At 54.2% G+C, this 115,343-nt stretch carries 103 protein-coding genes, 1 tRNA gene and 2 pseudogenes (2 of these 106 running past the window's edge); 60 read left to right on the top strand and 46 right to left on the bottom strand.

Annotated features, from left to right (window positions below):
• The 5 genes from gyrA to ACQ0PY_RS15830 all read left to right on the top strand — a co-directional run.
• Positions 1-564 carry the 3' portion of a DNA topoisomerase (ATP-hydrolyzing) subunit A gene (gyrA, locus tag ACQ0PY_RS15850; protein WP_044266198.1) on the top strand. The gene continues 2,073 nt to the left of window position 1, outside the view, so only the last 564 of its 2,637 coding nucleotides appear in the window; its start codon lies beyond the left edge, outside the window; it ends in the stop codon at positions 562-564.
• 356 nt (positions 565-920) lie between these two features.
• Positions 921-1,442 carry a PTS glucitol/sorbitol transporter subunit IIC gene (gene srlA, locus ACQ0PY_RS15845; protein ID WP_042317872.1) on the top strand — a complete coding sequence of 174 codons (522 nt, stop codon included), beginning with the start codon at positions 921-923 and terminating at the stop codon, positions 1,440-1,442.
• Between the two features lie 9 nt (positions 1,443-1,451).
• Positions 1,452-1,850 (top strand): PTS glucitol/sorbitol transporter subunit IIA, encoded by a 399-nt coding sequence (locus ACQ0PY_RS15840; RefSeq protein ID WP_054175985.1) that lies wholly within the window; start codon positions 1,452-1,454, stop codon positions 1,848-1,850.
• The gene (gene srlE / locus ACQ0PY_RS15835; RefSeq protein ID WP_054175986.1) at positions 1,831-2,847 is read left to right on the top strand and encodes a PTS glucitol/sorbitol transporter subunit IIB; all 1,017 of its coding nucleotides are present in this window, start codon (positions 1,831-1,833) and stop codon (positions 2,845-2,847) included. The genes ACQ0PY_RS15840 and srlE overlap by 20 nt, the downstream gene beginning before the upstream one ends.
• 11 nt (positions 2,848-2,858) lie before the next feature.
• On the top strand, positions 2,859-3,875 hold the full coding sequence (locus tag ACQ0PY_RS15830) for a Gfo/Idh/MocA family protein (protein WP_044258571.1): 1,017 nt from the start codon (positions 2,859-2,861) through the stop codon (positions 3,873-3,875).
• 94 nt (positions 3,876-3,969) lie between these two features.
• Here the strand turns inward: ACQ0PY_RS15830 and ACQ0PY_RS15825 are convergent, their stop codons facing one another.
• From ACQ0PY_RS15825 to atoS, 7 genes are all read right to left on the bottom strand, one after another.
• A complete protein-coding gene (locus tag ACQ0PY_RS15825; protein ID WP_043000060.1) occupies positions 3,970-4,725 on the bottom strand; it encodes a MurR/RpiR family transcriptional regulator in 756 nt (251 codons plus the stop codon).
• A 192-nt stretch (positions 4,726-4,917) separates the two neighbouring features.
• Positions 4,918-6,102 carry an acetyl-CoA C-acetyltransferase gene (locus tag ACQ0PY_RS15820; RefSeq protein WP_109740416.1) on the bottom strand — a complete coding sequence of 395 codons (1,185 nt, stop codon included), beginning with the start codon at positions 6,100-6,102 and terminating at the stop codon, positions 4,918-4,920.
• A gap of 30 nt (positions 6,103-6,132) precedes the next feature.
• Positions 6,133-7,455: a TIGR00366 family protein gene (locus tag ACQ0PY_RS15815; RefSeq protein WP_043000062.1), complete on the bottom strand. Its 1,323-nt coding sequence runs from the start codon at positions 7,453-7,455 to the stop codon at positions 6,133-6,135.
• Positions 7,452-8,102, bottom strand: a complete 651-nt coding sequence (locus tag ACQ0PY_RS15810) for a 3-oxoacid CoA-transferase subunit B (protein ID WP_043000063.1) — start codon at positions 8,100-8,102, stop codon at positions 7,452-7,454. Before ACQ0PY_RS15810 ends, ACQ0PY_RS15815 begins: the two co-directional genes overlap by 4 nt.
• On the bottom strand, positions 8,102-8,764 hold the full coding sequence (gene atoD, locus ACQ0PY_RS15805) for an acetate CoA-transferase subunit alpha (protein ID WP_043000064.1): 663 nt from the start codon (positions 8,762-8,764) through the stop codon (positions 8,102-8,104). Before atoD ends, ACQ0PY_RS15810 begins: the two co-directional genes overlap by 1 nt.
• Before the next feature lie 197 nt (positions 8,765-8,961).
• Positions 8,962-10,347 (bottom strand): acetoacetate metabolism transcriptional regulator AtoC, encoded by a 1,386-nt coding sequence (gene atoC, locus ACQ0PY_RS15800; RefSeq protein ID WP_109740415.1) that lies wholly within the window; start codon positions 10,345-10,347, stop codon positions 8,962-8,964.
• Positions 10,344-12,170, bottom strand: a complete 1,827-nt coding sequence (gene atoS, locus ACQ0PY_RS15795; protein WP_446894154.1) for a two-component system sensor histidine kinase AtoS — start codon at positions 12,168-12,170, stop codon at positions 10,344-10,346. The genes atoC and atoS overlap by 4 nt, the downstream gene beginning before the upstream one ends.
• Positions 12,171-12,344: 174 nt before the next feature.
• Here atoS and rcsC point away from each other — a divergent pair, with 174 nt between their 5' ends.
• On the top strand, positions 12,345-15,191 hold the full coding sequence (gene rcsC, locus ACQ0PY_RS15790; protein ID WP_044266185.1) for a two-component system sensor histidine kinase RcsC: 2,847 nt from the start codon (positions 12,345-12,347) through the stop codon (positions 15,189-15,191).
• Between the two features lie 51 nt (positions 15,192-15,242).
• On the opposite strand, the gene rcsB is transcribed toward rcsC, so the two are convergent.
• Together rcsB and rcsD are read right to left on the bottom strand one after the other, a co-directional pair.
• Positions 15,243-15,893: a response regulator transcription factor RcsB gene (rcsB, locus tag ACQ0PY_RS15785; protein WP_001061917.1), complete on the bottom strand. Its 651-nt coding sequence runs from the start codon at positions 15,891-15,893 to the stop codon at positions 15,243-15,245.
• 15 nt (positions 15,894-15,908) lie between these two features.
• Complete coding sequence (gene rcsD / locus ACQ0PY_RS15780; protein ID WP_044258583.1) at positions 15,909-18,578, bottom strand: phosphotransferase RcsD; 2,670 nt, start codon at positions 18,576-18,578, stop codon at positions 15,909-15,911.
• 740 nt (positions 18,579-19,318) lie between these two features.
• Here rcsD and ACQ0PY_RS15775 point away from each other — a divergent pair.
• The 6 genes from ACQ0PY_RS15775 to mgtE all read left to right on the top strand — a co-directional run bounded on the left by ACQ0PY_RS15775 (position 19,319) and on the right by mgtE (position 26,714).
• Positions 19,319-20,449, top strand: coding sequence for a porin OmpC (locus ACQ0PY_RS15775; RefSeq protein ID WP_043000069.1), 1,131 nt, complete (start codon positions 19,319-19,321; stop codon positions 20,447-20,449).
• 115 nt (positions 20,450-20,564) lie between these two features.
• Positions 20,565-21,620 carry an FAD:protein FMN transferase ApbE gene (gene apbE, locus ACQ0PY_RS15770; protein ID WP_043000070.1) on the top strand — a complete coding sequence of 352 codons (1,056 nt, stop codon included), beginning with the start codon at positions 20,565-20,567 and terminating at the stop codon, positions 21,618-21,620.
• Between the two features lie 83 nt (positions 21,621-21,703).
• Entirely contained in the window at positions 21,704-22,768 is a 1,065-nt protein-coding gene (gene ada / locus ACQ0PY_RS15765) for a bifunctional DNA-binding transcriptional regulator/O6-methylguanine-DNA methyltransferase Ada (protein WP_109740414.1), read from the top strand.
• Positions 22,768-23,418: a DNA oxidative demethylase AlkB gene (gene alkB, locus ACQ0PY_RS15760; RefSeq protein WP_043000072.1), complete on the top strand. Its 651-nt coding sequence runs from the start codon at positions 22,768-22,770 to the stop codon at positions 23,416-23,418. Before ada ends, alkB begins: the two co-directional genes overlap by 1 nt.
• Before the next feature lie 75 nt (positions 23,419-23,493).
• Entirely contained in the window at positions 23,494-25,137 is a 1,644-nt protein-coding gene (locus ACQ0PY_RS15755) for a multidrug ABC transporter permease/ATP-binding protein (RefSeq protein ID WP_109740413.1), read from the top strand.
• A 140-nt stretch (positions 25,138-25,277) separates the two neighbouring features.
• Positions 25,278-26,714 carry a magnesium transporter gene (mgtE, locus tag ACQ0PY_RS15750; protein ID WP_043000074.1) on the top strand — a complete coding sequence of 479 codons (1,437 nt, stop codon included), beginning with the start codon at positions 25,278-25,280 and terminating at the stop codon, positions 26,712-26,714.
• On the opposite strand, the gene ACQ0PY_RS15745 is transcribed toward mgtE, so the two are convergent.
• Positions 26,677-27,924, bottom strand: a complete 1,248-nt coding sequence (locus ACQ0PY_RS15745; RefSeq protein WP_109740412.1) for a SulP family inorganic anion transporter — start codon at positions 27,922-27,924, stop codon at positions 26,677-26,679. The two genes, mgtE and ACQ0PY_RS15745, sit on opposite strands and share 38 nt — an antisense overlap.
• Positions 27,925-28,202: 278 nt before the next feature.
• Here ACQ0PY_RS15745 and mqo point away from each other — a divergent pair, with 278 nt between their 5' ends.
• Positions 28,203-29,858 carry a malate dehydrogenase (quinone) gene (gene mqo / locus ACQ0PY_RS15740; RefSeq protein ID WP_044328456.1) on the top strand — a complete coding sequence of 552 codons (1,656 nt, stop codon included), beginning with the start codon at positions 28,203-28,205 and terminating at the stop codon, positions 29,856-29,858.
• Between the two features lie 47 nt (positions 29,859-29,905).
• Here mqo and eco read toward each other — a convergent pair whose 3' ends face one another.
• The gene (eco, locus tag ACQ0PY_RS15735) at positions 29,906-30,403 is read right to left on the bottom strand and encodes a serine protease inhibitor ecotin (protein ID WP_043001880.1); all 498 of its coding nucleotides are present in this window, start codon (positions 30,401-30,403) and stop codon (positions 29,906-29,908) included.
• Between the two features lie 410 nt (positions 30,404-30,813).
• Here eco and napF point away from each other — a divergent pair, with 410 nt between their 5' ends.
• The 15 genes from napF to ACQ0PY_RS15660 all read left to right on the top strand — a co-directional run bounded on the left by napF (position 30,814) and on the right by ACQ0PY_RS15660 (position 43,039).
• Complete coding sequence (gene napF / locus ACQ0PY_RS15730; protein ID WP_043000077.1) at positions 30,814-31,305, top strand: ferredoxin-type protein NapF; 492 nt, start codon at positions 30,814-30,816, stop codon at positions 31,303-31,305.
• Positions 31,295-31,558 carry a chaperone NapD gene (gene napD / locus ACQ0PY_RS15725; RefSeq protein ID WP_043000078.1) on the top strand — a complete coding sequence of 88 codons (264 nt, stop codon included), beginning with the start codon at positions 31,295-31,297 and terminating at the stop codon, positions 31,556-31,558. The genes napF and napD overlap by 11 nt, the downstream gene beginning before the upstream one ends.
• Positions 31,555-34,041, top strand: coding sequence for a nitrate reductase catalytic subunit NapA (napA, locus tag ACQ0PY_RS15720; protein WP_044258593.1), 2,487 nt, complete (start codon positions 31,555-31,557; stop codon positions 34,039-34,041). The genes napD and napA overlap by 4 nt, the downstream gene beginning before the upstream one ends.
• A gap of 6 nt (positions 34,042-34,047) precedes the next feature.
• A complete protein-coding gene (napG, locus tag ACQ0PY_RS15715; protein ID WP_043000080.1) occupies positions 34,048-34,743 on the top strand; it encodes a ferredoxin-type protein NapG in 696 nt (231 codons plus the stop codon).
• Positions 34,730-35,593 carry a quinol dehydrogenase ferredoxin subunit NapH gene (napH, locus tag ACQ0PY_RS15710; protein ID WP_044268651.1) on the top strand — a complete coding sequence of 288 codons (864 nt, stop codon included), beginning with the start codon at positions 34,730-34,732 and terminating at the stop codon, positions 35,591-35,593. Before napG ends, napH begins: the two co-directional genes overlap by 14 nt.
• A complete protein-coding gene (napB, locus tag ACQ0PY_RS15705) occupies positions 35,590-36,039 on the top strand; it encodes a nitrate reductase cytochrome c-type subunit (protein WP_042317908.1) in 450 nt (149 codons plus the stop codon). The genes napH and napB overlap by 4 nt, the downstream gene beginning before the upstream one ends.
• 9 nt (positions 36,040-36,048) lie before the next feature.
• Positions 36,049-36,651, top strand: coding sequence for a cytochrome c-type protein NapC (napC, locus tag ACQ0PY_RS15700; protein WP_043000082.1), 603 nt, complete (start codon positions 36,049-36,051; stop codon positions 36,649-36,651).
• A 23-nt stretch (positions 36,652-36,674) separates the two neighbouring features.
• On the top strand, positions 36,675-37,295 hold the full coding sequence (gene ccmA / locus ACQ0PY_RS15695; protein WP_042317910.1) for a cytochrome c biogenesis heme-transporting ATPase CcmA: 621 nt from the start codon (positions 36,675-36,677) through the stop codon (positions 37,293-37,295).
• Entirely contained in the window at positions 37,292-37,951 is a 660-nt protein-coding gene (gene ccmB, locus ACQ0PY_RS15690; protein ID WP_043000084.1) for a heme exporter protein CcmB, read from the top strand. Before ccmA ends, ccmB begins: the two co-directional genes overlap by 4 nt.
• A gap of 122 nt (positions 37,952-38,073) precedes the next feature.
• Positions 38,074-38,811 (top strand): heme ABC transporter permease, encoded by a 738-nt coding sequence (locus ACQ0PY_RS15685; RefSeq protein WP_043000085.1) that lies wholly within the window; start codon positions 38,074-38,076, stop codon positions 38,809-38,811.
• Entirely contained in the window at positions 38,808-39,020 is a 213-nt protein-coding gene (ccmD, locus tag ACQ0PY_RS15680) for a heme exporter protein CcmD (RefSeq protein ID WP_043000086.1), read from the top strand. The genes ACQ0PY_RS15685 and ccmD overlap by 4 nt, the downstream gene beginning before the upstream one ends.
• Entirely contained in the window at positions 39,017-39,496 is a 480-nt protein-coding gene (gene ccmE, locus ACQ0PY_RS15675; protein ID WP_043000087.1) for a cytochrome c maturation protein CcmE, read from the top strand. The genes ccmD and ccmE overlap by 4 nt, the downstream gene beginning before the upstream one ends.
• A complete protein-coding gene (locus ACQ0PY_RS15670; protein WP_043000088.1) occupies positions 39,493-41,436 on the top strand; it encodes a heme lyase CcmF/NrfE family subunit in 1,944 nt (647 codons plus the stop codon). Before ccmE ends, ACQ0PY_RS15670 begins: the two co-directional genes overlap by 4 nt.
• Positions 41,433-41,990, top strand: coding sequence for a thiol:disulfide interchange protein DsbE (gene dsbE / locus ACQ0PY_RS15665; RefSeq protein WP_043000089.1), 558 nt, complete (start codon positions 41,433-41,435; stop codon positions 41,988-41,990). Before ACQ0PY_RS15670 ends, dsbE begins: the two co-directional genes overlap by 4 nt.
• Positions 41,987-43,039: a cytochrome c-type biogenesis protein CcmH gene (locus tag ACQ0PY_RS15660; protein WP_109740411.1), complete on the top strand. Its 1,053-nt coding sequence runs from the start codon at positions 41,987-41,989 to the stop codon at positions 43,037-43,039. The genes dsbE and ACQ0PY_RS15660 overlap by 4 nt, the downstream gene beginning before the upstream one ends.
• 62 nt (positions 43,040-43,101) lie before the next feature.
• Here ACQ0PY_RS15660 and narP read toward each other — a convergent pair whose 3' ends face one another.
• The 8 genes and pseudogenes from narP to ACQ0PY_RS15620 form a co-directional block, all read right to left on the bottom strand.
• Positions 43,102-43,749: a nitrate/nitrite response regulator protein NarP gene (narP, locus tag ACQ0PY_RS15655; protein WP_043000091.1), complete on the bottom strand. Its 648-nt coding sequence runs from the start codon at positions 43,747-43,749 to the stop codon at positions 43,102-43,104.
• A gap of 171 nt (positions 43,750-43,920) precedes the next feature.
• Positions 43,921-45,465 (bottom strand): DUF6056 family protein, encoded by a 1,545-nt coding sequence (locus ACQ0PY_RS15650; protein ID WP_109740410.1) that lies wholly within the window; start codon positions 45,463-45,465, stop codon positions 43,921-43,923.
• Positions 45,465-46,412 carry a glycosyltransferase family 2 protein gene (locus tag ACQ0PY_RS15645; RefSeq protein ID WP_058586842.1) on the bottom strand — a complete coding sequence of 316 codons (948 nt, stop codon included), beginning with the start codon at positions 46,410-46,412 and terminating at the stop codon, positions 45,465-45,467. Before ACQ0PY_RS15645 ends, ACQ0PY_RS15650 begins: the two co-directional genes overlap by 1 nt.
• Positions 46,409-46,771 (bottom strand): GtrA family protein, encoded by a 363-nt coding sequence (locus ACQ0PY_RS15640; RefSeq protein WP_044326632.1) that lies wholly within the window; start codon positions 46,769-46,771, stop codon positions 46,409-46,411. The genes ACQ0PY_RS15645 and ACQ0PY_RS15640 overlap by 4 nt, the downstream gene beginning before the upstream one ends.
• 83 nt (positions 46,772-46,854) lie before the next feature.
• Positions 46,855-46,948 (bottom strand): annotated as a pseudogene (locus tag ACQ0PY_RS15635) (hypothetical protein); the annotation flags it as partial.
• Positions 46,904-46,980, bottom strand: a tRNA-Pro gene (locus ACQ0PY_RS15630). The gene ACQ0PY_RS15630 and the pseudogene ACQ0PY_RS15635, both read right to left, overlap by 45 nt.
• A gap of 73 nt (positions 46,981-47,053) precedes the next feature.
• The gene (gene yejM, locus ACQ0PY_RS15625) at positions 47,054-48,814 is read right to left on the bottom strand and encodes an LPS biosynthesis-modulating metalloenzyme YejM (protein WP_109740409.1); all 1,761 of its coding nucleotides are present in this window, start codon (positions 48,812-48,814) and stop codon (positions 47,054-47,056) included.
• A gap of 31 nt (positions 48,815-48,845) precedes the next feature.
• Positions 48,846-49,073 carry a YejL family protein gene (locus ACQ0PY_RS15620; RefSeq protein WP_042317936.1) on the bottom strand — a complete coding sequence of 76 codons (228 nt, stop codon included), beginning with the start codon at positions 49,071-49,073 and terminating at the stop codon, positions 48,846-48,848.
• A 180-nt stretch (positions 49,074-49,253) separates the two neighbouring features.
• Between ACQ0PY_RS15620 and yejK the strand changes: the two genes are divergently transcribed.
• Positions 49,254-50,261 carry a nucleoid-associated protein YejK gene (yejK, locus tag ACQ0PY_RS15615; protein WP_044268661.1) on the top strand — a complete coding sequence of 336 codons (1,008 nt, stop codon included), beginning with the start codon at positions 49,254-49,256 and terminating at the stop codon, positions 50,259-50,261.
• Between the two features lie 51 nt (positions 50,262-50,312).
• Here yejK and rplY read toward each other — a convergent pair whose 3' ends face one another.
• Entirely contained in the window at positions 50,313-50,597 is a 285-nt protein-coding gene (rplY, locus tag ACQ0PY_RS15610) for a 50S ribosomal protein L25 (RefSeq protein WP_043000095.1), read from the bottom strand.
• A gap of 124 nt (positions 50,598-50,721) precedes the next feature.
• A complete protein-coding gene (gene radD / locus ACQ0PY_RS15605) occupies positions 50,722-52,482 on the bottom strand; it encodes a DNA repair helicase RadD (RefSeq protein WP_109740408.1) in 1,761 nt (586 codons plus the stop codon).
• Between the two features lie 151 nt (positions 52,483-52,633).
• Between radD and rsuA the strand changes: the two genes are divergently transcribed.
• The 3 genes from rsuA (at position 52,634) to ACQ0PY_RS15590 (ending at position 55,234) form a co-directional block, all read left to right on the top strand.
• A complete protein-coding gene (gene rsuA / locus ACQ0PY_RS15600; RefSeq protein ID WP_109740407.1) occupies positions 52,634-53,341 on the top strand; it encodes a 16S rRNA pseudouridine(516) synthase RsuA in 708 nt (235 codons plus the stop codon).
• Positions 53,342-53,356: 15 nt separating this feature from the next.
• Positions 53,357-54,547: a Bcr/CflA family multidrug efflux MFS transporter gene (locus ACQ0PY_RS15595; RefSeq protein WP_043000098.1), complete on the top strand. Its 1,191-nt coding sequence runs from the start codon at positions 53,357-53,359 to the stop codon at positions 54,545-54,547.
• 342 nt (positions 54,548-54,889) lie between these two features.
• Positions 54,890-55,234 (top strand): YejG family protein, encoded by a 345-nt coding sequence (locus ACQ0PY_RS15590; RefSeq protein WP_043000099.1) that lies wholly within the window; start codon positions 54,890-54,892, stop codon positions 55,232-55,234.
• Positions 55,235-55,237: 3 nt separating this feature from the next.
• On the opposite strand, the gene yejF is transcribed toward ACQ0PY_RS15590, so the two are convergent.
• The 9 genes from yejF to ACQ0PY_RS15545 all read right to left on the bottom strand — a co-directional run bounded on the left by yejF (position 55,238) and on the right by ACQ0PY_RS15545 (position 66,914).
• Complete coding sequence (yejF, locus tag ACQ0PY_RS15585) at positions 55,238-56,827, bottom strand: microcin C ABC transporter ATP-binding protein YejF (RefSeq protein WP_109740406.1); 1,590 nt, start codon at positions 56,825-56,827, stop codon at positions 55,238-55,240.
• A 1-nt stretch (position 56,828) separates the two neighbouring features.
• Entirely contained in the window at positions 56,829-57,854 is a 1,026-nt protein-coding gene (locus ACQ0PY_RS15580) for an ABC transporter permease (protein WP_109740405.1), read from the bottom strand.
• A complete protein-coding gene (locus ACQ0PY_RS15575) occupies positions 57,854-58,948 on the bottom strand; it encodes a microcin C ABC transporter permease YejB (RefSeq protein WP_043000102.1) in 1,095 nt (364 codons plus the stop codon). Before ACQ0PY_RS15575 ends, ACQ0PY_RS15580 begins: the two co-directional genes overlap by 1 nt.
• Positions 58,949-60,763, bottom strand: a complete 1,815-nt coding sequence (locus ACQ0PY_RS15570) for an extracellular solute-binding protein (protein ID WP_109740643.1) — start codon at positions 60,761-60,763, stop codon at positions 58,949-58,951.
• A gap of 102 nt (positions 60,764-60,865) precedes the next feature.
• The gene (locus ACQ0PY_RS15565) at positions 60,866-62,422 is read right to left on the bottom strand and encodes a cyclic di-GMP phosphodiesterase (protein ID WP_043000103.1); all 1,557 of its coding nucleotides are present in this window, start codon (positions 62,420-62,422) and stop codon (positions 60,866-60,868) included.
• Positions 62,423-62,609: 187 nt separating this feature from the next.
• Positions 62,610-63,179 (bottom strand): bifunctional murein DD-endopeptidase/murein LD-carboxypeptidase, encoded by a 570-nt coding sequence (gene mepS, locus ACQ0PY_RS15560; RefSeq protein ID WP_043000104.1) that lies wholly within the window; start codon positions 63,177-63,179, stop codon positions 62,610-62,612.
• 413 nt (positions 63,180-63,592) lie between these two features.
• Complete coding sequence (locus tag ACQ0PY_RS15555) at positions 63,593-64,306, bottom strand: phosphatase PAP2 family protein (RefSeq protein WP_043001882.1); 714 nt, start codon at positions 64,304-64,306, stop codon at positions 63,593-63,595.
• Positions 64,307-64,344: 38 nt separating this feature from the next.
• Positions 64,345-65,331 carry a CobW family GTP-binding protein gene (locus tag ACQ0PY_RS15550; protein ID WP_109740404.1) on the bottom strand — a complete coding sequence of 329 codons (987 nt, stop codon included), beginning with the start codon at positions 65,329-65,331 and terminating at the stop codon, positions 64,345-64,347.
• A 116-nt stretch (positions 65,332-65,447) separates the two neighbouring features.
• Complete coding sequence (locus ACQ0PY_RS15545) at positions 65,448-66,914, bottom strand: mannitol dehydrogenase family protein (RefSeq protein ID WP_109740403.1); 1,467 nt, start codon at positions 66,912-66,914, stop codon at positions 65,448-65,450.
• 205 nt (positions 66,915-67,119) lie between these two features.
• Between ACQ0PY_RS15545 and uxuA the strand changes: the two genes are divergently transcribed.
• A complete protein-coding gene (gene uxuA, locus ACQ0PY_RS15540; protein ID WP_044258619.1) occupies positions 67,120-68,310 on the top strand; it encodes a mannonate dehydratase in 1,191 nt (396 codons plus the stop codon).
• Positions 68,311-68,369: 59 nt separating this feature from the next.
• Here uxuA and yeiP read toward each other — a convergent pair whose 3' ends face one another.
• Positions 68,370-68,942, bottom strand: a complete 573-nt coding sequence (yeiP, locus tag ACQ0PY_RS15535) for an elongation factor P-like protein YeiP (protein WP_012131588.1) — start codon at positions 68,940-68,942, stop codon at positions 68,370-68,372.
• A gap of 150 nt (positions 68,943-69,092) precedes the next feature.
• Between yeiP and ACQ0PY_RS15530 the strand changes: the two genes are divergently transcribed.
• Positions 69,093-69,347 carry a YkgJ family cysteine cluster protein gene (locus ACQ0PY_RS15530; protein ID WP_043000107.1) on the top strand — a complete coding sequence of 85 codons (255 nt, stop codon included), beginning with the start codon at positions 69,093-69,095 and terminating at the stop codon, positions 69,345-69,347.
• On the opposite strand, the gene setB is transcribed toward ACQ0PY_RS15530, so the two are convergent.
• Positions 69,344-70,525, bottom strand: coding sequence for a sugar efflux transporter SetB (gene setB / locus ACQ0PY_RS15525; RefSeq protein ID WP_044258621.1), 1,182 nt, complete (start codon positions 70,523-70,525; stop codon positions 69,344-69,346). The genes ACQ0PY_RS15530 and setB overlap by 4 nt on opposite strands.
• A 369-nt stretch (positions 70,526-70,894) precedes the next feature.
• On the opposite strand from setB, the gene fruB reads away from it, so the two are divergent.
• The 6 genes from fruB to ACQ0PY_RS15495 all read left to right on the top strand — a co-directional run bounded on the left by fruB (position 70,895) and on the right by ACQ0PY_RS15495 (position 78,155).
• The gene (gene fruB, locus ACQ0PY_RS15520; RefSeq protein WP_044258623.1) at positions 70,895-72,025 is read left to right on the top strand and encodes a fused PTS fructose transporter subunit IIA/HPr protein; all 1,131 of its coding nucleotides are present in this window, start codon (positions 70,895-70,897) and stop codon (positions 72,023-72,025) included.
• Complete coding sequence (gene fruK, locus ACQ0PY_RS15515) at positions 72,025-72,963, top strand: 1-phosphofructokinase (protein ID WP_043000110.1); 939 nt, start codon at positions 72,025-72,027, stop codon at positions 72,961-72,963. The genes fruB and fruK overlap by 1 nt, the downstream gene beginning before the upstream one ends.
• Before the next feature lie 16 nt (positions 72,964-72,979).
• Positions 72,980-74,671 carry a PTS fructose transporter subunit IIBC gene (fruA, locus tag ACQ0PY_RS15510; RefSeq protein WP_043000111.1) on the top strand — a complete coding sequence of 564 codons (1,692 nt, stop codon included), beginning with the start codon at positions 72,980-72,982 and terminating at the stop codon, positions 74,669-74,671.
• 283 nt (positions 74,672-74,954) lie between these two features.
• On the top strand, positions 74,955-75,896 hold the full coding sequence (locus ACQ0PY_RS15505) for a pseudouridine kinase (protein ID WP_044258740.1): 942 nt from the start codon (positions 74,955-74,957) through the stop codon (positions 75,894-75,896).
• Positions 75,884-76,819: a pseudouridine-5'-phosphate glycosidase gene (locus tag ACQ0PY_RS15500; RefSeq protein ID WP_044258629.1), complete on the top strand. Its 936-nt coding sequence runs from the start codon at positions 75,884-75,886 to the stop codon at positions 76,817-76,819. The genes ACQ0PY_RS15505 and ACQ0PY_RS15500 overlap by 13 nt, the downstream gene beginning before the upstream one ends.
• A gap of 85 nt (positions 76,820-76,904) precedes the next feature.
• Positions 76,905-78,155 (top strand): NupC/NupG family nucleoside CNT transporter, encoded by a 1,251-nt coding sequence (locus tag ACQ0PY_RS15495; protein WP_043000113.1) that lies wholly within the window; start codon positions 76,905-76,907, stop codon positions 78,153-78,155.
• A gap of 55 nt (positions 78,156-78,210) precedes the next feature.
• Here ACQ0PY_RS15495 and ACQ0PY_RS15490 read toward each other — a convergent pair whose 3' ends face one another.
• The 3 genes from ACQ0PY_RS15490 to ACQ0PY_RS15480 all read right to left on the bottom strand — a co-directional run bounded on the left by ACQ0PY_RS15490 (position 78,211) and on the right by ACQ0PY_RS15480 (position 81,315).
• Positions 78,211-79,302 (bottom strand): sugar kinase, encoded by a 1,092-nt coding sequence (locus ACQ0PY_RS15490; protein ID WP_043000114.1) that lies wholly within the window; start codon positions 79,300-79,302, stop codon positions 78,211-78,213.
• Between the two features lie 2 nt (positions 79,303-79,304).
• Positions 79,305-80,162, bottom strand: a complete 858-nt coding sequence (gene nfo, locus ACQ0PY_RS15485) for a deoxyribonuclease IV (protein WP_043000115.1) — start codon at positions 80,160-80,162, stop codon at positions 79,305-79,307.
• Between the two features lie 103 nt (positions 80,163-80,265).
• A complete protein-coding gene (locus tag ACQ0PY_RS15480) occupies positions 80,266-81,315 on the bottom strand; it encodes a YeiH family protein (RefSeq protein ID WP_043000116.1) in 1,050 nt (349 codons plus the stop codon).
• A gap of 99 nt (positions 81,316-81,414) precedes the next feature.
• On the opposite strand from ACQ0PY_RS15480, the gene yieE reads away from it, so the two are divergent.
• Together yieE and lysP are read left to right on the top strand one after the other, a co-directional pair.
• Complete coding sequence (gene yieE / locus ACQ0PY_RS15475; protein ID WP_043000117.1) at positions 81,415-82,278, top strand: DNA-binding transcriptional regulator YeiE; 864 nt, start codon at positions 81,415-81,417, stop codon at positions 82,276-82,278.
• A gap of 185 nt (positions 82,279-82,463) precedes the next feature.
• Positions 82,464-83,933, top strand: a complete 1,470-nt coding sequence (gene lysP, locus ACQ0PY_RS15470; RefSeq protein ID WP_044258633.1) for a lysine-specific permease — start codon at positions 82,464-82,466, stop codon at positions 83,931-83,933.
• 65 nt (positions 83,934-83,998) lie between these two features.
• Here the strand turns inward: lysP and ACQ0PY_RS15465 are convergent, their stop codons facing one another.
• Entirely contained in the window at positions 83,999-85,984 is a 1,986-nt protein-coding gene (locus tag ACQ0PY_RS15465) for a ligand-gated channel protein (protein ID WP_044258635.1), read from the bottom strand.
• A 284-nt stretch (positions 85,985-86,268) separates the two neighbouring features.
• Positions 86,269-87,105 carry an S-formylglutathione hydrolase gene (gene fghA / locus ACQ0PY_RS15460; protein ID WP_044258637.1) on the bottom strand — a complete coding sequence of 279 codons (837 nt, stop codon included), beginning with the start codon at positions 87,103-87,105 and terminating at the stop codon, positions 86,269-86,271.
• Between the two features lie 308 nt (positions 87,106-87,413).
• Between fghA and folE the strand changes: the two genes are divergently transcribed.
• The 6 genes and pseudogenes from folE (at position 87,414) to mglC (ending at position 94,328) form a co-directional block, all read left to right on the top strand.
• On the top strand, positions 87,414-88,082 hold the full coding sequence (gene folE, locus ACQ0PY_RS15455; RefSeq protein WP_043000121.1) for a GTP cyclohydrolase I FolE: 669 nt from the start codon (positions 87,414-87,416) through the stop codon (positions 88,080-88,082).
• 14 nt (positions 88,083-88,096) lie between these two features.
• Entirely contained in the window at positions 88,097-89,254 is a 1,158-nt protein-coding gene (gene yeiB / locus ACQ0PY_RS15450; RefSeq protein ID WP_043000122.1) for a DUF418 domain-containing protein YeiB, read from the top strand.
• Positions 89,255-89,396: 142 nt separating this feature from the next.
• Complete coding sequence (gene galS, locus ACQ0PY_RS15445) at positions 89,397-90,422, top strand: HTH-type transcriptional regulator GalS (protein ID WP_043000123.1); 1,026 nt, start codon at positions 89,397-89,399, stop codon at positions 90,420-90,422.
• A 294-nt stretch (positions 90,423-90,716) separates the two neighbouring features.
• Positions 90,717-91,715 (top strand): annotated as a pseudogene (gene mglB, locus ACQ0PY_RS15440) (galactose/glucose ABC transporter substrate-binding protein MglB).
• 66 nt (positions 91,716-91,781) lie between these two features.
• On the top strand, positions 91,782-93,302 hold the full coding sequence (gene mglA / locus ACQ0PY_RS15435; protein ID WP_043000125.1) for a galactose/methyl galactoside ABC transporter ATP-binding protein MglA: 1,521 nt from the start codon (positions 91,782-91,784) through the stop codon (positions 93,300-93,302).
• Positions 93,303-93,317: 15 nt separating this feature from the next.
• Entirely contained in the window at positions 93,318-94,328 is a 1,011-nt protein-coding gene (gene mglC, locus ACQ0PY_RS15430; RefSeq protein WP_043000126.1) for a galactose/methyl galactoside ABC transporter permease MglC, read from the top strand.
• A gap of 51 nt (positions 94,329-94,379) precedes the next feature.
• Here mglC and ACQ0PY_RS15425 read toward each other — a convergent pair whose 3' ends face one another.
• The 6 genes from ACQ0PY_RS15425 to ACQ0PY_RS15400 form a co-directional block, all read right to left on the bottom strand.
• On the bottom strand, positions 94,380-94,619 hold the full coding sequence (locus ACQ0PY_RS15425; RefSeq protein WP_043000128.1) for a DUF2542 family protein: 240 nt from the start codon (positions 94,617-94,619) through the stop codon (positions 94,380-94,382).
• Between the two features lie 2 nt (positions 94,620-94,621).
• The gene (gene sanA, locus ACQ0PY_RS15420) at positions 94,622-95,341 is read right to left on the bottom strand and encodes an outer membrane permeability protein SanA (protein ID WP_043000129.1); all 720 of its coding nucleotides are present in this window, start codon (positions 95,339-95,341) and stop codon (positions 94,622-94,624) included.
• Positions 95,342-95,543: 202 nt separating this feature from the next.
• Entirely contained in the window at positions 95,544-96,428 is an 885-nt protein-coding gene (gene cdd / locus ACQ0PY_RS15415) for a cytidine deaminase (protein WP_043000130.1), read from the bottom strand.
• Positions 96,429-96,557: 129 nt separating this feature from the next.
• A complete protein-coding gene (locus tag ACQ0PY_RS15410) occupies positions 96,558-97,253 on the bottom strand; it encodes a CidB/LrgB family autolysis modulator (RefSeq protein WP_044258648.1) in 696 nt (231 codons plus the stop codon).
• Positions 97,250-97,648, bottom strand: coding sequence for a CidA/LrgA family protein (locus ACQ0PY_RS15405; RefSeq protein ID WP_043000132.1), 399 nt, complete (start codon positions 97,646-97,648; stop codon positions 97,250-97,252). The genes ACQ0PY_RS15410 and ACQ0PY_RS15405 overlap by 4 nt, the downstream gene beginning before the upstream one ends.
• 131 nt (positions 97,649-97,779) lie before the next feature.
• Positions 97,780-98,688, bottom strand: coding sequence for a LysR family transcriptional regulator (locus ACQ0PY_RS15400; protein ID WP_042317990.1), 909 nt, complete (start codon positions 98,686-98,688; stop codon positions 97,780-97,782).
• A gap of 126 nt (positions 98,689-98,814) precedes the next feature.
• On the opposite strand from ACQ0PY_RS15400, the gene mhbT reads away from it, so the two are divergent.
• The 8 genes from mhbT to ACQ0PY_RS15360 all read left to right on the top strand — a co-directional run bounded on the left by mhbT (position 98,815) and on the right by ACQ0PY_RS15360 (position 107,244).
• Positions 98,815-100,173, top strand: coding sequence for a 3-hydroxybenzoate transporter MhbT (mhbT, locus tag ACQ0PY_RS15395; protein ID WP_043000133.1), 1,359 nt, complete (start codon positions 98,815-98,817; stop codon positions 100,171-100,173).
• A gap of 11 nt (positions 100,174-100,184) precedes the next feature.
• A complete protein-coding gene (gene gtdA / locus ACQ0PY_RS15390; RefSeq protein WP_043000134.1) occupies positions 100,185-101,222 on the top strand; it encodes a gentisate 1,2-dioxygenase in 1,038 nt (345 codons plus the stop codon).
• Positions 101,223-101,236: 14 nt separating this feature from the next.
• Positions 101,237-101,938: a fumarylacetoacetate hydrolase family protein gene (locus tag ACQ0PY_RS15385; RefSeq protein WP_109740402.1), complete on the top strand. Its 702-nt coding sequence runs from the start codon at positions 101,237-101,239 to the stop codon at positions 101,936-101,938.
• Positions 101,939-101,946: 8 nt separating this feature from the next.
• On the top strand, positions 101,947-102,591 hold the full coding sequence (maiA, locus tag ACQ0PY_RS15380; RefSeq protein WP_043000136.1) for a maleylacetoacetate isomerase: 645 nt from the start codon (positions 101,947-101,949) through the stop codon (positions 102,589-102,591).
• A 14-nt stretch (positions 102,592-102,605) separates the two neighbouring features.
• Positions 102,606-103,799, top strand: coding sequence for a 3-hydroxybenzoate 6-monooxygenase (locus ACQ0PY_RS15375; RefSeq protein ID WP_043000137.1), 1,194 nt, complete (start codon positions 102,606-102,608; stop codon positions 103,797-103,799).
• Between the two features lie 93 nt (positions 103,800-103,892).
• A complete protein-coding gene (gene dusC, locus ACQ0PY_RS15370; protein ID WP_099433341.1) occupies positions 103,893-104,831 on the top strand; it encodes a tRNA dihydrouridine(16) synthase DusC in 939 nt (312 codons plus the stop codon).
• Positions 104,832-104,975: 144 nt separating this feature from the next.
• Positions 104,976-106,415 (top strand): multidrug resistance outer membrane protein MdtQ, encoded by a 1,440-nt coding sequence (gene mdtQ / locus ACQ0PY_RS15365; RefSeq protein ID WP_109740401.1) that lies wholly within the window; start codon positions 104,976-104,978, stop codon positions 106,413-106,415.
• A 67-nt stretch (positions 106,416-106,482) separates the two neighbouring features.
• Positions 106,483-107,244 (top strand): SDR family oxidoreductase, encoded by a 762-nt coding sequence (locus ACQ0PY_RS15360; protein WP_044258656.1) that lies wholly within the window; start codon positions 106,483-106,485, stop codon positions 107,242-107,244.
• Positions 107,245-107,249: 5 nt separating this feature from the next.
• Here the strand turns inward: ACQ0PY_RS15360 and ACQ0PY_RS15355 are convergent, their stop codons facing one another.
• On the bottom strand, positions 107,250-107,819 hold the full coding sequence (locus ACQ0PY_RS15355; protein WP_043000141.1) for a DedA family protein: 570 nt from the start codon (positions 107,817-107,819) through the stop codon (positions 107,250-107,252).
• 163 nt (positions 107,820-107,982) lie between these two features.
• Here ACQ0PY_RS15355 and ACQ0PY_RS15350 point away from each other — a divergent pair, with 163 nt between their 5' ends.
• A complete protein-coding gene (locus ACQ0PY_RS15350) occupies positions 107,983-108,570 on the top strand; it encodes a Yip1 family protein (RefSeq protein WP_043000142.1) in 588 nt (195 codons plus the stop codon).
• A gap of 165 nt (positions 108,571-108,735) precedes the next feature.
• Positions 108,736-109,683 (top strand): D-alanyl-D-alanine endopeptidase, encoded by a 948-nt coding sequence (gene pbpG, locus ACQ0PY_RS15345; protein ID WP_054176006.1) that lies wholly within the window; start codon positions 108,736-108,738, stop codon positions 109,681-109,683.
• Here the strand turns inward: pbpG and ACQ0PY_RS15340 are convergent, their stop codons facing one another.
• Together ACQ0PY_RS15340 and dld are read right to left on the bottom strand one after the other, a co-directional pair.
• Positions 109,684-110,238, bottom strand: coding sequence for a GNAT family N-acetyltransferase (locus ACQ0PY_RS15340; protein ID WP_043000144.1), 555 nt, complete (start codon positions 110,236-110,238; stop codon positions 109,684-109,686).
• 112 nt (positions 110,239-110,350) lie between these two features.
• Entirely contained in the window at positions 110,351-112,072 is a 1,722-nt protein-coding gene (gene dld, locus ACQ0PY_RS15335; protein ID WP_044258660.1) for a D-lactate dehydrogenase, read from the bottom strand.
• Between the two features lie 216 nt (positions 112,073-112,288).
• Here dld and bglX point away from each other — a divergent pair, with 216 nt between their 5' ends.
• Together bglX and osmF are read left to right on the top strand one after the other, a co-directional pair.
• Positions 112,289-114,586, top strand: coding sequence for a beta-glucosidase BglX (gene bglX / locus ACQ0PY_RS15330; RefSeq protein ID WP_090049707.1), 2,298 nt, complete (start codon positions 112,289-112,291; stop codon positions 114,584-114,586).
• A gap of 141 nt (positions 114,587-114,727) precedes the next feature.
• A protein-coding gene (gene osmF, locus ACQ0PY_RS15325; protein WP_109740400.1) for a glycine betaine ABC transporter substrate-binding protein OsmF crosses the window boundary here: on the top strand, positions 114,728-115,343 show its 5' portion. The gene runs 302 nt beyond the window's last position; only the first 616 of its 918 coding nucleotides appear in the window; it begins with the start codon at positions 114,728-114,730; its stop codon lies beyond the right edge, outside the window.

The raw sequence follows: 115,343 nt of genomic DNA, 5'->3' as shown, positions 1-115,343 counted from the left end.
GACGAAGTCATGCTGTTCTCGGCGGCGGGCAAAGTGGTGCGCTTTAAAGAGGACGCCGTCCGTGCGATGGGCCGTACTGCGACTGGCGTACGAGGCATCAAGCTGGCGGGCGAAGACAAAGTCGTCTCCCTGATTATTCCACGTGGTGAAGGCGCGATCCTGACCGTGACGCAAAATGGTTACGGTAAGCGTACGGCGGCGGAAGAGTATCCGACCAAGTCCCGTGCGACGCAGGGCGTTATCTCTATCAAAGTGACCGAGCGCAACGGTTCTGTTGTTGGCGCGGTGCAGGTTGATGATTGCGACCAGATCATGATGATCACCGATGCCGGTACGCTGGTGCGTACTCGCGTGTCGGAAATCAGCGTGGTAGGACGTAATACTCAGGGCGTGATCCTCATCCGTACGGCGGAAGATGAAAACGTGGTGGGTCTGCAGCGTGTGGCTGAGCCGGTGGATGACGAAGAACTCGACTCCATCGACGGTAGCGCGGCGGAAGGGGATGATGATATCGCCCCGGAAGCGGAAACCGACGACGATGTCGCCGATGACGCTGACGAGTAATCGGCGAGTCTAACGACTGCACAAAAGGGAGGCGCTGCCTCCCTTTTTTTCATCCTGAATTCACCATTTCCCCTTGTCAAAAGGTCCTGTCCGGTGATTTTGCCTTTCATGTATAAAAATACAAAATAAAATGAATAATTATAACTCTGTGAAGATGCTCACTGTTTGTGCAGCCATTTCCCGTTAACTTTCCTGTTACCAAACCGCGATATTTACGAGCCCTTACTGCCAGGAGAACTGAAAAATTATTAAATAACATCATCTGAATTCTTAAAGACAAAAGCGTTGGCTGCCTTCATCTGTCAATACACTTCTGACGGATGAATATACTTATATCTACACGTTGGGAGTTAACTATGATAGTTGAAATAGCAGAAGGCTTTATCCATCTTTTCCAGAGCGCAGGTAAGATATTCTCCGGGATGATCGTCAGTACCATTCCGATGCTGATAACCTTAATTTTGACCGTTAATTTTATTATGAAATTAATTGGCCAACAGCGAATGGAAAAAGTCGCCACCCTGATGGGGAAGTCAAAAATATTAACCTATGGAATTTTGCCGAGTTTTGCCTGGTTCTTTCTTAGCAGTCCGGGTGCGCTGACGATGGGTAAATTTCTGCCCGAACGTTGTAAACCCGCTTATCAGGATGCGCTGGGCAGCACCGTACACCCGCTGACCTCTCTGTTCCCACACATTGTGCCATCTGAACTCTTTATCTGGCTGGGCGTCGCCGCTGGCCTGACGCGACTCGATCTACCGGTTGCCGACCTGGCATTACGCTATATCGCTGCGGGTATTCTACTCGGTTTTATCCGTGGTTTTCTGACGGAATATATCTTCACCCGGCTGGAGAAACGCGAACTTAATCAGGAATAAGGGAAAACAATGAAAGTACTATTTTCGGCTGACGTCGTAAAGGCTGGAAGAAAAGTGGAAGAGGGACTGCTTAATGGCATGTTGATTACCTTTAATGACCATGCTCCGGAAGATTATCTCGATTATGTCCTGGTCATTAAGAATATTGTTTGTGATGTTACCCCATTACAAAAAATAATGGATTATGTTCTGCAGATTAATAATCAGACCTGGAATATAACCTGCTGGGGAGAGGCCGCATGGCAAAATTTATGCGAGTTAGGTCATGTGACAGTGGTATTTGACGGGGCTGAAAAGCCAATAGCCTATGGTTCATTACACGTTAACAGTCATTGTTCTCCATCCGTAAATGAATTGATTGGCCCATTGACAATAATGAGGAAAACCAATGAAAACCGTACTGATTAAAAAAGGTCATTCAGGGATTGGCGATGACATGTATTTATCTCGCGATACCCGCATGGTCATCCTGTCGCTTACCGGCAAAACCATTGATCCGGTCGCGAAAAAACTGGGTGAAATGCTGGAAATGACCGTGGTTAACGGCTTTGACGCCATGCCGGATGATAAGAAAATCCTTTGTGTGGTCATCAACTGTGGCGGTTCACTGCGCTGCGGCATTTATCCGCAGAAAAGAATCAAGACAATCAACGTACTCCCTACCGGTGCGATGGGGCCGCTGGCGAAATATATCACCGAAGATATTTACATCTCTGATGTCAGTCTTGAATCGCTTTCGCTGATTGAAACCATTAATCAACCGGTAACCGGGGAGGAAAACGTTGAGCTCAGTGATCCTCTCCCGACAGACCATGCCTGTGCTGTGGCTCACGAACGCGTGGAGGCAAAACCACGCGGTTCCGCGACCAACACCGCGCTGGAGTTGATGACGCGTTTTGCGACGGGAATCGGTAACTTTGTCAGCCTGCTCTACTCCTCGGCGCGTGAATCGGTCGAGCTGTGTATTAAAAACGTGATCCCCTTTATGGCCTTTATCTCGGTTCTGATCGCTCTGGTTCAGGAGACCGCGATTGGTCAGTGGACCGGGAATGCGCTGTCGCCGCTTGCCGGATCGTTAACCGGTCTGTTTGTGATTGCGATTATTTGTGGTCTGCCCTTCATCTCTCCCATTCTGGCTCCTGGCGCGGCGATTGCGCAGGTCGTTGGTGTGCTGGTAGGAACGCTAATCGGTAGCGGGGTGGTTTCACCGCTGATGGCGTTGCCGGCGCTGTTCGCGATTAACGTCCAGGTCGGTGCCGATTTCATTCCCGTTGGGCTTTCCATGCAGGAGGCGAAAGAGAAAACCATTCGTCTTGGCGTGCCCTCTTTCTTGCTGTCACGGATGATTACCGCGCCCCTGGCGGTGGCCATCGGTTATCTGTTTTCGTTTGGCTTGTTTAACTGAGGAAATGTGTAATGAACAAAATCAATGCCGCGGTGGTGGGGGCCGGTATTTATGGCAAACATCATATCAATGCGTATCACTATAATCCGTGGGTGAACCTGGTGGGGTTTTGCGAGATCAATCCGGACATCCGCGCCAACGTTGCGGCGGAGTTTCAGGTGCCTGGTTATGCCTCGCTGGCAGAGTTGTTTGCCGCGACGGACGTTGATCTGATATCAATCGCGACGCCGGATCCGTTCCACTTTGATGCCACGATTGAAGCCATCAGGGCGGGCAAACACGTGCTGATTGAGAAACCGATGGCGACAACGTCAGCGGAATGTCGGGAAATCATCCGCTGTGCGCAGCAACAAGGAGTGAAGATTGGCGTTGATTACCACAAGCGTTGGGACGGGATGGCACAGCATATTCACCATGAGTTGCTGAAACCCGAAACCGGTCAGGTCCTGCGTGGCTATATGAGCATGGACGATATTATCGACGTGCCGAAAAACTGGCTGTCATGGGCGAATGAGAGTTCTCCCGTTCATTTTCTCGGAACGCATTGTTTTGATTTGATTAGATATTATATGAACGGCGCCAATGCGGTGAGCGTCTATGCGATAGGGCAGAAGAAGAAGCTGGTGGCGGAAGGCGTTGATTCCTGGGATACCATTCAGTCGTTTGTCACCTTTGATAATGGCGCGCAATGGACCGTTGAAGTGGGGTGGTGCTTACCACCTTCATTCCCCAAAGCAAACGATGGTCGTAGTTTTGTTATTACCGAGAATAACTATTATCGCGCCGACGCGCAGTTGCGGGGATATGAAATGTTCACCCCTCAGCGCAGTGCAACGCCAAATTATAATTTTATTAATTACGTTAATAATAAAGCCAGTGGCTATGGGATTCAGCCAATACATGATTTTGTTGAGCACATATTATTTGATACCCCTTATCTGGCAACCGCTGATGATGGGTTGCAGGCGACGTTAATATGTGAAGCCGTGCATCATTCGTTATCGACAGGACGTATTGTACAGTTATAACTCATCGGTAGTTTACGCCTCATAAACCGTTTTTCTGGCTTTAATTTCTCTGATTAAGGCAGGGTTCGTTATTCCCCCTCAACCCGGTCGATGATCATCGTTTATGAGGCGCCTTTTCATTATTCATATTTAGATAGCAATATTGCAGCGCGTGGAAAAAAAGCGTGTGTAAAGACATTTTCAGTGCGGCGAAACTGAGGGGGCTGACGCTGGACTGAGGCGTATATAAGGTTACATCGGCAAGCGTCGCGCCGCTCTGATGGCAGGCGACTGCCAGTGAGGCGGCCTCATGCTCACGAATCAAGGTAATGAGTTGATTATCCGGCTCATCTTTGAGTCCAGGAAGCAGGATCACGGAATCACAATCCGTCAGGGTGTTTGTCAGCAATGAATGGGCATTCTGGTACTCTACGGGAATGCAGACTTTACCAATATCACTATAATCCTGAATGATATTGCTGAGTAATGAACTCAGTTCTCGCGGATGACAGAAATAGAGGTTACGGCTGGAATTAATAATTTCAAAGAAAGTATTAAGGGCCGCAGGGTTATTATTATTAATAAACTCGCCAAGAATAACATTGTTTTTCGTTGCCTGGGCCGGAAGCAGTGCCTCAGGTTCGCTGCGCAGACACTTAATTAAATCATATTTAAATGAAGTAAAGCCGGTATAACCGAGAGATTGCGCAAAGCGAACAATGGAGGGTTGGCTGGTTTGCGTCTTTTTTGAAATTGCCGTCGACGTCAGTTTTTCCGCGCCCGATAATGTAGCCAGAATGTAACGGCTAATTGTTTGCTCCGCGTGCGTACCTGTTTTTACCAGTAACTGAAGTTGTTCGATAATGTTCATTGAGGTCCCTCGGTTTTGTTTATTATGACAGATACACTTTATCCTTCAAGCAGCCTCTGTGTTGGCGACGAAGCGACCCAGCTCGTCCATGAGCCTCGTCCCTTTAAGCCAGCGCAAGCGTTGTTCAAAATGCCTGCTGCCTGTTGTCCTGCGACTCGAAGGATTTAGTGTCTAACCAGGGGACCCCAGGGGTTAATTCATCCTTTCCACAATCATTGCAATACCCTGACCGCCGCCGATGCACAGCGTTGCCAGACCCAGCGTTTTATCCCTGGCGGAAAGCGCATGCAGCAATGTCACCAGGATCCGCGCGCCGCTGGCGCCGATCGGATGCCCAAGCGCAATCGCGCCACCGTTCACGTTCACCTTTTGTGGGTCGAAGCCCAGCGTCTTGCCGACGGCAAGGAACTGCGCGGCAAACGCCTCATTGGCTTCAATCAGATCGATATCGGAAAGCTGCAATCCGCATTGTTGCAGGGCTTTCTGCGTGGCGGGTACCGGCCCCATCCCCATCAGCGCTGGCGCGACGCCGCCGCTGGCATATGACTTAATGCGTGCCAGCGGTTTCAGTCCTGCCGCCAGTGCGGCAGATTCTTCCATGACCACCAGCGCGGCCGCGCCGTCGTTGATCCCAGAGGCGTTGCCAGCGGTGACGGTGCCGGCCTTATCAAACGCCGGACGCAGTGCCGCAAGACCTTCTGCTGTTGAGTCAGCCTTGGGGAATTCGTCGCGGTCAAAGACAATGGTTTTTTTACGCGACGTGACGCTGACCGGCACAATTTCGGCCTCAAAGGCGCCAGAATGGATGGCGGCGACCGCTTTTTGCTGAGAGAGCAGTGCGAGCTCATCCTGCATGTCGCGGCTGATACCGTATTCACGGGCGACGTTTTCGGCGGTGATCCCCATGTGATAACCATGGGTGGCACAGAGCAGACCGTCACGCAGAATCACATCCGACAACTGGCCGTCGCCGAGGCGATAACCCCAGCGGGCTTTCGCATCCAGCAGATAGGGGGCCAGACTCATGTTTTCCATGCCGCCAGCAACCAGCGCCTGTGCCTGACCGGCCTGAATTGCCTGGGCGGCCAGTGCGACGCTTTTGAGCCCTGAACCGCAGACTTTGTTGACGGTAAACCCGCAGACGGTTTCGCTAAGGCCGCTTTTTAACAGTGCCTGGCGCGCCGGGTTTTGTCCCAGACCGGCCTGCAACACGTTGCCCATGATCACTTCATCCACACGTTGCGGGTCGAGTTGCGCGCGTTCCAGCGCGGCGCTAATCACAGTCGCGCCAAGTTCGATGGCGCTGGTGGTGGCCAGCGCGCCGTTGAAGCCGCCGATGGCGGTACGTACTGCGCTGACGATGACACAATTTTTCATCTTCTGTTCCTTAAAAGTGAGTCGCTGCCGTCAGAAAAAGGTCAGACCGACAACAAAAATGACACCGGAGAAAAGCAGGGCGGTGATGCAGTACCCCATGATGTCGCGAACCCCCAACCCGGCGATGGCCAGTGCGGGAAGCGCCCAGAAGGGTTGCGCCATGTTCATCCACTGCTCGCCGTAGGCAATCGCCATCACGGATTTACCCAGATCGGCCCCTAGCGCTTGCGCGGCTGGCATGACGAACGGTCCCTGAATAACCCAGTGGCCACCGCCTGACGGCACGGCAAAGTTGATCAGCGCAGAGCTGAAGAAGGTCATGACCGGGAAGGTGTCTTTATTGGCGACGTTGATGAAGAACTCGGTGATGAGTCCTCCGAGACCGGAGTGCTCCATCATCAACTGGATACCGGCATAGAACGGGAACTGCACCAGGATACCGGCGGTGCTGCGCGCAGCGGCACTAATGGCGCGCATATAGGCCATCGGCGTTTTGTGCAGCAGCAGACCGGCAATCATAAACATCAGGTTGACGGTGTTGATGGTGATGTTGAACCCTTTCTCGGCGAAGTAGATCCCGAGATAAGCGATGCCTAATGCCCCAATGATCAGCGCCAGGATTCGGCTCTCTTCCAGTTTTTCGGACGGAGGCGCATCTGCTGGCAAGGTCTTCTGGAAATCAGGCTCTTCCATCAACAGTTTCGGATCGACGCTGACAACATCCGACGGTTTTGGCGTCATCATGCGGGTGATAAACGGCATGACCACAATCAGACCGAGAGTGATGAAGATGTTGAAACCGGTAAACAGGGTGTCGCTGACCGGAATCAGGCCCGCAATGTGTTCCACCGGGTTACCCGGCGTTGCCGCCAGCAGGGGCATCGAGCCGGAGAAGCCGCCGCCCCAGGTCAGAAAACCGATATAAGCGCAGGCAATCAGCAGCGGATAATCGGATCCCGGCACGCGACGGGCAACTTCACGGGCAAACATCGCTCCCACTACCAGACCGAAGCCCCAGTTGATGACGCAGGCGACGGAGCCAAAGAAGGTCACCAGCATTACGCCCTGCGCGGGCGTTTTTGCGGCAGACGCGGCAGTACGCAGCAGGTTTTTCACCGGACCGGAACTGGCCAGCGCGTGACCTGTCACGATGATCAACGCCATCTGCATCCCGAAGGCCAGCAGATTCCAGAAGCCATCCCCCCAGAAACGCACCATACTGATCGGCGTTTGCGGCGTCAGCCACAGCGCGATGCCGAACGTCAACAGCGTCAGCAGCATGGCGAAAATCAGGGGATCGGGCAGCCAGCGACTGACGAAGCGCGTCATGAAACGCGAGATACGGCCGATCATGCTTCACCTCGCTGAACGACCAGATCGGCGGCAATGTCAAACTGCGCTTCTGTTTTTGCTCGCAGAGTATCGAGGTCGCACCCGTCGACGATTTCCGTCAGCCACATTTTGCCGTCGATAAAGCGGAACACGGCGAGTTCGGTAACCAGCATATGCACCGCATGTTGGGCCGTCAGTGGCATGGTGCAGTGGCGAAGGATTTTCGCCGAGCCGTCTTTCGCGCAGTGTTCCATCGCGATAATCACTTTGCGCGCTCCGGTTACCAGATCCATCGCGCCGCCCATCCCAGGGACCATTTTGCCGGGCACGACCCAGTTCGCGAGGTTAGCCTGTTCATCAACCTGCAACCCGCCCAGTACGCAGGCATCGACGTGGCCGCCACGAATCAGCGCGAATGACATCGCGCTGTCGAACATCGCCGCACCCGGTAATATTCCGCAGGGTTGACCACCGGCGTTCACCAGATCGGGATGCGCGGTCGTGACCGGTCCCAGTCCGAGAAATCCGTTCTCTGATTGCAGGGTGATATGAATGTCATCCGGCAGATAGTTGGCGACCATCGTCGGCAGGCCAATGCCTAAATTCACAACATCACCATCGCGAAGTTCTTGCGCCACACGGCGCGCAATACGTTGTTTAGCATCCATTATTTGCTCTCCTGTGGCATGACGATATGGTCGATAACGGCGCCGGGGGTGACTATCTGATCAGGCAACAGATCGCCTGTCTCAACGAGTTCGTCAGGTTCCACCAGAGTGATATCGGCGGCGAGGGCAATAAGCGGGTTGAAGTTGCGGGCGCTGAGTTGGTAGGTCAGGTTGCCGAGTGGGTCGGCACGGTGCGCGCGGATGAGTGCCAGGTCGGCACGCAACGGTCGCTCCAGTAGCCAGGTTTTGCCGTCAAGTGTCAGGGTTTGTTTGCCATCTTCCACAATAGTGCCGACGCCGGTTGGGGTCAGGAAGCCGCCGAGTCCAGCACCGCCGCAGCGGATCTGTTCAATCAGCGTACCCTGCGGCACCAGCTGAACGTCCATCTCTTTGGCGATCATCCGACGCCCGGTTTCCGGGTTAGTGCCGATATGGGACGCAATGACTTTGTTCACCCGGCCATTGACGATCAGCGGGCCGATGCCGGTATCGACAAAGGCGGTATCGTTGGCGATCAGTGTCAGGTCTCTGACGCCGGATTCAAGTAAGGCTTCGACAAGGCGGGGCGGGGTCCCGACCCCCATAAAACCACCAACCATGATGGTCATGCCGTCACGAAAGAATCCGGCAGCGTTCTGTAAGGTAATCAGTTTTGTTTTCATTATGTTTCCCTTTTGCATACTCCATTTTGGGTACACAAAGGGAATAGCAAGCGGGATGCCAGAATGGCTAACGGACAGGGATATTAGTTAACCTGTTGAATATAATTAAATATTCATGGGGGTGTTGTGTGATCTTAGTGCGGATGCTATGCAGAATTTTGCGCACTGTGCAAAATTCTGCATAGCAGATTCTGGTTCTACAAGCCTGCCGTATCGATACCGTATTCCTGCAATTTATACATCAGGGCACGTCGACTGATGCCTAACATCAGGGCGGCGCGGGTGCGGTTTCCTTCATGCTGTTCAAGTACCTCGATAATGATCCGCTTCTCTTCGCGTTTAATCTCTTCTTTCAGATTGCGTTCACCAGGCTGTGTGGCCTTTATCTCGCTGCCACCACCCACCGGCTGGCGGAGCGGGGCAGGCAGATCTTCTGCAAAAATGACGGCGCCGGTATTCATCACCACCGCCCGCTCAATGACGTTTGAAAGTTCGCGGATGTTTCCGGGCCAGGGCCAGGTGGTAAGCATTGACATGGCTGCCGGATCGATCTCAATAATGTCGCGCTGATTTTCCGAACTGAATTTCTGCAGGAAGTGGTTAGCCAGCAGCGCAATGTCTTCCCGTCGTTCGCGCAGCGGGGGAAGTTGCAGATGAATCACATTCAGACGATAGAACAGGTCTTCACGGAAAGCGCCTTCTTTCACCATCGCATGGAGATCGCGGTTGGTGGCGGCGACGATGCGGATATCCACCTGAATCGTCTGATGCCCGCCCACGCGTTCGAATTCCCGTTCCTGCAGAATGCGCAGTAATTTAGCCTGGAGCACCAGCGGCATTTCACCAATTTCATCGAGTAGCAGCGTTCCCTGATGAGCGCGTTCGAACAGTCCCTGACGCTGAGTTTGTGCGCCGGTGAAGGCCCCTTTTTCATGACCGAACAACTCGCTTTCCAGCAGCGACTCCGGTAACGCGGCGCAGTTGATTTTGATAAACGGACCGTTTGCCCGGCGCGAATTGTAGTGAATAGCGCGCGCAATCAACTCCTTGCCGGTACCGCTTTCACCACTGATCAGAACGTTGGCCTGCGACAGGGCAATTTTCGCCGTGTCTTTGCAGATATCCATCATCCGCGGACTGTTGGTCAGGATATGTCCCCACTGCCAGCTGGTGCTCAGCGCCTGATGCAGGTTGCGGATCTCCTGTTTCATCGCCTGCAGTTGCAGGGCGCGTTGGATCAGTAAATTCAGTTCATCGAGATCGAAAGGTTTGATCACGTAATCAAACGCCCCGCTGCGTAATGCTTCGACGGCAGTTTCGACTTCGGCATAAGCGGTCATCAGGATCACGGGGATGCGCGGCTGCTGAGTGCGCATGACTTTCAGGGCGTCGATCCCGTTCATTTCCGGCATGCGGATATCCATCAGCACCACATCCGGTGGAGCGTCGGCAAAGCGCTGCAACGCTTCCTCCCCGTTGCTGGCACAGTGCGTTTCATGCCCCTGTAGCGAAAAGGCGGTGGTGAGCATGCGACGAACGTTATCTTCGTCATCCACAATGAGGATACGGTAGCGGGTTTTCATACTGACAAGTTTCCCTGCGGGTTAATCGGTAAAATAAGGGTAAACGTCGCGCCACATCCGGGCATGCTGGAGACGTGAATATCACCCTGATGAGCATTGATAATGCGTTGGCTGAGCGCGAGTCCAAGCCCTGTTCCTGAGGCTTTGGTGGTGAAAAAGGGGTCAAAAATCTTTTTCTGTAGCGCGATATCAATCCCACCGCCGTTATCTTCAATCGCCACGGCTTGTTGCGTGGCTGAATATTGCCAGGTGCGAATGCGGATTTCACCGCGTGCGTTGATGGCCTGCACGGCATTAATCAAAAGATTGAGGATCACCTGTTTTAACAGTTCACGATCGGCAACGATGGCAGGCAGCCCCGTATCCTGTTCAAAGTTGAACGTGATCCGTGCCTGAACGCCGGAGGTTTGCACCAGAATCAGCGTCTCTTCGATCAGCGAATTGAGCAGCACTTGCTGCCACTGGCTTTGTCGCGGCCGGGAGAAATCCAGCAACTGCTGAATGACTTTGTTGATGGAATCAATTTCTTTTAGTACCACGGACAGATATTCCTGATGCACAGGCAGGCTGGTTTGTTGACGGATGATCTGCACATAACCCCGGATGGCGGTGAGCGGATTACGTACCTCATGCGCCACCCCGGCCATCAGTTCACCCAAAGTGGCAAGTCTCTCGGTTTGCGCCAGGCGACGCTGCGTTTCTTTGCGGGCGGTCAGGTCGGAAAAAATCACCAGCGCACCGATCAATTCACCATTGGGGTTATGAATACGGCTGGTGGTGACACTGAGTTCGATGGTGCGGTCGCGCGCCGGAAAGCTAACTTCCTGTGCCAGATGCTCCGTCCCGTGCGCCAGGGTATCGAGAACCGGGCTGGCAAAATGCGGGTCGGAGAAGAGGGTGGCATAGGGGCGACCGACCAGTTCATTGAGCGTATAGCCGGTAATCATTTCCGCCGCAGGGTTCATGGTGGTGACATCGCCCTGTCTGTCGATTGCGATCACCCCGTCGGCGGCGTTTTCAATGATCAGATCGTTAAGGGTTTTCGTTTCACGCAACGTTTGCGCCAACGCGTTAACGCTGCGGCTAATTTGCCCCAGTTCGCCAGGCAGATTGGGAAGTTGCGCTGGCGTTTTTTGCGCCAGCGTCGACAGACCGTCCGTGATGATGTCGATATTGGCGCCAAGGCGTCGGGAAAACAGCACGATCAAGAGCAGGCTACAGAGCAGACCTGCCGCCAGCACCGCAATGATGCGCACGTCCATCCTCCACGCCTGACGCTGGATATCTTCCGTCAACTCATTCGCCCAGATGTAGCCCAGCACGTCGCCATCCCGGGTGATGGGGATCATGGAGTTAAGAATATCGCCGCGCACCTGGCGACCGGAAAAGACGACCGGGGCATTGCTGCGCATCACTTCGCGTCCGGGGTGATCGGCGGCAATCGTCACGCCAACGTTATTTTGGTACAGCGCGGAAGGGGCGTAGGTCACAATCGCATCCAGCGCTTTGTTATAGTAGCCCGCGCCGACGCCCGGAAATGCCTGAGTGATCCGCTCAGTGATGGGGCCGAGTTCGGTATTCAGCGCCTGAATACGTTCGTCCCGCGGCAGCGCCGTAAAATGGGTAAAGCGATCGCCCAGCGCCTGATCGAGCAGGTGTACAACGGCAGATAATTTTTTCTCTTTTTCAGATAAGACTGCTGACCGTCCTTCGGTTTCTACGATATAACCAATCGACAGCGTCGGCACGATGACCATCAGAAGCGCCATCAGGATCATCTGATTGCGTAAGCGTCGCGGGTATAACCCTCTCAAAAAGCGCATGCTGGCATCCCTGTGACCCATTTTCTGACAAACGCTAATTATCGGGGGTTGCGGCAACTGTTTCTCAGCGGTGTATCATATTCCCGCAAACGCAGGCGCGGGCATTGCGACGACGCGCATTTACCGCTACCTTAACCACACTCCATTTATCGCCTGAGGCGGAGCTTCGCCCTTTTGAAATACCTTGCATCCTTTCGCACGACCCTGAAAATCTCGCGCTATCTGTTCAGAGCGTTGGCGCTGTTGATTTGGCTGCTGATTGCCTTTGCTTCGGTGTTCTACATTGTGAACGCCTTGCATCAGCGGGAGTCAGAGATCCGCCAGGAGTTTAATCTCAGTTCCGATCAGGCCCAGCGCTACATTCAGCGCACGTCGGATGTGATGAAAGAGCTCAAGTACATCGCGGAGAATCGCCTGACGGCGGAGAACGGCGTGTTGTCTTCGCGGTCGCGTGACGATAAAACCGAGGTGCCGACCTTTCAGCCGCTGTTTGCCGATTCCGACTGCGCGGCAATGGGCAACGCCTGGCGCGGATCGCTGGAGTCGCTGGCGTGGTTCATGCGCTACTGGCGTGACAACTTTTCCGCTGCGTACGATCTGAATCGTGTATTTCTCATTGGCAGCGATAATCTCTGCATGGCGAATTTCGGCCTGCGCGATATGCCCGTCGAGCGCGATAACGCGCTGAAAACGCTGCACGAGCGGATTATGAAGTACCGCAACGCGCCGCAGGATGAATCCGGAAACAATCTCTACTGGGTGGCGCAGGGACCACGTCCAGGGATCGGCTATTTCTACGCGCTGACGCCGGTTTATCTGGCAAACCGCCTGCAGGCCCTGTTGGGCATTGAACAATCCATTCGAATGGAAAATTTCTTTACGCCGGGCAGTCTGCCGATGGGCGTGACCATTCTGGATGAAAATGGGCATGCGTTGATTTCGCTGACCGGGCCGGAAAGTACCATCAAGGCGGAACCTCGCTGGATGCAGGAACGCTCCTGGTTTGGCTATACGCCGGGCTTTCGTGAGCTGGTGCTGAAGAAAAATCTGCCGCCGTCTTCGTTAAGCATCGTCTATTCCGTTCCGGTCGATCTGGTGCTGGAACGGATCCGGATGCTGATTCTGAATGCCATTCTGCTGAATGTGCTGGTAGGTGCGGCACTGTTTACCCTCGCGCGGATGTACGAACGACGGATCTTTATTCCGGCGGAAAGCGACGCCCAACGGCTGGAAGAGCATGAGCAGTTTAACCGTAAGATTGTCGCGTCCGCGCCGGTCGGGATCTGTATTCTGCGCACCGTTGACGGTATTAACATCCTCAGTAACGAGCTGGCGCATACCTATCTGAACATGCTCACCCATGAGGATCGACAGCGGCTGACGCAAATCATCTGTGGACAGCAGGTGAACTTTGTCGATGTGCTGACCAGCAATAACACCAATTTGCAGATTAGCTTCGTCCATTCCCGCTATCGCAATGAAAACGTGGCGATTTGCGTGCTGGTGGATGTTTCCGCCCGCGTCAAAATGGAGGAGTCGTTGCAGGAGATGGCGCAGGCGGCTGAACAGGCGAGTCAGTCGAAATCGATGTTCCTGGCGACCGTCAGCCACGAGCTGCGCACGCCGCTGTATGGCATTATCGGTAACCTTGATCTGCTACAAACCAAAGAATTGCCAAAAGGGGTCGATCGCCTGGTGACGGCGATGAATAACTCTTCCAGTCTGCTGCTGAAAATCATCAGTGACATTCTCGACTTCTCGAAAATCGAATCGGAGCAGTTGAAAATTGAGCCGCGTGAATTCTCGCCACGTGAGGTGATGAGCCACATTACCGCGAACTATCTGCCGCTGGTGGTGCGCAAGCAGCTCGGGCTGTACTGCTTTATCGAACCGAATGTGCCGGTTGCGCTTAATGGCGATCCGATGCGCCTGCAACAGGTGATTTCTAATCTGTTGAGCAACGCGATTAAATTCACCGACATCGGCTGCATTGTGCTGCATGTCAGCCGCGACGATGATTATCTTAGCATTCGGGTGCGGGATACCGGCGTCGGGATCCCGGCTAAAGAAGTGGTGCGCTTGTTCGATCCGTTCTTCCAGGTCGGTACGGGCGTGCAGCGCAATTTCCAGGGAACGGGGCTGGGACTGGCGATTTGCGAAAAGCTGATCAGCATGATGGATGGTGACATTTCGGTTGATTCTGAACCAGGGATGGGGAGCCAGTTTACAGTGCGTATTCCGCTGTATGGCGCGCAGTATCCGGCGAAAAAAGGGCTTGATGGACTTGCCAGAACACGTTGCTGGTTGGCGGTGCGTAATGCGTCTTTGTGCCAGTTTGTCGAAAACAGCCTGACGCGTAACGGTGTTGAGGTGATGCGTTATGAAGGGCAGACACCGGCGAGTGATGACATGTTGATCACCGACGATGCCCTGGAACAGCCGTGGCAGGGGCGGGCAGCGGTGATTTTCTGTCGGCGCCACATTGGTATTCCACTGGAAAGGGTGCCGGGGGAATGGGTACACAGCGTGGCGTCGCCGCATGAACTGCCGGCGCTGCTGGCCCGGATCTACCGTATTGAGCTGGACGATGAGGAGCTCTCCTCCGCGTTACCGGCTCCGGAAAAAGCGGCGGCCACCAATGATGACATGATGATCCTGGTGGTTGACGATCATCCGATTAACCGCCGCCTGCTGGCCGATCAGCTGGGATCGCTCGGGTATCAGTGCAAAACCGCCAATGACGGCGTGGATGCCCTGAACGTGCTGAGCAAAAACCATATCGATATCGTGCTGAGCGACGTAAACATGCCGAATATGGATGGCTATCGACTGACACAGCGCATACGTCAGTTAGGGCTGACTTTACCGGTAGTTGGGGTGACGGCCAACGCTTTGGCCGAAGAGAAGCAGCGCTGTCTGGAGTCGGGGATGGACAGTTGTCTGTCGAAGCCGGTCACGCTGGACGTTATCAGGCAGACGCTGGCGGTGTATGCGGAGCGGGTCAGGAAAACGCGAGCATAAAAAAGCCCGGTAAGCGCTGAAACTTACCGGGCTTTTTTACGTCTGCAAGAATCAGTCTTTGTCTGCCGGACTCAGGGTCACGGAAGAGAGATAGTTCAGCAGTGCGATATCGTTTTCAACGCCCAGTTTCATCATTGCTGATTTCTTCTGGCTGCTGATGGTTTTGATACTGCGGTTCAGCTTCTTGGCGATTTCAGTCACCAGGAAACCTTCGGCAAACAGACGCAGAACTTCACTCTCTTTCGGAGAGAGACGTTTGTCACCGTAGCCGCCCGCGCTGATTTTTTCCAACAGGCGAGAGACGCTTTCAGGGGTGAACTTTTTGCCTTTCTGCAGCGCAGCCAGCGCTTTCGGCAGGTCTGTTGGCGCGCCCTGTTTCAGGACAATCCCTTCGATATCGAGATCAAGCACCGCGCTCAGGATTGCCGGGTTATTGTTCATGGTCAGAACAATGATCGACAGGCTTGGGAAATGACGCTTGATGTATTTGATCAGGGTGATCCCATCGCCGTACTTGTCGCCCGGCATAGAGAGATCGGTAATCAACACGTGTGCATCTAATTTTGGCAGGTTGTTGATCAGTGCTGTGGAGTCTTCAAATTCGCCAACAACATTCACCCACTCGATTTGCTCAAGTGATTTGCGAATACCGAACAGTACAATCGGATGGTCATCGGCAATAATTACGTTCATATTGTTCATGTAAAGGCTACCTTGCTACAGCAAGCTCTTGACGTAGGTGTCAATGTCGCTGATGTATTTTTCTATTCCTGGAGCATCTTTCTCACGAATCAGATGTTCCAGCGTTTCACATAACTGCTTGCCGGGTACCAGATTTAGCATGGCAAACACGCCTTTCAGGCGGTGAGCCGTTTGGGCTAGCGCAGCAAAATCGCTGATTGCAGCCTCAGTATACAACCTCTTAACATCATCCGGTACTGTGTCTACAAATAGTGCGTAATAACCGCTGGCATGAAGTTCGGCGTTTTCATCACCTCCCAGAGGGGATTCCGGGATCGCTTCTTGTGCCAGTTGCTCTTCAATTAGTTGTAGTACAGCTTCCTGCATAGCGTTGCTCATATTAAAGTTGACGCGAAGCTGGCCTGGGCCAATTTTCCGCACGCCTGACTCATCATCGCTTAAAAGCAAGCCGGAGGCAGTAAGATTAGACGGATTATCAGTTAAAAAGAGATCATATTCTTGACTTATGAGTCTCTCATCCGGGGTGATGCAGGTCGCTCCCCAGTTTTCCAACTGGCGAAGCACGATATTGCGCACCTCGTTAGAGGTCACGTCGATCATCACGCTGACATCATCCAGCAGACGCTCTTCGTCTTCTTTATGCTGGTCGAGCGGCGTCATTTTAACATGGACTGTATAGCGTGTACCCAGCGCATCTCGCGCTTTTATGCTCAAATGTCCGCCAAGTTTACGTGCCAGCTGATCGCATAACCAAAAGGCCAGCGGATTGGCTTTACCGTAACGGTCTTTCTGCGTCTCACTGATGAACGGGAAATGCAGGTTGTCAATTTCGCTTAACGTCACGCCTTCGCCGGTATCCAGAATGCGGAACGTCAGGCGCTCGGCCACCGATTCGTCCTGATCAACCTCGAGCGTGATTTTGCCAATCTGGGTAGTTGTTACCGCGTACTGCATCAACAGCAGTAAGATCCGTCGCAGTGCATCGCGATCGCCATGTCGTTCGTCGTTTGCCTTCAGATGGTTGTTGATGAGCAGTTGCAGGCCTTTACGCTTCATCGCGGGCAGCACTTGCGGGACGACTTCGTCAATTAACGCCTGAACCGAGAAGAGGGTAGGCTCACTCTTCCAGGCGTCGTTTTCCAGCATGTTCGCCAGTTGAATTTCATCGATCATGCGGACCAGTACATCGGCATGATTCGCCAGTTGCTGTGCATCAGACGTTTGCAATTGAGCAACTTCCGCTGCCAGCGTTTTGACCGGCTCTTTCAACGTCTCGCTGATGTTTTGCATAAAGGCGACGCGGCCCTGCTGATTTTTTTCATATAACCGCTGAGCCTGTTTGAGCTTTTTGTTCACCAGCACTTCACGATCCTGGTCGCGGATAATAAAGATCTGGGTGCGTGGAGCGACCTGGCTGCGGAACAGGCGTATCTCATACAGCTCGTTATTGACGGTCGCCTGGATCACGCCCTGATGCTGTTCCGCCATGCTGGTGATGTTTTGCAGATTCAGATGCGGCAACAGATGGTCGGCAATTTTGTTACTCATCACTGTGCGGTTCGCTTCTTGATCATGCACCAGCAGACCCAGCGGCAGTAGGGAGACAATCTCTTCGTTAATCGCGCGCAGAATCCGTAGCTCATTATTAGCTGCGGTATTCGGCGCGACTTCCGTTGTGCGTCCCGGCTGGTTGCGGAAGGTGGTATAGCCGAACAGGGCGAGCGCCAGCAGCCCGATATTCAGCAATAGCGGTAACAGGATGTTTTGCAGCGTATCGAGCAGTAGGGTGCCAAACGGCACCTGCCAGACCAGGCGCATTCCCGTCGAGTTCAGCGCCGACGAGATTTCAATTTTCGAACTGTTAAAGCTGATGCTTACGCTGTCGGGCGATTCTTTATCTGCATTGCGTGCGCTGGCTGGAGTCGTGTCAGGCTCAAGGCGGAAGCTGTCCAGTGGCATGCCGGGAGGAATTAAGTCGTTGATGGGCAGGTCAAACGCGACAACGGTCGCCAGGTGTCCCGGCTGATTAAACGTGGTTCGCAGCGTAAAATAGTGGCCGTTTTGCCATGCCAGCCGACGCAGCGATGAGAAACTTTCCCGTTCGTCAAGCGCATTGGCCTGCTGGAGCATTTCTGCCCGACGGGAATCGACAATGCTGCCGATGGTCGACTCTTTAAATCCCGAAGAGAGATCTTTTAACGGCAGCGTCGAGATGAGCGTCAGGCTGTTATCCTGCCCGTTGAGATAATACATGGACCACGGCACCGTCTCAGCGCCCCACAGCGTGTCGAGGTAGGACGAGATGCGCTGCGTCATTTCCAGCGTTGAGCTGTCATGCGAGCCAAAGATCAGCGCTTCGGTTTTTCGCCGCGGTTTTTCAAGATAGTAAACGTCCTGTTTCAGGCGAGTTTCCTGCAATCCTTCGCTGCTCGACGGATTCGTCGTCGCGGCGATGTTGTCATAGATTTGCCAGGTCGCGTAACGCCAGGTATCGATACGCTTATGAATTGCATGGGTGATATCGACGATTTGATAGCTTTTATCTTTCAACCAGGCGTTAACCGCGCTTTGCACCATCACGCCCATCGTCACCAGCAACACAATGATCAGCAATAAAAAGAAACGGGTAATGCTTCCCGGCAAGAGGGAAAATCGGGACGTAGCCGTTGTATCAGACTGACTCATTCGTGGTTATGACCTGTAAAACAACGCAGAAGGTGAAAGGGCAGTATAAAGGGTACGGTGTGAATTTCCACACTCTCTACTCATTGATGTTCTGCATTTTTTGCCAAAAAGAATTCATCAGTTAAATGGCGTAAAAGTGTACAGGCCCACCAGAGGCGTACACATATTCCCCGTCAAGTGTGAAGAAATAGCACGAAATAACAAGAAATCGGTTTCTGATATCAGTCAGTGACTGAGTGAAGGTAAATAGTTAATAGTTGTTATTATTTTTATGCGGTAGCACATAAAGAGAAAATAAGTGTAAAGAAGGGTAAAAAAAAACCGGACGCATCGCATCCGGTTGAAATAGGGGTAAACAGACATTCAGAAATGAATGACGGTAATAAATAAAGTTAATGATGATAGCGAGAGATATTTTAGAGATGCATGACGATTTTGTTTTGTCATTCAGTGCTATCAAACTTATTTGTGTAATTAATTGTTTTATATGTATTTTATATATTTCTTGAGTGATCGTGCTTATTTTTTGTCTTTTTGAAGCAAAAAAAAAGTTCCTTGGAATTTACATTTTGAAACATCTATGTGGATAAATGAAACATCTTAAAAGTTTTAGTATCATATTCGTGTTGGATTATTCTGCAATTTTGAGGAGAATGAACTTGCCGACTGGTTAATGAGGGTTAATCAGTATGCAGTGGCATAAAAAAGCAAATAAAGGCATATAACAGAGGGTTAATAACATGAAAGTTAAAGTACTGTCCCTCCTGGTACCAGCACTGCTGGTAGCAGGCGCAGCAAATGCGGCTGAAATTTACAACAAAGACGGCAACAAATTAGACCTGTTCGGTAAAGTCGACGGTCTGCATTATTTCTCCGATGATAAAAACGCTGATGGCGATCAGACCTACATGCGTATCGGCTTCAAAGGCGAAACCCAGGTTAACGATCAGATCACCGGTTATGGCCAGTGGGAGTATCAGATCCAGGGTAACGCGCCTGAATCCGAAAACAACTCCTGGACTCGTGTTGCCTTCGCCGGTCTGAAATTCGGCGATGCGGGTTCTTTCGACTACGGTCGTAACTACGGCGTTGTGTATGACGTCACGTCCTGGACCGACGTCCTGCCAGAATTCGGTGGGGATACCTACGGTTCTGATAACTTCATGCAGCAGCGTGGTAACGGCTTCGCGACTTACCGTAACGCTGATTTCTTCGGTCTGGTTGATGGCCTGAACTTTGCCCTGCAGTATCAGGGTAAAAACGGTAGCCCATCTGGTGAAGGTGCTGATGGCATCGCTTACACCGGCGTGACTAACAACGGTCGTGAAGCGCTGCGTCAGAACGGTGACGGCGTTGGCGGTTCTGTAACCTATGACATCGGCGAAGGCTTCGGTCTGGGTGCGGCAGTGAGCAGCTCCAAACGTACTGATGAGCAGAACAGAGCGATCTACCTGGGTAACGGCGATCGCGCTGAAACCTACACCGGTGGCCTGAAATACGACGCTAACAACCTGTACCTGGCGGCGCAGTACACTCAGACCTATAACGCAACGCGTGTAGGCGGCGAAGGTTGGGCAAACAAAGCGCAGAACTTCGAAGTGGTTGCTCAGTACCAGTTCGACTTCGGTCTGCGTCCGTCCGTTGCTTACCTGCAGTCCAAAGGTAAAAACCTGGGGACTCTCAACGGTCGTAACTACGACGATGAAGATCTGCTGAAATATGTTGATGTGGGCGCAACCTACTACTTCAACAAAAACATGTCCACCTACGTTGATTACAAAATCAACCTGCTGGATGACAACAACTTCACTCGTGATGCCGGTATCAGCACCGACGACGTTGTTGCACTGGGCCTGGTTTACCAATTCTAAGTTTGCTTAATGTCGATAAAAGGCCCTGCGGGGCCTTTTTTTGTGCGGTTTTTCGGCGTACAACCGCCGGTTTTTGGTGTACTCTTGCGCCTCTTTTGCAGGAGGACAATCACGTATGGAAATGAACGTTGCTCGTGCGGCCTTACTGGCTGTGACTCTCTTTTTTACCGGGTGCGATAACGCACCGGACGCGGCGCAAACGCCTGCCGCGGCTCCGGTCGTGCTGGAAGGGAAAACAATGGGCACCTTCTGGCGCGTGAGCGTGGTCGGAGTCGATGCCAAATCAGCAGCGGCGCTACAAACGAAAATTCAGACGCAACTGGATGCCGACGACCAACTGCTCTCCACTTATAAAAATGATTCGGCGCTAATGCGCTTCAACCAGTCGAAAAGTCTTTCTCCCTGGCCTGTCAACGAGGCAATGGCGGACATTGTTACCTCAGCGCTGCGTATTGGGCAAAAAACCCAGGGGGCGATGGACATCACCGTTGGGCCGTTGGTGAACTTGTGGGGGTTTGGTCCCGACAAGCAACCGGTCCAGATCCCGACGCAGGCGCAAATTGATGCGGCAAAAGCCAACAGCGGGTTGCAGCACCTGTCGGTGATCAACCAGGCGAAACAGCAGTACCTGCAAAAAGATCTGCCAGATTTGTTTGTCGATCTCTCCACTGTCGGTGAAGGCTATGCCGCCGATCACCTGGCACAGTTGATGGAGCGCGAAGGTATCGCACGCTATCTGGTCTCTGTCGGGGGGGCGCTGAACAGTCGCGGGATGAACGCTGAAGGGCATCCGTGGCGGGTGGCGATCCAGAAGCCTACCGACCGTGAAAACGCGGTTCAGGCGGTGGTGGATATTAACGGGCACGGTATTAGTACCTCCGGCAGCTATCGCAACTATTATGAGCTGAACGGAAAACGCCTCACTCATGTTATCGATCCGCAGACGGGACGCCCCATTGAGCATAATCTGGTGTCAGTGACGGTGATAGCGCCAACGGCGCTGGAAGCGGATGGCTGGGATACCGGACTGATGGTGCTCGGCACGGAGAAAGCCAAAGAGGTCGTACGCCGGGAAGGGCTGGCGGTGTACATGATTATCAAAGAGGGGGAGGGATTCAAAACCTGGATGTCTCCGCAGTTTGAAAGTTTTCTCATTCGTGAACAAAATTAAAAAGCAAGATTGCGGGTTTTCGTGTGATGGGTTTCGGACACACTGCCGCTAAGCAGGCACTATGCTTAACGAAGGAGTCCAGTATGAAAAATTCTCTACGCGTAAATGACGACCAGCGCTGGCAATCGGTGCTGGAACGTGATTCTGAGGCTGACGGACAGTTTGTCTTTGCGGTGCAGACGACCGGCATCTTTTGCCGACCTTCCTGCACGGCAAAACATGCGCTGCGTAAAAATGTCCGCTTCTTTCCTGACGCGCAGGCCGCGTTGCTGGCCGGGTTTCGCCCGTGTAAACGCTGTCAGCCGGATAAAGCCAACGCCCGGCAGCATCGACTGGATAAAATTACGCTTGCCTGTCAGCTTCTGGAGCAGGAGAGCCCCATCACGCTCGATGCGCTGGCTGAACAGGTGGCGATGAGTCCGTACCATCTGCATCGCGTGTTCAAAGCCACGACCGGGATGACGCCAAAAGCGTGGCAGCAGGCGTATCGCGCCCGCCGACTGCGCGATGCCCTGAGCCACGGCGAAAGCGTGACGCAGGCGATTCTGAATGCCGGATTCCCGGACAGCAGCAGCTACTATCGTAATGCTGATGCAACGCTTGGGATGACGGCAAAGCAGTTCCGTCGCGGCGGTGACAAGCTGGCGGTGCGCTATGCGCTGGCGGATTGCTCACTCGGACGCTGTCTGGTGGCGGAAAGCGAGCGGGGGATTTGCGCCATTTTGTTAGGGGATGACGATGCGGCGCTGATGGCTGAACTGCAGACATTGTTCCCGGCCGCTCAGGCTCAACCCGCCGATCCCGCTTTCCAGCAGCGTATTCACCGCGTTATCGCCAGTATTGACGGGCGTGATGCCGCGCTGTCGTTGCCGCTGGATATTCAGGGTACCGCGTTTCAACAACAGGTCTGGCAGGCGCTGCGGGCGATCCCTTACGGTGAGACCGTCAGCTACCAGCAACTGGCAAAAGCCATCGGTAAGCCGAACGCGGTTCGTGCCGTCGCCAGCGCCTGTGGCGCGAATAAACTGGCGATCGTGATCCCCTGTCACCGCGTTGTGCGAGGCGACGGTTCGCTTTCCGGCTATCGCTGGGGCGTGTCGCGTAAGGCACAAATCCTGCGACGTGAGTCTCCTGATGAGGGGGCATAATGCTTGATTTGTTTGCCGATTCGCAGCCCTGGCAGGAACCGCTGGCGCCTGGTGCCGTCATTTTGCGCCGCTTTGCCTTCAACACAGCGTTGCAACTGGTGCAGGAGATTGAGGTGGTCGCCCGTCGGTCGCCGTTTCGCCAGATGATCACCCCCGGCGGTTACACCATGTCGGTGGCGATGACTAACTGTGGACGGCTGGGCTGGACGACCGACCGTCATGGCTACCTCTATTCGCCAATCGATCCGCTGACGGGGCACGCCTGGCCGGATTTTCCGCCGTCCTTCCTGCGGTTGTGTCAGCAGGCGGCAACGGCGGCAGGCTATACGGATTATCAGCCGGACGCCTGCCTGATCAACCGCTATGCGCCTGGCGCAAAGCTTTCGCTGCACCAGGATAAAGACGAGCCGGATCTGCGGGCGCCCATTGTTTCTGTCTCGCTGGGATTACCGGCTGTCTTTCAGTTTGGCGGCCTGAAACGTAGCGATCCGCTGACGCGCGTTCTACTGGAACATGGCGATGTAGTGGTCTGGGGCGGCGAATCGCGCTTGTTTTACCACGGAATTCAGCCGCTGAAGGCTGGGTTCCATCCGGCGACCGCCGACTGTCGTTACAATCTGACTTTTCGCCAGGCGGGTAAAAAAGAATAAAAATAAGAATTATTATTGCTGAACGCGTTGAGATGTTTAAACTGCGGGCTGTTATTCCTTGTCCGGGTTGTATGAATGGAACTACTTCTTCTTGTCTGGCGGCAGTATCGCTGGCCATTTATTTGCGTGATGGCGCTCAGCCTCGTCAGCGCGGCGCTGGGGATTGGCCTCATCGCTTTTATCAATCAGCGTCTTATTGAGACTGCGGATCCCTCTCTGCTGGTTTTACCGGAATTTCTCGGACTACTGCTACTGCTGATGGCGGTGACGCTGGGTTCACAACTGGCGCTCACCACGCTAGGACACCACTTTGTCTTCCGTCTGCGCAGTGAATTCATCAAGCGTATTCTCGATACGCACGTGGAACGTATTGAACAACTGGGCAGTGCCTCTCTGCTGGCCGGGTTGACCAGCGACGTGCGCAATATCACCATCGCTTTTGTTCGTCTGCCTGAACTGGTGCAGGGGATTATTCTGACCGTCGGTTCGGCGGCGTATCTGGCGATGCTGTCGACCAAAATGCTGTTGGTGACCGCTATCTGGATGGTCATAACCATCTGGGGCGGGTTTATGCTGGTATCGCGGGTTTACCGGCACATGGCGACGCTGCGCGAAACCGAAGATAAGCTGTATAACGATTATCAGACGGTGCTGGAAGGACGCAAAGAGCTGACGCTCAACCGCGAGCGGGCGGAACATATCTTCAACAACCTCTATATTCCGGATGCCAAAGCGTATCGCCACCTCATTATTCGCGCCGATACCTTCCACCTCAGCGCCGTGAACTGGTCGAACATTATGATGCTTGGCGCGATTGGCCTGGTGTTCTGGATGGCAAACAGTCTCGGCTGGGCGGATACCAACGTTGCGGCGACCTACTCATTAACGCTTTTATTCCTGCGCACGCCGCTGCTGTCGGCGGTTGGAGCACTCCCTACGCTGCTTACGGCGCAGGTTGCTTTCAACAAGCTGAACACATTCGCGCTGGCACCGTTTAAAGCAGAATTTCCGCGCCCGCAGGCGTTCCCGGGATGGAAAACCCTCGAACTGCGTAACGTCATGTTCCACTATCAGGACAACGCGTTCTCCGTGGGGCCGGTGAATCTGACGATCAATCGCGGTGAGTTGCTGTTCTTAATCGGCGGTAACGGCAGCGGCAAATCGACGCTGGCGATGCTGCTGACGGGGCTGTACCAGCCGCAGTCCGGGGAGATCCTGCTGGACGGTAAGCCTGTCAGCGCCGAAAAGCCGGAAGATTATCGCAAGCTCTTTTCCGCGGTGTTTACCGACGTCTGGCTGTTTGACCAGCTACTGGGACCAGAAGGCAATCCGGCCGATCCTGCTCTGGTTGAGAAGTGGCTGGGGCACCTGAAAATGGCGCACAAACTGGAACTGAGCGATGGCCGGATCCTGAATCTGAAACTGTCGAAGGGGCAGAAAAAGCGCGTGGCGCTGCTGCTGGCGCTGGCGGAAGATCGCGACATTATCCTGCTCGATGAGTGGGCGGCCGATCAGGATCCGCACTTCCGCCGCGAGTTTTACCAGGTGTTGTTGCCGCTGATGCAGGAGATGGGGAAAACCATTTTTGCCATTAGTCACGACGATCACTATTTTATTCACGCCGATCGTTTGCTGGAAATGCGTAACGGACAACTGATTGAGCTGGTGGGCGATGAGCGTGATGCTGCGTCACGCGATGCCGTCGCGCGCACGGCCTGATTCATCTGACGGTGGTCCCGATGGCGCAAGGCGTTTCGGGACAACGGTTGTTTTTTTATTCATCTGACGCCCCCGTTTATTGTTATTTACATAACCTCGCGCCATGCTTAATGGCATCTCGTATCATGGATTTATGATTAATGTTCGCAAAACACCAAAACAGCGCAAGGCTGCGCGATGAAGAGCGTGCGCGGCTGATCTGGCTGCTTACCACCGATAAAGCCATTGTTTCCACCCTGTTAGGCAAGCTCACCCTGGCTGAGCAATATGATGTCGGAACGTTAGCCGACGATATTGCTGAGGTAGGCGCGCTGGTCGACCATCTTCCACCACCTGACCTGGCGGATACCCTTGAAGCGCTCCCGTCGGAAGAACGTCACGCCCTTTGGCGGCTGATTCAGAGTGATAAGCGTGGATACGTCCTGCTTGAGGCGTCCGAAAACGTCTGGGATGACCTGATCGATGAAATGACCGACCGGGAACTGCTTGAGGCGCTGCAATATCTCGACATCGACGAACAGATTTATCTGGTTCAGCACCTGCCGCGTAACCTCACAGGCCGGTTGCTGGCGACGCTGCCGCCCGAAGAGCGGGCCCGCGTGCGCCAGGTCATGCATTACGAAAAGAATCGCGTCGGCGCGATCATGGAATTCGAGGTCATCACCGTGCGCCCGGATGTGACGCTGCAAGTAGTGCAGCGTTATCTGCGTCGTCTGGGCAAGATGCCGGAAAACACTGACAAACTGTTTGTCACCCGTCGCGACAAAACGCTGGTTGGTGAGCTAACCCTGACCTGTATTTTGCTCAATGACGTGCAGTGTAAAGTCAGCGAGGTGATGGATGACGATCCGCTGACCTTCGCCCCGGAAGATAAAACGGAAAATGCGGCGCGTACCTTCGAGCGTGACAACCTGGTCAGTGCGGCGGTAGTCGATTCTGCCGGTAAACTGATGGGACGCTTGACGATCGACGAGATCGTCGACGTGGTCTACGAAGAGACGGACACCGATCTGCGTCGAATGGGCGGATTGAGCGCCGAAGAGGATGTTTTTGCGCCCGTTCCCAAAGCGGTGAAAACGCGCTGGGCGTGGCTGGCTATCAACCTGTGTACTGCGTTCATTGCCTCGCGCGTGATTGATGGCTTTGAACACACCATTTCACAACTGGTGGCATTAGCGTCGCTGATGCCCATTGTCGCCGGGATCGGCGGGAATACCGGTAATCAGACCATCACCATGATTGTTCGGGCGCTGGCGTTACAAAACATCCAGCCGGGCAACCTGACGTTTCTTATTCTGCGCGAGATGGGGGTGGCACTGGTCAATGGCCTCGTCTGGGGGGGGATTATGGGCGGGATCACCTGGTGGCTGTACGACGACATGGCGCTCGGCGGGGTGATGACCCTGGCAATGATGCTGAACCTGTTAATGGCGGCGCTGATGGGGGTGATTATCCCGATGACGATGGTGAAGCTCGGGCGCGACCCGGCGGTCGGCTCGAGCGTGATGATCACCGCGATTACCGATACCGGCGGATTCTTTATTTTTCTTGGGCTGGCGACGCTGTTTCTGATGTAGTGCGTCGTTTACGTTTCACGACGCGAGGTAGTAATCCCATCGCCACCACGCCGGCAACCACGCCAATCGCCAGGTTGCCGGTGGAGACCGTTGCGCCAACGGTAATGACCATTACCAGCGTTTCCACCACGGGCAGTGTCGTCAGGGTGGCGGGCTGGATACTGTGCCAACTGAACGTTTTCACCGCCACAATCACCATGATCCCGGCCAGAACCGACATCGGAATTTTCGCCATCACGTCGCTCAGCGCAGTGACCAGCAGCAGTAAAACCAACCCGGCGGCGATCGTCGACACGCGGCTACGGCCTTTCCCCATCTCCACATTCACGATGGTCTGTCCGATCATCGCGCAGCCAGCAATGCCGCCGTAAAAGCCCGCCAGAATGTTGGCGAACCCCAGACCCGCGCTTTCACGATTTTTGTTCGACGGCGTGACCGTCAGGTCATCAACCAGTTTCGCCGTCAGTAGCGACTCCATCAGGCCCACAAAGGCGATACTCAGCGCGCAGGGCCAGATAATTGTCAGCGTTTGCAGATTCAGCGGCACTAACAGCTGCGTCAGTCCCGGTAGCCCGCCGCTCATTGCGCCTTCATCACCGACGGTCGGCAGCAATTGACCGGTGGTTGCGGTAAACAGCGTCAATAAAACAATGGCAATCAGCGGCGCAGGAATGCTTTTAATAACGCGCGGCACCCACAACACAATGAGTAGCGTTAAGGCAAACAGCCCCCAGATGAGCGGGCTTTTGCTCCAGAAATGGGGGACCTGGGCGAAAAAAATCAGAATACCGAGGGCGTTCACAAACCCGGTCATGACGGCGGCGGGAATAAAACGCATCAGGCGCGCCATCCCGGTAACGCCAAACAGAATCTGGATAAACCCGGCTAATACGACCGCTGGCAGAATGTACTGTACGCCATGCTGGAGCACCATCGGGCCTATCACCAGCGCAACGGAACCGGCTGCTGCCGTGACCATCGCCGGGCGACCGCCCATGAAAGACATTGCCAGACAAAGCACCACTGAGGCAATCAGGCTGACTTTCGGGTCAACGCCGGCAATCACCGAAAAGGAGATTACTTCCGGGATCAGCGCCAGCGCGGTGATCACCCCAGCCAGCGTTTCGCGTACCAGCAGACGTGGGGCGCGAAGAACGCCACTGACCGTGTGTTCCGCTGCCAGAGCAGGAGACGAAGGGGTTACAGACATATTTACTCTCAGGTCGGAAAGGGCCTGATAACAGCAGACCGACAGGCGTCCGTGCGGTGAATAACAACGCGCCGCATAGTACCTTTCTGGAGCGTCTGTTTCCAGAAAATATTGTGAATAACCCTATAAAGATTCAACGTATTTTTAACGTTTTTAAAATCTTAATATAATTTATAAACAATATTTAAATATTATTACTGAAGTGTTAACGTTGGTGCCGCTCGATTTTCACCTGCAAAAAAGCAAAAAAACGATACTAAAAGTAAGGCATTAACCATATGAAAAAAGTGACTGCCATGCTCTTCTCGATGGCCGTAGGGCTGAATGCTGTCTCGATGGCGGCAAAAGCGAAAGCGACGGAAGAGCAGGAGACGGACGTACTGTTGATCGGCGGCGGCATCATGAGCGCCACACTGGGAACTTATCTACAGGAACTGGAACCCGACTGGTCGATGACCATGGTGGAGCGCCTGGACGGTGTCGCGCAAGAGAGTTCAAACGGCTGGAACAATGCCGGAACCGGGCACTCTGCGCTGATGGAGTTGAACTACACACCAAAGAAAGCCGACGGGAGTATCAGTACCGAAAAGGCAGTCGAAATTAACGAAGCTTTCCAGATTTCCCGCCAGTTCTGGGCGCATCAGGTCAAGAGTGGCGTGATGCACGATCCGCGCACCTTCATCACCACCGTTCCGCACATGAGCTTCGTCTGGGGTGAAGAGAACGTCAACTTCCTGCGCGCCCGCTATGCGGCCCTGCAACAAAGCACGCTGTTCCGTGGTATGCGCTACTCCGAAGACCACGCGCAAATCAAAGAGTGGGCACCGCTGGTGATGGAAGGGCGCGATCCGAAACAGAAAGTCGCTGCTACGCGTACCGAAATGGGAACGGACGTGAACTACGGCGAAATTACGCGCCAATTGATTGCTTCGTTGCAGAAAAAGCCTAACTTTGCACTGGAGTTGAGCACCGAAGTCCGTGGGTTTAAACGTAACGACGATAATACCTGGACGGTGACCGTCGCCGATCTGAAAAACGGCGAAGCGGAACATAACATCAAAGCCAAATTCGTCTTTATCGGTGCGGGCGGTGCAGCGCTGAAACTGTTGCAGGAAACCGGTATTCCGGAAGCCAAAGAGTACGCAGGCTTCCCGGTTGGTGGGCAATTCCTGGTCGCAGAAAACCCGGACGTGGTGAACCGGCATCTGGCGAAAGTGTACGGTCAGGCTTCCGTCGGCGCGCCGCCGATGTCGGTCCCGCATATCGATACCCGTATTCTGGATGGTAAACGTGTCGTGCTGTTCGGGCCGTTCGCCACCTTCTCCACTAAATTCCTGAAAAACGGTTCGCTGTGGGATCTGCTGAGTTCAACCACGCCTTCCAACTTCATGCCGATGGTCAACGTCGGGATGGATAACTTCGATCTGGTGAAATACCTGATTAGCCAGGTGATGCTGAGCGATGATGACCGCTTCGACGCGCTGAAAGAGTACTATCCGCAGGCGAAGAAAGCGGACTGGCGTTTGTGGCAGGCGGGTCAGCGTGTCCAGATCATCAAACGTGATGAAGACAAAGGGGGCGTGCTGCGTCTGGGGACGGAAGTGGTGAGCGACAAAGAGGGGACCGTTGCCGCACTGCTGGGCGCGTCACCGGGCGCATCCACTGCGGCACCGATCATGCTCCATCTGATGGAAACCGTCTTTAAAGAGAAGGTGAGTACGCCGCAATGGCAGGCGAAGCTGAAAACGATTATTCCGTCTTACGGTACAAAACTGAACGGCAACGTTGAGGCGACGCAGCAGGAACTGCAATACACCAGTGAAGTGCTGGGGCTGCAATATGTTCAGCCGCAGACGACGGGCGCGGCACCAAAAGCGCAGCTTAAACCGCAGGCTCAGCCTGCGCGTAAAGAAGTGGCAGATATCGCACTGTAACGGTATTGCCGGATGGCGCAGTGCCGCTATCCGGCATCATCAGAGACTTAACGCGTTACCGCGTTCTGCACGTTATCTTCCGCTTTCCAGATGCGGAATTTCACATCAACATTTGCCGGGGTATACACCACGATCGGCAACTTGCTGTTGTAACGCAGCATACCGTCATTACCCAGATAGGCGGTCACAAATTTCTGCTCTTTTTTGCCATCCGGACAAGCCATCATGGTCGATACCGGGGAGGTGACTTTATTAAAGACGTAGTAGTCATAACCCCAACCTTCCAGCGTTTTGCTTTCCAGCTCGCCGCCCAGGCGATGCTGATTGCAGTCGACTTCCAGCGTCTGTCCGATCATCAGTTCCACTTTAAGAGTAGATTCATCTTCCTGATGGGGTAGCTGAATAACCTGGCGCTTCATGCCTTTTTCCGCCTGCGGCCAGGGGGCGATTTTTTCCAGCGGTTGCGGATTAGCTTCCGTGGAGGCCGCCCACACAGAGGTGCTGGCGAAAGCAGCGAACAAAACGGCAGGAACCATTGTCTTTATTTTTGAGTTCACAGGTTTTCCTTTTTTATCTTATGAACGATTTCACGGCAGATTAACATATAGACCAGAATCATTGATCTGTCTTTACGTATTTTTAAAGTCTATTTACTGTGGTTATGTAAATTGGTTGGTTATTTATTCTTGTTTTTGCCGTTTGTTTTGGTTAATTATCCCGGCAATCATTGCGATATATAAAATATTACATAACCATTTGATCTGTGCGGAGAAGCACATTCTGACAAGCTTCATTAACACTCTTTTGATCCAACCACTGGTTTTACCCCGATTGGGGTATGCACCTGGAACACATCCTTTACTATCTTACCGATCATAATAATGACTTAGTAGTAACGCGGTTTTTATTGTCGTTCACCCAGCCGGGGGAGCGTCGTTTATGGAAGGGCGATGCCATGGTTGATCTATCCCGTCGAGGCATACTGACTGGCAGTTGGCGTAGTGCCAATCGTGGGATTCGTCCGCCGTGGATCATGGAAGCATCTCAGTTTCTGTCCCAGTGCACCCGTTGCGACGCCTGTATTCAGGCTTGTGAACACGATGTTTTGCAGCGTGGCCCGGGTGGCTATCCGAGCGTTAATTTCCAACAAAGCGAATGCACCTTCTGCTACGCCTGTGCGCAGGCTTGCCCTGAATCTCTCTTTTCTCCGCGCCACACCAGGGCATGGGATCTGATTTTCACCATTGGGCAAGCGTGTCTGGCGTATCAGTCCGTAGAGTGCCGCCGCTGTCAGGATAGCTGTGAACCGCAGGCGATCCTGTTTCGCCCAACGTTGTCCGGCATTTATCAGCCACAACTCGATAACCAGAACTGTAACGGATGCGGCGCGTGTGTCGCCAGTTGCCCGGTGTCAGCCATTACCGCGGAGTATAACCATGCACATTAACTGGCAGGTCTGCAGCCTGATTGTTCAGGCCAAAGGCGAACAGGTACAGGATATTAGCACGCAGCTAAATGCTTTGCCGGGCTGCGAAGTGGCCGTAAGCGACGAGCAAAGCGGCCAGATGATTGCGGTGGTTGAAGCAGAACACAGCGAAACGCTGATGCAAACAATTGAGTCGGTACGCAACGTTGCGGGCGTGCTGGCGGTGTCGCTGGTTTATCACCAGCAGGAAGAACAAGGTGAGGAAACACCATGAAACTCAGTCGTCGTAGCTTTATGAAAGCTAACGCCGTTGCGGCCGCTGCGGCGGCTGCCGGGCTAAGCGTACCGGGCGTTGCCCGCGCAGTTGTCGGTCAACAGGAAGCCATTAAGTGGGATAAAGCCCCGTGCCGTTTTTGTGGTACAGGCTGTGGCGTGCTGGTCGGCACTCAGCAGGGGCGTATTGTCGCCTGTCAGGGTGATCCGGAAGCCCCGGTTAACCGTGGTCTGAACTGCATCAAGGGCTATTTCCTGCCCAAAATTATGTACGGAGAGGACCGTTTAACGCAGCCATTGCTGCGTATGAAAGACGGTAAGTACAGCAAAGACGGTGAATTTACGCCGATCAGCTGGGATCAGGCTTTCGATGTGATGGAAGAGAAGTTTAAAACCGCGCTGAAAGAGAAAGGCCCGGAGTCTGTCGGCATGTTTGGTTCCGGCCAGTGGACCATCTGGGAAGGTTACGCCGCCTCCAAACTGTTTAAAGCGGGCTTGCGCTCGAACAACCTCGATCCCAACGCGCGTCACTGCATGGCCTCAGCGGTGGTAGGTTTTATGCGTACCTTTGGCATGGACGAACCGATGGGCTGCTACGACGATATCGAGCATGCCGATGCGTTTGTCCTGTGGGGCTCGAACATGGCGGAAATGCACCCGATCCTCTGGTCGCGCATTACCAACCGTCGTCTCTCCGATCCAAATGTTAACGTCTCCGTGCTGTCTACCTTCCAGCACCGTAGCTTCGAGCTGGCGGACAACGGGATGGTGTTTACGCCACAGTCTGACCTGGTGATCCTCAACTACATCGCTAACTACATCATTCAAAACAACGCGATTAACCAGGACTTCTTCAGCAAGCACGTCAACGTCCGCAAAGGGGCAACGGATATCGGTTACGGCCTGCGTCCGACGCATCCGCTGGAAAAAGCCGCGAAAAACCCAGGCTCTGATGCTTCTGAGCCGATGAGCTTTGAAGACTACAAAGCGTTTGTGGCTGAGTACACGCTGGATAAAACCGCTGAAATGACCGGCGTGCCGAAAGATCAGCTGGAGCAACTGGCGAAGCTGTATGCCGACCCGAACAAGAAAGTCATCTCTTACTGGACGATGGGCTTCAACCAGCATACGCGCGGCGTGTGGGCCAACAACCTGATCTACAACATTCACCTGCTGACTGGCAAAATCGCGCAGCCGGGCTGTGGACCGTTCTCACTGACCGGTCAGCCTTCTGCCTGTGGTACCGCGCGTGAAGTGGGAACCTTTGCCCACCGTCTGCCGGCGGACATGGTGGTCACTAACGAAAAACACCGTGAGATCTGTGAAAAGCACTGGAATATCCCGGCTGGAACCATTCCGGCGAAAATCGGTCTCCACGCAGTTGCCCAGGACCGGGCATTGAAAGACGGCAAGCTGAACGTCTACTGGACGATGTGTACCAACAACATGCAGGCCGGTCCGAACATCAACGAAGATCGTCTGCCGGGCTGGCGCGATCCACGCAACTTTATCATTGTCTCCGATCCGTACCCGACCGTCAGCGCGCTGGCCGCGGACCTGATCCTGCCAACCGCAATGTGGGTGGAGAAAGAAGGGGCTTACGGTAACGCCGAGCGTCGTACCCAGTTCTGGCGTCAACAGATTAAAGCGCCGGGCGAATCGAAATCCGATCTGTGGCAACTGGTTCAGTTCTCGCGACGTTTTAAAACGGAAGAGGTCTGGCCGGAAGAGCTGCTGGCACAGAAACCGGAACTGCGCGGCAAAACCCTGTACGACGTGCTGTTTGCCACCCCTGCGGTGAGCAAGTTCCCGTTGACGGAGTTGAAAGAGGATCAGCTTAACGACGAATCACGTGAGCTGGGCTTCTATCTGCAAAAAGGGCTGTTTGAAGAGTACGCCTGGTTTGGTCGTGGACACGGTCACGATCTCGCCCCGTTCGATGACTATCACAAGGCGCGCGGCCTTCGCTGGCCGGTGGTTGACGGGAAAGAGACGCAGTGGCGCTACAGCGAAGGCAACGATCCATACGTCAAAGCAGGTGAAGGCTACAAGTTCTACGGTAAGCCAGACGGTAAAGCGGTGATCTTCGCGCTGCCGTTTGAACCGGCCGCAGAAGCGCCGGATGCCGAGTACGACCTGTGGCTTTCCACGGGGCGTGTACTGGAGCACTGGCATACCGGCAGTATGACGCGCCGCGTGCCGGAACTGCACCGTGCGTTCCCGGAAGGGGTTCTGTTTATCCATCCGCTGGATGCGAAAAAACGGGATATGCGCCGTGGCGACAAGGTCAAAGTGATCTCACGTCGTGGTGAGGTGATTTCCATTGTTGAAACCCGTGGACGTAACCGTCCGCCGCAGGGGCTGGTCTACATGGCGTTCTTCGACGCCGCACAGCTGGTGAATAACCTGACGCTGGATGCGACGGATCCGCTCTCTAAAGAGACGGATTTCAAGAAGTGCGCCGTGAAACTGGCGAAGGTGTAACACGCCATGTCCAGGTCAGCGAAACCCCAAAATGGCCGCCGCCGCTTTCTGCGCGATGTTGTTCGCACAGCGGGCGGACTGGCTGCCGTTGGCGTGGCGCTGGGGTTACAGCAGCAAACCGCACGGGCTACAGGCGTGCGGTTGCGCCCGCCTGGGGCCGTGAACGAGAACGCCTTTGCCAGCGCCTGCGTGCGCTGCGGGCAGTGCGTTCAGGCATGTCCGTATGACACCTTAAAACTGGCGACGCTCGCATCAGGGTTGTCGGCGGGGACGCCGTATTTTGTTGCCCGCGAGATCCCGTGCGAGATGTGTGAAGACATTCCGTGCGCCAAAGTCTGCCCCAGCGGGGCGCTGGACCGGGAGATTGCCTCCATTGACGATTCGCGGATGGGGCTGGCGGTGCTGCTGGATCAGGAAAATTGCCTGAACTTCCAGGGATTACGCTGCGACGTCTGTTATCGAGAATGCCCAAAAATCGATGAGGCTATCACGCTGGAACTGGATCGCAACATGCGAACCGGCAAACATGCGCGATTTATCCCGACCGTTCACAGTGACGCCTGCACGGGTTGCGGGAAATGTGAAAAAGTCTGCGTGCTGGAACAGCCGGCAATAAAAGTGTTGCCGCTGTCGCTGGCGAAAGGGGAGTTGGGTCACCATTACCGCTTCGGCTGGCTGGAGGGGAACGATGGCAAATCGTAAACGTGATGCCGGGCGTGAAGCGCAGGCGAAAAAAGGCGTCTGGCGGAGTCATCGCTGGCTGATTTTCCGCCGGCTCTGTCAGTTTATGGTGCTGGGGATGTTTCTGAGCGGCCCGTGGTTTGGCGTGTGGATCCTGCACGGGAATTACTCCAGCAGCCTGCTGTTGGAGTCGATCCCGTTGACCGATCCGCTCATCACCCTGCAAAGCCTGGCGAGCGGTCATCTGCCTGTGGCGGTGGCGCTAACAGGTGCGGCGATTATTACCGTGCTTTACGCCCTGGCAGGAAAGCGATTGTTTTGCGGTTGGGTTTGCCCGTTGAACCCGATTACCGATTTTGCGGCCTGGCTACGCAGAAGGTTTGACCTGAATCAGTCCGCAACTATTCCACGTCATATACGGTACGTACTTCTGGTTGTCGTGCTGGTGGGTTCAGCACTGACCGGGACGCTACTGTGGGAATGGATTAACCCTGTTTCACTGCTGGGGCGTAGCCTGGTGATGGGATTCGGTAGCGGCGCACTGCTGATTATCGCTCTGTTTTTATTTGATTTGCTGGTCGTTGAACACGGCTGGTGCGGGCATCTTTGTCCTTTAGGCGCACTGTATGGCGTGCTGGGTAGCCAGGGCGTATTAACCGTTGCGGCGAAAGACCGACAGAAATGTAACCGCTGTATGGACTGTTTTCATGTTTGCCCGGAACCGCATGTATTACGTGCCCCGGTGCTGGATGAGCAAAGCCCGGTGCAGGTCACCAGCCGCGATTGCATGGCCTGCGGTCGCTGCGTGGATGTCTGTTCTGAGGACGTATTTACAATAACTACACGATGGAGTTCGGGAGCGAAATCATGAAAAGCCATGACCTGAAGAAAGCGCTGTGTCAATGGACAGCCCTGCTGGCCCTGGTGGTGAGCGGTGCGGTTTGGGCGGCAAACGGAGTGGATCTTAGCCAGTCTCCGGAAGTGTCGGGGACACAGGAAGGGGCGATTCGCATGCACAAAGAGCAAGAGCGTATGCCGCTGAACTATGTGAATCAGCCGCCGATGATTCCCCATAGCGTCGATGGTTACCAGGTGACCACTAACACCAACCGCTGCCTGCAATGCCACGGCGTTGAAAGCTATCGTACCACCGGCGCGCCGCGTATTAGTCCGACGCACTTTATGGACAGCGACGGCAAAGTGCTGGCCGAAGTGGCGCCGCGTCGTTACTTCTGTCTGCAGTGTCACGTGCCGCAGACTGACGCCCCGCCGATTGTGGGTAACACCTTTACCCCATCGAAAGGTTACGGGAAATAAGAGGTTATTATGGAAAATGCTAACCGTAAACCAGGCCGGATTAAGCGCCTCTGGCAGTGGTGGCGTCGCCCCAGTCGCCTGGCGCTGGGTACGCTGCTGTTAATCGGGTTCGTCGGCGGGATTATTTTCTGGGGTGGATTTAACACCGGGATGGAAAAGGCCAACACCGAAGAGTTCTGCATTAGCTGCCACGAAATGCGCAATACCGTGTATCAGGAATACATGGAAACCGTACACTACAACAACCGTAGCGGTGTGCGTGCAACCTGTCCTGACTGCCACGTACCACACGAGTTTGTGCCGAAAATGATCCGTAAGATCAAGGCCAGTAAAGAACTGTACGCAAAAGCGTTGGGACTGATTGATACCCCGCAAAAGTTCGAAGCGCATCGTCTGACGATGGCACAGAATGAATGGCGACGAATGAAAGATAACAATTCTCAGGAGTGTCGTAACTGTCACAACTTTGACTTCATGGACTTAACGGCCCAGAAGAGTGTCGCCGCAAAAATGCACGATCAGGCGGTGAAAGACGGGCAAACCTGTATTGACTGCCATAAGGGGATTGCGCATAAGCTCCCCGATATGCGCGACGTCAAACCGGGCTTCTGACGGGATGGTAATGAGTGGGTAGTATGCTTGAAGCCAGAAAGCTCCTCTGTGAGCGGGATGAACGAGTCCTGTTTAGCGATTTGTCGTTCCAGGTCAACGCCGGGGAGTGGATACAGGTCACCGGCGGCAACGGCGCAGGGAAAACCACCCTGTTGCGGTTGCTGACAGGACTTTCTCGTCCTGATGCCGGGGAGGTGTGCTGGCAGGAGCAACCGCTACATCGTGTGCGGGACAGCTACCATCAAAATTTGTTGTGGATTGGACATCAGCCGGGGATCAAAACCCGGCTGACGGCGTTGGAGAACCTGCGTTTTTTCCATCAGGACGGCGACATTGCAAAATGTCTCGCGGCGCTGGCGCAGGCCGGCCTTGCCGGTTACGAAGATATCCCTGTGAACCAGCTTTCTGCCGGACAGCAGCGCCGGGTGGCGTTAGCGCGTCTCTGGCTGACCCGCGCCACGCTCTGGATCCTCGACGAACCCTTTACCGCCATTGATGTGAACGGCGTTGAACGCCTGACGCAGCGGATGGCACAGCATACCGAAGAAGGTGGGATCGTTATCCTCACCACCCACCAGCCAATGAACGTTGCTACAGACCGCATTCGCCGGATTGCGCTGACTCACGAGAGGGCAGGGCAATGATGTGGCGTATCTTCCGTCTCGAACTGCGCGTTGCCTTTCGCCATAGCGCGGAAATTGCCAACCCGCTGTGGTTCTTCCTGATTGTTATTACGTTGTTCCCGCTGAGCATTGGGCCGGAACCGCAGTTGCTGGCGCGCATTGCGCCGGGGATTATTTGGGTTGCTGCACTGCTGGCCTCGCTGCTGGCGCTGGAGCGACTGTTTCGCGATGACCTGCAGGACGGCAGCCTTGAGCAACTGATGCTGCTGCCAATCCCATTACCGATGGTGGTGCTGGCAAAAGTGATGGCCCACTGGATGGTCACCGGTCTGCCGCTATTGATCCTCTCTCCGCTGGTGGCATTGCTGCTGGGGATGGACCTCTACGGCTGGAAAATTATGGCGCTGACTCTACTGCTGGGGACGCCGACGCTGAGCTTTCTCGGCGCACCGGGGGTGGGGTTAACGGTCGGGTTAAAGCGCGGCGGTGTATTGCTGAGCGTACTGGTACTGCCGTTGACCATTCCCTTGTTGATTTTTGCGACTGCCGCGATGGATGCGGCATCCATGCATCTTCCAGTGGATGGATACATGGCGATTTTGGGCGCGTTACTGGCAGGTAGCGCGACGTTAAGTCCTTTTGCAACGGCGGCGGCGTTACGCATTAGTTTGCAGTAATGAGTTGCCTGATGGCGCTGCGCTTTTCAGGCCGACAAGAGCCGGGTTTTTAGGTCGGATAAGGCATCAGCCGCTATCCGGCATGACGGTAACTTTATTCGTTTGAGTCTGGTGACTGAACTATGTGGAAAACACTTCATCAACTGGCTATGCCCCCACGGCTGTATCAGCTTTGTGGCTATTTTGTGCCGTGGCTGGCCGTCGCCTGCGTCCTGGTTCTGGCGACGGGCTGGATCTGGGGATTCGGTTTTGCGCCGGCGGATTACCAGCAGGGGCAGAGCTACCGCATTATTTATCTGCACGTTCCGGCGGCGATCTGGTCAATGGGGATTTATGCCTCGATGGCGGTAGCCGCGTTTATCGGTCTGGTCTGGCAGATGAAGATGGCGAACCTGGCGCTGGCTGCAATGGCGCCGATTGGCGCGGTGTTTACGTTTATTGCGCTGGTCACCGGCTCGGCCTGGGGTAAACCGATGTGGGGTACCTGGTGGGTGTGGGATGCGCGGCTGACGTCAGAACTGGTGCTGCTGTTTCTCTACGTCGGCGCAATTGCTCTGTGGCACGCCTTTGATGACCGTAAGATGGCGGGGCGCGCGGCGGGGATCCTGGTGCTGATTGGCGTGGTGAACCTGCCGATCATTCACTATTCGGTGGAGTGGTGGAACACGCTGCATCAGGGCTCGACCCGTATGCAACAAAGCATCGATCCGGCCATGCGCACGCCGCTGCGGCTGGCGATTATCGGCTATCTGCTGCTGTTTATCACGCTGTCGCTGATGCGGATGCGTAACCTGATTCTGATAATGGAAAAACGTCGCCCGTGGGTGAGTGAACTGATCTTAAAAAGAGGACGCCAATGACCACTGCATTTGCATCCTGGAGTGATTTTTTTGCGATGGGCGGCTACGCCTTTTACGTCTGGCTGGCTGTGGCGCTGAGCGTCATCCCGCTGGCAGTGCTGGTCATTCATACCGTGACGCAGCATCGCGCAATTTTGCGTGATGTCTCCCGTCAGCGGGCGCGTGAAGCCCGCCTGCGTGCAGCGCAGACACAACGGGAGGCGGCGTGAATATTCGACGTAAGAACCGTTTATGGATTGCCTGCGGCGTGCTTGTCGGGTTAGCGCTGACGATTACGCTGGTGCTGTATGCGCTGCGCGCCAACATCGACCTGTTCTACACGCCAGGCGAGATTCTCTACGGCAAGCGCGAAACGCAGCAAATGCCGGAAGTGGGTCAGCGCCTTCGGGTGGGCGGTATGGTTATGCCCGGCAGCGTCAAGCGCGACCCCAACTCGCTGAAGGTGAATTTCAGCATCTATGATGCCGAAGGCGTGGTGGATGTGACCTACGAAGGCATTCTGCCGGACCTGTTCCGTGAAGGACAAGGCGTGGTGGTGCAGGGGGAACTCGGCGAGAAAAACCATATTCAGGCGAAAGAAGTCCTCGCCAAGCACGATGAAAACTACACGCCGCCGGAAGTTGAAAAAGCGATGCAGGATAACCACCGCCGTCCCGAGAGCGTCTATAAGGATAAAACATCATGATGCCTGAAATTGGCAATGCGCTGTTATGCCTGGCACTGGGCGTTGCGTTGTTACTCTCAGTCTATCCGCTGTGGGGCGTGGCGCGAGGCGACGCGCGGATGATGGCGTCGGCAAGACCGTTTTCCTGGCTATTGTTTATCCTCGTGATGGGTGCCTTTCTGGTGCTAGTCAACGCCTTTGTAGTGAATGATTTTACCGTCGTTTACGTCGCCAGTAACTCCAACACGCAGCTGCCGGTCTGGTACCGCGTTGCCGCCACCTGGGGGGCGCATGAAGGCTCGCTGCTGCTGTGGGTGTTGCTGATGAGCGGCTGGACCTTTGCCGTCGCGCTGTTTTCCCAGCGGATGCCGCTGGATATCGTCGCCCGCGTACTTGCGGTGATGGGGATGGTTAGCGTCGGTTTTCTGTTGTTCATCCTGTTTACCTCCAACCCGTTCGCCCGCACGCTGCCGAATTTCCCGATAGAAGGGCGCGATCTCAACCCGTTGTTGCAGGATCCTGGGCTTATCTTCCATCCGCCGCTGCTGTATATGGGCTATGTCGGTTTCTCGGTCGCCTTCGCGTTCGCTATCGCGGCGTTGATGAGCGGTCGCCTGGACAGCACTTTCGCCCGTTTTTCCCGTCCATGGACGCTGGCCGCGTGGGTTTTCCTGACGCTGGGGATTGTGCTGGGTTCAGCATGGGCGTATTACGAACTGGGCTGGGGAGGCTGGTGGTTCTGGGATCCGGTGGAAAATGCCTCGTTTATGCCATGGTTAGTGGGAACCGCACTGATGCACTCGCTGGCGGTCACTGAACAGCGCGGCAGTTTCAAGGCGTGGACGCTACTGCTCTCCATCTGCGCGTTTTCGCTCTGTCTGTTGGGGACGTTCCTCGTGCGTTCGGGCGTGCTGGTGTCGGTGCATGCGTTTGCTTCCGACCCGTCTCGCGGGATGTTCATTCTGGCCTTCATGGTGCTGGTCATCGGCGGCTCGCTGCTGCTGTTTGCCACGCGAGGACATAAGGTTCGCTCCCGGGTCAATAACGCCCTCTGGTCGCGTGAATCGCTGCTGCTCGGTAATAACGTGCTGCTGATTGCCGCCATGCTGGTCGTGCTGCTCGGCACGCTGCTGCCGCTGGTGCATAAGCAACTCGGTCTGGGCAGTATCTCTATTGGCGAACCGTTTTTTAATACCATGTTTACCTGGCTGATGGCGCCGTTTGCCCTGCTGTTGGGTATTGGCCCGCTGGTCCGCTGGGGACGCGATCGACCGCGTAAACTGCAACGACTGCTGGTTATCGCGCTGGTCAGCACCCTCGTACTCTCTCTGCTGCTGCCGTGGCTGTTTGAGAACAAGATTGTCGCCATGACCGTAGTCGGGCTGGCAATGGCCTGCTGGGTGTTTGTGCTGGCGATGGCGGAGCTTGCGCTGCGAATTTCACGTGGCGCGAAAATGACGCTGAGCTACTGGGGAATGGTGGCCGGACACGTCGGCCTGGCGGTGACAATTGTCGGCATCGCCTTCAGCCAGAACTACAGCGTCGAGCGCGATGTTCGCATGAAAGCCGGTGACAGCGTCGATATTCATGAATATCGCTTCACCTTCCGTGAAGTGAAGGATATCACCGGACCAAACTATCGCGGTGGTGTGGCGATTATCAGCGTGACCCGTGATGGCAAGGCAGAAGCAACGTTGCATGCTGAAAAACGGTTCTACAACAGCACCAGTTCGATGATGACGGAAGCGGCGATTGATGGTGGTATCACCCGCGATCTGTACGCCGCGCTCGGTGAAGAGCTGGATAACGGCGCGTGGGCTGTTCGTCTGTATTACAAACCGTTTATTCGCTGGATCTGGGCGGGTGGGATATTGATGGCGCTGGGAGGGCTGTTATGCCTGTTTGACCCGCGTTATCGCAAACGCGTACAACCGCAAAAATCGGCGTCGGAGGCGGTATGAAGCGCAACGTACTTTTGATTCCCTTTGTGATTTTTCTCGTGATTGCCGCAGCGCTGCTATGGCAACTGGCGCGTAACGCAGAAGGCGACACGCCGACGAATCTGGAGTCGGCGCTGATTGGTAAACCGGTACCAACTTTCCGGCTTGAGTCGCTGGAGAACCCCGGTAAGCATTATGAGGCAGACGTGCTGACTCAGGGTAAACCGGTCTTACTCAACGTCTGGGCAACGTGGTGTCCGACCTGCCGCGCTGAGCATCAGTACCTGAACCAGCTGTCGGCACAGGGGATTCGCGTAGTGGGGCTGAATTATAAAGACGATCGCCAGAAGGCCATCGTCTGGCTGAAAGAGTTGGGTAATCCTTACGCGCTGAGCCTGTTTGACGGCGACGGTATGCTGGGCCTGGATCTTGGAGTCTATGGCGCGCCGGAAACCTTCCTGATCGACGGTAAAGGCATTATTCGCTATCGGCATGCCGGGGATTTGAACGCCCGCGTCTGGGAGAGTGAAATCAAGCCGCTGTGGGAGAAATACAGTAAGGAGGCCGGGCAATGAGAATTTTGCTGAGTGTGCTGATGCTGCTGTTTTCTGCTAACGCGCTGGCCACCATTGATGTGATGCAGTTTAAGGATGAGACCCAGGAGCAACAATTCCGCCAGTTGACTGAACAACTGCGCTGTCCAAAATGCCAGAACAACAGCATCGCGGATTCCAATTCGATGATTGCGACCGACCTGCGGCAGAAAGTCTATGAGCTGATGCAGGAAGGGAAAAGTCAGAAAGAGATCGTCGACTATATGGTGGCGCGCTACGGTAACTTCGTCACCTATGATCCGCCGCTGACACCACTGACTGTTCTGCTGTGGGTGCTTCCCGTGGCGGCAATTGGCGCAGGTAGCTGGATTATCGTTGCCCGTTCGCGTCGGCGGGTACGCCTGAAACAGGAGGTGTTCCCGGATGAGATATCGTTACCGGAGGGTAAACGAGCCGGGCTGGCGGTTTATCTGCCAGGGATAGTGATTGCCGTCATCGTGGGGGCCGTCAGTTATTACCAGACCGGGAGCTATAAGCAGGTGGAAATCTGGCAACTGGCGACGGCACAAAGTCCGGCACTGCTGGAACGCGCGCTGGATCCAAAAGCGCAGCCGCTGGATGAGGAAGAGATGACGCGTCTGGCGCTGGGGCTACGTACTCGTCTGCAAAGTGATGCGACGAACGTAGAAGGCTGGATCATGCTGGGGCGGATCGGAATGGTGCTTGGCAATGCCAGTACCGCTACCGAAGCGTATGCCAACGCCTATCGACTCGATCCGAAGAACAGCGATGCTGCGCTGGGCTATGCCGAGGCGCTGACCCGTTCTTCCGATCCTGATGATAACCGTCGTGGAGGGGAGCTGCTGCGAGAACTGGTGCGTAGCGATCACGCCAATGTGCGGGTTCTGAGCATGTATGCCTTCAACGCCTTTGAGCAGGAGCGTTTTGGCGAGGCGGTTGCCGCCTGGGAGATGATGTTGAAGATGCTGCCAGCGAACGATACGCGTCGTGCGGTGATTGAGCGCAGTATCGCGCAGGCGATGCAGCACTTATCGCCAAAGAGCGAGTAACCACCCGGCCAGATGGCGAGGCACAGGCCCGATAAGCGTAGCGCCATCGGGCATTTGCTGGGCTATTGCATACCGCGGGTTTGTAAAAACAGGATGGTCGCGGCAACGCGTGAGCGTACGTTGAGCTTGCGCAGCAGGTTGCGAATATGCACTTTTACGGTTTGTTCGGAAATATTGAGGACCGAGGCAATCTGCTTGTTAGACAGCCCCTGTGCCAGCTCGTGCAACACATCCAGCTCTCGCTCGGTCAGCATGCTGAACGGATCGTCCTCTTCACCAAACATTTCGCGCTCGCGCAGATAATCGCTGACGCGTTCGCTGAAAACTTTGCCGCCATTGGCGCCTGTGCGAATGGCATCCAGCAGAACTTCCGGATCGCTGTCTTTCAGCAGGTAGCCATCTGCGCCGGCGTCAATCAGGGCGTAGATGTCGTTGGCCGAATCCGAAACGGTGAGAATGATGATCTGCGCCGTGATCCCATCGCGGCGCAGGGCGTTCAACGTATCCAGACCGCTCAGCCCTTTCATATTCAGATCAAGCAGGATTAAATCCAGATCGAGACGGTTTGCCAGATCAATCGCCGTTGCACCATCGCCCGCTTCGGCAACCACCTCAAATGTCGGATCCAGTTCCAGTAATTGACGGATACCACGACGCATAAGAGGGTGGTCATCTACCACCAGCACCTGAAAAGGCGTTGCTTCAGGCATAGTTATCTCCCGAGATTTTATTAGAATCATTATTGTTATTCGATCGCGAATCGTCCAGATTCACCGCATCGATAAGAGGGAGAAATATTACCCCAGATTACGCATGGGTAAGAAGTAAAACCTGTCGGGAAAAGGGGGAGAGCCTCTCATCGTGATGAGAGGCTTTTTTATTCAGGGCAGCAGCGCGACGTGAGTCACTTCTGCTTTAGGTATGGCGCTGAAATACCAGTATTCATCGTTAATTTTCGCGGCGGTAAAGCGCGTAAGCGAGCGCGACGTATCGGACGATTCGGTCTTCACCTGCACGGTACCGGTTAATGGATGCTTGCTCACCAGCATTAAATCACCGCGGTGATTGAACCAGGCCACGGTATTGTCATCGATGGTTTGCTGCTTACCGTTGACGAGTACGGAGTAGTCGAAGTTAACTTTTTTCTTCGCCACATTCCCTGCGGCAAAATAACGGCCATAGACCTGCGGATCGTGAAAGAAACCGAAATGCCCTCCGCTGTTTTGCATTTTCAGGAAGTGGAAGTCAGGCACCGTAAAGTCCTTGTGACCCTGGCTGAGTTGGCGCTTAACGATATTCACACGAACAACATCCTGCTCATAAACGCGCGTATAAGCGGCATACATTAACGCGTATGACCAGATGAATACCGCAGCCATCAGGCCCGTAACGACATAGACTCCTTTCATGACACATGGTCCGGCTACCGTGACGACTTCCCGCGCAAGGAACGAGAGGGCAAGCAGGAAAAATAAAAATGTCGACAGCATGACGCGGTCAGGATACGACGGGGAGGCCACCATAATTAAAGAGGTTCCCAGCCCCACCAACAGCATTAAGCCGACCATGTTGAGATTCGCACTTTTAATGCGATGGCCTTGTCGTTTGGCCACGATCAGAAGCATTGCCAGTAAGACCAGTACGACATAAGAAATCCAGACCAGCGCCAGGTGGTTAAAGAAGCGCTCGCTCAGATGAATTGTGATTCTTTCAACGATCGATTTATCATACCAGACGGTATGAGCGCCCTGAGCGCGAATAAAATTGCCTGGTGAGAAAATCAAAATACTGGCGCCCACCAGTGCGGACAAAAAATACGCGACCTTATTCGCAAAGACGCGTTTCGCTTGCCAGTAATCGTACACGATAGCCAGAAGGGCAAAACCCACGACAAATGGCGCGACGCTTTCATTGGAACAGCCCGCCAACAGCCCGAGCAACAGCATACCCATGTGTGTACGCTCTTCACGCTGAAGCTGTATGCGGTACAGGTTCCAGAGCCATGCGGCGACGAACAGATTCGTCCACAGGTAGTTCGCGCTGCCGACTATCCAGAAAACCGTTTGTCCGATATTCGGGTTAGCGACCCAAAAGGTCAGAAAAATAAGGGTAAAGATCAGCGCGTCATGTTTTTTCCATTTCAGCGTGCCCGTCGGCGTTTTCACAATGAAATAGCAGAACGCGACGACGACAAGGCCGGTCATGGTTGAGATAAATCCACGAGATCCGGTGGCGAGTAAAAGCGAGCTGACAAAATCAGCCACTATGCGCCCGCTCCAGGTCAGGTAGTGATGCAGGTGCGCATCAAATGAGATGCCAAGCAGGGCATAACGGTAATCATCGGAGTGAATAGGGGTGAACCACTCCAGGATAAATACTGCAAAAAAGGCAATTAAAAGAATGCTTTTATTAACATGCTTTAACATCAGTTATCCTTGTCTGAATCGTGGTCCACAGTTTTACGTTTTTTCAGAATGTATCGAGGCCGCTGCTTGGTCTCGACATAGATTCGTCCGATATACTCACCCAGCACGCCAATGCCAATAAGCTGTACGCCTCCCAGAAACAGGATTGACACAATCAAGGAAGAATAGCCACGCACGGGATTTCCCCACAGAAGCGTATCTATCACCATTCCTGCACCGTAGGTGAAAGAAAGCAGGGCAACCGCCAGACCAATGTAGGTCCAGATACGCAGAGGGAAGGTAGAAAAAGAGGTGATCCCTTCCAGTGCAAGGTTCCACAGTTTCCAGCCGTTGAATTTACTTTTCCCGGCACAGCGAGTGGCGCGCGCGTAGAGGACGATGTCAGTTTTGCCGCCAACCCAGGATAAAATCCCTTTCATGAACAGATTTCGTTCTGGCATTTGTTTAATGTTGTCCACCACTTCACGACTCATCAGCCGAAAATCGCCGACGTTTTCTTCGATATGCGGCGTGCTGATTTTATTGTGTAGCTTATAAAACCACTCGGCGGATTTTCGCTTCAGGCGGCTATCGACGGAGCGATCGGAACGCTTAGCCAGCACGATGTCCGCCCCATCCTGCCATTTTTGAATCAAGTGCGGCAGGACTTCGACAGGATCCTGGAGATCGACATCCATCGGAATGACGGCATCGCCACTGGCATTGTCGAGCCCGGCGAGCAGCGCCGGTTCTTTACCAAAATTTCGCGTAAACGAGAGCGGAACAACGAGTGGGTCGGCGACGGCGAGGGCGTTGATGATGGATTCCGTTGCGTCGGTGCTACCATCGTTGATGAACACAATTTCGACATCATGTTCTTTCAGTGCGTCGTATTCACGCACCGTCTTGTAAAAGAGGCCAATGGTTTCTTCTTCGTTGAAGACAGGAACGACCAGTGAAATTTTCATCGTGCGTCCTTGAATACAATGAATCTGGAATAAATAAAGCCACAAATGAGACTAATGGCGGAGAACGCGACCAGCGTCACCAGCGGTGGGAAACCGCACTGTTCGGCCCCCCAACCCGTCAGGATACTGAGCAGGCCCATAAAGCCGACATACAGCAGATAGCGACGCGTTGTGGTCGATTGCTTAAAGGTAAACCGGGCGTTGGCGTAAAAAGAAAAACTGACCGCCACACTGAAGCCCAGGAAATTCGCCAGCGCCTGATGGGTATGAAAGGCGTAGATGCAGATAGCAAAAACTATCCAGTGAATCAATGTGTTGATCACGCCTACGGAGGTGTACTTGATGAAGTGATGCCACATAAGCAATAAGATCGGCTGTGCAAAACCGGAAGTGTAACATTATTTCCGTCCATAACTCGAATCGAATTCCATTTCGGTGGACGGCAATAATAAAAAAACCAGCCGTAAAAGGCTGGTTTTTCTGGGGAATTTTGGTCGGCACGAGAGGATTTGAACCTCCGACCCCCGACACCCCATGACGGTGCGCTACCAGGCTGCGCTACGTGCCGACTCGTGGGAGCTAATACTACCGCTTTCCGTACCGAATGCAAGGGGACATCCAGCTAACTGATTAATAATAAATCAGTTAGCGATAAAACGCTTCTCGTCTGTCAGCACCTGTAATAACAGACTCAACTGTGGCTTCTGATCTTTAATCTTCTCGCCGCGTAAATCGTATGTCTGGTACTTGCCGTTGTTGTTCAGCACCAGCGTCATTTCCGGCGTGGTGATTGCCAGCGTACTGAGATCGGCCGCCGTTACCCAGTAGTGACGACGATTGGCATTGAACAGATCCTGCCCCTGCGAATATTCATTAGCAGGCGTGCTGACGTGGAGCAGACGCTGCATCAACGTGGTCATGACGTCTGTGTGATCGGTCAGGCTGTTGATCCGCTGCGCGGGAGTTCCCGGCCAATGAATAATGAGCGGAACCTGCAGGTGACCGCGCGACCAGGCGAAGTTTTTCTCTTCATCGCTCAACGCGACGCCGCGACCGGCGGTGATTATCACCACCGTGTTATCCAGTTTACCGGACTCACGCAGCGCGCCGAGCACACGGTTGATCTGCTTATCAACATCTCCCGCCGCGCGAGCGTAGCGGCGAACGAAGTTAGACTGGTTGCTGTCGTCAATGTTGGTGCCGTTAAACGAAACCCACGAGAACCAGCGGTTGTCTTCCTGCGCGTAACGCCCCAGCCAGTTGATCCACTGGCTGGCGGTCTGTTCGTCAGACTGCGTCTGTACGCTTGGCATTGAGAAATCAGACAGTAACGCCTGGCGGTAGAGCGGGCTGGTAAAGCCGTCGGAAGAGAACAGTCCCAACTGATAGCCTTGCTGATTCAGAGCCGAAATCAGCGCAGCCGGCGTTCGGGTGGACAGAATACCGTCCATATAGCTCGGCGACACGCCGTAAAACAGGCCAAAAATACCATTATCGGTGGTGTTGCCGGAACTCATGTGGCGCGTGAAGGCAATGTTTTGCCCGGCAAATTCGGCAAGGGCAGGCATCTGCTTTTCATAGCGCGAATAGTTCAGGCCATCGACCGTGATCAGCAGGACGTTTTGCCCGGTTCCCATATCGCGATAGCGTAATTCGCTCAGTGGATACTGCACGGACACCGCTTCCGGATTCCCCTGTTCGACCAGACGGCGCTGATACTCCTGCGCATCCAGCAGGCCATGTTTTTCCAGAAACCGGCGCGCGGTCATCGGATAGGAGAGCGGCAGATTGGCGCGCTGCATGGTGATCGGACGATAGAAATTGGCATCCGCCCAGATATAGACCACATGTGAAGCAATAAATGACACAAAGAAGAAGGCGGCCAGCGGCTTGGCGAAGTGACGACGACGCGTCAGGCTGCGCAGTTTTTGCCAGCTCCAGGTCGCAAACAGCATTTCAATCAATAAGATAACCGGCACACTGATAAACATCAGCTGCCAGTCGCGCGCCATTTCATTTTGGTCGGGGTTAATCACCAGTTCCCAGACGATGGGATTAAGATGCAGGTGGAAACGGGTAAACACTTCGCTGTCGATCAGCAGAAGCGTCATTCCGGCCGTCGCCAGAATGGCTGACAGGAAACGCATCAGCCTCTGGGACATCACAATGAACGTCAGCGGGAACAGAATCAGCAGATAGGTGGCAAATACCAAAAAGCTGAAATGGCCGACGATACTCAGATAAGAGTAAACGCGACCGGCCAGCGTTGTCGGCCAGTCGGCGACAAACAGGTAACGGCTGCCGAGCACGATAGCCAGCAGAATGTTGAACAGTGCAAACCAGTGCCCCCAACTAACCATCTGGGAGACTTTTTCACGGTAGCGCTGACGATGAGTTACCATAACGTGTCGTTCGTTTCCCCGAAATCGGCTTTTAGTGCGCTTTGTCGTCGTTAACCGAGGACTGCAATGCGCGGGCAAAAGAGTTCGCAATCGCCTGGCGCTGAGCCGGGGCAATGCTGGTATTAATAAGGTTGGTGACCATGTTTCCCAGCACCATCAGGGAAAGATCAGTCGGTGCCTTATGTTTTTCCAGTACGTTGAGCATCTCGGTGAGCAGTTGTTCAACGTGTTCGTCACTATAGCGGGAGATTTGTGGCATAAATCGACATCAGTTTATTCATGAAAGGGCAACATATTACCGTAGCAACAGTTTTTTTTCCGCTTTTTTATCCTCAATAATTCGCGTTACCGTGCGACAGGCAAAACGGCGCTGCATCTTCTGTTGCGTCGCCTCGCCGGTGGTGGTTGAATACCGCCCGGTCTTTAAGGAGAGTTTATCATGAGTCTGGATATCAACCAGATTGCCCTGCACCAGCTTATCAAGCGTGATGAGCAAAACCTTGAGCTGGTCCTGCGCGATTCATTACTGGAACCGACAAACACCGTTGTCGATATGATGGCTGAACTGCATCGGGTCTATAGCGCGAAAAACAAAGCGTATGGTCTGTTCAGCGAAGAGAGCGAACTGGCGCAAGCGCTGCGCTTACAGCGCCAGGGTGAGGAAGATTTTCTCGCCTTTAGCCGTGCGGCGACCGGACGTTTACGTGACGAGCTCGCCAAATACCCGTTTGCTGACGGCGGCATTGTGCTGTTCTGTCATTATCGCTATCTGGCGGTAGAGTATTTACTGGTGGCGGTGCTGAACAACTTAAGCAGCATGCGCGTCAATGAGAATCTGGATATCAACCCGACGCACTATCTGGATATCAACCATGCGGATATCGTCGCGCGTATCGATCTGACCGAGTGGGAAACCAATCCGGAATCCACCCGCTATCTGACCTTCCTGAAGGGGCGGGTAGGGCGAAAAGTGGCTGACTTCTTTATGGATTTCCTCGGGGCCAGCGAAGGTCTCAACGCCAAGGCGCAAAACCGCGGACTGCTGCAGGCGGTCGATGACTTCACCGCTGAAGCTCAACTGGATAAAGCTGAGCGCCAAAACGTGCGCCAGCAGGTGTACAGTTACTGCAACGAGCAGCTTCAGGCCGGTGAAGAAATTGAGCTGGAGTCGCTGTCAAAAGAACTTTCTGGCGTCAGTGAAGTGAGTTTTAGCGAGTTTACGGCAGAGAAGGGCTATGAGCTGGAAGAGAGCTTCCCGGCCGATCGCAGCACGCTGCGCCAACTGACCAAATATGCCGGCAGCGGCGGTGGGTTAACCATTAACTTTGACGCGATGCTGCTGGGCGAGCGTATTTTCTGGGATCCGGCAACGGATACGTTGACCATTAAAGGCACGCCGCCGAACCTGCGCGATCAGCTTCAGCGCCGTACGTCTGGCGGTAATTAAAAGCCATAAAAAAACCCCGCCGGAGCGGGGTTTTCTTCAACTTGTTGGCGATTACGCGCGAACGAAGTCGATGTGAGTCAGCTTCGGCTTGAACGCGTGACGCTGTACAGCCTGAGCTTTAACTTTTACTTCTTTACCGTCAACAACGATGGTCAGAACGTCGCTATAGAAACCTTCTTTAGCTTGCATGTTCATGATGGAATCGTGGTCCAGTTCGATAGCAATCGGGGCTTCTTTGCCACCGTAGATGATTGCCGGGAACTTGTTAGCGGCACGCAGGCGGCGGCTCGCACCCTTACCCTGCTCTTTACGTACTTCAGCGTTGATAGTAAACATTTAAATCTCTCTTTAATAATTCCTGCTACAGGCGACCCAGCAACAGGTAAGTGATCTGCTTTGCGTATGCAAAAGCGGGCGAGATTCTATCCTCAAACGCCCGTTACATCAATCAAAAGTACGATTAACCGCGTAATTCATGTGCCCGACGGAAACGCCCCTCGTAATCGAACACCTTTTCCCGTACCTGCCAGTACTGGCCTTTCATCCGCGCCACCACAAAGTCGGGATGGCGTAACAAGGGTTGTTGCGCGAGGATATCCGCCGCGGTGATCCAGCGTAGCGGCACACCTGGCGTGCGGGTATGCGGGCGGATAAACAGTTGTTCAAATGCCGTACGTTGGGCAGGGGTTTGCAGGCGAAAGCGCTCGCTAACGTCCGCGCCATCTTCGTCATAGTAGGTGATTTTCAGCCATTCGCCTTTCTCGTCATGGCCGTGCTGCAACGTCATGCCGCTACAGCGGAGCACCAGCGCGTCTTTCAGTTTCAACGCTGCTTTCAGCATGTCGTCGGGATCGACAAGGATCGTATCGCATTCCCGACAGCGGCGAGCGGCAATGTCGTTTTCGGCGTTGCACTGCGGGCAATTTTTAAAGCGGAAGCGAAAATCGCACTGCTCGCGATGTCCTTCATCATCTTCAAACCAACCCTGACAGCGGCGGCCAAAATGTTCGAGCAGCGTACCGTCAGCGGTGGTTTTGCCCCAGAAGGTATTTGCGAAACCGCAGGCCGGGCAGAAGACCTGGACCGGCACGTTATCACTTTTGCCTTTCGGGCTCCCCACCTCCGGAGAATAGAGATCGTGCGGATTACCGGCGTAATCCAGAATCAAACAGTCCGTTTTCCCCGGTGCGAGACGCAGGCCGCGACCCACAATTTGTTGGTACAGACTGACTGACTCGGTGGGGCGCAGAATGGCAATGAGATCGACGTGCGGGGCATCGAAGCCCGTGGTTAAGACGGAGACGTTGACCAGATAACGAAAACGCTGAGCCTTAAACGCGTCTATCAGCTCATCACGTTCAGGACCCGGCGTGTCGCCGGTAATCAGCGCGGAATCCGCTTTCGGCAGCAGTCCGGCAATCTCTTTGGCATGCTCGACGGTGGCGGCAAAAATCATCACCCCTTTGCGGGTCTGAGCGAATTCAATAATCTGGCTGATGATATGCGGTGTGATACGCTGCTGCTTTTTCAGCTCACGGTTCAGGTCGGCTTCGCTAAACAGACCGTTGCTTTGCGCCTGCAGGCGGCTGAAATCGTACTGCACCACCGGCATGTCGAGGCGTTCCGGCGGCGTAAGATAGCCGTGCTTAATCATGTAGCGCAGCGGCAGTTCGTAAATGCAGTCGCGAAACAGCGCCTTGTCGTCGCCGCGCACCATACCGTGGTAGTGAAAATGATAGATCCAGCCTTTGCCCAGACGAAAAGGGGTGGCGGTCAGCCCCAGCAGGCGAATGTGGGGATTGGCGTTGCTCAGATGGGTGAGTATCTGCTGATACTGGCTCTCTTCGTCATCGCCGATACGATGGCATTCATCAACAATCAGCAGCGAAAACTCGCTCTGGAAGGCGTCCAGATTGCGAGCCACGGACTGAACGCTGCCGAACACCACTTTACCGTGGCTCTCTTTACGTTTAAGTCCGGCGGCAAAAATATCGGCTTCCAGCCCCAGTGCGCAGTATTTGGCATGGTTTTGCGCCACCAGCTCTTTCACATGCGCCAGAACCAGCACGCGGCCTCTGGCGACGCGCGCCAGTTCAGCAATCACCAGGCTTTTACCGGCGCCAGTGGGCAGAACAATCACCGCAGGCGTGCGATGGCGACGGAAATGGTTGAGCGTGGCATCCACGGCTTCTTGCTGGTAGGGGCGAAGTGTAAAAATCATGGTCTCACAATACGTAACGAACTCGGGTATAGTATGCCACGAATCGTTTTCCCTTGAGGGATGTTGTTAGCCCGCTATACTGGGCAGATAACGGCTCCACTTTTCGGGCGACGCGCCCGACTCCCGTATTTTTACAGGCAAAATCACACTCATGCGACTTGATAAATTTATCGCTCAGCAACTCGGCGTCAGCCGCGCTATTGCCGGGCGTGAAATCCGCGGTAGCCGTGTTACCGTGGATGGTGAAATCATCCGGAATACTGCGTTCAAACTGCTGCCAGAACACGACGTATCATATGACGGCAACACGCTGGTTCAGCAAAACGGCCCACGTTACTTTATGCTTAATAAACCCCAGGGCTATGTGTGTTCGACGGATGACCCGGATCATCCGACAATCCTGTATTTCCTGGATGAGCCGGTCGCGCATAAATTACACGCTGCGGGTCGCCTGGATATCGACACCACCGGTCTGGTGCTGATGACCGACGACGGGCAGTGGTCGCACCGCATCACCTCTCCGCGTCACCACTGCGAGAAAACGTATCTGGTCACGCTGGAGTCGCCCGTCGCCGAAGATACCGCCGCGCAGTTTGCGAAAGGCGTGCAGTTACATAATGAAAAAGATCTCACCAAACCGGCTGTGCTTGAGGTTATTACCCCGACGCAGGTGCGTCTGACCATCAGCGAAGGACGCTATCATCAGGTGAAACGGATGTTTGCCGCCGTGGGTAACCACGTGGTAGAACTGCACCGCGAGCGGATAGGCGCCATTACCCTTGATGCTGACCTTGAGCCCGGTGAGTATCGCCCTTTGACCGAAGCCGAAATTGCCAGCGTCGGCATGACGTCCAGCTAAATTCAGGAGTTTTTTGTGACCACCCGGCAGCACTCGTCCTTTGCCATTGTTTTTATTCTCGGTCTGCTGGCGATGTTAATGCCGCTGTCGATCGATATGTACCTTCCGGCGCTACCGGTGATCTCCGAGCAGTTTGGCGTGCCGGCGGGCAGCGCACAGATGACGCTTAGCACCTATATTCTGGGCTTCGCAGTCGGGCAGTTATTGTATGGGCCGATGGCGGATAGCCTTGGGCGAAAACCGGTGATCCTCGGTGGCACGCTGGTGTTCGCTGCCGCCGCCGTAGCCTGTGCGCTGGCGCAGACCATCGATCAGCTGATTGTGATGCGATTCTTCCACGGTCTGGCTGCAGCCGCTGCCAGCGTGGTGATCAATGCGCTGATGCGCGATATGTATCCTAAAGAAGAGTTCTCCCGCATGATGTCGTTCGTCATGCTGGTGACCACGATTGCACCGCTGATGGCACCAATCATCGGCGGCTGGGTGCTGGTGTGGTTGAGCTGGCACTCTATCTTCTGGATCCTGGCGATCGCCGCGGTTCTGGCCTCTGTCATGATCGCAACGCTCATTAAAGAGACGTTACCGGTTGAAAAGCGCCAGCCGTTCCATATCCGCACGACAATAGGTAACTTTGCCTCGCTGTTTCGCCATAAGCGGGTGCTGAGCTATATGCTGGCAAGCGGCTTTAGCTTTGCCGGGATGTTCTCTTTTCTCAGCGCCGGGCCGTTCGTGTATATCGAAATCAACCACGTATCGCCGCAGGATTTTGGCTACTACTTCGCGCTAAACATCGTCTTTTTATTCATTATGACGATTTTTAACAGTCGCTTCGTACGCCGGATCGGTGCGCTGAACATGTTCCGTACCGGATTGTGGATCCAACTGGCGATGGCGGTGTGGATGGTGCTGAGTGCGCTGTTTGGCATCGGTTTCTGGGCGCTGGTGCTGGGGGTGGCAGTCTTTGTCGGTTGCGTGTCGATGATCTCTTCCAATGCGATGGCGGTGATCCTCGATGAGTTCCCACACATGGCGGGAACGGCCTCATCGCTGGCGGGCACTTTCCGCTTTGGCATTGGCGCGCTTGTTGGCGCGTTACTCTCTCTGGCAACGTTTAACTCAGCCTGGCCGATGATTTGGTCTATTGCCTTCTGTGCAAGCTGTTCAATTTTGTTCTATCTCTATGCGAGCCGCCCGAAAAAACGGTGATCAAATACACAATATGGAAGCCGTTCGGCTTCCTTTGTTGATGTATGTCAACGACAATCCTATCATTCCCCCGATATATGTTTATTTTATGTAAAATCAATTTATGTAAAAAGTCACATCATTGTAGTTAAAAAGGTTGAGTTAGATCGCAGAAACGGGTACATATAGCCCGCGCTCCTGTCCCGACTGGAAATCTCTATTTTAATAAAGGCCATACCCAACATACTGGCCACGCGGGAGAAGGATTGCCACGTTATGCATCCGTTTAAGGACGGATTGTCAATGATGTGTTAATATAGATGTAAATAAATTGTGAAGTGATTGTGCTTCCGGGGAAAGAAAGTGACAACATTACAGCTCTCAATCGTTCATCGCTTACCACAGAACTATCGTTGGTCTGCGGGTTTCGCAGGTTCGAAAGTTGAACCGATTCCGCAAAATGGCCAAAGCGTCGAAAACAGTCTGGTGGCGCTTAAACTGCTGAGTCCGGATGGCGATAGCGCCTGGCCGGTGATGCATAAACTCAGTCAGGCGCTCAGTGATATCGAAGTGCCATGTTCCGTACTGGAATGTGAAGGCGAACCGTGTCTGTTTGTGAATCGCCAGGACGAATTTGCCGCGACCTGTCGTCTGAAAAACTTTGGCGTGGCCATTGCCGAACCGTTTTCTAACAACAATCCATTTTGAGCGTCAGCTTAGCGTGAGAAGTTGACGCGTATACGCCTGTTGCGGTGCGCTAAAGACGCGCTCGCATTGCCCCTGCTCAATAACCACTCCCTGTTTCAGCACAATCACCTGATGGCATAGCGCACGTACCACGTGCAGATCGTGACTTATGAAGATATAGGCCAGGCGATGCTTTTGCTGTAGCGATTTCAACAGCGCGAGAATTTGCGCCTGCACGGTCCGGTCGAGAGATGATGTTGGTTCATCAAGAACAATCAATGACGGCTTCAGGATCAGCGCTCTGGCAATCGCAATCCGCTGGCGCTGACCGCCGGAAAACTCCGCCGGATAGCGGTGGCGCGTGTCGGCATCCAGTCCCACTTCCGCCATCACCGCCATGACCTGCTGCTCGCGCTGTTCGGCTGAGAGCGATGGTTGATGAACGCGCAGTCCCTCTTCAATGATTTGTAACACGCTCAGACGCGGATTCAGCGAGGAGTTGGGATCCTGGAAGACCACCTGAATACGATGACGTACGGGCAACAACTGTCGGCGGTTAAGATGTTGTAACTGTTGGCCGTCAAATTCTATGCTGCCCTGAGAGGTGATAAGCCGCAGGAGCGCCAGCCCGGTGGTACTTTTCCCTGACCCTGACTCACCAACCAGCCCCAGCGTTTCACCCGGTTGCAGACTGAAACTGATGCCTTTCACCACCTCATTGTTTGCCACCACGCGCTTGAGAATCCCTTTGCGAATGGGGAAGGCGACGCGCAAATCCTCGACCTTTAGCAGAGGTGAATGTCCGGCTGGTAGCGGTACGGGGTCGCCTGTCGGCTCGCTGTTGAGCAATTTCTGCGTATAGGGATGCGTGGGCGCGTGGAGAAGGAGAGCGGCCCGGTTTTGCTCAACGCATTGCCCGTTTTGCATCACCGCTATGTTGTCGGCGAGCTTCCTGACAATACTGAGATTATGGGTGATAAACAGCATCCCCATGTTCAGCTCGCGCTGGAGTTCGCGCAACAGTTGCAGGATCTGCGCCTGTACCGAGACATCCAGCGCGGTAGTCGGCTCGTCGGCGATGAGTAATTCGGGTCGCGTTAACAGCGCCATCGCAATCATCACCCTCTGACGCTCGCCGCCGGAAAGCTGGTGCGGATAATCACCCAGCCGGGTTGCAGCCTGCCGAATACCGACCCGATCGAGGCAGCTTATTATCTCTGCGCGTGCCGCCTCCCGGCGCATACCGCGGTGCAGGGAAAGGACTTCATAGAGCTGTTTTTCGAGGTTATGGAGCGGGTTCAGCGACACCATCGGCTCCTGAAAAATCATGGCGATCTTGTTGCCGCGCACGCCGCGTAGCGTCTGCTCGCTGGCGTGGAGTAATGACTCGCCGTGAAAACGGATATCGCCGCCAACATATACGGCGGGCGGCGTGGGCAACAGGCGCAGAATCGACAGTGCGGTAACACTCTTGCCGGAACCGGATTCTCCTACCAGCGCCAGCGTTTCGCCGGCCTCCACGCGCAACGACACCGCGTTAACTACCGTACGAACCGTTTCCTGCTTACGAAATCCCAGCGTCAGATTGTCAATGGCGAGCAAAGGTTGCGTCATGTTACACCGCCTTGTTGGGATCGAATGCGTCACGGACGGCCTCGCCAATAAAGATCAGAAGCGAGAGGAGAATGGCGACAGACAAAAACGCAGTAATACCCAGCCACGGCGCCTGCAGGTTATTTTTGCCTTGCAGGAGTAACTCGCCGAGCGAAGGAGAACCTAACGGTAAACCAAAGCCAAGAAAATCGAGCGACGTCAGAGTGGTAATGGAACTGCATAAAATGAACGGTAAGAAGGTCAGGGTGGCAACCATCGCGTTGGGAAGCATGTGACGAAAAATGATACTGCGGTCGCTGACGCCGAGCGCCTGGGCGGCCTGGATATAGTCGAAGTTTCGCGTGCGTAAGAACTCCGCACGCACCACGCCGACCAGACTCATCCAGCCAAACAGCACCGTAATCGCCAGCAGCCACCAGAAGTTAGGCTGCACGACGCTGGAGAGCAAAATAATCAGGAACAGCGTCGGCATACCCGACCAGACCTCGATAAACCGTTGGCCCCATAAATCCACTTTGCCACCGTAGTAGCCCTGTAGCGCCCCGGCCAGTACACCCATGACGCTTGAACACAAGGTCAGCATCAGGCCGAAAAGAATGGAGATCCGCGTGCCGTAAAGCACTCGCGCCAGTACGTCGCCGCCGTTGGCATCGGTACCCAGCCAGTTCTGCGCCGAAGGGGGCGAGGGGAAGGGTTTGTCAGTCGCAAAGTTGATGCTGTTCGCCCCAAAGCGCACCGGAGCCCAGAGGACCCACCCGCGGCTTTCCAGTTGTTGCTTCAGCCACGGGTCCTGGTAATCCGCCCTTGTTGCCAGCGGCCCGCCAAAATCGCTCTCACTGTAGTTCTTGACCAGCGGGAAATACCAGCTTCCGTCGTAGCGCACTAACAGCGGTTTATCGTTAGCAATCAATTCAGAACACAGACTCAGACCAAACAGGACGAGAAAAATCCACAGCGACCAGAAGCCACGACGATGATGGCGAAAACGCGCCCAGCGGGCCTGATTGACGGGGCTTAAATGGGCCATTAACGTCCCTCAAAATCAATGCGCGGATCGACCAGCGTATAGCTGATATCACTGAGAATATTCAGCAGCAGGCCGATCAAGGTGAAGATGTACAGCGTGCCAAACATCACCGGGTAGTCGCGTGACACCGTTGCCTCATAACCCAACAGGCCCAGACCGTTGAGGGAAAACATCACTTCGATCAGCAGCGACCCGGTAAAAAACATGCTGATGAAGGTGGCCGGAAAACCGGCGATCACCAGCAGCATGGCGTTACGAAAAACGTGCTTCCACAGGATATTCCCTTCACTGACCCCTTTGGCGCGGGCAGTGACGACATACTGCTTGCGCACTTCATCGAGAAAGGAATTTTTGGTCAGCATCGTTAATGCAGCAAACCCGCCAATGACTGTCGCCAGGACGGGTAAGGTGATGTGCCACAGATAGTCGGTTACCTTTTGATACCACGGCAGCGTGTCAAAATTCGCCGAGACCAGACCACGCAGCGGGAAGAGGTCGTAATAGCTGCCGCCGGCAAAGAAGACAATCAACAGTATTGCGAACAGAAACGCCGGGATAGCGTAGCCGATGATAATAAACGCGCTACTCCAGACGTCAAACCGGCTGCCGTTATGCACGGCCTTGCGGATCCCCAACGGAATCGACACCAGATAGATGATGAGCGTACTCCACAACCCCAGGGTGATCGACACCGGCAGACTCTCTTTGATGAGCGTCAGTACCGAGGCGCTACGAAACAGGCTGTCGCCGAAATCGAAGCGGATATAGTTCCACAGCATGGTGAAATAGCGCTCGTGCAGTGGCTTATCGAAACCGTAGCGTTGGGTGATTTCGGCAATCACTTCCGGATCAAGGCCGCGTCCCCCGCGATAGTTGCTGTCGCTGATATTTCCCACCCCGGTTCGGGCATGGCTGGCGCGAACACCTTCGCTCCCGGCACCGGGCAGCGCGCTCGTTTGACCAAATTCGATGGCGGCAATCGCCTGATCGACCGGGCCGCCGGGGGCAATTTGCACGATAAAAAAGTTGATGGTGATGATTGCCCAGAGCGTCGGGATAACCAGCAACAAACGACGAATCAGGTACGCGCCCATTTATTCACCCTGCCGTCTGGCGGCAGGTAACTTCGCTGCCCGGTTTACGTCATACCACCAGTTATCCAGGCCAATGGTATACATTGGACGAATGCCTGGACGGGAAAATTTATCCCACCAGGCCAGTCGATCTTCCGCCATGTACCACATCGGCAACATGTAGTAATTCCAGGTCAGCACGCGGTCCAGCGCACGTCCAAGCGGCAGCAGTTTGTTTTTATCACCCTGTGCGGCGATGATTTGAGCGATCAGTTTATCGACCACCGGACTTTTCACACCAGGAGAATTATAACTTGAGTCGATATACTCGGACGCCCATGAGATTTGCAGATCGGAACTGGGCCACGGCATCGCCCGCCACAGGGTCGGCATCATGTCGTAGTCCCGGCTGCGCAGGCGATTGGTGAGCTGTGAGTTATCCACCTGACGAATAGTCATCGTAATCCCCAGACGCTGGAGATTATGCTGGAAGGGCAGGACCCACTGGCTGTTACTGGCGGCGGAAATGAGCAGTTCAAAATTCAGCGGTTTGCCAGTGACCGTGTTAATCCGTTGCTGACCTTTCAGTTCCCAGCCCGCGTCTTTCAGTAATTTATCCGCTTTTAATAGGTTTTCCCGATCGTAACCGTCACCTTTGGATACGGGAGGCTGATAAATCTGGCTGAAGACTTCCGGCGGCAGATCCTTTTTCATCGGCGCAAGCAGGACCAGTTCAGCCGCATCGGGGTAGTTTCTGGCCGCATACTCGGTGTTCTGGAAATAGCTGTTTGCCCGGCTCCAGGCGTTGTAGAACAGCGCTTTATTCATCCATTCAAAATCAAACGCCAGCGTAACGGCTTCACGGACGCGTCGATCATTGAAAACGGGGCGCTGAATGTTGAACGCCAGCCAGCGCGTATCCTGCGCTGATTCATTTTTCTGCTCATCTTTGATGATGTACTGATTATCAAAGTTTTTGCCAACATAGCGCGTCGCCCAGTTTTTGGCATCGCTCTCCAGGCGCAAATCAAACGCGCCGGCCTTAAAGGCCTCAAAGGCTACGTTGTCGTCGAGATAATAGTCATAACGAATGACATCGAAGTTCCAACGGCCACGATTGACCGGCAGATTGGCCGCCCAGTAATCCTTCACGCGCGTATAGACAATATATTGCCCCATCTTCCACTGACTAATGCGATAAGGACCACTACCCAGCGGCGGTCTGGACAACGGGTCGCTGAGCTTATGATCTTTCCAGTACGCTTGTGGCATTACGGGTAATGAGAACAGACTGAGCATATCCTCTTTACCCGGCTTCGCGAGCTCCATGCGTACGGTGAGAGGGGCAATGGCTTTAACCGTTGTGCCTTTGTAGACCAGACGAAACTGTGGCACGCCTTCAGTCATAAATTTGTTGAAGGTGAAGGCGACATCTTTGGCCATGACGGGCGAGCCATCATGAAAACGAGCGCGGGGGTTGATCGTGATTTCCACCCACGAATAATCCTCTGCATAGCGTGCGCTCTCGGCGATCAGCGGATAATAGCTGCCGGGCTCGTCATCAGAGGTGGTAAACAGGGTGTCGTAAAGCTGTTCGGTCCGGGCGCCGGGGTTACCTCGCAGGGCGTAGCGGTTGAAGTTGTCGAAGGTGCCGAGCGCGGAAAGGGTAATCTGACCGCCTTTGGGGGCGGCGGGATTGGCGTAATCAAAATGATCAAAGTTGAACGCGTATTTAGGCTCTCCCAGTACCGCGAAGGCATAACTCTCTTTGATCGCCTGCGCCTGGACACTCGCGCTTATCAACATGACAAACAGCAGCAATATGCGAACGATTATCTGCAAAGGGATTCCTTGTCTTGCTTACCTGCCCGCGCAGGTCACTCTGATGCCTGAATAATAGGGCAGGTGGCGTCTGTTGTGAATCCACGCGTTGGGACTTTACCATTTCAGCGCGTGTGGCTGTGAAACCCAATCAACAAATTCGTCGAGCGGCAGCGGGCGGCTAATCCAGTAGCCCTGCAGGAAGCGAACCCCGCGTTCATGCAGCCATTTTGCCTGCTCAGGCGTTTCCACCCCTTCAGCTACCGTCATCATATCGAGGCGTTTAGCGAGCGTCAGCACTGCATCCAGCACCGGCGAAGTGACGGTTTCTGTTCCAATGGCGTTAATAAAACCGCGATCGATTTTCAGATAATCCAGGGTGTAGCGTTCCAGATAAATCAGCGCACTGTGGCCGGTACCGAAGTCGTCTATCGCAATTTCGAAGCCCGCGGCGTGCAGCCACTCAAATAACTGTGACGCTTCATGTTGCTTGAGCATGTCGCGTTCAGTAATTTCCAGCACGATCTGGAAGTGGTTGGGCGGCATCGCGGCGACTAACTGCCGAACGTCATCTTTAAAACTGCTGCTGTGCAGGTGATCAGGCGCAATATTGATACCGTACTTCGCGCCGACCGGGAGGACTTTTTGCAGCGTAGGGGCGTCCCGCGCCACCAGCTTAAACAGATGCTGGGTCAGCGGCACTATCATGTGCTGGGCCTCAGCGTAATGAATAAACGCATCAGGTGGGATTTCTCCTGCCGTTGGGTGTCTCCAGCGCAGCAACACTTCCAGCCCGGTGACCTTCAGCGACTGCGTATCCACGACGGGCTGATAGACAACGTAGAACTGATCGCGTTTGATCCCGGTGAGGATCTCTTTTCCAGGCCGCAAGCGGATGCTCATGACGTAGTAGCAGAGTAAACCCGCAATGATCCCACCCATTCCGCCGAGAAGCAGGGCGTACCATAAGTCGGGCCAGGTCCAGTTGGTTGCGTATAGCCTGATCGTCACCGGAACACCAGCAATTTTTGCTTCGCGCTCCGGTGAACCGTCGAGTTCATCAACGGTGAGCAGATGGTCTGAAAAGGTCGACAACACGGTGTTGCCGACGATGATGGCAATCCCGTCAAAGTCTTCCTGGCGGGCGGTATAGAGCAAATACGGCGTAAGGTTGATATTCAGGGAGGTGAAAACGCCGCTATTCATCATCAGGGGATTACGATACCAAATCACCATCGCGGGTTTATTGGGCATCATCGGCGTTCCCGGGATAATCGCCATATCGATATCTTTACCAATATCGAGGCTGGGGACCAGTTCAGTCAGCAGCGTATCCATGCCTCCGGTTGCCGATGAGCAAAATGCTTTCTTATCCTTGACCAGCAAAAAGGCACGAACGTTCAGGCTAAAGGCGGCACGGGAAGTGAGTTCTGCGCTGACTTGTTTACAGGTCTTTAAAGTCAACGGTTGAAGAATGTCGGTAGTACTTTTGAGATCGGCAAAATAGCTAACCAGGTAATGCTGAATGTCAGAAACCAGCGTGTCGTATTTAACTTCCCGCTTATGCCACGCCATCACGAATTGTAAGCTACTGATAACAATAGCAACGACAACCCCGGTAATCAGGCAGGTAAGCACGATTTTTCGACCAGTCGTTAAGGCGTGAGTGAACATGATGCCTGGCTTTATCCTGAGATTGCGATGATGATAAATGTGATGGAATAACAAGACTATAGCCTGGATTGCTTCGGCGAGTCATGCTTTTCCACAGGGAGAAAAAGGGAATCAAAAAAAAAAGCATCGCCGAAGCGATGCTTTTCGTCTGTCTCGTCAGGGGCGCCAAGGGATAGCAACCAAACGATTAACTGCGGCTCAGAACCCGACGCGCTTCGTTATAGCGCTTCTTCCAGTATGGCTCGTTCATGCTGGAGATGATGACACCGCTGCTGGTAGAGGCATGAACAAACTGGTTGTTGCCAATGTAAATACCAACATGACGGCCCGTCGAACCTGCGCGGAACAGAACCAGATCGCCAGTACGCAGATTAGTGCGCGAAACGGATTTACCGGTTTCCTGTTGCTCGTAGGTGGAGCGTGGGAGTTCTAAACCAAACTGTTCACGGAATGTACGCTGTACAAAGCTGGAACAATCAATACCTTTTTTGGAGTTGCCGCCGAGACGATAGCGCACGCCTTTCCAGTCAGCGTACTGATCCATAATCCGCGATTTAACATCGAGGTTACGTACCATACTCTCAAATTCATCCTGAGAAGCTTGCAGTGAGGAAGCTTCTTGATTCACACCAAGCGTCTCAGAATGCGTGTTCTTTGCGGTGTTTGTGGTAGTGCTACATGCAGAAAGCAGTACCGCGACTGCTATCGCGGGGATCCCGCGCAAGATATATCTCAAGATCGGTTGAGATTTGACCATTTTGTTTGTTTTCCCTTGAAGTCCTTAACGATAAATATCGTTATAAAAAATGCCAAACGTGACGAGACTAATTACCTGCGCACAATGAGACAATTCTTTAAGCGCAAAACTGTGGCAGAACGCACAAATTTATTCGCGAAGAGAATAATAACCCAGCGAGGCAAAACGAGTTCGAGGTTACCCGATCGTTTCAGGCTTGGCGAGTGATTTTATCTGAATTTTAATAAGAAAATGTGATACAGAAAGTGAATAAACGGGATTGGTCAATTTAAACGCAAAATGGCGGAAAAACAGGCAACTCATTCATTCTAAAAGGTAATGTCATGACAAAATAATGACGATGAGATGAATAATTTATCTTAACACATCATCAGGGCGTAAGAATAAACCCTGATAATGTTAATAACTGTGGGTTATTTGTTTAAGATTTGTGTGTTTTTGCCGGGAAGATAATTGTCGAAAAGCGCGATAAGGCGATCGCTTAACGGGGTCAGGAGACACCAGGGCAGGCCAATTAGAACCACGGTTAATGATCCTACGGCGATATCGGTGAACCAGTGGGCGCCGATCATGACACGTGGGAAAGCAAAAACCACAACAATAATAAGGCCGATAAATCCTGCGGCTTTTCCGAAATAGCGCAACATAAATGCGGCGAAAATAAGCAGCATCATCCCGTGATCGCCAGGGAAACTGTCTTTGGAGGCATCCTTCGTCGAAATATGCAGCAATTCGCTGACGCGATAAATATTAGCAAAACTGAGGGTAGGACTGGCGCGTTTTACAGGCAGCAGCGCCTGGCCTGCCTGGTTCAGAACCACGGCGGTAAGCAGCATCACCAGACCGATGATGACAATACGGCGGCGGCCTGCAGGCGTCTCTTTCAGCCAGAAATTCAGCATCAGACAACCCATCGCCAGCAGGGAACAGGCGTCAAACGCCCGATTATTGGTGATGGCGACCAGCCACAGGAAGGCCTGGCTCTCTACCAGTTTCTGGTTAAAGAAGTGGAAAATGCCGGCGTCAACCGGGAACCAGAATCCATGATTCACGGGCATATACCAGCTCATGAATAACGCCAGACCGGCAACATTCAGCAGAAGTATCAGTGGTAACCGGATTTTCATATTTAACGTGTTCGCTGTTCAATAAATCGCAGGCAACCTTACGCGTGTTCAGCTAAACGAAGCTTCAACAATGCGCTCTGCAACGTATTCCAGTCTGCCTCGGTGCTGGAAATCAGTTCAATACGACTGTCCGGCGGCGCGACATTCTGCGTTTCAATGTGCAGATCTTCGCCCTGGCGATTAATGCGCACGAGGCCTTCCGGAATACGCATGACTCCCTTCACCCGGCCAACCGGCGCCAGTCGTGCCCATTCCAGCAGTCCGATGGTGTCAAAGACCGTATCGGCATCAAAAATCCAGCCGCAGGCCTGATGCCCCTGACCGCTGTTCAGGCTACGACGCCAGCGTTGTTGAGTTGGCAGGCTCAGCGCCGCCAATCCTCGCGGTTCTGGATGGCTGTGCGAATGCGCGGCGCTGGTGGGCAATTCAGCCAGATTCAGACGCGGTAAATCGAGCAACTGTCTGTCAATCTGACCATGCGTGGCCTGCACTAACTGACGGTTGCCGCCAAACTGTTGCCACCAGGTTTGCAGCGCACGTTCACTTTCCGCAGTCGCACGATCGGTTTTATTCGCCACAATGATATCTGCTGCCGCTAACTGATCGCGGAAGTTCTCATTGGTAACGCTTTTTTCATCCAGCAATCCGCGAGGATCAAGAATGCACAACGTAGCGCGCAGGTCGATCCAGGGTTCATACACCGGTGCGGTGAGGAGGGAGAGGATCTGTTTCGGATGCCCCAGTCCAGTTGGTTCGATCAGCAGGCGGTCTGGTTTTCCCTGACGCAGCAGGGTATTCAGTCCAACCTGCATGGGCAGGCCATTCACGCAGCACATACAGCCGCCGGGGATCTCTTTGAGCAATGCGCCGCTATCAGCAAGCAGAGCGCCGTCAATGCCGACCTCACCGAACTCATTGACCAGTACCGCCCATTTTTCGGCGGGGTCTTTGTGCGCTAACAGATGGAGGATAGAAGTGGTTTTTCCGCTGCCGAGGAAACCGGTGATGAGGTTAGTTTTGGTCACGCCTGCTCCAGAATAATGTACCGTAACGGTTTCTATTAATCCTGGCGAAAAAAAGTGAAAAAGAGAAGGGCGGGGCGAACGAAGACGGCCTTCGTTCACCTTAATGGCAGAAATTGTTAATTTTTTAACGTATCAATCACCGCCTGATGTGCACCGTGTTGCGCGATACGCTGCCAGGCGGCTTCTATTGCCTGGACAAACGCAGGATTGTGCGGGAGGTCGTTACCAAAAACTTCCTGTAAAGAGAGCAGGGCTGTGACACGCTGGTCCTCAGTACTGGCCGCGACCCTTGCGCGGATTTTATCGCTCAGCGGATCGCGAACGTCGATGGTCGCGCCGGCATCATCGACGCCGCTGACATAGCGCATCCACCCCGCCACGCCCAGCGCTAAGAGTGGCCATGCGCTTTCGCGTGCCAGATGGAGACGAATGCCCGCCAGCATCCGCTGCGGCAGTTTCTGACTACCGTCCATCGCGATCTGCCAGGTTTTATGCTTCAGTGCCGGATTCGCAAAACGTTCAATCAGGCTTTGCGCGTAGCCAGTTAAATCCACGTCAGTAATACTGAGCGTCGGCGCCTGTTCGTCCATCATCAGTCGGTACGCGGCTTCGCGGAACGCGCTGTCCTGCATGCACTCATTAATATGCTGGAATCCGGAAAGATAACCGAGATACGCGAGAAACGAGTGGCTGCCATTAAGCATCCGTAATTTCATCTCTTCCCAGGGACGCACATCGCTGACCATCTGCACGCCAGCCGCTTCCCATGCGGGACGACCGGCGACAAAGTGGTCTTCAACCACCCATTGAATGAACGGTTCACAGCTGATGGCGCAAGGATCGGTCACGCCCAGTTCGCGGGTGATCTCCGCCAGCGACTCTTCCGTCGCGGCGGGAACAATACGGTCGACCATCGTGGCGGGGAAGCTGACGTGCTCGCGGATCCAGTCTGCCAGCGCGGGGGATCGTTTTTCCGCCATCCCCAGCACGGCGTTCTTCACGACGTGCCCGTTATCAGGAATGTTATCGCAGGAGAGTACAGAAAAAGCTGCCAGGCCGCGTGCCTGCCGACGTGACAGTGCTTCCACCAGAATACCCGGTGCTGAATGGGGTTCATCAGGCGATTGCAGGTCGTGAACAATGCGCGGATTTGTCAGGTCCAGCGCGCCAGTAGCCGGATCGATGCAATACCCTTTTTCGGTGATGGTCAGTGAGACAATCGCCACCTGAGGTTCGCAGAATTTTTCGATTATAGCGGCGAGCGAATCGAGTTTCGCATTCAGACATTCGTTGACGGCACCGACAATAATCGCCTGATTGCCGTCTGCGCCTTTTTCCAGCACGGTGTATAAATGATCCTGCTCGCGGAGTTGACGCATCAGCGTGTCGCCGCTGAACAGGCTGATTTCACAAATTCCCCAATCTCCGCCCTGGGCGTTCAGCACCCGATCGGTCAGTAATGCCTGATGCGCACGATGAAAGGCACCAAAACCGAAATGCACCATGCGGGTTTTCAGTTGCTGGCGGTCATAGCGTGGCGTTTGTACGCCATCCGGCAATATTGCTGAGGCAATTGTAGTCATTTATTACACACCTGATTAACCATAAATTAACAACACCAGTGTAAAGTTATATGACAACAAATTAAATTGGTAAGCCTGATTTATCCGGGTAATGTGAGCTGGATCAATCAATCACGTCCCTTTTATTGATCACCTCGTAGAAGCCTGTATGGTAGTCGTCATTCAGGTAAGCTAATTTGGTATAATAACTTTGTGAGGTAAAGCAATGGAACAAACCTGGCGTTGGTACGGGCCTAACGATCCGGTATCGCTTGATGATGTGCGTCAGGCTGGTGCAACGGGTGTTGTGACAGCATTGCACCACATTCCGAACGGTGAAGTGTGGCCGGTCGATGAGATTAAAAAACGTCAGGCGATTCTGGCGGAAAAAGGGTTAACCTGGTCGGTGGTCGAAAGTATTCCGGTTCATGAAGAGATCAAGACCCGCTCCGGTCAGTATCAGACATGGATCGCAAATTATCAGCAGAGCATCCGTAATCTGGCAGCCTGCGGCATCGACACCGTCTGCTATAACTTTATGCCGATTCTGGACTGGACGCGTACCGACCTTGAGTACGAATTGCCAGACGGTTCGAAAGCGCTGCGTTTCGATCAAATAGCCTTCGCCGCTTTTGAGTTGCATATCCTCAAGCGTGCGGGTGCGGAAGCGGACTATAGCGAAGAAGAACAGCGTCAGGCGTTGGCCTATTTCAATGCCATGAGCGACGCGGATATCGAAAAACTGACCCGTAATATCATTGCCGGTCTGCCTGGTGCGGAAGAGGGTTATACGCTCGATCAGTTCCGCGCGCGTCTGGCCGAGTATGACGGCATCAGCAAAGACGATCTGCGTGACAATATGGCCGTGTTCCTGCGTGCGATTGTCCCGGTGGCTGAAGAAGTGGGCGTGCGTCTGGCAGTGCATCCTGACGATCCGCCGCGTCCGATTCTCGGGTTACCACGCATTGTCTCCACCATTGAAGATATGCAGTGGCTGAAAGAGACCGTCGACAGCATCTACAATGGTTTCACCATGTGCACAGGCTCTTACGGCGTTCGTGCGGATAACGATCTGGTGAAAATGATTGAAACCTTTGGCGATCGTATCCACTTTACCCATCTGCGCTCGACGTGCCGCGAAGCGAACCCGAAAACCTTCCATGAAGGCGCACATTTGCAGGGTGATGTGAATATGGTCGCGGTGGTGACGGCGATTCTGACCGAAGAGCAGCGCCGCAAGAAGGCGGGGGATTTGCGTCCCATTCCGATGCGCCCCGATCACGGTCATCAAATGCTGGACGATCTGCATAAGAAAACCAACCCGGGTTATTCCGCGATTGGCCGTCTGAAAGGGCTGGCGGAAGTGCGCGGTGTAGAACTGGCGCTGAAAATGACCCAGTTCCGCGACCTGCTGTAAAACAGCAAACGACAAAAAAAGGACAGCTCAGGCTGTCCTTTTTTACATCCATTCAAAAATTAATCCGCACGGCCCATATAGCGGCGCTCTTCGATATGAATGCGGATTTTCTCACCGGCGCTCAGGTATTCTGGCACCTGAATAACCAGACCGGTGCTCAGCGTCGCGGGTTTGTTACGCGCACTGGCGGAAGCGCCTTTGATGCCTGGAGCGGTTTCCACGATTTCCAGATCCACCGTCTGCGGCAGTTCGAGCGCCAGCAGTTGACCGTCCCAGGTCAGCACCTGCATATCCGGCATTCCACCTTCCGGGATAAACAGCAGCTCTTCTTCGATCTGATCTTTGGTGAAGGTATAAGGCGTGTAGTCTTCTTTATCCATGAACACGTATTCGTTGCCATCGATATAGGAGAAGTCGACGCCACGGCGGCTCAGGGTCACGGTATCGACAATGTCATCGCCCTTGAAACGCTCTTCCACTTTCAGACCTGTGCGGACATCGGAGAACCGCATTTTGTACAGCGTTGCCGCGCCACGGGCTGTCGGGGACTGAATATCGATATCTTTCACAATCAGCAGTTTGCCGTTGTAATTCAGTACCATACCTTTTTTGATTTCGTTCGCTCTTGGCATCGAAAAGATCCTGTTATAGAGATTAGCTAAATTATCGCGTCAAACTACTCGCGCCGGGTCATTCAGGCAAGTGGAATTCACCTTTAGCTGGTGCAAAAAAGGTGGTACTGTGCGCGCCTGTCCGGTGGTCACAATAAAGAGAGTCAGATTATGGAATGCCGTCCGGATTGTGGGGCGTGTTGTATTGCCCCTTCTATTTCCAGCCCCATCCCCGGCATGCCGCAGGGAAAGCCCGCAAACGTCAGGTGCGTCCAGCTCTCAGATGACAACCTGTGCCGTATCTTTGGCTCCAGCCTCCGCCCCAACGTCTGTCGCAGCCTCAAACCGTCCCAGGAAATGTGCTTAACGAACCGCGACGAGGCGATGACCTGGCTTATTGATCTTGAAGCGCTGACCGCGCCCTAAACATCCTTAATGCGCGACAGGCAAGCCATGGTGGCGACAATCATCACCAGCGCAAACCAGAAAACGGCATGGTAGTTCCAGATTTCAGCGGCAATGCCCGCCAGCGATCCGGCGATAATCCAGCCGACGCGGATGGTATTGGTGTAGAGCGTGGTGGCGGACCCTGCCTGACCAGGCATCAGATCCTGAAAATAGAGCATACCGATGCCGCCGAGAATACCGATATAGATGGCGTTCAGCAATTGTAAACCCAGCAGCACAACAGGGGAGTGCGCGACCAGCATTCCTGCGTAAAAGCAAAAACCGGCAGCGACCGCAATGCACATTAGCAGACGTTTACCCAGACGTTTTGCGAAGTAGCCAGCAATCAACATGGTCGGGATTTCCAGACCGGCCGCTGTCCCCATCATCACACCCGCCAGTTTCTCCGGCAGATGCAGCTCATTAATAATAAACAGCGGCATATTAATAATATACAGGCTGTTGGTACCCCACATTAAGGTACAAATGGCAAACAGCAGCAGGGTATCGCGACGGTTACGACGCGGCGCTTCCAGCGTACCGATCGCCAGTGCGGTCTCTTTGCGCATGGATGGTAAGAAAAACCATACCATTGCCCCGCAAACTACAAACGCCACCGCGGCACTGAGGTACATCACCGTAAAGCTGAAGCCCATTGCCAGCGCGTAAGCCAGCGGCGGGCCGATCACCCACGCGAGGGAAACCTGGGCGCGCAATATGGAGCTGAACATCACCGCTTCACGGCCTGTGCGGTCAGCATGTTCGCGGGCCAGGGCAAACATTTGCGGGTTGGCGGTCGAACCAAAACTGCTGAGAAACACCCCAACAAACAGCAAAATAAAGTAGTTACGATTCCAGGCAAATAACACGCACGCCAGCATGCCCAGCGCACAGCAGAAGACGATCAGCTTTTTGCGATCGCCTTTTTTATCTGAACGTCCCGCCAGAAACTGGCTCACCAGGATGCCGATCACCGCACTGCCGGTAAAAAAGAAGCCGACCATTGCTGGGCGCGCATGGACTTCATCAGTCAGAAAAAGGCTTAGCGTGGGGGTCTGTAGCGCACCGGCGATACCGGTGAGAAAGGCGACAATAAGGAAAGCCGTAGACGTCAGGTCAAACGTTTTTGGCGAGGCGGCAGCGGGGGTATTGTGCATGTTTGGATATCAGTAGTGTGACGAGACGCGGAGTTTACGCCGCTTAGTGAGAAATAAACAGATGACTAAATCAAAATCGCCACGAAAAATCAAAATGGCATTTCACTCTGACAATGCTGTTAGCTGACGCTGCTGAACCTTAAGTGAAATGACGCTGTATTGACTTCAGCAACCTACCGCCAGTGAGGCAAAAATGTGCATTGCTTCTAAATTTTGCGATCAAAAATGCAACTTTACTTGCGTGCTGAAGCAGAAAGCGCAAGACTTCTTGAAACGTTTCAGCGCTGTCGAGTTTCAGTTGAGGGAACCGTATAGCGTCTTTTTTCTCATGTAAGCTGAATCGTTTCAATTCAGCAGGAGAGGAGAACCATGTTTCAGTTATCCGTTCAGGACATTCATCCGGGCGAGCAGGCCGGAGACAAACAGGAAGCCATCCGTCAGGTTGCCGCTGCGTTAGTGCAGGCTGGCAACGTTGCGGACGGCTACGTAGACGGCATGCTTGCTCGCGAGCAGCAGACGTCCACTTTTCTCGGCAACGGGATTGCGATTCCGCATGGCACAACCGACACCCGCGATCAGGTGCTGAAAACCGGCGTTCAGGTTTTTCAGTTCCCACAGGGCGTAACCTGGGGTGACGGTCAGGTGGCATATGTGGCGATTGGCATTGCCGCCAGCTCCGATGAGCACCTTGGTCTGCTGCGTCAGCTGACGCACGTGCTGAGCGATGACTCCGTAGCTGAACAGCTTAAGTCAGCGACCACGGCTGAAGAACTGCGTGCGTTGTTGATGGGCGAAAAGCAGAGTGAGCAGCTGAAGCTCGACAACGACACGCTGATGCTGGATGTCGTCGCGACCGATTTAGTGACGTTGCAGGCGCTGAATGCGGCACGTTTGAAAGAGGCTGGCGTCGTAGATGCGGCGTTTGTCGCGAAAGTGATTAACGAACAGCCGATGAACCTGGGTCAGGGGATCTGGCTCAGCGACAGTGCTGAAGGCAACCTGCGCAGCGCCGTGGCGGTAAGTCGTGCGGTAAATGCTTTTGACGTACAGGGCGAAAAAGCGGCGCTGCTAGTGACCGTTGCCATGGCTGACGACCAGCCCGTCGCCGTGCTGAAGCGTCTGGGCGATCTGCTGCTGGAGACGAAAGCTGACCGTCTGCTGAACGCCGACGCGGCGACTGTCCTGGCACTGCTGACCAGCGATGACGCTCTGACTGATGATGTGCTGAACGCCGAGTTTGTGGTCCGCAATGAGCACGGCCTGCATGCCCGTCCAGGGACCATGCTGGTCAATACGATTAAACAATTCAACAGTGAAATTACCGTGGCAAACCTTGATGGAACCGGCAAACCGGCAAATGGACGTAGTCTGATGAAAGTGGTGGCGCTGGGCGTGAAGAAAGGACATCGCCTGCGCTTTACGGCGCAGGGGGCTGATGCTGAACAGGCGCTGAAAGCGATTGGCGATGCCATCGCTGCCGGTCTTGGGGAGGGCGCGTAATGAGCAGACGTGTTGCGACCATCACGCTAAACCCGGCCTACGATCTGGTGGGGTTCTGTCCTGAAATTGAGCGCGGTGAAGTTAACCTGGTAAAAACGACCGGTCTGCACGCGGCGGGGAAAGGGATCAACGTCGCCAAAGTGCTGAAGGATCTCGGGATCGACGTGACGGTCGGCGGTTTCCTCGGCAAAGATAACCAGGACGGTTTTCAGCAGTTGTTCAGCGAACTGGGAATTGCTAACCGTTTTCAGGTGGTGCAGGGGCGTACCCGCATCAACGTCAAGCTGACGGAAAAAGACGGTGAAGTCACCGACTTCAACTTCTCCGGTTTTGAGGTCACGCCTGCCGACTGGGAGCGTTTTGTTAATGATTCCCTGAGCTGGTTGGGTCAGTTCGACATGGTGTGCGTCAGCGGCAGTCTGCCATCCGGCGTGAGTCCGGAAGCCTTCACCGACTGGATGACGCGTCTGCGCAGTCAGTGTCCATGCATTATCTTTGATAGTAGTCGTGAAGCCCTGGTTGCAGGACTAAAAGCCGCGCCGTGGCTGGTGAAACCGAACCGCCGTGAACTGGAAATCTGGGCCGGCCGCAAGCTGCCAGAAATGAAAGATGTGATTGAGGCGGCGCATGCGTTACGTGAACAGGGTATCGCACATGTGGTGATCTCCCTGGGAGCAGAAGGCGCGCTGTGGGTGAACGCCTCGGGAGAATGGCTCGCCAAACCGCCTTCGGTTGACGTGGTCAGCACCGTAGGCGCCGGGGATTCGATGGTTGGCGGCCTGATTTACGGTCTGCTGATGCGTGAATCCAGCGAACATACGCTGCGTCTGGCGACAGCCGTTGCTGCGCTGGCAGTCAGTCAGAGCAATGTTGGTATTACCGATCGTCCTCAGTTGGCCGCAATGATGTCGCGTGTCGACTTACAACCGTTTAACTGACAGCAGGAGAGGCATAATGAAAACGCTGCTGATTATTGACGCTAACCTCGGGCAGGCTCGCGCTTACATGGCGAAAACTCTGCTCGGTGCGGCGGCGCATAAAGCAAATCTGGATATCATCGACAATCCAAATGACGCTGAACTGGCGATCGTACTGGCCGATGCCATCCCTAATGACAACGCGTTGAACGGCAAAAAAGTCTGGCTGGGTGATATTGCCCGGGCGGTGGCGCATCCTGAGCTATTTCTTAGCGAAGCCAAAGGTCACGCGAAGCCTTATAGTGCACCGGTTGCTGTAGCGCCTGTTGCCACAACCAGCGGTCCGAAACGCGTCGTGGCCGTGACGGCATGCCCAACTGGCGTAGCACATACCTTTATGGCGGCGGAAGCGATCGAAACCGAAGCGAAAAAACGCGGCTGGTGGGTGAAAGTCGAAACCCGCGGTTCTGTGGGCGCTGGCAATGCCATTACACCGGAAGAAGTGGCCCAGGCGGATCTGGTGATTGTGGCGGCAGATATTGAAGTGGATCTGGCGAAATTTGCTGGTAAACCCATGTACCGTACCTCTACCGGTCTGGCGCTGAAGAAAACCGCGCAGGAACTGGATAACGCTGTGGCGCAAGCCGTGGTATATGAGCCCGCCGGCAAAGCGCAGGCTGCGGCGAATGAAGGGAAAAAAGAGAGTGCTGGCGCGTATCGTCACCTGCTGACGGGCGTGTCCTACATGCTGCCGATGGTGGTTGCCGGCGGTCTGTGTATCGCGCTTTCCTTCGCCTTTGGTATCGAAGCGTTTAAAGTCGAAGGGACACTGGCGGCCGCGCTGATGCAAATTGGCGGCGGTTCAGCCTTTGCTCTGATGGTGCCGGTTCTGGCGGGCTACATTGCTTTCTCGATTGCTGACCGTCCGGGTCTGACGCCAGGTCTTATCGGCGGTATGCTCGCCGTCAGCACGGGTTCTGGCTTTATTGGCGGGATCATTGCGGGCTTCCTTGCAGGCTATGTGGCGAAGGCCATCAGCACGAAGTTGAAGCTGCCGCAGAGTATGGAAGCGCTGAAACCGATCCTGATTATTCCGCTGATTTCCAGCCTCGTGGTGGGTCTGGCTATGATCTACCTCATCGGTAAACCGGTCGCCGGGATCCTCGAAGGGTTAACGCACTGGCTGCAAACCATGGGGACGGCGAATGCGGTGCTGCTGGGTGCGATCCTCGGTGGGATGATGTGTACCGACATGGGGGGGCCGGTTAACAAGGCGGCATACGCGTTTGGCGTCGGTTTGCTGAGTACACAAACCTACGCGCCAATGGCGGCCATTATGGCGGCAGGCATGGTGCCACCGCTGGCGCTGGGGCTGGCAACCATTGTTGCGCGTCGTAAGTTCGACAAGGCGCAGCAGGAAGGGGGTAAAGCGGCGCTGGTACTGGGTCTGTGCTTTATCACCGAAGGAGCCATTCCTTTCGCCGCGCGCGACCCGATGCGTGTTCTGCCGTGCTGTATCGTTGGCGGCGCGCTGACGGGGGCGATCTCAATGGCGGTTGGGGCGAAACTGATGGCACCGCATGGTGGTCTGTTTGTTCTGCTGATCCCAGGGGCGATTACCCCGGTGTTGGGATACCTGATTGCCATTGTCGCCGGTACGCTGGTTGCGGGTCTGGCCTATGCCTTCCTGAAACGTCCGGAAGAAGATACCGTCGCCAAAGCGGCATAAAGTCATCATTTCACACCAGGGCAGAGAGTTCTCTGCCCTTTTTTTATCTTCGTTTTGTGTCCTTCCTCTCAAATATTTCCTCGCTTGCAAACTGTATCTATAAAAAATTGTGATTCTGTTCATATCTGGCGGTTTTTGCTCTTGCCAGTGCGTTTACTTTCATAAAAACAAGCTTACTATAAACACATGTTTGAATATAAACATGTGCTCTAATAAGTCGTTTGAGCCGTGAATAGTCTTAACAATCTCAAAGTCATGGTATTTTCGTACCAGGAGATGTGCTATGCGCGAAAAGGAATACATCATCACGATTGGTTCCGCCAATATGGACGTTGCAGGATATTCGCATGCTTCCTTGAATTATGCGGACTCAAATCCGGGGAAAATTAAATTTACACCTGGCGGAGTTGGTCGCAATATCGCTCACAATCTTGCATTACTCGGGAAAAATTCCTGGTTAATGACGGCGGTTGGCAATGATTTCTATGGCCAATCGTTATTGGCGCAGACGAATCAGTCAGGCGTGCATGTGGATAATTGCCTGATTGTTGCCGGTGAGAACACCTCAAGTTATTTATCGCTTCTCGATAATACCGGTGAAATGCTGGTGGCAATCAATGACATGAGCATTACCGAACATATTTCGGCGGCGTTTCTGGCGCAGCATCTCGATTTTATCCGGGGTGCCCGTGTCATTGTGGCGGATTGTAATATTAGTGAACAGACGCTGGCCTGGTTACTGGATAACGTGGGGGATGTACCGGTGTTTGTTGACCCGGTATCGGCGTGGAAATGCGTCAAGATCCGCGAGCGTCTGGCCCAAATTCATACCCTCAAACCTAATCGTCTTGAGGCGGAAACTCTCAGCGGCATTGCCCTTTCAGGGCGCGAAGATGTTGCGAAAGTCGCTGCCTGGTTCCATGCGCGTGGCCTGCACCGTCTGGTACTCAGCATGGGGGGCGATGGGGTCTATTACAGTGAAAAAGACGGTGAGAGCGGCTGGTCGCTACCGATAAAAACCCATGTCGTTAACGTTACCGGAGCGGGAGATGCCATGATGGCGGGACTCGCTTCCTGCTGGGTTGAAGGCATGCCCTTCATTGATTCTATTCGATTTGCACAGGGTTGTTCCTCAATGGCGCTGGCCAGTGAATATACCAATAACCCTGAATTATCTGTTGCGAACGTTAAAACCCTTGTGGAGAACACAGAATGTCTGAATTAACGATTTCCTCTGAATTACTGCATATTTCGCCAGAAGTCCAGGACGCTATTAACAGTAAAAAACCGATTGTTGCGCTTGAATCGACAATTATTTCTCACGGTATGCCTTTTCCACAAAATGCGCAGACGGCAATTGAAGTCGAAGAAACTATTCGTAAGCACGGTGCTGTGCCGGCAACAATTGCCATTATTGGCGGAGTAATGAAAGTCGGCCTGAGTAAAGAAGAAATTGAATTATTAGGTCGCGAAGGACATAGCGTAACTAAAGTCAGTCGTCGTGATTTACCGTTTGTGGTAGCCGCTGGAAAAAATGGCGCGACCACGGTTGCTTCAACCATGATTATTGCCGCCCTTGCGGGTATTCACGTTTTTGCTACCGGGGGTATTGGCGGCGTTCATCGCGGTGCGGAACATACGTTTGATATTTCCGCCGATCTTCAGGAACTGGCTCATACCAATGTAACCGTGGTTTGTGCCGGCGCGAAATCTATTCTCGATTTAGGTTTAACCACGGAATATTTAGAAACGTTCGGTGTGCCGTTAATTGGATATCAGACCACTGCGTTACCGGCATTTTTCTGCCGTACCAGTCCGTTTGAGGTCAGCATTCGTCTCGACAGCGCGAAGGAAATTGCCCGGGCGATGGCAGTGAAATGGCAAACCGGCCTGAACGGAGGTCTGGTGGTCGCCAATCCAATCCCGGAAACCTACGCCATGGCGGAAGAGAAAATCAATGCGGCGATTGACCAGGCCGTCCGGGAAGCGGAAGAGCAGGGCGTTATCGGTAAAGAGAGCACGCCGTTCCTGCTGGCGCGCGTTGCTGAATTAACCGGAGGCGACAGCCTGAAGTCCAACATCCAACTGGTGTTTAACAACGCCGTACTGGCCTGCGAGATAGCGAAGGAATATCAACGCCTCGCCTGATCGAAACGAACGGGCAGCGTGCGGTCGCCCGAAACCACCAAAACCTGGCCTCGCGCCGGGTTTCCTGGCATGAAGGGAAATCATTATGGATATAATGAGAAGTGTTGTGGGTATGGCGGTACTGCTGGTGATCGCATACTTACTGTCAGTGAATAAAAAACACATCAGCTTACGTACCGTGGGCGCAGCGCTGGTGCTGCAAATTGCGATTGGCGGGATCATGCTCTATTTCCCGCCGGGCAAATGGCTGGTTGAACAGGCGGCGCTGGGTGTGCATAAAGTTATGTCTTACAGTGACGCGGGCAGTGCCTTTATTTTTGGCTCTCTGGTTGGGCCAAAAATGGATGTGCTGTTTGATGGCGCCGGTTTTATCTTCGCCTTCCGCGTGCTCCCGGCGATCATTTTTGTCACCGCGCTTATCAGCCTGTTGTACTACATTGGCGTGATGGGACTGCTGATTCGCATCCTGGGCGGGATTTTCCAGAAGGCCCTGAATATCAGTAAGATTGAATCGTTCGTTGCGGTCACGACGATTTTCCTCGGGCAAAACGAGATCCCGGCGATTGTGAAGCCGTTTATTGACCGCCTGAATCGCAATGAACTGTTTACCGCGATCTGTAGCGGGATGGCCTCGATTGCGGGCTCGATGATGATTGGCTACGCCGGTATGGGCGTGCCGATTGATTATCTGCTGGCGGCCTCGCTGATGGCGATTCCTGGCGGGATCCTGTTTGCGCGTATTCTGAGTCCGGCAACGGAAGAGTCAAAAGTCACTTTCGAAAACCTCTCTTTCACCGAAACGCCACCGAAAAGCATTATCGAAGCCGCGGCAAGCGGTGCGATGACCGGGCTGAAAATTGCCGCAGGCGTGGCAACGGTGGTCATGGCGTTTGTCGCGATTATCGCACTGCTTAACGGCATTATCGGCGGAATTGGCGGCTGGTTTGGCTATGGTCATGCGACGCTTGAAGGGATCTTCGGCTGGGTGTTAGCCCCGCTGGCGTGGATCATGGGCGTTGACTGGAGCGATGCCACCCTGGCAGGGAGCCTGATTGGGCAGAAGCTGGCAATCAACGAATTTGTCGCTTACCTCAACCTGTCGCCTTATTTGCAGGATGGCGGCACCCTGGATGTGAAAACCATCGCCATCATCTCTTTTGCGCTGTGTGGGTTTGCCAACTTTGGTTCCATTGGCGTAGTGGTCGGGGCGTTCTCGGCTATTTCGCCTCAGCGCGCGCCGGAAATCGCCCAGTTGGGTATGCGGGCGCTGGCGGCAGCCACGCTCTCTAACCTGATGAGTGCGACCATTGCCGGGTTCTTTATTGGACTGGCGTAGCGTGGCTGATGGCTTATCCGGTCAGGGGACCGACCCTGGGCCGGATAAGCCGTTTTCACTGGCTTGTTTTTAACAGATACAGCGCGTTATCAGCGGAAAGGGTGGGGTTGTTGATACTGACGCTGGCGCGTGACAGGGCCGCACAGGCCATTGCGAAATTCGCGCTTTCGCGAAAATCGCTCCCTTCCAGAAAGCAATAGATCAGTCCGGCCATAAAACCGTCATCGGCACCGAAGCTGTCGACCACCGTATGCGCGGGCGGCGTGAGCAAGAATTGCTCACCATCTTTCTCGCTACAAAAGACTGACTCATCTTCCAGACAGACAAAAATCTGTTGAATGCCCTGTTGATGAAGGGCATTCACCGCGCTGAGTCGATCGGCATCGCTGTTGATGGGGTGACCCCATAAGATCTCCAGCTCTTTTTGTGTCGGTTTCAGCGTATGGATGCGCGTAAACCAGGTTTTCACCTTCGTCGCTTTGAACTCGGAAACGGTATCAATAAATACCGGAATGTCATCAGCAACCGTAAAGACCCATTCGATGGCTTCCGGCGTCAGGTTGCAGTCCGCCAGCACCACTCCGGCGTGACGGATTAAATCCCGCGAGCTGTTCAGCAACTGCGGCGTCAGCTGTTGCAGGATATGGGTATCATTAATTGCCAGCACCGTCTCTTCTTGCTGATTGGCGATGGAGAGATAAGTTGAGGTGTTATGCCCGTGCAGGCGAATGCAACTGGAGATATTGACGCCTGCCTGGCGTGTTTGTTCCAGCAACGTCTCGCCGTAAAAATCACTGCCGACAGCGGAAATCAGATGCACATCGCGACCCAGCAGGGCGAGGTTATGGGCAATGTTGCGCCCGACGCCACCTGCAGAACAGTGGATACTGCCCGGGTTAGACGCGGCCTGCGGGTAGTGGATATCCGCCATCCCACGAATATCCATGTTAATCGCCCCTACCACCACGCAATAGGCCTGTTCGGTAAGAATGTAACCTTTTCCTTTGATTGCCCCTTTACGCATCAGGTCCATGATGTGCGCGGCGACGCGTGAACGGCTGATCTGCAAAATATCAGCGATTTCGTTTTGCTGAATCAGCGGGTTGCGGCGCAGAATTTTGAGTATCTGTTTTTCCCTGTCGTTCATGATTACGCAACCGCCTTTTCAGTTTGCTGCGCTTTCAGCCACGCGATCTCTTCTGCCCAGATGTCGGGATTGATGGTTTCCAGCACCAGCGGAATGCCGTCGAAACGGGCGTCCTGCATGATCCAGCGGAACGCGTCATGACCAATGTTGCCTTCGCCCAGACTGTGGTGACGGTCGACCCGGCTGCCAAAGGCACTCTTGGCATCGTTCAGGTGCATACCGCGCAGATACTGGAAACCGACGATGCGCTCGAATTCGGCAAAGGTTTTTTCGCATTCGGCGGCGGAACGCAAGTCGTAACCCGCGGCGAAAGCGTGGCAGGTGTCAATGCAAACGCCGACGCGTGATTTGTCTTCTACACCATCGATGATGGCGGCAAGGTGCTCGAATTTGAATCCGAGGTTGCTGCCCTGACCGGCAGTATTTTCAATCACCGCAGTCACCCCTTCGGTCTGGGCGAGTGTGATGTTGATCGACTCAGCAATCTTTGCCAGACACTCGTCTTCCGAAATTTGCATCAGGTGGCTGCCTGGATGGAAGTTAAGCAGAGATAAGCCGAGTTGTTCACAACGCTGCATTTCATCAAGAAAAGCCGCACGGGATTTTTCCAGCGCCTCGCCGACCGGGTGGCCCAGGTTGATCAGATAGCTATCGTGCGGCAGGATTTGAGCGGATGTGAAGTGGTATTGCTCACAGGCGGCTTTAAAGTCATCGATGATTTGCGCGGTAAGAGGGGCGGCGCGCCATTGACGCTGATTTTTAGTAAAGAGTGCAAACGCGGTTGCCTCGATTTCAGCGGCGCGAATTGCGGCATTTGCCAGCCCGCCAGCTGCGCTGACGTGTGCTCCGATGTATTTCATTAAAGACTCCTGTTAACCCACCAGATGTGGCCTGGCGGATTTGTGTATCCGGAAATTGAATCTTGCCAATCATAGCGGGTTAACAGGGTCAGGATGTAGTGAATTATGCAATAACGTGCTGGACCAGGACGTTAATCACGCCACCGCCGACAATCAGCCAGATGAACAGCACCAGTGCCATCAACAGCGGTTTCGCTCCAGCTTTCTTCAGCGCGCTGACATGCGTCGTCAGCCCCAGTGCCGCCATTGCCATAGCCAGCAGGACCGTATCCAGTGTGACCAGCATGTTCACCACCGCCTGCGGTAGCAGGTGGAATGAGTTGAAAATGGCGACCACAATGAACAGAATCGCAAACCACGGAATGGTGATTTTGCTTTTTTCCCCACCGTTGGCCGGTGACAGTTGCTTAACGCGAGCGGCCATAAAGATGAGGAACGGAGCCAGCATCATGACGCGAAGCATTTTGGCAATCACCGCTGCGTTTTCGGCGTCCGGGCTAATCGCGTGTCCTGCCGCCACAACCTGAGCAACTTCATGCATGGTGGAGCCAATGAAGATGCCGTAGGTTTCCGGACTAAACCAGTGCGCCAGCAGCGGATACATCGCCGGGTAGAGGAAAATCGCCATCGTCCCGAAGATCACGACCGTTGCGACGGCAACCGTGACTTTGCTGGCTTCGGCTTTCACAACTGGTTCCGTCGCCAGTACCGCCGCCGCGCCGCAAATGCTGCTACCCGCGCCGATCAGCCAACTGGTCTGGCGATCCAGCCCAAAGACTTTTTGCCCCAGAAAGCACGCCAGCATAAAGGTGCTGGACAGCGTCAGGATGTCGATCAGAATGCCGCTGACACCTACGTCAGCAATTTGCGCGAAGGTGAGGCGAAAGCCGTAGAGGATGATCCCCAGGCGCAATAAATGTTGTTTGGCAAACAGGACGCCGCCGTCACAGCTTTTCCAGATCTGGGGATAGACGGTATTACCGATCACCATCCCCAATAAAATCGCTAAGGTGAGGGCGCTGAATCCGGCACCCGCCACGGCGGGAATGGACCCGCCCCATAAGGCGACTCCGGTAATCACTGCACTCAGGGCAAGCCCCGGAATAAAATGCCACATTGTTCGACGATGATTCGTTAAGGTGAGTTCTGTCATTGCCTTCTCCTCTTTTATGGGCAAAAGGTTACGGCGAACTGGCTTAAAAATAAAATTGATTATATATTTATAATTAATCTTTATAAGTGGTAAGCGACCATGCACATCACCCTGCGGCAACTCGAAGTCTTCACCGAAGTTTTGAAAAGCGGCTCAACAACGCAGGCATCGGTGATGCTGGCGCTGTCGCAATCGGCAGTCAGCGCGGCGCTGACCGATCTGGAAGGTCAACTGGGCGTTCAGCTTTTCGACCGCGTAGGCAAACGGCTGGTGGTGAATGAGCACGGGCGCTTGCTTTACCCGCGGGCGCTGGCGTTGCTGGAGCAGGCGGTGGAGATCGAGCAGTTGTTCCGCGAAGACAACGGCGCGATACGCGTGTATGCCAGCAGCACCATCGGCAACTATATCCTTCCGGGGGTGATTGCCCGTTATCGGCGAGATTTCCCCGCGCTGCCGCTGGAACTTAGCGTCGGCAACAGTCAGGATGTGATTACAGCGGTGCTCGATTTTCGGGTCGACATTGGGCTTATCGAAGGGCCGTGTCACAATACGGAGATCATCTCGGAGCCGTGGCTGGAAGATGAACTGGTGGTCTTCGCCGCACCATCTTCACCGCTGGCGCAGGGACCGGTGACGCTTGAACAGCTCGCAGCCGCCCCCTGGATCCTGCGCGAACGCGGTTCCGGGACGCGCGAAATTGTCGATTATCTGCTGCTGTCGCACCTGCCCAAATTTGAAATGGCGATGGAGCTGGGAAACTCAGAAGCCATCAAGCATGCCGTTCGTCATGGGCTGGGCATTAGCTGTCTGTCACGACGCGTGATTGATGAACAACTCCAGGCGGGAACGCTGAGCGAAGTGGCGGTGCCGCTTCCGCGTCTGGTGCGTACGCTCTGGCGGATCCATCATCGCCAGAAACACCTCTCTAATGCGCTCCAGCGCTTCCTCAATTATTGCGAATAATGCCTGCCGGGGACCGATCGCCTGACGGTGATAAGTCCTGGGGGCAGTAAGTTCCCCATTCTCTGCTATTACTTATAATCCGCGGCCAGTCATGAAGGTCTCTTATAACAGCGCATTTGTGCCGGAAGACGAGCGTTTCGTCTGCTACAATCGCGCCTCATTTTTTGGATGGATAGCATTTTCACATGGTTTCCGAAACTAAAACCACAGAAGCGCCCGCGTTACGTCGCGAACTGAAGGCGCGTCACCTGACGATGATCGCGATTGGCGGTTCTATCGGTACAGGTCTTTTCGTGGCATCTGGTGCCACCATTTCCGCAGCGGGTCCAGGCGGTGCGCTGTTTTCCTATATTCTGATTGGCCTGATGGTGTACTTCCTGATGACCAGTCTGGGCGAACTGGCGGCGTATATGCCGGTATCCGGTTCGTTTGCGACCTACGGTCAGAACTATGTTGAAGAAGGCTTCGGCTTCGCGCTGGGCTGGAACTACTGGTACAACTGGGCGGTGACCATCGCTGTTGACCTTGTGGCGGCACAGCTGGTGATGAGCTGGTGGTTCCCTGATACTCCAGGCTGGATCTGGAGTGCGCTGTTCCTCGGCGTCATCTTCCTGCTGAACTACATCTCGGTCAGAGGCTTTGGTGAAGCGGAATACTGGTTCTCACTGATCAAAGTGGCCACTGTGATTATCTTCATCATTGTTGGCGTTATGATGATCGTCGGTATCTTCAAAGGCACTCAGCCGGTGGGCTGGAGCAACTGGACGACGGGCGATGCGCCGTTTGCCGGTGGCTTTGCGGCGATGATTGGCGTGGCGATGATTGTCGGTTTCTCCTTCCAGGGGACGGAACTGATTGGTATTGCCGCCGGTGAATCTGAAGATCCGGAGAAGAACATTCCGCGTGCGGTGCGTCAGGTGTTCTGGCGAATCCTGCTGTTCTATGTCTTCGCGATTCTGATTATCAGCCTGATCATTCCGTACACCGATCCGAGCCTGCTGCGTAACGATGTGAAAGACATCAGCGTCAGCCCGTTCACGCTGGTCTTCCAGCATGCCGGTCTGCTCTCTGCGGCGGCAGTGATGAATGCGGTGATCCTGACGGCGGTGCTGTCGGCGGGTAACTCCGGGATGTACGCCTCAACCCGTATGCTATACACCCTGGCCTGCGATGGTAAAGCGCCGCGTATTTTTGCGAAACTGTCTCGCGGCGGTGTTCCGCGTAATGCGCTGTATGCCACGACGGTGATTGCCGGTCTGTGCTTCCTGACCTCAATGTTCGGTAACCAGACGGTGTACCTGTGGCTGCTGAATACTTCCGGGATGACGGGCTTTATCGCCTGGCTGGGGATTGCCATCAGCCACTATCGTTTCCGTCGTGGGTATGTTCTGCAAGGGCATGACGTGAAGGATCTGCCGTATCGTTCCGGCTTCTTCCCGCTGGGGCCGATCTTCGCGTTTGTTCTGTGTCTTATCATCACGCTGGGCCAGAACTATGAAGCGTTCCTGAAAGACACCATTGACTGGGGCGGCGTGGCGGCAACCTATATTGGTATCCCGCTGTTCCTGATTATCTGGTTCGGCTATAAGCTGACCCGCGGGACTCACTTCGTACGTTACAATGAAATGCACTTCCCGGAACGCGTGAAGAAATAGTCGTCACCGCATGAATAAAGCGATAAAAAAGCCTCCGTTGCGGAGGCTTTTTTTTTGGGAGGGACTCAGAAGTTGTACGTCAGACCTACCGTATAACGACGACCATCGAGAATGGTGTCATAGGTATCGTAATCAATCTGTTTATCCAGCGCGTTATACACCCCGGCTGTCACCAGCAGGTTTTTGTTCGCGTTGTAACGCAGACCGACATCAACCTGCGTATAGGACGGTGTGCCCTGCGACATTGAGGTGCGGCTCAGGTATTCAGACGTTTTACCGCGGAAGTTCAGACGGCTCCAGAAGCCGACGGTCTCCGTTGCCTGCCAGTCCAGCGTGGTGTTAAACATATGCTTTGGCATTTTGTTTAATGGCTTGCCTTCAAACTGGCCGCTCTTCTGTTCTGACTCGGTATAGGTGTAGTTAGCCGTCCAGTTGAGGTCGCGGGTCATCTTCCAACCGAATGTGGATTCCACGCCGCGCATGTTGGCTTTATCGACGTTCACGCGATCGCTGACGAAATCATAGCTTTCGCTGCCAATCGTACAGGCCGGATCGGCGCTGCTGTTGCAGCGACGAACTTCGGTGATCTTGTCTTTGAAATCAGTATTGAACAGGGTGATGCCGGCATTAAGGTTATCGCCGTTATCCCACAGCAGTCCCAGCTCTTCGCTCAGGCTCTTTTCTGGTTTCAGATCCGGGTTGCCGACAATAATGCCATTCAAACGACCGCCACCGGTGACCTGACCCCAGTTTGCGGAGGACTGACGCAGATCGGGTGCGCGGTAGCCTGCGGAGACGCCACCTTTTAAGGTCCATTGATCGCTCAGATGCCAGACGCCATAACCGCGCGGCGTCCAGTTGTCGCCGTAGTTTTCGTCCTTATCCATACGGATCCCGCCGGTCAGGGTAAAACTATCGGTCATCGCCCATTCGTCTTCTGCAAACAGCGCCCAGCTCCAGCGGGTCAGTTTATTCAGACCGTCAGCCGCTTCCAGTTGGTTGCCGTTATCGCGCAGTTTTTCATAACGGTACTGACCGCCCAGCGTCATCGTATGGGCGCCGAGGAAAATCTGGTTCTGGTTATTGAAGATCGTGTTGTATGACTTCATCTCACGACCCGGGTTGTGGGTCTCTTCCTGCTGGATATAGCTGGTGCTGTTGAAATCATCGTAATAGCCGCTGTGCGTCAGTGAATACGTGGTGTGCTCATAGCGGTTTTCACTTTTCGTGTTTGGCTTACAGGTGCCTTTCCGGCAGGTTTCCTCGGCCATCGATTTACCTGGCGTACTGTTGCGATCCTGCAATTCACGAGCGATATCAAAATCGATGTCGTTCTTATCGTCCGGTGTAAAGTTAAGGGTCAGACCGCCGTTACGCAGGCGCTGCTCATTGTAACCGTTGACGATCTGATCTTCCGCGCGGCGGGACAGCAGTCCGGTGACTTTCGCACCCAGCAAGCCGTCGATCAGCGGACCAGAAGCATAGGCATTGGTCTGGAACAGATCGCCGGAGTCGCTGTTTTCCTGGAAAGTAGCGTCACCGTGCAGAGAACCGGTCCAGCCTTTGGTGTTAGAGACTTTTTTGGTGATCACGTTAATCACGCCGCCCATCGCATCGGATCCGTACAGCGAGGACATCGGGCCACGGATGACTTCGATACGCTCGATGGACTCCAGCGGCGGCAGCCAGCCCTGCTCGATCCCAGAATTATCGCTGTTCGGACGCGTACCGCGAGTGCTGATGCGTTTACCGTTCACCAGGAACAGCGTGTATTGCGACGCCATCCCTCGGATGCTGATATCACTGCTGCTGCCCCCGCCTGTGACGACTACGCCAGGGACATCTTTCAGTGCATCGGTAACGTCACGATAAGCTTTGTCTTCAATTTGCTGTTTTGAAATAACCGAAATTGAAGCTGGGGCGTTCTGGATCTTCTGCTCAAATCCCGTCGCGGTAACCACAACGGTATCCTGATCGGCAGCATGAACGAGCGATGGGAGGCATGCCGCGCTGACGACGATGGCAATAGCCTTAACGTGAGGTATAGTCATTTTGTCATTCCATTAAACGAATAAAAACCGCGTGCCATGTAAAAGGCCATGACAACTGTATGTGTTTGTCTTTTAAGAACTCTTAGCGGTAAAGAAGCGGGGGAAATTGTACAAAAGAATGAATTTTTGTAAACACAAATGATAATTGAAATCATTTGCGTTTGTTTGGTTTGTAAGGGAAAACCTTTTAAGTCAATAAGATAGCGGAACGTAAATGTGAGGAAAAAATGAAGAAATCATGGAGATGTGGAGAAGAAGAAGGAGGGCGCATTGCCCTCCTGCGGTTATTTCATCAAATGTTCGGCATGGAAGCGCAGATGATCCTCAATGAATGAGGCAATAAAGTAATAGCTATGATCGTAACCAGGCTGAATACGCAGCGTCATCGGCCATGCGGTCTGGCGTGCGGCTTCAGCCAGAACCGCGGGTTGGAGCTGATCGGCCAGAAACTGATCGCTGTCGCCCTGGTCAATCAGCGTCGGGATGGCGTCTTCCGGCTGGCTGGCGTACATCAACGCACAGCTATCCCATTGCGCCCATGCGGCGCGATCCTCGCCGAGATAGGCGAGAAACGCTTTTTCGCCCCACGGGACGCGGCACGGGTTAACGATGGGGGCGAATGCAGAAACGCTGGTGTATTTGCCTGGATTTTTCAACGCCATGATCAGCGCACCGTGACCGCCCATGGAGTGTCCACTGATCGCGCAGCGATCGCTGACGTTAAAATGCGCCTGAATCAGCGACGGGAGTTCGTCCCGCACGTAATCATACATGCGGAAATGAGCAGCCCAGGGTTGCTGCGTCGCATTGAGATAAAAACCGGCCCCCTGACCAAGATCATACCCCTCATCGTTGGCGACCTGTTCACCGCGCGGGCTGGTATCCGGCATGACTAAAACGATGCCTAATTCAGCCGCGATACGCTGCGCACCGGCCTTAGTGGTAAAGTTTTCATCATTACAGGTTAACCCGGACAGCCAGTACAGAACCGGCGGAGGGGTAGTATCACGAGGGGGAGGGAGAAAAATGCTGAACGTCATTGCACAGTTCAGCGTGGTGGAGTCGTGACGCCAGCGTTGCTGCCAGCCTTCAAAACAGCGGTGCTCTTCGAGCATTTCCATGCGTGGCTCCTTGTTATGTTGAACCTGAATGTGTTCGCAAACTCCCCATAATACAGATAATTCATGGCACTGTGAGTAACTTTCACTTCCGCATCGCGCAGACTTGCTTCATCATCGAGCACACGTCGATGTAACCCTTCCCGTCCTCTTTTACGAAACGTGGTTTGAAAGGCAACGGCGATTTCAATAATTATCGTTGTGAATACTGGATTATGTGCGCGGCCTCACGCACAATAATCAGGCTGTCAACAGCCTACAAACTTTGCCCCACGCAGGGCAGAGGCGCCACACCTGCAGGAGAAGAATAAATGTCATCACTCAGTAAAGAAGCGGCCCTGGTTCATGAAGCGCTGGTAGCGCGAGGGCTGGAAACGCCGCTGCGCCCGCCCGTGCATGAGATGGATAACGAAACGCGCAAACGTCTTATCTCAGGCCATATGACCGAGATCATGCAGTTGCTGAACCTCGACCTGAGCGATGACAGCCTGATGGAAACCCCGCATCGCATCGCCAAAATGTATGTCGATGAGATTTTCTCAGGCCTGGATTACGCCAATTTCCCGAAAATCACCGTTATTGAAAACAAAATGAAAGTCGATGAGATGGTTACCGTACGCGACATCACTCTCACCAGCACGTGTGAACACCATTTTGTGACCATTGATGGTAAAGCCACCGTGGCCTATATCCCGAAAGAGTCGGTGATTGGTTTGTCGAAGATCAACCGCATCGTCCAGTTCTTTGCCCAACGTCCGCAGGTACAGGAGCGTCTGACGCAACAGATCCTGACCGCGCTGCAAACTCTGCTGGGAACCAATAACGTGGCCGTATCGATTGATGCGGTGCATTACTGCGTGAAAGCACGCGGTATTCGTGATGCCACCAGTGCAACCACCACCACCTCGCTTGGCGGTCTGTTTAAATCGAGCCAGAATACGCGTCAGGAATTTTTGCGCGCGGTCCGTCATCACAACTGATTAAGGCAGGAGCTATGGAGCGTAATGTCACGCTGGATTTTGTCCGTGGCGTCGCCATCCTTGGCATCCTGCTATTAAATATCAGCGCCTTTGGTTTGCCAAAGGCGGCTTACCTCAATCCCGCCTGGTACGGAAATATCACGGCTTCAGATGCCTGGACATGGGCCATTCTGGATCTGTTCGCGCAGGTAAAATTCCTCACTTTGTTTGCACTGCTGTTTGGCGCGGGCCTGCAAATGCTGCTGCCGCGTGGCAAGCGCTGGATCCAGTCCCGCCTGACTCTGCTGGTGCTCCTTGGTTTTATTCATGCCTTGCTGTTTTGGGACGGCGATATTCTACTGGCCTATGGGCTGGTGGGGCTGATCTGCTGGCGACTGGTGCGCGATGCACCATCGGTGAAAAGCCTGTTTAACACCGGCGTGATGCTCTATCTGGTCGGCATTGCCGTTCTGCTGCTGCTTGGCGCGATCTCCGGCAGTGAAACAAACCGCGCCTGGACGCCGGATGCGTCTGCGTTGCTGTATGAACAATACTGGAAGGTGAATGGCGGCGTGGAAGCCATCAGTAATCGGGTCGATGCCTTATCGAATAGCCTGCTGGCGTTGGGCGCGCAGTACGGCTGGCAACTGGCGGGTATGATGTTGCTCGGGGCGGCACTGATGCGCAGTGGCTGGCTGAAAGGGCAGTTTCGTCTTTCGCATTACCGACGCAGCGGTTTTTTACTGATCGCCGTGGGTCTACTTATTAACCTGCCTGCCGTGGTCGTACAGTGGCAACTGGAGTGGAGCTATCGCTGGTGCGCGTTCTTGTTACAGGCTCCGCGTGAGCTTAGCGCACCATTTCAGACGCTCGGCTATACCGCGCTGATGTTTGGTTACTGGCCGCAGTTAAGCCGCAGCAAAATCGCTCATGCGATTGCCTGTGTCGGGCGAATGGCGCTGACAAATTATCTGCTGCAAACCGTGATTTGCACCACGCTGTTTTATCAATTCGGCTTATTTATGAAATTTGACCGACTGGAACTGCTGCTGTTTGTCATCCCGGTGTGGCTGGCAAACCTGCTTTTCTCCGTGATCTGGTTACGATTCCTGCCTCAGGGTCCGATGGAGTGGCTCTGGCGGCAATTAACCCTGCGAGCGTCAGGGACGTCATTGTCCCATACATCCAGATAACGATCTGGATCACAATCATTAACAAAATGGATGTAAGCGCTTTCATCGCTGTGACCGCACTCACGTAGTCCTTTTCCCTCCGCTGACAAAATAGCCGCCAGTTATGCAGCGAGTGGCTGCAATTCCAGACAGGGTAGTGAATATGATCACCATTCGTGATGTGGCGCGTCAGGCAGGCGTATCGGTAGCGACGGTTTCCCGCGTGTTAAATAACAGCGCGCTGGTCAGTCCTGATACGCGCGAGGCGGTAATGAAGGCGGTGACGCTGCTGGGCTACCGGCCAAACGCCAATGCCCAGGCGCTGGCCACGCAGGTCAGTGAAACCATCGGCGTGGTGGTGATGGACGTGTCCGATGCGTTTTTTGGCGCGCTGGTGAAAGCGGTAGATCTGGTCGCTCAACAGCATCAAAAATATGTGCTGATCGGCAACAGCTATCATGAAGCCGAAAAAGAGCGTCATGCCATTGAGGTGTTGATCCGCCAGCGCTGTAACGCGCTGATCGTTCACTCAAAAGCGTTAAGCGATCGGGAACTGGGCGAGTTTATGGATCAGATCCCCGGTATGGTGCTGATCAACCGCATTGTCCCTGGCTACGCCCACCGCTGCGTGTGCCTGGACAATATCAGCGGCGCGAAAATGGCGACCCGTATGTTATTGAATAATGGTCATCAGCGGATTGGCTATCTGGCTTCCAGCCACCGCATTGAAGATGACGTCATGCGCCGGGAAGGGTGGAGCAGTGCGCTTAAGGAGCAGGGCATTGTGGCGCCTGAAAGCTGGATTGGCATCGGAGCGCCGGATATGCAGGGCGGTGAGGCGGCAATGGTTGAGCTGCTGGGGCGCAACCTGCAGCTAAGCGCCGTGTTTGCCTATAACGACAATATGGCCGCGGGCGCGCTGACGGCGCTAAAGGACAACGGCATTTCCATTCCCTTACACCTTTCAATCATTGGTTTCGACGATATTCCCATCGCCCGTTACACCGATCCCCAGTTGACAACGGTGCGCTATCCCATTGCTTCTATGGCAAAACTGGCGACAGAACTCGCATTACAGGGCGCTGCGGGAACGCTGGATTTATCCGCGACCCACTGCTTTATGCCGACCCTCGTGCGGCGTCATTCGGTTGCTGTACGACAGAATGCGGCGGCGATCACTAACTTATGATTTCGCCAGATGTAACCGCTTTCAATATGTGAGTAAATTCACAGTATCTTAACATTGTGATAGCTATGATGGCACCGCTTGTCGCACTGTAACTACGATGTAACTGTGAGTAATCACTTTTACCGAGGTAAAAGCGCTTTAAGCGAAATTAAAGCCTATTTCTGGAGCGTTACCGGGCAAGGAAGAGAGATTTTTTTAAAATGAGCTTCGGCGTTTACATAACACTTCATTAACGTTTTGTCCCGCCGGGCATTTATCTTACGTACTACCCTGCATAATAAAACCGGAGTTACCATGAATAAGAAGGTGTTGACCCTTTCTGCCGTTATGGCAAGCATGTTATTCGGCGCGGCTGCACACGCTGCGGATACTCGCATCGGTGTGACAATCTACAAATATGACGATAACTTTATGTCCGTGGTGCGTAAGGCTATCGAAGCAGATGCGAAAACGGCGCCAGATGTGCAACTGCTGATGAACGACTCGCAGAACGACCAGTCCAAACAAAACGATCAGATCGACGTGCTGCTGGCAAAAGGCGTGAAAGCGCTGGCCATCAACCTGGTTGACCCGGCGGCTGCGGGCACCGTTATCGAAAAAGCGCGCGGTCAGAATGTGCCTGTGGTCTTCTTCAACAAAGAACCTTCCCGTAAAGCGCTGGACAGCTATGACAAGGCTTACTACGTCGGTACTGACTCCAAAGAATCCGGTATTATCCAGGGCGATCTGATAGCCAAACACTGGGCGGCAAACCAGGGCTGGGATCTGAACAAAGACGGTCAGATTCAGTTCGTGCTGCTGAAAGGCGAGCCGGGTCATCCGGATGCTGAAGCGCGTACCACTTACGTTATCAAAGAGCTGAACGACAAAGGCATCAAAACCGAACAGCTGTAGTTAGATACCGCCATGTGGGACACCGCAATGGCGAAGGACAAAATGGATGCGTGGCTTTCCGGTCCGAACGCCAACAAAATTGAAGTGGTTATCGCCAACAACGATGCGATGGCAATGGGCGCCGTTGAAGCGCTGAAAGCACACAACAAAACCAGCGTACCGGTATTTGGCGTCGATGCGCTGCCAGAAGCGCTGGCACTGGTGAAATCCGGCGCACTGGCCGGTACTGTGCTGAACGATGCGAACAACCAGGCAAAAGCGACCTTTGACCTGGCGAAAAACCTTGCCGATGGCAAGGGGGCGGCTGACGGCACTGAGTGGAAAATCGAAAATAAAATCGTCCGCGTTCCTTACGTAGGCGTTGATAAAGATAACCTGGCCGAGTTCACTAAGAAGTAAGTTTGTGGGGCGCGATGTTATCGCGCCCTTTCATCCCGCACTCTGCGAGGCCAACAAGGTATAATTATGGTCAGCACAACTACTCAGCCGTCAGGCGAATTCTTGTTGGAAATGAGCGGCATCAACAAGTCTTTTCCCGGCGTTAAGGCACTTGATAATGTTAATTTAAAAGTCCGCCCACATTCGATTCATGCATTAATGGGAGAGAATGGCGCAGGAAAGTCGACACTATTAAAATGTCTTTTTGGGATCTATCAAAAAGATTCTGGCAGCATATTATTTCAGGGTAAAGAAATCGATTTTCATTCAGCCAAAGAAGCGCTGGAGAATGGTATTTCAATGGTACACCAGGAATTAAACCTGGTATTACAACGTTCTGTTATGGACAACATGTGGCTGGGGCGTTATCCCACCAAAGGCATGTTTGTCGATCAGGATAAAATGTACCGCGATACCAAAGCGATTTTTGACGAGCTGGATATTGATATCGATCCGCGTGCGCGCGTCGGAACATTGTCCGTCTCGCAAATGCAGATGATTGAAATTGCCAAAGCGTTTTCGTATAACGCCAAAATTGTGATTATGGATGAACCGACCTCTTCGTTAACCGAAAAAGAGGTCAACCATCTGTTCACCATTATTCGCAAGCTGAAAGAACGCGGTTGCGGTATTGTCTACATCTCCCACAAAATGGAAGAAATTTTCCAGTTGTGTGATGAAATTACCGTGTTGCGCGACGGACAGTGGATTGCGACGCAACCGCTGGAAGGGCTGGATATGGACAAGATCATCGCCATGATGGTCGGCCGTTCCTTGAACCAGCGATTCCCGGATAAATCCAACAATCCGGGGGAAGTGATTCTTGAAGTGCGCAACCTGACCTCGCTGCGTCAGCCGTCTATTCGGGATGTTTCCTTTGATTTGCATAAAGGCGAGATCCTCGGTATCGCAGGACTGGTCGGCGCTAAGCGTACTGACATCGTTGAAACGCTGTTTGGTATCCGTGAGAAATCATCGGGCACCATTACGCTGCACGGCAAAAAGATTAATAACCACAGTGCGAATGAAGCCATTAACCACGGTTTCGCGCTGGTCACCGAAGAGCGTCGTTCTACCGGGATTTATGCTTATCTGGACATTGGTTTTAACTCCTTAATTTCCAATATTCAGAATTACAAAAATAAAGTGGGTCTGTTAGATAACTCACGAATGAAAAGTGATACCCAATGGGTTATTGACTCTATGCGGGTAAAAACGCCAGGTCACAAGACGCAAATTGGTTCGCTTTCGGGCGGTAACCAGCAGAAAGTGGTTATTGGTCGCTGGCTGCTGACGCAACCGGAAATTTTAATGCTCGACGAACCCACCCGTGGGATCGACGTCGGTGCGAAGTTTGAAATTTATCAGTTAATTGCGGAACTGGCGAAAAAAGGTAAGGGGATCATTATTATCTCCTCCGAAATGCCGGAATTGTTAGGGATAACGGATCGTATTCTGGTCATGAGCAACGGCCTCGTTTCTGGAATTGTTGATACAAAAACGACAACGCAAAACGAAATTCTGCGTCTTGCGTCTTTGCACCTTTAAGATCAGGGGCTCCTCATGAGTGCGTTAAATAAGAAAAGTTTTCTTACTTATCTGAAAGAGGGCGGTATTTACGTCGTTCTTTTAGTCTTGCTGGCCATTATTATTTTCCAGGATCCCACGTTCTTAAGTCTGCTTAACTTAAGTAATATTCTGACCCAGTCTTCCGTGCGTATTATCATTGCACTGGGCGTCGCCGGTCTGATTGTCACCCAGGGGACAGACCTGTCAGCGGGTCGTCAGGTGGGTCTGGCGGCGGTGGTGGCGGCAACGTTGCTACAGTCGATGGAGAACGCCAATAAAGTGTTCCCCGAAATGGCGACCATGCCGATTGCGCTGGTTATCCTGATCGTCTGTGCTATTGGCGCGGTCATCGGTCTGGTGAACGGGATTATCATTGCTTACCTGAACGTAACACCGTTTATTACGACGCTCGGCACGATGATTATCGTCTACGGGATCAACTCCCTGTATTACGACTTCGTGGGGGCTTCACCGATTTCGGGCTTTGATAGCGGCTTCTCGACCTTTGCGCAGGGCTTTATCGCACTGGGCAGCTTCCGGCTGTCGTATATCACGTTCTATGCGCTAATCGCCGTGGCGTTTGTCTGGGTGCTGTGGAATAAAACCCGCTTCGGTAAAAACATTTTCGCCATCGGCGGTAACCCGGAAGCGGCTAAGGTATCAGGCGTGAACGTGGCGCTGAACCTGCTGATGATCTATGCGCTGTCCGGTGTGTTCTATGCCTTCGGCGGTCTGCTGGAAGCGGGGCGTATCGGCTCGGCAACCAACAACCTGGGCTTTATGTACGAACTGGATGCGATCGCGGCGTGCGTGGTCGGCGGCGTGTCGTTTAGCGGTGGGGTGGGAACGGTGTTCGGCGTGGTGACCGGTGTGATCATCTTTACCGTCATCAACTACGGTCTGACCTACATCGGCGTTAACCCGTACTGGCAGTACATCATCAAGGGCGGCATCATTATCTTTGCGGTCGCACTGGATTCACTGAAATACGCGCGTAAGAAGTAATCCCTTCAGGGCAGAATCAAACCGGTGCAGACGTGCTCTGCGCCGGTTTTTTTATTTGATAAAAACTAACCAGATGCCGACAAGCAGCGCGCCGACCGAAAGGCCAAAGTAGACGCCAATATAGCTCCAGTAAGCGCCAGGTTCCTCTGCGCGCTGAATTAAGCGCGGCGTTTGCGAACCTTTGACCGTTTTCTCAACGACGCCAGAGCGTAACCCTTTAATACCTTCCCGCAGGGTCCAGGCGACGATCATCAGTACGCCAATCACGATAAAAAGCGTTTTGTCTTCCATGCTTATTTTCCTTGTCTCTTTTGCAGTTCAAGCAATTGTTCCGGTGTTACGGCCGGATAGCCCTGGGCATCGTCGGGAACCTGATGCAGGGAGGGAATTGGCACTAACGGGCCGAGGAAACGGGGTTCACGTTTAAACAGATACAGATCGGCCAGCGCGCCAAAACGTGCGCCAAACTCGCGTACCCGAACCGTCAGCATATCTTTTGGCGACGGCACGGCGTAGCACTGTGCCTGAATCCCCATATGCAACGCGATAAACAGCGCGCGTTCGCAGTGGAAACGCTGGGTAATGATGATGAAGTCATTGGTGTCAAAGACTTTACGGGTGCGGACAATCGAATCGAGCGTGCGGAATCCGGCGTAATCTAACACAATATCGGCAGGATCGACGCCAGCGGCAATCAGGTCTTTGCGCATCGTCATCGGTTCGTTATAGCTTTGCAGGGCGTTGTCGCCGCTGAGCAGCAGATAGTTAACTTTGCCGCTGTTATAGGCGTTCAGCGCACCCTGAATACGGTAGCGATAATACTGGTTGATCACCCCGGTACGATAATATTTGGCCGTGCCGAGCACCACGCCAACCTGGCGGTAGGGCAGGTCCTGAAGCTCATCGTAAATATAGGGGGCAGTTTTCCAGCTCATCCAGCGATCAAGGCCCAGCACGATCAACAGCAGCAAGCCGATCAGGACCAACAGGCTGTAGAGGGCGCGCTTTAGCATGAAGAAAACTCTGTCACTGGATGAAATTTCAATCAGGCTACTGTACCCGCTGGCGAAGCGCAAGAAACAGTAGTCTGATTGGGGGGATTTTCAGCAATACGTGAAACAAGCGTAGGCCTGATAAACGTTGCGCCATCAGGTGGTTAGACCGGATAGCGATGAAAACGCCTTATCCGGCCTGTGCGCGGACGCCATCAGATAATTAGCCCAAAAGTACGCGATCGATGTTGCTGCAGCCCAGCGCTTTCAGCGTGGCGGCGGTGGCATCCCACTGGATCAGCGGCGCGTCGGCTTTTTCCGCCAGCACCGCACGCTGAATATCGGCATAACCATAGCCGTTCAGATTCAACATAATCAGCGCGCCCTGTAGCGGTGGGATGGTCGGGTTAAATGCGGCGTTTTCGCCATAGCTTCCGCTAAAGATACGTCCATCTTTGCACTCCAGCGCTACACCGCTCGGTGACTGGCTGTACGGCATATGACTGCGGCTCGCGGCGGCAATGGCCGCTTGCGTCAGCGCATCTCCCTGAGGGGCGAAACCGTGATCCTGTTCGTCCATCAGTAGCGTTTTGATGTCGAGATCTTTCGGCCCAAACGCATCCGGCAAATAGTCGCGCAGCGTATGCGGTTCCCGACCGGGCAGATGAATGCGCAGATCCAGCCCGCTGTTCAGTTCGTTCATAAACTGGCGGCAGTGGCCGCACGGGGTGTAGTTAACGGTGATTGCGGCGAGACCTTTCTCGCCGCGCAACCAGGCGTGGCTGATGGCGCTTTGTTCAGCGTGAACCGTTTGTTGCATCGTCGCGCCGAGGAATTCCATATTGGCGCCGAAATACCACGTTCCGCTCACGCCGCGCGCAATTGCGCCAACGTTAAAGTTCGACAACGGCGTACAGGCGCAGGCCGCCGCCAGCGGCAGCAGCGCGAATGCCAGTGCGTCTTCGTCCAGTCCCGTTGCGCTTTTAAGCATTGATACCTGCTCAGCCGTCAGCGACGCGGGGAAATGCGTATCTGCCAGAATGGGCGCCAGCGCGGATTGCAGGTTGTCCGCAAGTTGGCTAAACGCAGTGTGAAAACGTGGGTGCATGGCGTTGCCTCATAACAATGTATTGGGATCGTAGTGTACGGGCCTGTTATGGCTATATGTGTGATCTAATTCTCATTGTGTATGCAACTTATGAAACATAAATTAAAAATGCGCGACGTATCGCAAATTTTAGCCCACAACCGCGAGAATAACCGGAAACAGGAACGGGGCGATCAGCGAGGTAATAATCCCGCAAATCACCAGCGCCAGCGAACTGAATGCGCCTTCCTGATAATCCAGCTCCGCACAGCGGGCGGTGCCGAGGGCGTGGGACGCGGTGCCCATCGCCAGTCCGCGTGCGGCTTTGGTTTTAATGCGCATGGCGTTTAACAGGGTATGACCAAAGACGGCGCCGAGTATACCGACGAAAATCACGCACACGGCGCTGACCGCCGGAATGCCGCCGATGCTGCCGCCCACGGCCATCGCAATCGGCGTAGTGACGGATTTCGGTAAGACGGAGGCGGCGATTTCAGGCGTGGCGCCCATCAACAGCGCCACTGTGGTGCCGGTCACCATCGCCACAACGCTGCCAACAAAACAGATAGTAATGATTGACTTCCAGCGGGCGCGAATCTGATGCAGCTGTTCATACAGTGGATAGGCCAGCGCCACGACCGCCGGTTGCAGCAGGTCATTCAGCACTTCGCTACCTTTAAAATAGCTGTCGTAGGAGATGCCGGTCAGCAGGAGGAACGGGATAATCACCACCATCGCCACCAGCAGCGGATTCAGTAAGGGAAATTTAAACCGTGTCGCCAGTTTGCGCGCACCGAAAAAAACCGCCAGCGTCAGCGGTAAAGACCACCAGATTGACGACATCATTCTTTAGATCCTTCCTGACCCACCACTTTCCGTTCACCGTGAACCAGATGTGAACTCCAGCTCACGACCAGAAACACCACCAGCGTACTGATCGCACACGACACCACCACCGGGCCAAACTGCGCGCGCAGCAGATCGAAGTACTGCATCACGCCGACGCCAATCGGCACAAATAACAGCGCCATATAGCGAATCAGCACATAGCAGCCAGGATTCACCCATTTCGCCGGGATAATTTGCAGCGCCAGCAGCACAAACAGGATCAGCATCCCGATGATGCTGCCAGAAATGGCGACAGGCAGCAGGGACGCAATAAAAATGCCTGCATACAGACAGGCATAAATCAGCACGAAAGCGCGTAAGTATTGCCAGATGATATTCAGTGTCTTGCTCATGTTGAAATTCCTCGAAGCGACGGATTCATCATACAATTAAACTTTAAAACGTGCTATCGATCACATCATGAATTCTTAGCATACTGAACATAGACAGCGGGAACATTGGGCAATATCCCCAATACGTGATGCTAAACTTGTGCCAGCAGTTGCAGAAAACGACTCAGCGCGCTGGACGGCGTCTCATTATTGCGCCAGAACACGCCCACGCTGCCTTTTTGTTCAATCTTCGGCAGGTTGAGGATCACCAGCTGTCCCTGGCTGGCATAGCGCTGTGCCAGCCGTAAAGAAAGGATAGAGATCATATCGCTGCTTTGCAGCAGGTTAGTACTGACGTTCATTGATGCCGACTCGATGGTGTTCTCCGGCAACATCACTCCGTTATCGACCAGCGCGTTATCAATGCTCAGGCGGATAGGCGTTCCCGTCGGCCAGACGATCCAGCGCCAGTGCGCTAGATCGGCCCAGCTCAGGGTGTCAAACTTCGCTAATGGATGGTGGGGACGGGCGACAAAGCAAACGGGTTCGGTATACAGCACCTGATAATTGAGCGGAAGCTGCAGCGCTCGCCCACCGACGCGGCCGACCACGACATCCACGGAACCGGCAAGCAGGTCGTGCAGCAGCGGCGTCATGACCTTTTCTTCAATGTTAAGGTGCAGCGTCGGCATCTCCACGAGCAGATTAAGGATCGCCTGCGACACACAGTCGGTCGCCACTGGCGAGCAGCCAATCTTCAGGCTCCCTACCAGCCCGCCTTCTTTAAAGCGTGCCATTTCATACTGTGAACGCTCCATGTCATTGATTAAGCGCTGGGCGTGTTGCAGCAGCAACTTGCCGCCTTCCGATGGGCGCAGGCCTTTACTGTGACGTTCAAAGAGCGTGATCCCCATCTCATCTTCGAGCTGTGACAGCCATTTCGACAGCGCGGGCTGGGTGATATTCATCATTCGTGCAACGTGCGTGAGATTCCCTTGTTCGCCCAGCGCCACCAGCATTTGCAGATGGTGCAGCTTCAGTTTTTGCGCCCAGTTTGCCATCAGCGATAACCTCCAGGTTATGTCTCTGCATGAAATGCCATTGTACATTTTATCGCCCAGTCTACAAACTCGTAACATACCAAAAACAAAACAACATCTGTCCCTACCTGCACCGAGGCATTCACTATGACTCAACGACGTGAACTACAAGCCCTGATCGATGCTGCTCCTGTCAGCAAGACACAGTGGCGGGTGATCATCTGCTGCTTTCTGGTGGTCATGCTTGATGGTTTTGATACCGCAGCCATTGGCTTTATTGCACCCGATATTCGTACCCACTGGCAGTTAACTGCCGGAGACCTCGCTCCGCTGTTTGGTGCAGGTCTGTTAGGACTTACCGCCGGCGCCTTACTTTGCGGACCGCTGTCTGACCGTTTCGGTCGCAAACGGGTGATTGAGCTCTGCGTGGCGTTGTTTGGTGCGCTGAGCCTGATCTCCGCCTTTTCGCCGGATTTGCAAACGCTGGTTATCCTGCGCTTTCTGACCGGTCTGGGCCTCGGCGGTGCCATGCCCAACACCATCACCATGACCTCTGAATACTTGCCCGCCCGCCGCCGCGGTGCGCTGGTCACCCTGATGTTCTGTGGCTTTACGCTCGGTTCAGCGATGGGCGGAATTGTCAGCGCGCAGCTGGTGCCGGTTATTGGCTGGCACGGGATCCTGGTCCTCGGCGGCGTGTTACCGCTGATGCTGTTCTTCGTCCTGCTCGCGGTCCTGCCGGAATCTCCACGCTGGCAGGTCCGTCGCCAGTTGCCGCAGGCAACCATCGCCAGAACGGTCAGCGCGATCACCGGCGAACGTTACGACAATACCCAGTTTTACCTCCAGGAGGCGGCGGCGATAGCCAAAGGCAGCATTCGTCAGCTGTTTGTTGGCCGCCAGTTGCCCATTACCCTGATGTTATGGGTGGTGTTCTTCATGAGTCTGTTAATCATCTATCTGCTGTCGAGCTGGATGCCGACGCTGTTGAACCATCGTGGGATTGACCTGCAGCAGGCTTCCTGGGTGACGGCGGCGTTCCAGATTGGCGGTACGCTCGGCGCGCTGGCATTGGGCGTGCTGATGGATAAACACAATCCCTTCCGGGTGCTGGCTACGAGCTACGCGCTGGGAGCGGTATGCATTGTCATGATTGGCCTGAGCGAAAACGGTTTATGGCTGATGGCGCTGGCGATTTTCGGTACCGGGGTAGGTATCAGCGGATCGCAGGTGGGCCTCAATGCCTTAACCGCCACGCTCTATCCCACCCAGAGTCGGGCGACGGGCGTGAGCTGGTCCAACGCGGTGGGGCGCTGCGGAGCGATTGTCGGTTCGCTTTCCGGCGGCGTGATGATGGCGATGAATTTCTCTTTCGACACCTTGTTTTTCATTATCGCTGTTCCGGCGGCCATTAGCGCGGTGATGTTAGCCGTACTTACGGTAGTTGTCCGCCAGTCAGCCTCTGTCCCTGATGCTATGCCGCATGCAAGCGTCGTGAACGAATAAGGAGAATCCCTATGTCAGACCATAATCAGGATGTTAAAAACAGCCGTCAGCAGTTTTACCAGCATATTTCGGGGCAGAACCTGACCCCGCTGTGGGAATCGCTGCATCATCTGGTTCCACAAACGCCGAATCCGACCTGTGCGCCAGCATACTGGAACTACCAGGAAATTCGTCCGCTGCTGCTGGAAAGCGGCAACCTGATTGGCGCGAAAGAGGCGATTCGTCGCGTGCTGGTACTGGAAAACCCGATGCTGCGCGGTCAGTCCTCTATTACGTCAACGCTCTATGCGGGACTGCAGCTCATCATGCCGGGCGAAGTCGCTCCCAGCCATCGTCATAACCAGTCGGCGTTACGCTTTATTGTGGAAGGGAAAGGGGCATTTACCGCCGTGGACGGTGAACGCACCCAGATGCACACCGGCGATTTTATTCTGACCCCGCAGTGGCAATGGCACGATCACGGTAACCCTGGCGATGAGCCTGTCGTCTGGCTGGACGGTCTGGATCTGCCGCTGGTTAACATTCTGGGCTGTGGTTTTGCCGAGGATTACCCGGAAGATCAGCAGCCGGTTTCACGCAAAGAGGGCGACTATCTGCCGCGCTATGCCGCCAATATGCTGCCGCTGCGCCATCAGAAAGGCAATTCATCGCCAATTTTCAACTATCGCTATGACCGCAGCCGCGACGCGCTGCACGACCTGACCCGTCTGGGCGATGCCGACGAGTGGGATGGCTACAAAATGCGCTATGTCAACCCGGTAACCGGCGGCTACCCGATGCCATCGATGGGGACGTTCCTGCAATTGTTGCCAAAAGGCTTTACCTCGCGGGTGGCGCGTACCACTGACAGCACCATTTATCACGTGGTTGAAGGGGCGGGTGATGTCACCGTCGGCAACGAGACGTTCCATTTCTCAGCCAAAGATATTTTTGTGGTTCCGACGTGGCACGGCGTGTCATTCAAAACCACCGATGAGACCGTTTTATTCAGTTTTTCGGACCGACCGGTACAGGAAGCCCTCGGGTTGTTCCGCGAAGCCCGCTATTAATTTGGGAGAGAACCATGACTCAGTATGTATTTGCACCACAGGCCCCCGTTACTGTCCCGGTTGTCGGCAGCGTTGCGCAGTTCCCCGTCCGTCGCGTGTACTGCGTGGGGCGTAACTACGCCGCCCATGCCCGCGAAATGGGGTTTGATCCGGACCGAGAGCCGCCGTTCTTTTTCTGTAAGCCTGCCGATGCGATTGTGCCGGTTGCCGTAGGCGAAACGTTAGCGCTGCCATACCCGGCGCAAACGGATAACTATCACTATGAAATTGAGCTGGTGGTCGCCATCGGCAAAAAGGGCAGCGATATCCCGTTAGAAAACGCTCATGAGTATATCTGGGGCTATGCCACCGGACTGGACATGACCCGCCGCGATCGCCAGATGGAGATGCGTCAGATGGGACGTCCGTGGGAAATCGGCAAAGCGTTCGATCTCTCTGCGCCCATCGCGCCGCTGCATAAAGCGGATGAAATTGCGGATATCACCTCTGCGCCCATCTGGTTACAGGTGAATGGCGACGATCATCAGCGCAGCGATATTCGCCATCTAATCTGGTCGGTAAATGAAACGATCAGCTATCTGTCCGGCTTCTTCGAACTGCAACCGGGCGACCTGATCTTCACCGGCACGCCGGAAGGCGTGGGTGCCGTAGTGAAAGGGGATGTGATCACCGGAGGCGTGGACGGACTGACGCCTATCGCTGTGAAGATTGTCTGAGGTGATGTATGAAGCTGTACAGTTTTTTTAACAGTTCGGCGTCGTACCGCGTGCGTATCGCGCTGGCATTAAAGGGCATCGACTACCACACGGTGGGCGTCAATATCCGTATTGGGCAGCAAAATGAACTGGCCTACCGGCGGATGAATCCGGTGGGGCTGGTACCAACGCTGGTAACCGATGATGGCGAAGCGCTGGGCCAGTCGCTGGCGATTATCGACTGGCTGGACCGGCATTTTCCGCAATCACGCTTGCTGCCCGTCAGCGATCCGGCGCGCACGCAGGTGCTGGAGATTGTCTATGCCATCGCTTGCGATATTCATCCGGTTAATAACCTGCGGGTGCTGCGCTATCTGAGCGAGGAACTGAAGGTCAGTGAAGAAGAGAAAAAACGCTGGTACGCGCACTGGATCCAGCAGGGGTTAAGCGCCGTTGAGCAGCTACTGCGTCAGAGTCAGTCGCAGAACTTCTGCGTGGGTAATGCACCGACGCTTGCCGACTGCTGTCTGGTCCCGCAATGGGCGAATGCGTTAAGAATGGGGTGCGATCTGAGCGGCTATCCGCGCTGCAAAGCCGTGTATGACGCCTGCACACAGCTCCCGGCGTTCATCGCCGCCGCCCCGGAAAATCAACAAGATAAAATCTCAGCCTGAGAAGGAGAATGACAATGGCTAAAGTGACGAGCGCAATTATTGTCGGCGGCGGAATTGGCGGGGCAGCCACCGCGCTTTCGCTGGCGCGTCAGGGTATCAAAGTGATGCTGCTGGAAAAAGCCCATGAAATTGGTGAGATCGGCGCGGGCATTCAGCTCGGTCCCAACGCCTTCTCTGCGCTGGACAGCCTCGGCGTCGGCGACGTCGCGCGTCAGCGTGCGGTGTTTACCGACCACATTACCATGATGGATGCCGTGAACGCGGAAGAAGTGGTGCACATCGAGACCGGGCAGGCCTTTCGCGACCACTTCGGCGGTCCGTATGCGGTCATCCACCGGGTCGATATTCACGCTTCCGTCTGGGAATCCGTACTGACTCATCCAAACGTTGAGTACCGGACCTCGACCAATGTGGTCGACATTCGCCAGACGGCGGACGACGTAACGGTGTTCGACGAGCAGGGGAATAGCTGGACCGCTGATATTCTGGTCGGTTGTGATGGCGTGAAGTCGGTGGTGCGTCAGAGTTTGCTGGGCGATTCGCCGCGCGTGACCGGACACGTCGTTTACCGTGCGGTGATTGACTGTGCGGACATGCCGGAAGACCTGCGCATTAACGCGCCAGTGCTCTGGGCCGGGCCGCATTGCCACCTCGTGCACTACCCGCTGCGCGGTGGCAAGCAGTACAACCTGGTCGTCACCTTCCACAGCCGCCAGCAGGAGGAGTGGGGTGTGAAAGACGGCAGTAAGGAAGAGGTGCTGTCGTATTTCGCCGGGATCCATCCGCGCCCGCGGCAGATGCTGGATAAACCCACGACCTGGCGTCGCTGGTCAACCGCCGATCGCGAACCGGTAGAGAAATGGGGCACTGAGCGCATCACGCTGGTGGGCGATGCCGCGCACCCGGTGGCGCAGTACATGGCGCAGGGTGCCTGTATGGCGCTGGAAGATGCTGTGACGCTGGGTAAAGCGCTGGAGCAGTGCGATGGCGATGCGGCGAAAGCCTTTGCGCTGTATGAGTCGGTACGCATTCCACGCACGGCGCGCATCGTCTGGTCGACGCGCGAAATGGGGCGCGTGTATCACGCAGCAGGCGTGGAGCGTCAGGTGCGAAACCTGTTGTGGAAAGGTAAATCGCAGGCGGAGTTTTATCGCGGCATGGAATGGCTGTACGGCTGGAAAGAAGATAACTGTCTTCTGCCACGCTGAGAATACAGGCGCTTTGCGCCGTCATCCGGCAAAAGGTTTTGCTCATCGCACAGAGGCGCTATGATAGCGCCTCTTTTTTTTGCGGATAACGATATGCGTGTTTTACTGGCGCCGATGGAAGGCGTACTTGATTCACTGGTGCGCGAACTTCTGACGGAAGTGAATGACTACGATCTTTGCATCACCGAATTTGTGCGCGTGGTGGATCAACTCTTGCCAGTAAAAGTCTTTCATCGACTCTGTCCCGAACTGCTCAACGGTAGCCGGACCCCATCCGGCACCTTAGTGCGCGTGCAACTGTTAGGGCAGTATCCCCAGTGGCTGGCGGAAAATGCCGCCCGCGCCGTGGAACTCGGTTCTTACGGTGTTGATCTTAACTGCGGGTGTCCGTCAAAAATGGTCAACGGCAGCGGCGGCGGTGCGACGCTGCTGAAGGACCCGGAACTCATCTATCAAGGCGCGAAAGCGATGCGTGAAGCGGTGCCGGCGCATCTGCCGGTGACGGTGAAAGTGCGTCTGGGCTGGGACAGCGGCGACAAAAAGTTTGAGATTGCAGATGCCGTCCAGCAGGCCGGGGCGAGTGAACTGGTTGTACACGGGCGCACCAAAGAGCAGGGCTATAAGGCGGAACATATCAACTGGCAAGCGATTGGCGAAATTCGCGAGCGACTGTCTATTCCGGTGGTTGCCAATGGTGAAATCTGGGACTGGCAAAGCGCCCAGGAATGCCTGGCCGTCAGTGGCTGTGACGCGGTGATGATTGGCCGCGGGGCACTGAACATTCCCAACCTCAGCCGGGTGGTGAAGTATAACGAGCCGCGAATGCCATGGTCGCAGGTTGTCGAACTGCTGAAAAAGTATACCCGTCTGGAAAAACAGGGCGACACCGGTTTATATCATGTCGCACGTATTAAACAATGGCTGGGCTATTTGCGAAAAGAATATGAAGAAGCCACGGACGTCTTCCAGTCTATCCGCGCGTTAAATAATTCACCGGATATTGCCCGCGCGATCCAGTCGATAGAAATTTAATATTATTGAGCTGCATATATTCTGCTTAGATATATTTTGCCAGGTGTGACTTTTCATTGCTGAAGATGTTATGCCACGCGTAACTAAAAAAGCGCGCACAACAACGGGTAAGCTCCGCGCACCTTTTCTTATCAGAATATTTTAATGACTCGTTACTCTTTTCACGCGCTGAAAGCGGGCTTTCCGCTGGTTATTCTGCTCGCGGGATGTGCTCCCATGCATGACACTCAACAGACGCTGACTCAGCAACTTCCCGCTTCTCACGTAGATTCGGCGCTGCCGCCAGCGTTGAAGAACGGGTGGCCCGGAAGCCAGTGGTGGCAGGATTATCATGACGCACAGTTGAACGAGTTAGTGAAGAACGCACTTTCCCGTTCTCCGGATATGCAGGTGGCGGAACAGCGAATCAGACTGGCCGAAGCGCAGGCTAAAGCCGTTGAAGCCCAGGACGGGCCGCAGGTCGATTTCTCCGCCAATGCCGAACGGCAGAAAATGTCCGCGGAAGGCATCATGGGGCCGTTTGCCCTGAACGATCCGGCCGCAGGCACGACGGGGCCGTGGTACACCAACGGTACGTTTGGCCTGACGGCCGGTTGGGATCTCGATTTATGGGGCAAGAACCGCGCGGAAGTGACCGCGCGCATCGGGGCGGTGAAAGCGCGGGAAGCCGAGCGTGAGCAAACCCGTCAACTGTTAGCCAGCGGCGTGACGCGGCTTTACTGGGAATGGCAGACCGAGGCGGCGCTGAGCAAACTGCTGACTCAAATTGAACGGGAACAGCGTAACATCATTGCTAGCGATCGCCAGTTGTACAATAACGGCATCACCTCTTCGGTTGAAGGCGTGGAAACAGATATCGATGACAGTAAAACCCAGCAGCAGTTGAATGAGGTTGCCGGGAAGATGAAGGTGATTGAGGCGCGTCTGAGCGCGCTGACCAACACGCAGTCGGCGGCGCTGAAGCTGTATCCGGTGAGCCTGCCAAAAGTGGAAAGCCAGTTACCGACGCAGCTGGGCTACTCCTTACTGGCGCGCAGAGCGGATTTACAGGCGGCGCACTGGGTGATCGAATCGTCAATGAGCAGCGTGGAGGCGGCGAAGGCGGCGTTCTACCCCGACGTCAATCTGATGGCCTTTTTGCAACAGGATGCGCTGCATCTGAGCGATCTGTTCCGCAGTTCCGCCCAGCAGATGGGCGTGACCGCGGGCCTGACGCTGCCGATCTTCGACAGTGGCAGACTGAATGCCAACCTTGATATCGCTCAGGCGCAGAACAATTTGTCGATCGCCAGTTATAACAAAGCCGTCGTTGATGCGGTAAATGACGTGGCGCGCACGGCCAGTCAGGTGGCGACGCTGATGCAGAAAAATCAGCATCAGCAGCAGATTGAACATGACGCCGATCGAGTGGTCAGCCTGGCGCAGGCGCGCTATAACGCCGGGATTATCGCAGGCTCTCTCGTTAGCAAGGCCAGAATTCCCGCGCTGCGCGAGCAGAGTAACGGACTGATTTTGCAGGGACAGTGGCTGGATGCCTCCATCCAGCTTACCAGCGCGCTCGGCGGCGGTTACCATCATTCCTGATTATTTCGGTTGCTTCGAAGAGAGTTTCTATACTTAAGGCTCAGTTCTGTTGCAACCGGAGGATGATATGGCAAAAGCAGCAATCGTGACGGCTTCCGATTCAGGTATTGGCAAGGCGTGCGCCCTTCAGTTAGCGAAAGCGGGATTTGATATCGGCATCACCTGGCATTCAGACGAGCAGGGAGCGCGTGATACCGCCCGTGAGGTGGAAAGTCATGGCGTCCGGGCGGAGACCCTTCAACTTGACCTGAGCCAGCTGCCGCAGGGTGCACAGGCGCTGGAACATCTGATTGCGCGCTTTGGCCGGATCGATGTGCTGGTCAATAACGCGGGAACGATGAGCAAATCCGCATTCCTGGAGACTTCCTTTGACGACTGGCGGCAGATATTTACGGTCGATGTCGATGGGGCGTTTCTCTGCTCACAGCTGGCGGCCCGCCAGATGGTGAAGCAGGGACAGGGGGGGCGCATTATCAATATTACCTCGGTGCACGAACATACCCCGTTACCTGAGGCCAGCGCCTACACGGCGGCGAAACATGCTCTCGGCGGACTCACCAAAGCCATGGCGCTTGAGCTGGTCCGCCATAACATTCTGGTTAACGCTGTGGCGCCTGGGGCGATAGCCACGCCGATGAATGATATGGATGACAGTGACGTTAAGCCGGGAACCGAGCCGTCAATCCCGCTGGGAAGACCTGGGTCGACGCGGGAAATCGCCAGTCTGGTCGCCTGGCTGTGCTCGGAAGAGGCGGGTTATACCACCGGGCAATCGTTTATTGTGGATGGGGGATTTATGCTGGCCAATCCCCAGTTCAGGCCGGAATAACCCGCTTACCCCACCTGTTTACGGCTGCGGCGTTTCAGCCACCAGCGAACGCCGATCACCAGCACCACCGCCAGAATCAGCCAGATCCAATGTTTGAGATGCTGATCGAGATGATGCAACCATGGCGCGACCACTTCACCTCCTGCATAACCCAGGGTGGTGAAGATCAGCGCCCAGACCAGCGCGCCAAGGATATTCAGCGGTAAAAAAATCTTTGGCGGCAGATGGCTGGCGCCAATCAACAGCGGGCCAATCACGCGAAACCCGTACATAAATCGGGTGCCGATCACGAACAGATACGGGCGACGCTGGATCATCTTCTGCGCCTGACGAATTTTGTCACGATGACGAGCAAAGCGGCGCAGGATCCTGCCACCAAAGCGGCGTCCCAGCAGATAAAGTAACTGATCGCCTATCATGCCGCCTAAGGCCACGGCCACGACCACGAGGGGGAACTTGAGTAATCCCTGATGCGCCGCCACGCCCCCCAGCAGAGTAATGGTTTCGCCTTCCGCCAGACTTCCAACCACCAGCGCGGCATAACCGTATTGCGCAATAAGACTGTTTATATCCATACGTATGTATGACCTCCACAATGGTAAGCATACACCCTCTGAATTCGTGATGCTCAAAAAGGGCCATCAGGCGCGGCGGCATTTCTTTATCTGTACAATAAATAATCGCAAAGCTGAATTATACTTGAAGTGTTAGGTTCACAGCTGACAACAAGGGGGCGGTATGAACCATGTCTGGGGGCTGTTTTCTCATCCCAATCGTGAAATGCAGGTGATCAACAGCGAGAACGAAACGGTTTCGCATCACTACACCCACCATGTGCTTTTGATGGCGGCCATCCCGGTCATTTGTGCCTTCATTGGTACGACGCAAATCGGCTGGAATTTTGGCGACGGCACTGTCCTGAAGCTTTCTCTGTTTACGGGCCTGGTGCTGGCTGTTCTGTTCTATGCCGTGATGCTGGCGGGCGTGGCGATCATGGGGCGCGTGATCTGGTGGATGGCGCGGAGTTATCCGCAGCGTCCGTCTTTGACGCACTGTATGGTGTTTGCCGGTTATGTGGCGACGCCGCTGTTTCTCAGCGGTCTGGTGGCGCTGTATCCGCTGGTGTGGCTTTGCGCATTTGTCGGGACGGTAGCGTTGTTCTATACCGGCTATCTGCTCTATGTAGGCATTCCGACATTCCTGAATATCAATAAGGACGAAGGGCTGAGCTTCTCCAGTTCAACCCTGGCTATCGGCGTACTGGTACTGGAAGTGCTGCTGGCGCTGACCGTCATCCTCTGGGGATACGGCTATCGCTTGTTCTGATTATCGTGCTGCGTTGCTGGTGTAAAAGCCAGCAACGCAGCCTTTCCTGACGATTCTCTTCTGGCGGCAAGGTCATTAGCTCGCTATGATTCCACTGCTAGCCTGAGCCATCCTGACTTCGGCGGTGCGTGTCATCACGCGTGAATCATTTTCTGAAATCTCATCATGCTGAAATTCCGAGTTTCCATACTGAGCCTGGCGCTGATGCTGGCTGTGCCTTATGCGCCGCAAGCGCTGGCAAAAACGGCGGCGGCTGCCGCGGCGTCTCAACCTGAGATTGCCTCCGGTAGCGCGATGATCGTGGATCTGAACACCAATAAGGTGATCTATTCGAACCATCCGGACCTGGTGCGTCCGATTGCGTCGATAACCAAATTAATGACGGCGATGGTGGTGCTTGATGCACGGCTGCCGCTGAACGAAAAACTGAAAGTGGATATCAGCCAGACGCCAGAGATGAAAGGGATCTACTCTCGCGTGCGGCTAAACAGTGAAATCAGCCGTAAAGATATGTTACTGCTGGCGCTGATGTCCTCGGAAAACCGGGCCGCAGCAAGCCTGGCGCACCATTATCCGGGCGGCTATAACGCCTTTATTAAGGCGATGAACGCGAAGGCAAAAGCGCTGGGCATGACCCAGACGCGTTTTGTGGAACCAACCGGTTTGTCGATTCACAACGTGTCGACCGCGCGCGATCTCACCAAACTGCTGATCGCCAGCAAGCAGTATCCGCTGATTGGACAACTGAGCACCACGCGTGAAGATATGGCGACCTTCGCCAACCCGGCGTATACACTGCCGTTTCGCAATACCAACCATCTGGTGTATCGCGACAACTGGAATATTCAGCTCACTAAAACTGGTTTCACCAACGCCGCAGGGCATTGCCTGGTGATGCGCACGGTAATCAACAATAAACCGGTGGCGCTGGTGGTGATGGATGCATTCGGCAAGTACACCCATTTTGCCGATGCCAGTCGTTTACGCACGTGGATCGAAACCGGGAAAGTGATGCCGGTTCCGGCGGCGGCATTGAGCTATAAAAAGCAAAAAGCCGCACAGATGGCTGCAACGGGCGGCAATGCGGGTGAGCAGACCGCGCAAAACGATTAATTACTCCGGCAGCGTCCAGTCACCTTCGTTGAGTGGGCGCTGCATAATCAACGTATCCCGCCAGTCTCCTTTCTTATACCCGACGCTACGCAATTGTCCGGCAATCTCGAAACCGTGTTTTTTATGCAACCGCAGCGACCCGGGATTGTTATGCCCGTCGCCAATTACCGCCACCATCTGCCGCCATGGCCCTTCCTCGCAGCGGGTGATTAACGTCTGCATCAGCAGGCTGCCAATGCCGCGTCCGGTCATGCTGGCATCGACATAAATCGACTCTTCCAGGGTATAGCGATAGGCCGGGCGCGGGCGATATTGTGTGGCGTAGCAATAACCGACAACCACGCCGCGATAGAGCGCCACCAGCCACGGCAGACCATACTGCGCGACCGTACGCATACGTCGGCGCATCTCATCGATCGTCGGAGGCGTTTCTTCAAAAGAGGCGCGGCCATTCAACACATGCCACGCATATAACGAGGAGATCGCCTCTACGTCGTCGGGCAGCGCGTCGCGCACCGCAATATCGTTATCAGAAAGCGTATCGGCAACAGACATGGTTCTCACCTTTGCGAAGAAAACCGGAGTCCTCACGACTCCGGTACATCTGCTTACTTTTGCACGATATTTCGTGCAAATCCAGCCTGCGCCATTAAGCAGTTTACTGGAGTTAATCAGAAGAGGGGACTTTCCAGAATTTCTGCTTACTGGTCTTGCCTATTCCGGGATTCATACTATTGGTCGGGTCATTTTCGCGATAAAAACGGGTCAGCGCGGGCGGTGCTTCATACAGATGCCCGACGTTATGCTCTGCCGGATATTGCGCACCGCGCTGTTGCAGCAGTTCCAGCATTTGCTCTTTCAACGCGTGAGCATCCACGCCTTTCTTCACGATGTAATCCTGGTGGAAGACATAGCACATAAAGTGACCGTAATAGAGTTTATGTACCAGTTGGCTGTCGATTTCCGCCGGCAAATGTTCATACCATTCGGTGTCATTGCGGCGCAGGGCGATATCCAGCGCCAGAATATCCTCCACCTCATCAGCATGAACCGCCTGGTAGCGAATCGCTGCGCCAGCGGCTGCAAAGCGGTGCAGGAAGGCCTTGCTGCCTTCTTCCGGCGTGCAGGCAAAGAAGTCGCCTTCTGCGGTTTTAAAAAATTCCGTGAGCCAGTTTTGCGCTTCAGCGACGCCATCGCCCGCCATTTTTAACAGCAGATGATGTTCATATTTATCGCGCCAGCTTTTCATGCGCGGCGGCAGATGACTCGGGAACAAGTGACCAAACTTTTGCATCGCGCGGTCGGTAAAGTGCGGACGGAAGAATTTCACCTTTTCCAGCATCGCATCGGTGCGGCCCTTCAGCGTGAAGAAGAACGGCATTTTGTCGGTGCCGAGCTTGTCAATCATCAGGAAGGTGTCTTTGCCGTATTGTTCAGCAATGTCGTAGATATCGCGGTGCATGTATTCACCCGCGACCGGCAGATTGTCGAACGTCGACAGAATATGGCGACGGAGCGCTGTCAGCACCTCGGGTTGGTTGGTGCCAATGTAAAACACCTGCTGGTTTTTTTCCGCTTCAAAGGTGTCGAGACGCACGGCGAAGACCGCCAGTTTCCCGGCGCAGCCGGAGGACTCGAACAGGCGCTCCGGGTCAGCGTTATAGCGCGCGGGGGTGTCGGCATCAATGTCTCTGACGCGGGTGACGTAGTCGTGGTCATGCGCATGACGCCCGTCGTGGCGGACATTTTCCTCTTTGATCCGCTCATCGTCCAATTGACTCAGGATCTGCTCCGGCGTTTGTCCCAGATCGATCCCCAAATGGTTAACCAGTTGCAGCTTGCCGTTTTCATCAATGCGGGCAAACAGGGACATTTCGGTATACGCTGGGCCTCTTTGCACCAGCGAGCCACCGGAGTTATTACAGATCCCACCAATGACCGACGCGCCGATACATGATGAGCCAATCACCGAGTGCGGTTCACGCCCCAGGGGTTTCAGCGCTTTTTCCAGTGAGTACAGCGTGGTGCCTGGATACGCCAATACCTGCTCGCCTTTGCCCAACACGTGCAGTTTGTCGAGGCGCAGGGTGCTGATAATCACAATCTCGCGGTCATAGTCATTGCCGTTCGGCGTGGAACCTTCGGTCAGGCCGGTATTGGCGGCCTGCATCAGGATAATTTTATCGGCGTTGACGCAGGCGTTCAGCACGCGCCAGAGTTCCAGCAGCGATCCGGGAAAGACCACCGCCAGGGCGTCGCCCTGACCGGAACGGAAGCCCTTGCGATAGCGGGCGGTTTTAGCCGGTTCGGTAAGCAGGTGTGAATGTCCCACCAGACGGGCGAGCTCATTCAGGAAGGTTTTATTATCAGTTGTTGTAATGGAAGACATTTTCCACTCCTTGTGGTGGGACAAAATATCAGGTTCAAGCATAGCGCTTTGTATGACAATACGCTTTCTCATTCACGCTGTCTTTGAATTGGCGGCGTTGAAAATTAAGAGAATAACCTTAGCTTTCTGCCGCGCTGCCGTTTAGGCTTATGGCAAAATGTGGTTTTTGCTATATTTTCGCTGCCACGTCGGGCTTTAGAGGAAGAGAGAATCAACATGAAATGGCTATGTTCTGTAGGTGTCGCAGTTAGTCTGGCATTGCAACCCGCGCTGGCGGAGGAGCTGTTCGGAAACCATCCGCTGACGCCGGAAGCGCGGGACGCGTTTGTCACCCAGTTGCTGACGAAAATGACTGTCGATGAAAAGATTGGTCAGTTGCGTTTAATCAGCGTCGGTCCGGATAACCCGAAAGAAGCGATCCGCGAGATGATCAAAGACGGCCAGGTGGGGGCAATTTTTAACACCGTTACCCGTCAGGATATCCGCAAAATGCAGGATCAGGTGATGGAACTGAGCCGCCTGAAAATCCCTCTCTTTTTTGCCTACGACGTATTGCACGGCCAGCGTACCGTCTTCCCGATTAGCCTCGGACTGGCGTCCTCTTTTAACCTCGACGCGGTGAAAACCGTCGGACGCATCTCGGCGTATGAAGCCGCCGACGACGGCCTGAACATGACCTGGGCGCCGATGGTCGATGTCTCCCGCGATCCGCGCTGGGGACGCGCCTCGGAAGGCTTTGGCGAAGATACGTATCTGACCTCCATCATGGGAAAAACGATGGTGGAAGCGATGCAGGGCAAAAGCCCAGCGGATCGCTATTCGGTGATGACCAGCGTTAAGCACTTCGCCGCCTACGGCGCCGTGGAGGGCGGTAAAGAGTACAACACCGTCGACATGAGCCCGCAGCGCCTGTTTAACGACTACATGCCGCCGTACAAAGCCGGGCTGGATGCAGGCAGCGGCGCGGTGATGGTGGCGCTGAACTCATTGAACGGCACGCCAGCGACCTCTGATGCCTGGCTGCTGAAAGACATTCTGCGCGACAAGTGGGGCTTCAAAGGCATTACCGTTTCTGACCATGGTGCTATCAAAGAGCTGATTAAACACGGCACCGCCTCCGACCCGGAAGATGCCGTCCGCGTGGCGCTCAAGTCCGGCATTAACATGAGTATGAGCGACGAGTATTACAGCAAATATCTGCCTGGGCTGATCAAATCCGGCAAAGTGACGATGGCGGAGCTGGATGACGCGACGCGGCATGTACTCAACGTGAAATATGACATGGGGCTGTTTAACGATCCGTACAGCCATCTGGGAGCAAAAGAGTCTGATCCGGTGGATACCAACGCCGAAAGCCGTCTGCACCGGAAAGAGGCGCGTGAAGTGGCGCGTGAAAGTCTGGTGCTGTTGAAAAACCGCCTCGACACGCTGCCGCTGAAAAAATCGGGGACGATTGCGGTTGTCGGCCCGCTGGCGGACAGCAAACGCGACGTGATGGGCAGTTGGTCCGCCGCAGGCGTTGCCGATCAGTCCATCACGGTGCTGACCGGCATTAAAAATGCTCTCGGTACAAAGGGTAAAGTGGTGTACGCCCATGGGGCCAACGTCACTAACGATAAAGACATTGTCACCTTCCTCAATCAGTACGAAGAGGCGGTGAAGGTGGATCCACGTTCACCTCAGGAGATGATTGATGAAGCCGTCAAGGCGGCGAAGCAGTCTGACGTAGTTGTCGCCGTAGTGGGTGAGGCGCAGGGCATGGCACATGAAGCGTCAAGCCGTACGGATATCACGCTGCCACAGAGCCAGCGCGATCTGATTGCGGCCCTGAAAGCGACCGGCAAACCGCTGGTGCTGGTGCTAATGAACGGTCGTCCGCTGGCGTTGGTGAAAGAAGATCAACAGGCCGATGCGATTCTGGAAACCTGGTTTGCCGGTACGGAAGGCGGCAACGCGATCGCCGACGTCCTGTTTGGCGACTACAACCCGTCGGGCAAACTGCCCATGTCTTTCCCGCGTTCGGTAGGGCAGATCCCGACCTATTACAGCCACCTCAACACCGGTCGTCCGTATAACGCCGACAAGCCGAACAAATACACCTCTCGCTACTTTGACGAAGCGAACGGTCCGCTCTATCCATTTGGTTATGGTCTGAGTTACACCACGTTTGACGTTTCTGACGTGACGCTCTCTGCGCCAACCCTGAAACGCGACGGCAGCGTGACGGCAAGTGTGAAGGTGACCAACACCGGTAAGCGTGAAGGTGAGACGGTGATCCAGCTGTATGTGCAGGACGTCACGGCTTCCCTGAGCCGCCCGGTGAAAGAGCTGAAAGGCTTTAAGAAAGTGAACCTGAAACCTGGTGAAACGCAAGCCGTTAGTTTCCCGATTGATATCAATGCGTTGAAGTTCTGGAATCAGCAGATGAAGTTCGATGCCGAACCCGGCAAGTTCAACGTCTTTATCGGCGTCGATTCTGCCCGCGTGAAGCAGGGGTCGTTTGAATTGCTGTAACGGTTACAGGGGGAACTGACCAATGGGTTCCCCCTTGTTGGTCCCGTGAAAATACGGAAATGTCGGGTTAACCGAATACTTTTCGACTATGCTTTCCCCTCAAGTCGCTGAAAAAGTCGGCAAAAAGATGAGGAAAGCTTCATGACAATCTCAAAGATTTGGGCCGGTTCGCTGGCGCTGTTAGCGGCAGTGAGCTTACCCTTGCAGGCGGCGTCGCCGGTAAAGGTCGGTTCTAAAATTGACACCGAAGGCGCGCTGCTCGGCAACATCATTTTGCAGGTGCTGGAAAGCCACGGCGTCAAAACGGTCAATAAAGTCCAGTTTGGCACCACGCCGGTCGTGCGCGGCGCGATCACCTCAGGCGAACTGGATATCTACCCTGAATATACCGGTAACGGCGCGTTCTTTTTCAAAGATGAAAACGATCCGGCGTGGAAAAACGCACAAGCTGGCTTTGAGAAAGTCAAAAAACTCGATGCGGAGCAAAACAAGCTGGTCTGGTTAACGCCGGCGCCAGCCAATAATACCTGGACTATCGCGGTGCGCAGCGATGTCGCCGAAAAAAATAAACTCACCTCACTGGCCGATCTCGGGCGTTATCTGAAAGAGGGCGGTACTTTCAAACTGGCCGCCTCCGCTGAATTTATCGAGCGTGCAGACGCGCTGCCCGCTTTCGAAAAAGCCTACGATTTCAAACTCAGTCAGGAGCAGTTGCTGTCGCTGGCAGGGGGTGACACCGCCGTGACCATCAAAGCGG

The organism is Citrobacter sp. LST-B2, assembly GCF_057983045.1.
The sequence above is the reverse complement of the archived record's forward strand: the minus strand, read 5'-3'. Positions and strand labels throughout refer to the sequence as shown.

Bases quoted from the DNA above. Each gene is read 5' to 3' on its own strand.
- radD (WP_109740408.1), bottom strand. From the start codon at position 52,482: ATGATTTTTACACTTCGCCCCTACCAGCAAGAAGCCGTGGATGCCACG.
- ACQ0PY_RS15530 (WP_043000107.1), top strand. From the start codon at position 69,093: ATGGAATGCCGTCCGGATTGTGGGGCGTGTTGTATTGCCCCTTCTATT.
- ACQ0PY_RS15825 (WP_043000060.1), bottom strand. From the start codon at position 4,725: ATGAACATTATCGAACAACTTCAGTTACTGGTAAAAACAGGTACGCAC.
- rplY (WP_043000095.1), bottom strand. From the start codon at position 50,597: ATGTTTACTATCAACGCTGAAGTACGTAAAGAGCAGGGTAAGGGTGCG.
- uxuA (WP_044258619.1), top strand. From the start codon at position 67,120: ATGGAACAAACCTGGCGTTGGTACGGGCCTAACGATCCGGTATCGCTT.
- ACQ0PY_RS15355 (WP_043000141.1), bottom strand. From the start codon at position 107,819: ATGGATATAAACAGTCTTATTGCGCAATACGGTTATGCCGCGCTGGTG.
- gtdA (WP_043000134.1), top strand. From the start codon at position 100,185: ATGTCAGACCATAATCAGGATGTTAAAAACAGCCGTCAGCAGTTTTAC.
- ccmB (WP_043000084.1), top strand. From the start codon at position 37,292: ATGATGTGGCGTATCTTCCGTCTCGAACTGCGCGTTGCCTTTCGCCAT.
- ada (WP_109740414.1), top strand. From the start codon at position 21,704: ATGAAAAATTCTCTACGCGTAAATGACGACCAGCGCTGGCAATCGGTG.
- rsuA (WP_109740407.1), top strand. From the start codon at position 52,634: ATGCGACTTGATAAATTTATCGCTCAGCAACTCGGCGTCAGCCGCGCT.
- mdtQ (WP_109740401.1), top strand. From the start codon at position 104,976: ATGACTCGTTACTCTTTTCACGCGCTGAAAGCGGGCTTTCCGCTGGTT.
- atoD (WP_043000064.1), bottom strand. From the start codon at position 8,764: ATGAAAACAAAACTGATTACCTTACAGAACGCTGCCGGATTCTTTCGT.
- ACQ0PY_RS15555 (WP_043001882.1), bottom strand. From the start codon at position 64,306: ATGAAAATCCGGTTACCACTGATACTTCTGCTGAATGTTGCCGGTCTG.
- fruA (WP_043000111.1), top strand. From the start codon at position 72,980: ATGAAAACGCTGCTGATTATTGACGCTAACCTCGGGCAGGCTCGCGCT.
- napF (WP_043000077.1), top strand. From the start codon at position 30,814: ATGGTTGATCTATCCCGTCGAGGCATACTGACTGGCAGTTGGCGTAGT.
- ACQ0PY_RS15830 (WP_044258571.1), top strand. From the start codon at position 2,859: ATGAACAAAATCAATGCCGCGGTGGTGGGGGCCGGTATTTATGGCAAA.
- pbpG (WP_054176006.1), top strand. From the start codon at position 108,736: ATGCTGAAATTCCGAGTTTCCATACTGAGCCTGGCGCTGATGCTGGCT.
- galS (WP_043000123.1), top strand. From the start codon at position 89,397: ATGATCACCATTCGTGATGTGGCGCGTCAGGCAGGCGTATCGGTAGCG.
- sanA (WP_043000129.1), bottom strand. From the start codon at position 95,341: ATGCTAAAGCGCGCCCTCTACAGCCTGTTGGTCCTGATCGGCTTGCTG.
- ACQ0PY_RS15410 (WP_044258648.1), bottom strand. From the start codon at position 97,253: ATGATGTCGTCAATCTGGTGGTCTTTACCGCTGACGCTGGCGGTTTTT.
- ACQ0PY_RS15465 (WP_044258635.1), bottom strand. From the start codon at position 85,984: ATGACTATACCTCACGTTAAGGCTATTGCCATCGTCGTCAGCGCGGCA.
- fghA (WP_044258637.1), bottom strand. From the start codon at position 87,105: ATGGAAATGCTCGAAGAGCACCGCTGTTTTGAAGGCTGGCAGCAACGC.
- napB (WP_042317908.1), top strand. From the start codon at position 35,590: ATGAAAAGCCATGACCTGAAGAAAGCGCTGTGTCAATGGACAGCCCTG.
- yeiP (WP_012131588.1), bottom strand. From the start codon at position 68,942: ATGCCAAGAGCGAACGAAATCAAAAAAGGTATGGTACTGAATTACAAC.
- mqo (WP_044328456.1), top strand. From the start codon at position 28,203: ATGAAAAAAGTGACTGCCATGCTCTTCTCGATGGCCGTAGGGCTGAAT.
- ACQ0PY_RS15580 (WP_109740405.1), bottom strand. From the start codon at position 57,854: ATGGCCCATTTAAGCCCCGTCAATCAGGCCCGCTGGGCGCGTTTTCGC.
- ACQ0PY_RS15480 (WP_043000116.1), bottom strand. From the start codon at position 81,315: ATGACAGAACTCACCTTAACGAATCATCGTCGAACAATGTGGCATTTT.
- ACQ0PY_RS15775 (WP_043000069.1), top strand. From the start codon at position 19,319: ATGAAAGTTAAAGTACTGTCCCTCCTGGTACCAGCACTGCTGGTAGCA.
- mglC (WP_043000126.1), top strand. From the start codon at position 93,318: ATGAGTGCGTTAAATAAGAAAAGTTTTCTTACTTATCTGAAAGAGGGC.
- ACQ0PY_RS15670 (WP_043000088.1), top strand. From the start codon at position 39,493: ATGATGCCTGAAATTGGCAATGCGCTGTTATGCCTGGCACTGGGCGTT.
- ACQ0PY_RS15685 (WP_043000085.1), top strand. From the start codon at position 38,074: ATGTGGAAAACACTTCATCAACTGGCTATGCCCCCACGGCTGTATCAG.
- dusC (WP_099433341.1), top strand. From the start codon at position 103,893: ATGCGTGTTTTACTGGCGCCGATGGAAGGCGTACTTGATTCACTGGTG.
- fruB (WP_044258623.1), top strand. From the start codon at position 70,895: ATGTTTCAGTTATCCGTTCAGGACATTCATCCGGGCGAGCAGGCCGGA.
- mepS (WP_043000104.1), bottom strand. From the start codon at position 63,179: ATGGTCAAATCTCAACCGATCTTGAGATATATCTTGCGCGGGATCCCC.
- mhbT (WP_043000133.1), top strand. From the start codon at position 98,815: ATGACTCAACGACGTGAACTACAAGCCCTGATCGATGCTGCTCCTGTC.
- ACQ0PY_RS15340 (WP_043000144.1), bottom strand. From the start codon at position 110,238: ATGTCTGTTGCCGATACGCTTTCTGATAACGATATTGCGGTGCGCGAC.
- napC (WP_043000082.1), top strand. From the start codon at position 36,049: ATGGAAAATGCTAACCGTAAACCAGGCCGGATTAAGCGCCTCTGGCAG.
- dsbE (WP_043000089.1), top strand. From the start codon at position 41,433: ATGAAGCGCAACGTACTTTTGATTCCCTTTGTGATTTTTCTCGTGATT.
- ACQ0PY_RS15650 (WP_109740410.1), bottom strand. From the start codon at position 45,465: ATGTTAAAGCATGTTAATAAAAGCATTCTTTTAATTGCCTTTTTTGCA.
- ACQ0PY_RS15620 (WP_042317936.1), bottom strand. From the start codon at position 49,073: ATGCCACAAATCTCCCGCTATAGTGACGAACACGTTGAACAACTGCTC.
- ACQ0PY_RS15640 (WP_044326632.1), bottom strand. From the start codon at position 46,771: ATGTGGCATCACTTCATCAAGTACACCTCCGTAGGCGTGATCAACACA.
- napH (WP_044268651.1), top strand. From the start codon at position 34,730: ATGGCAAATCGTAAACGTGATGCCGGGCGTGAAGCGCAGGCGAAAAAA.
- nfo (WP_043000115.1), bottom strand. From the start codon at position 80,162: ATGAAATACATCGGAGCACACGTCAGCGCAGCTGGCGGGCTGGCAAAT.
- yejK (WP_044268661.1), top strand. From the start codon at position 49,254: ATGAGTCTGGATATCAACCAGATTGCCCTGCACCAGCTTATCAAGCGT.
- dld (WP_044258660.1), bottom strand. From the start codon at position 112,072: ATGTCTTCCATTACAACAACTGATAATAAAACCTTCCTGAATGAGCTC.
- srlA (WP_042317872.1), top strand. From the start codon at position 921: ATGATAGTTGAAATAGCAGAAGGCTTTATCCATCTTTTCCAGAGCGCA.
- ACQ0PY_RS15545 (WP_109740403.1), bottom strand. From the start codon at position 66,914: ATGACTACAATTGCCTCAGCAATATTGCCGGATGGCGTACAAACGCCA.
- napD (WP_043000078.1), top strand. From the start codon at position 31,295: ATGCACATTAACTGGCAGGTCTGCAGCCTGATTGTTCAGGCCAAAGGC.
- ACQ0PY_RS15565 (WP_043000103.1), bottom strand. From the start codon at position 62,422: ATGTTCACTCACGCCTTAACGACTGGTCGAAAAATCGTGCTTACCTGC.
- fruK (WP_043000110.1), top strand. From the start codon at position 72,025: ATGAGCAGACGTGTTGCGACCATCACGCTAAACCCGGCCTACGATCTG.
- yejM (WP_109740409.1), bottom strand. From the start codon at position 48,814: ATGGTAACTCATCGTCAGCGCTACCGTGAAAAAGTCTCCCAGATGGTT.
- bglX (WP_090049707.1), top strand. From the start codon at position 112,289: ATGAAATGGCTATGTTCTGTAGGTGTCGCAGTTAGTCTGGCATTGCAA.
- ACQ0PY_RS15490 (WP_043000114.1), bottom strand. From the start codon at position 79,302: ATGAACGACAGGGAAAAACAGATACTCAAAATTCTGCGCCGCAACCCG.
- ACQ0PY_RS15505 (WP_044258740.1), top strand. From the start codon at position 74,955: ATGCGCGAAAAGGAATACATCATCACGATTGGTTCCGCCAATATGGAC.
- napA (WP_044258593.1), top strand. From the start codon at position 31,555: ATGAAACTCAGTCGTCGTAGCTTTATGAAAGCTAACGCCGTTGCGGCC.
- maiA (WP_043000136.1), top strand. From the start codon at position 101,947: ATGAAGCTGTACAGTTTTTTTAACAGTTCGGCGTCGTACCGCGTGCGT.
- napG (WP_043000080.1), top strand. From the start codon at position 34,048: ATGTCCAGGTCAGCGAAACCCCAAAATGGCCGCCGCCGCTTTCTGCGC.
- ACQ0PY_RS15575 (WP_043000102.1), bottom strand. From the start codon at position 58,948: ATGGGCGCGTACCTGATTCGTCGTTTGTTGCTGGTTATCCCGACGCTC.
- rcsB (WP_001061917.1), bottom strand. From the start codon at position 15,893: ATGAACAATATGAACGTAATTATTGCCGATGACCATCCGATTGTACTG.
- yeiB (WP_043000122.1), top strand. From the start codon at position 88,097: ATGGAGCGTAATGTCACGCTGGATTTTGTCCGTGGCGTCGCCATCCTT.
- ACQ0PY_RS15425 (WP_043000128.1), bottom strand. From the start codon at position 94,619: ATGGAAGACAAAACGCTTTTTATCGTGATTGGCGTACTGATGATCGTC.
- ACQ0PY_RS15660 (WP_109740411.1), top strand. From the start codon at position 41,987: ATGAGAATTTTGCTGAGTGTGCTGATGCTGCTGTTTTCTGCTAACGCG.
- ACQ0PY_RS15385 (WP_109740402.1), top strand. From the start codon at position 101,237: ATGACTCAGTATGTATTTGCACCACAGGCCCCCGTTACTGTCCCGGTT.
- atoS (WP_446894154.1), bottom strand. From the start codon at position 12,170: ATGCGCTTTTTGAGAGGGTTATACCCGCGACGCTTACGCAATCAGATG.
- narP (WP_043000091.1), bottom strand. From the start codon at position 43,749: ATGCCTGAAGCAACGCCTTTTCAGGTGCTGGTGGTAGATGACCACCCT.
- ccmD (WP_043000086.1), top strand. From the start codon at position 38,808: ATGACCACTGCATTTGCATCCTGGAGTGATTTTTTTGCGATGGGCGGC.
- lysP (WP_044258633.1), top strand. From the start codon at position 82,464: ATGGTTTCCGAAACTAAAACCACAGAAGCGCCCGCGTTACGTCGCGAA.
- ACQ0PY_RS15500 (WP_044258629.1), top strand. From the start codon at position 75,884: ATGTCTGAATTAACGATTTCCTCTGAATTACTGCATATTTCGCCAGAA.
- alkB (WP_043000072.1), top strand. From the start codon at position 22,768: ATGCTTGATTTGTTTGCCGATTCGCAGCCCTGGCAGGAACCGCTGGCG.
- mgtE (WP_043000074.1), top strand. From the start codon at position 25,278: ATGTTCGCAAAACACCAAAACAGCGCAAGGCTGCGCGATGAAGAGCGT.
- yejF (WP_109740406.1), bottom strand. From the start codon at position 56,827: ATGACGCAACCTTTGCTCGCCATTGACAATCTGACGCTGGGATTTCGT.
- ACQ0PY_RS15820 (WP_109740416.1), bottom strand. From the start codon at position 6,102: ATGAAAAATTGTGTCATCGTCAGCGCAGTACGTACCGCCATCGGCGGC.
- apbE (WP_043000070.1), top strand. From the start codon at position 20,565: ATGGAAATGAACGTTGCTCGTGCGGCCTTACTGGCTGTGACTCTCTTT.
- ACQ0PY_RS15840 (WP_054175985.1), top strand. From the start codon at position 1,452: ATGAAAGTACTATTTTCGGCTGACGTCGTAAAGGCTGGAAGAAAAGTG.
- cdd (WP_043000130.1), bottom strand. From the start codon at position 96,428: ATGCACCCACGTTTTCACACTGCGTTTAGCCAACTTGCGGACAACCTG.
- yieE (WP_043000117.1), top strand. From the start codon at position 81,415: ATGCACATCACCCTGCGGCAACTCGAAGTCTTCACCGAAGTTTTGAAA.
- ACQ0PY_RS15400 (WP_042317990.1), bottom strand. From the start codon at position 98,688: ATGGCAAACTGGGCGCAAAAACTGAAGCTGCACCATCTGCAAATGCTG.
- ACQ0PY_RS15350 (WP_043000142.1), top strand. From the start codon at position 107,983: ATGAACCATGTCTGGGGGCTGTTTTCTCATCCCAATCGTGAAATGCAG.
- ACQ0PY_RS15405 (WP_043000132.1), bottom strand. From the start codon at position 97,648: ATGAGCAAGACACTGAATATCATCTGGCAATACTTACGCGCTTTCGTG.
- ACQ0PY_RS15645 (WP_058586842.1), bottom strand. From the start codon at position 46,412: ATGAAAATTTCACTGGTCGTTCCTGTCTTCAACGAAGAAGAAACCATT.
- ACQ0PY_RS15360 (WP_044258656.1), top strand. From the start codon at position 106,483: ATGGCAAAAGCAGCAATCGTGACGGCTTCCGATTCAGGTATTGGCAAG.
- mglA (WP_043000125.1), top strand. From the start codon at position 91,782: ATGGTCAGCACAACTACTCAGCCGTCAGGCGAATTCTTGTTGGAAATG.
- ACQ0PY_RS15815 (WP_043000062.1), bottom strand. From the start codon at position 7,455: ATGATCGGCCGTATCTCGCGTTTCATGACGCGCTTCGTCAGTCGCTGG.
- srlE (WP_054175986.1), top strand. From the start codon at position 1,831: ATGAAAACCGTACTGATTAAAAAAGGTCATTCAGGGATTGGCGATGAC.
- ccmA (WP_042317910.1), top strand. From the start codon at position 36,675: ATGCTTGAAGCCAGAAAGCTCCTCTGTGAGCGGGATGAACGAGTCCTG.
- ACQ0PY_RS15375 (WP_043000137.1), top strand. From the start codon at position 102,606: ATGGCTAAAGTGACGAGCGCAATTATTGTCGGCGGCGGAATTGGCGGG.
- rcsD (WP_044258583.1), bottom strand. From the start codon at position 18,578: ATGAGTCAGTCTGATACAACGGCTACGTCCCGATTTTCCCTCTTGCCG.
- ACQ0PY_RS15495 (WP_043000113.1), top strand. From the start codon at position 76,905: ATGGATATAATGAGAAGTGTTGTGGGTATGGCGGTACTGCTGGTGATC.
- ACQ0PY_RS15810 (WP_043000063.1), bottom strand. From the start codon at position 8,102: ATGGATGCTAAACAACGTATTGCGCGCCGTGTGGCGCAAGAACTTCGC.
- setB (WP_044258621.1), bottom strand. From the start codon at position 70,525: ATGCACAATACCCCCGCTGCCGCCTCGCCAAAAACGTTTGACCTGACG.
- ACQ0PY_RS15745 (WP_109740412.1), bottom strand. From the start codon at position 27,924: ATGTCTGTAACCCCTTCGTCTCCTGCTCTGGCAGCGGAACACACGGTC.
- ACQ0PY_RS15755 (WP_109740413.1), top strand. From the start codon at position 23,494: ATGGAACTACTTCTTCTTGTCTGGCGGCAGTATCGCTGGCCATTTATT.
- folE (WP_043000121.1), top strand. From the start codon at position 87,414: ATGTCATCACTCAGTAAAGAAGCGGCCCTGGTTCATGAAGCGCTGGTA.
- atoC (WP_109740415.1), bottom strand. From the start codon at position 10,347: ATGAAAACCCGCTACCGTATCCTCATTGTGGATGACGAAGATAACGTT.